The 115,343-nt window shown below is 72.1% G+C and carries 91 protein-coding genes and 1 pseudogene (1 of these 92 running past the window's edge); 48 read left to right on the top strand and 44 right to left on the bottom strand.

Annotated features, from left to right (window positions below; genetic code table 11):
• A protein-coding gene (locus ACFC79_RS08555; RefSeq protein ID WP_376237510.1) for a hypothetical protein crosses the window boundary here: on the bottom strand, positions 1-368 show its 5' portion. It extends 79 nt beyond the left edge of the window; the window shows 368 of its 447 coding nt (coding positions 1-368); its start codon is at positions 366-368; its stop codon lies off the left edge, out of view.
• Positions 369-542: 174 nt separating this feature from the next.
• Between ACFC79_RS08555 and ACFC79_RS08550 the strand changes: the two genes are divergently transcribed.
• Entirely contained in the window at positions 543-1,823 is a 1,281-nt protein-coding gene (locus ACFC79_RS08550) for an ABC transporter substrate-binding protein (RefSeq protein WP_376236908.1), read from the top strand.
• 67 nt (positions 1,824-1,890) lie between these two features.
• Here ACFC79_RS08550 and ACFC79_RS08545 read toward each other — a convergent pair whose 3' ends face one another.
• Both ACFC79_RS08545 and ACFC79_RS08540 read right to left on the bottom strand, forming a co-directional pair.
• Complete coding sequence (locus ACFC79_RS08545; RefSeq protein ID WP_376236906.1) at positions 1,891-3,345, bottom strand: hypothetical protein; 1,455 nt, start codon at positions 3,343-3,345, stop codon at positions 1,891-1,893.
• A gap of 319 nt (positions 3,346-3,664) precedes the next feature.
• A complete protein-coding gene (locus ACFC79_RS08540) occupies positions 3,665-5,047 on the bottom strand; it encodes a transcriptional regulator (RefSeq protein WP_376236903.1) in 1,383 nt (460 codons plus the stop codon).
• Between the two features lie 415 nt (positions 5,048-5,462).
• Between ACFC79_RS08540 and ACFC79_RS08535 the strand changes: the two genes are divergently transcribed.
• The 3 genes from ACFC79_RS08535 to ACFC79_RS08525 are packed head-to-tail and all read left to right on the top strand — an operon-like array spanning position 5,463 to position 8,661.
• On the top strand, positions 5,463-6,125 hold the full coding sequence (locus ACFC79_RS08535) for a bifunctional DNA primase/polymerase (RefSeq protein ID WP_376237507.1): 663 nt from the start codon (positions 5,463-5,465) through the stop codon (positions 6,123-6,125).
• 38 nt (positions 6,126-6,163) lie between these two features.
• A complete protein-coding gene (locus tag ACFC79_RS08530) occupies positions 6,164-7,015 on the top strand; it encodes an ABC transporter ATP-binding protein (RefSeq protein ID WP_376236901.1) in 852 nt (283 codons plus the stop codon).
• Positions 7,012-8,661: a transporter gene (locus ACFC79_RS08525; RefSeq protein ID WP_376236898.1), complete on the top strand. Its 1,650-nt coding sequence runs from the start codon at positions 7,012-7,014 to the stop codon at positions 8,659-8,661. The genes ACFC79_RS08530 and ACFC79_RS08525 overlap by 4 nt, the downstream gene beginning before the upstream one ends.
• Positions 8,662-8,915: 254 nt before the next feature.
• Here ACFC79_RS08525 and ACFC79_RS08520 read toward each other — a convergent pair whose 3' ends face one another.
• Both ACFC79_RS08520 and ACFC79_RS08515 read right to left on the bottom strand, forming a co-directional pair.
• Positions 8,916-9,809 carry an alpha/beta fold hydrolase gene (locus ACFC79_RS08520; protein WP_376236895.1) on the bottom strand — a complete coding sequence of 298 codons (894 nt, stop codon included), beginning with the start codon at positions 9,807-9,809 and terminating at the stop codon, positions 8,916-8,918.
• Positions 9,810-10,607: 798 nt separating this feature from the next.
• Complete coding sequence (locus tag ACFC79_RS08515) at positions 10,608-11,300, bottom strand: metal-dependent transcriptional regulator (RefSeq protein ID WP_376236893.1); 693 nt, start codon at positions 11,298-11,300, stop codon at positions 10,608-10,610.
• A 217-nt stretch (positions 11,301-11,517) separates the two neighbouring features.
• On the opposite strand from ACFC79_RS08515, the gene ACFC79_RS08510 reads away from it, so the two are divergent.
• Positions 11,518-12,279 (top strand): SIS domain-containing protein, encoded by a 762-nt coding sequence (locus ACFC79_RS08510; RefSeq protein WP_376236890.1) that lies wholly within the window; start codon positions 11,518-11,520, stop codon positions 12,277-12,279.
• Between the two features lie 316 nt (positions 12,280-12,595).
• On the opposite strand, the gene pdxH is transcribed toward ACFC79_RS08510, so the two are convergent.
• Positions 12,596-13,240, bottom strand: a complete 645-nt coding sequence (gene pdxH, locus ACFC79_RS08505) for a pyridoxamine 5'-phosphate oxidase (protein WP_376237504.1) — start codon at positions 13,238-13,240, stop codon at positions 12,596-12,598.
• Positions 13,241-13,518: 278 nt separating this feature from the next.
• On the opposite strand from pdxH, the gene ACFC79_RS08500 reads away from it, so the two are divergent.
• Positions 13,519-14,628 carry a citrate synthase 2 gene (locus tag ACFC79_RS08500; RefSeq protein ID WP_376236888.1) on the top strand — a complete coding sequence of 370 codons (1,110 nt, stop codon included), beginning with the start codon at positions 13,519-13,521 and terminating at the stop codon, positions 14,626-14,628.
• 82 nt (positions 14,629-14,710) lie between these two features.
• On the opposite strand, the gene ACFC79_RS08495 is transcribed toward ACFC79_RS08500, so the two are convergent.
• The 6 genes from ACFC79_RS08495 to ACFC79_RS08470 all read right to left on the bottom strand — a co-directional run bounded on the left by ACFC79_RS08495 (position 14,711) and on the right by ACFC79_RS08470 (position 20,617).
• Positions 14,711-16,315 (bottom strand): alpha/beta hydrolase, encoded by a 1,605-nt coding sequence (locus tag ACFC79_RS08495; RefSeq protein WP_376237502.1) that lies wholly within the window; start codon positions 16,313-16,315, stop codon positions 14,711-14,713.
• Between the two features lie 47 nt (positions 16,316-16,362).
• Positions 16,363-17,787, bottom strand: coding sequence for a serine hydrolase domain-containing protein (locus ACFC79_RS08490; protein ID WP_376236885.1), 1,425 nt, complete (start codon positions 17,785-17,787; stop codon positions 16,363-16,365).
• 182 nt (positions 17,788-17,969) lie between these two features.
• Positions 17,970-18,599 (bottom strand): TetR/AcrR family transcriptional regulator, encoded by a 630-nt coding sequence (locus ACFC79_RS08485; protein WP_376236882.1) that lies wholly within the window; start codon positions 18,597-18,599, stop codon positions 17,970-17,972.
• Entirely contained in the window at positions 18,587-19,333 is a 747-nt protein-coding gene (locus ACFC79_RS08480; RefSeq protein ID WP_376236881.1) for an enoyl-CoA hydratase family protein, read from the bottom strand. Before ACFC79_RS08480 ends, ACFC79_RS08485 begins: the two co-directional genes overlap by 13 nt.
• Positions 19,334-19,551: 218 nt before the next feature.
• Positions 19,552-19,743 (bottom strand): DUF397 domain-containing protein, encoded by a 192-nt coding sequence (locus ACFC79_RS08475; protein WP_376236878.1) that lies wholly within the window; start codon positions 19,741-19,743, stop codon positions 19,552-19,554.
• A complete protein-coding gene (locus ACFC79_RS08470; RefSeq protein ID WP_376237500.1) occupies positions 19,730-20,617 on the bottom strand; it encodes a helix-turn-helix domain-containing protein in 888 nt (295 codons plus the stop codon). Before ACFC79_RS08470 ends, ACFC79_RS08475 begins: the two co-directional genes overlap by 14 nt.
• A gap of 251 nt (positions 20,618-20,868) precedes the next feature.
• Between ACFC79_RS08470 and ACFC79_RS08465 the strand changes: the two genes are divergently transcribed.
• The 3 genes from ACFC79_RS08465 (at position 20,869) to ACFC79_RS08455 (ending at position 23,163) form a co-directional block, all read left to right on the top strand.
• On the top strand, positions 20,869-21,327 hold the full coding sequence (locus ACFC79_RS08465) for an ATP-binding protein (protein WP_376236875.1): 459 nt from the start codon (positions 20,869-20,871) through the stop codon (positions 21,325-21,327).
• 120 nt (positions 21,328-21,447) lie between these two features.
• The gene (locus ACFC79_RS08460; RefSeq protein WP_376236872.1) at positions 21,448-21,987 is read left to right on the top strand and encodes a CYTH domain-containing protein; all 540 of its coding nucleotides are present in this window, start codon (positions 21,448-21,450) and stop codon (positions 21,985-21,987) included.
• A 60-nt stretch (positions 21,988-22,047) separates the two neighbouring features.
• Positions 22,048-23,163, top strand: coding sequence for a radical SAM protein (locus tag ACFC79_RS08455; protein WP_376236871.1), 1,116 nt, complete (start codon positions 22,048-22,050; stop codon positions 23,161-23,163).
• Positions 23,164-23,176: 13 nt separating this feature from the next.
• Here ACFC79_RS08455 and ACFC79_RS08450 read toward each other — a convergent pair whose 3' ends face one another.
• The 7 genes from ACFC79_RS08450 to ACFC79_RS08420 form a co-directional block, all read right to left on the bottom strand.
• Positions 23,177-24,769: a 4-coumarate--CoA ligase family protein gene (locus tag ACFC79_RS08450; protein ID WP_376236868.1), complete on the bottom strand. Its 1,593-nt coding sequence runs from the start codon at positions 24,767-24,769 to the stop codon at positions 23,177-23,179.
• A gap of 102 nt (positions 24,770-24,871) precedes the next feature.
• Complete coding sequence (locus ACFC79_RS08445) at positions 24,872-26,044, bottom strand: acyl-CoA dehydrogenase family protein (protein WP_376236866.1); 1,173 nt, start codon at positions 26,042-26,044, stop codon at positions 24,872-24,874.
• Positions 26,045-26,174: 130 nt separating this feature from the next.
• Positions 26,175-28,274, bottom strand: coding sequence for an acetyl/propionyl/methylcrotonyl-CoA carboxylase subunit alpha (locus tag ACFC79_RS08440; protein WP_376237497.1), 2,100 nt, complete (start codon positions 28,272-28,274; stop codon positions 26,175-26,177).
• A 17-nt stretch (positions 28,275-28,291) separates the two neighbouring features.
• Entirely contained in the window at positions 28,292-29,899 is a 1,608-nt protein-coding gene (locus ACFC79_RS08435; RefSeq protein ID WP_376236865.1) for an acyl-CoA carboxylase subunit beta, read from the bottom strand.
• 91 nt (positions 29,900-29,990) lie between these two features.
• The gene (locus ACFC79_RS08430; protein ID WP_376236863.1) at positions 29,991-31,682 is read right to left on the bottom strand and encodes an acyclic terpene utilization AtuA family protein; all 1,692 of its coding nucleotides are present in this window, start codon (positions 31,680-31,682) and stop codon (positions 29,991-29,993) included.
• Positions 31,683-31,731: 49 nt separating this feature from the next.
• Positions 31,732-32,574, bottom strand: coding sequence for a TIGR03084 family metal-binding protein (locus ACFC79_RS08425; protein ID WP_376236860.1), 843 nt, complete (start codon positions 32,572-32,574; stop codon positions 31,732-31,734).
• Between the two features lie 158 nt (positions 32,575-32,732).
• The gene (locus tag ACFC79_RS08420) at positions 32,733-33,800 is read right to left on the bottom strand and encodes a DMT family transporter (RefSeq protein ID WP_376236857.1); all 1,068 of its coding nucleotides are present in this window, start codon (positions 33,798-33,800) and stop codon (positions 32,733-32,735) included.
• A 199-nt stretch (positions 33,801-33,999) separates the two neighbouring features.
• On the opposite strand from ACFC79_RS08420, the gene ACFC79_RS08415 reads away from it, so the two are divergent.
• A complete protein-coding gene (locus ACFC79_RS08415) occupies positions 34,000-34,926 on the top strand; it encodes a LysR family transcriptional regulator (RefSeq protein WP_376236854.1) in 927 nt (308 codons plus the stop codon).
• Positions 34,927-35,140: 214 nt separating this feature from the next.
• On the opposite strand, the gene ACFC79_RS08410 is transcribed toward ACFC79_RS08415, so the two are convergent.
• Complete coding sequence (locus tag ACFC79_RS08410) at positions 35,141-36,121, bottom strand: ArsR/SmtB family transcription factor (RefSeq protein WP_376237495.1); 981 nt, start codon at positions 36,119-36,121, stop codon at positions 35,141-35,143.
• A gap of 715 nt (positions 36,122-36,836) precedes the next feature.
• Here ACFC79_RS08410 and ACFC79_RS08405 point away from each other — a divergent pair.
• Positions 36,837-37,337 (top strand): hypothetical protein, encoded by a 501-nt coding sequence (locus ACFC79_RS08405; RefSeq protein WP_376236852.1) that lies wholly within the window; start codon positions 36,837-36,839, stop codon positions 37,335-37,337.
• Between the two features lie 130 nt (positions 37,338-37,467).
• Here the strand turns inward: ACFC79_RS08405 and ACFC79_RS08400 are convergent, their stop codons facing one another.
• Positions 37,468-40,443 carry an FAD-binding and (Fe-S)-binding domain-containing protein gene (locus ACFC79_RS08400; RefSeq protein ID WP_376236850.1) on the bottom strand — a complete coding sequence of 992 codons (2,976 nt, stop codon included), beginning with the start codon at positions 40,441-40,443 and terminating at the stop codon, positions 37,468-37,470.
• Positions 40,444-40,734: 291 nt separating this feature from the next.
• Between ACFC79_RS08400 and ACFC79_RS08395 the strand changes: the two genes are divergently transcribed.
• The 8 genes from ACFC79_RS08395 to ACFC79_RS08360 all read left to right on the top strand — a co-directional run bounded on the left by ACFC79_RS08395 (position 40,735) and on the right by ACFC79_RS08360 (position 48,294).
• Entirely contained in the window at positions 40,735-42,294 is a 1,560-nt protein-coding gene (locus ACFC79_RS08395; RefSeq protein WP_376236847.1) for an ATP-binding protein, read from the top strand.
• Entirely contained in the window at positions 42,291-42,731 is a 441-nt protein-coding gene (locus tag ACFC79_RS08390; protein ID WP_376236845.1) for a roadblock/LC7 domain-containing protein, read from the top strand. The genes ACFC79_RS08395 and ACFC79_RS08390 overlap by 4 nt, the downstream gene beginning before the upstream one ends.
• Positions 42,728-43,090 (top strand): DUF742 domain-containing protein, encoded by a 363-nt coding sequence (locus ACFC79_RS08385; protein ID WP_376236843.1) that lies wholly within the window; start codon positions 42,728-42,730, stop codon positions 43,088-43,090. The genes ACFC79_RS08390 and ACFC79_RS08385 overlap by 4 nt, the downstream gene beginning before the upstream one ends.
• Positions 43,071-43,730 (top strand): ATP/GTP-binding protein, encoded by a 660-nt coding sequence (locus ACFC79_RS08380; RefSeq protein WP_376236840.1) that lies wholly within the window; start codon positions 43,071-43,073, stop codon positions 43,728-43,730. The genes ACFC79_RS08385 and ACFC79_RS08380 overlap by 20 nt, the downstream gene beginning before the upstream one ends.
• The gene (locus tag ACFC79_RS08375) at positions 43,727-45,019 is read left to right on the top strand and encodes a cytochrome P450 (protein ID WP_376236838.1); all 1,293 of its coding nucleotides are present in this window, start codon (positions 43,727-43,729) and stop codon (positions 45,017-45,019) included. The genes ACFC79_RS08380 and ACFC79_RS08375 overlap by 4 nt, the downstream gene beginning before the upstream one ends.
• Positions 45,016-46,224 carry a cytochrome P450 gene (locus ACFC79_RS08370; protein ID WP_376236836.1) on the top strand — a complete coding sequence of 403 codons (1,209 nt, stop codon included), beginning with the start codon at positions 45,016-45,018 and terminating at the stop codon, positions 46,222-46,224. The genes ACFC79_RS08375 and ACFC79_RS08370 overlap by 4 nt, the downstream gene beginning before the upstream one ends.
• Before the next feature lie 162 nt (positions 46,225-46,386).
• Positions 46,387-47,505, top strand: a complete 1,119-nt coding sequence (gene serC / locus ACFC79_RS08365; RefSeq protein ID WP_376236834.1) for a phosphoserine transaminase — start codon at positions 46,387-46,389, stop codon at positions 47,503-47,505.
• A gap of 177 nt (positions 47,506-47,682) precedes the next feature.
• Positions 47,683-48,294, top strand: a complete 612-nt coding sequence (locus ACFC79_RS08360) for a Uma2 family endonuclease (protein ID WP_376236832.1) — start codon at positions 47,683-47,685, stop codon at positions 48,292-48,294.
• 48 nt (positions 48,295-48,342) lie between these two features.
• On the opposite strand, the gene ACFC79_RS08355 is transcribed toward ACFC79_RS08360, so the two are convergent.
• The 3 genes from ACFC79_RS08355 to ACFC79_RS08345 all read right to left on the bottom strand — a co-directional run bounded on the left by ACFC79_RS08355 (position 48,343) and on the right by ACFC79_RS08345 (position 50,565).
• Entirely contained in the window at positions 48,343-48,738 is a 396-nt protein-coding gene (locus tag ACFC79_RS08355; protein ID WP_376236829.1) for a DUF4259 domain-containing protein, read from the bottom strand.
• An 85-nt stretch (positions 48,739-48,823) separates the two neighbouring features.
• A complete protein-coding gene (locus tag ACFC79_RS08350; RefSeq protein ID WP_376236826.1) occupies positions 48,824-49,360 on the bottom strand; it encodes a GNAT family N-acetyltransferase in 537 nt (178 codons plus the stop codon).
• 227 nt (positions 49,361-49,587) lie between these two features.
• Positions 49,588-50,565, bottom strand: coding sequence for a WD40 repeat domain-containing protein (locus ACFC79_RS08345; protein ID WP_376236824.1), 978 nt, complete (start codon positions 50,563-50,565; stop codon positions 49,588-49,590).
• Between the two features lie 68 nt (positions 50,566-50,633).
• Between ACFC79_RS08345 and ACFC79_RS08340 the strand changes: the two genes are divergently transcribed.
• Positions 50,634-51,320: a GDSL-type esterase/lipase family protein gene (locus ACFC79_RS08340; RefSeq protein WP_376236822.1), complete on the top strand. Its 687-nt coding sequence runs from the start codon at positions 50,634-50,636 to the stop codon at positions 51,318-51,320.
• A gap of 70 nt (positions 51,321-51,390) precedes the next feature.
• Here the strand turns inward: ACFC79_RS08340 and ACFC79_RS08335 are convergent, their stop codons facing one another.
• Positions 51,391-52,029, bottom strand: coding sequence for a TetR/AcrR family transcriptional regulator (locus ACFC79_RS08335; RefSeq protein WP_376236820.1), 639 nt, complete (start codon positions 52,027-52,029; stop codon positions 51,391-51,393).
• A gap of 655 nt (positions 52,030-52,684) precedes the next feature.
• On the opposite strand from ACFC79_RS08335, the gene ACFC79_RS08330 reads away from it, so the two are divergent.
• On the top strand, positions 52,685-53,419 hold the full coding sequence (locus tag ACFC79_RS08330; protein WP_376236818.1) for a class I SAM-dependent methyltransferase: 735 nt from the start codon (positions 52,685-52,687) through the stop codon (positions 53,417-53,419).
• A gap of 130 nt (positions 53,420-53,549) precedes the next feature.
• Here ACFC79_RS08330 and ACFC79_RS08325 read toward each other — a convergent pair whose 3' ends face one another.
• Together ACFC79_RS08325 and ACFC79_RS08320 are read right to left on the bottom strand one after the other, a co-directional pair.
• Positions 53,550-54,131 carry a cysteine hydrolase family protein gene (locus tag ACFC79_RS08325; protein WP_376236816.1) on the bottom strand — a complete coding sequence of 194 codons (582 nt, stop codon included), beginning with the start codon at positions 54,129-54,131 and terminating at the stop codon, positions 53,550-53,552.
• Between the two features lie 81 nt (positions 54,132-54,212).
• On the bottom strand, positions 54,213-56,387 hold the full coding sequence (locus ACFC79_RS08320) for a protein kinase (RefSeq protein WP_376236813.1): 2,175 nt from the start codon (positions 56,385-56,387) through the stop codon (positions 54,213-54,215).
• Between the two features lie 267 nt (positions 56,388-56,654).
• Here ACFC79_RS08320 and ACFC79_RS08315 point away from each other — a divergent pair, with 267 nt between their 5' ends.
• Positions 56,655-58,175: an AAA family ATPase gene (locus tag ACFC79_RS08315; protein ID WP_376236811.1), complete on the top strand. Its 1,521-nt coding sequence runs from the start codon at positions 56,655-56,657 to the stop codon at positions 58,173-58,175.
• Entirely contained in the window at positions 58,172-59,236 is a 1,065-nt protein-coding gene (locus ACFC79_RS08310; RefSeq protein ID WP_376236808.1) for a translation initiation factor IF-2, read from the top strand. Before ACFC79_RS08315 ends, ACFC79_RS08310 begins: the two co-directional genes overlap by 4 nt.
• Positions 59,237-59,323: 87 nt before the next feature.
• On the opposite strand, the gene ACFC79_RS08305 is transcribed toward ACFC79_RS08310, so the two are convergent.
• Positions 59,324-59,827: a cupin domain-containing protein gene (locus ACFC79_RS08305; RefSeq protein ID WP_376236806.1), complete on the bottom strand. Its 504-nt coding sequence runs from the start codon at positions 59,825-59,827 to the stop codon at positions 59,324-59,326.
• Positions 59,828-59,975: 148 nt separating this feature from the next.
• Between ACFC79_RS08305 and pip the strand changes: the two genes are divergently transcribed.
• From pip to ACFC79_RS08290, 3 genes are all read left to right on the top strand, one after another.
• The gene (gene pip / locus ACFC79_RS08300; RefSeq protein WP_376236804.1) at positions 59,976-60,971 is read left to right on the top strand and encodes a prolyl aminopeptidase; all 996 of its coding nucleotides are present in this window, start codon (positions 59,976-59,978) and stop codon (positions 60,969-60,971) included.
• 1,001 nt (positions 60,972-61,972) lie between these two features.
• Positions 61,973-64,327 carry an N-acetylmuramoyl-L-alanine amidase gene (locus ACFC79_RS08295; RefSeq protein WP_376236802.1) on the top strand — a complete coding sequence of 785 codons (2,355 nt, stop codon included), beginning with the start codon at positions 61,973-61,975 and terminating at the stop codon, positions 64,325-64,327.
• Positions 64,328-64,450: 123 nt separating this feature from the next.
• Positions 64,451-65,446, top strand: a complete 996-nt coding sequence (locus tag ACFC79_RS08290; RefSeq protein ID WP_376236800.1) for an aldo/keto reductase — start codon at positions 64,451-64,453, stop codon at positions 65,444-65,446.
• A gap of 186 nt (positions 65,447-65,632) precedes the next feature.
• Here ACFC79_RS08290 and ACFC79_RS08285 read toward each other — a convergent pair whose 3' ends face one another.
• Entirely contained in the window at positions 65,633-67,867 is a 2,235-nt protein-coding gene (locus ACFC79_RS08285) for a BTAD domain-containing putative transcriptional regulator (RefSeq protein ID WP_376236798.1), read from the bottom strand.
• A gap of 610 nt (positions 67,868-68,477) precedes the next feature.
• Here ACFC79_RS08285 and ACFC79_RS08280 point away from each other — a divergent pair.
• From ACFC79_RS08280 to ACFC79_RS08265, 4 genes are all read left to right on the top strand, one after another.
• A complete protein-coding gene (locus ACFC79_RS08280; RefSeq protein WP_376236795.1) occupies positions 68,478-68,693 on the top strand; it encodes a hypothetical protein in 216 nt (71 codons plus the stop codon).
• Positions 68,694-68,882: 189 nt separating this feature from the next.
• A complete protein-coding gene (locus tag ACFC79_RS08275; RefSeq protein ID WP_376237492.1) occupies positions 68,883-71,936 on the top strand; it encodes a lantibiotic dehydratase in 3,054 nt (1,017 codons plus the stop codon).
• Positions 71,937-71,951: 15 nt separating this feature from the next.
• Entirely contained in the window at positions 71,952-73,253 is a 1,302-nt protein-coding gene (locus ACFC79_RS08270) for a lanthionine synthetase C family protein (protein WP_376236792.1), read from the top strand.
• Positions 73,254-73,320: 67 nt separating this feature from the next.
• Entirely contained in the window at positions 73,321-75,105 is a 1,785-nt protein-coding gene (locus ACFC79_RS08265; protein WP_376236789.1) for an ABC transporter ATP-binding protein, read from the top strand.
• Between the two features lie 319 nt (positions 75,106-75,424).
• On the opposite strand, the gene thpR is transcribed toward ACFC79_RS08265, so the two are convergent.
• The 3 genes from thpR to ACFC79_RS08250 form a co-directional block, all read right to left on the bottom strand.
• On the bottom strand, positions 75,425-75,997 hold the full coding sequence (gene thpR / locus ACFC79_RS08260) for an RNA 2',3'-cyclic phosphodiesterase (protein ID WP_376236787.1): 573 nt from the start codon (positions 75,995-75,997) through the stop codon (positions 75,425-75,427).
• A 230-nt stretch (positions 75,998-76,227) separates the two neighbouring features.
• Positions 76,228-77,562 (bottom strand): MFS transporter, encoded by a 1,335-nt coding sequence (locus tag ACFC79_RS08255; protein WP_376236784.1) that lies wholly within the window; start codon positions 77,560-77,562, stop codon positions 76,228-76,230.
• Between the two features lie 81 nt (positions 77,563-77,643).
• Positions 77,644-78,084 carry a MarR family winged helix-turn-helix transcriptional regulator gene (locus ACFC79_RS08250; protein WP_073785628.1) on the bottom strand — a complete coding sequence of 147 codons (441 nt, stop codon included), beginning with the start codon at positions 78,082-78,084 and terminating at the stop codon, positions 77,644-77,646.
• A 145-nt stretch (positions 78,085-78,229) separates the two neighbouring features.
• On the opposite strand from ACFC79_RS08250, the gene ACFC79_RS08245 reads away from it, so the two are divergent.
• A complete protein-coding gene (locus ACFC79_RS08245; protein ID WP_376236781.1) occupies positions 78,230-78,493 on the top strand; it encodes a hypothetical protein in 264 nt (87 codons plus the stop codon).
• Here the strand turns inward: ACFC79_RS08245 and ACFC79_RS08240 are convergent.
• The gene (locus ACFC79_RS08240) at positions 78,486-79,940 is read right to left on the bottom strand and encodes an NCS2 family permease (protein WP_376236779.1); all 1,455 of its coding nucleotides are present in this window, start codon (positions 79,938-79,940) and stop codon (positions 78,486-78,488) included. The two genes, ACFC79_RS08245 and ACFC79_RS08240, sit on opposite strands and share 8 nt — an antisense overlap.
• Before the next feature lie 231 nt (positions 79,941-80,171).
• On the opposite strand from ACFC79_RS08240, the gene ACFC79_RS08235 reads away from it, so the two are divergent.
• Together ACFC79_RS08235 and ACFC79_RS08230 are read left to right on the top strand one after the other, a co-directional pair.
• Positions 80,172-80,492: a DUF2530 domain-containing protein gene (locus tag ACFC79_RS08235; RefSeq protein WP_376236776.1), complete on the top strand. Its 321-nt coding sequence runs from the start codon at positions 80,172-80,174 to the stop codon at positions 80,490-80,492.
• A gap of 297 nt (positions 80,493-80,789) precedes the next feature.
• Positions 80,790-83,270, top strand: coding sequence for a cation-translocating P-type ATPase (locus ACFC79_RS08230; RefSeq protein WP_376236774.1), 2,481 nt, complete (start codon positions 80,790-80,792; stop codon positions 83,268-83,270).
• Positions 83,271-83,449: 179 nt separating this feature from the next.
• Here ACFC79_RS08230 and ACFC79_RS08225 read toward each other — a convergent pair whose 3' ends face one another.
• From ACFC79_RS08225 to ACFC79_RS08205, 5 genes and pseudogenes are all read right to left on the bottom strand, one after another.
• Positions 83,450-84,331, bottom strand: coding sequence for a DUF5707 domain-containing protein (locus ACFC79_RS08225; protein ID WP_376236771.1), 882 nt, complete (start codon positions 84,329-84,331; stop codon positions 83,450-83,452).
• Positions 84,332-84,607: 276 nt separating this feature from the next.
• Positions 84,608-84,793, bottom strand: a complete 186-nt coding sequence (locus ACFC79_RS08220) for a DUF397 domain-containing protein (RefSeq protein WP_376237489.1) — start codon at positions 84,791-84,793, stop codon at positions 84,608-84,610.
• A 20-nt stretch (positions 84,794-84,813) separates the two neighbouring features.
• Positions 84,814-85,652, bottom strand: a pseudogene (locus ACFC79_RS08215) (helix-turn-helix domain-containing protein).
• Positions 85,653-85,927: 275 nt separating this feature from the next.
• On the bottom strand, positions 85,928-89,134 hold the full coding sequence (locus ACFC79_RS08210; protein WP_376237487.1) for a sacsin N-terminal ATP-binding-like domain-containing protein: 3,207 nt from the start codon (positions 89,132-89,134) through the stop codon (positions 85,928-85,930).
• 405 nt (positions 89,135-89,539) lie between these two features.
• A complete protein-coding gene (locus ACFC79_RS08205; protein ID WP_376236769.1) occupies positions 89,540-90,475 on the bottom strand; it encodes a DUF3027 domain-containing protein in 936 nt (311 codons plus the stop codon).
• A gap of 358 nt (positions 90,476-90,833) precedes the next feature.
• Between ACFC79_RS08205 and ACFC79_RS08200 the strand changes: the two genes are divergently transcribed.
• Genes ACFC79_RS08200 through ACFC79_RS08185 form a run of 4 tightly spaced genes read left to right on the top strand, consistent with a single transcriptional unit; the run spans position 90,834 to position 94,378 of the window.
• Complete coding sequence (locus tag ACFC79_RS08200; RefSeq protein ID WP_376236767.1) at positions 90,834-92,240, top strand: MFS transporter; 1,407 nt, start codon at positions 90,834-90,836, stop codon at positions 92,238-92,240.
• 27 nt (positions 92,241-92,267) lie between these two features.
• On the top strand, positions 92,268-92,747 hold the full coding sequence (locus tag ACFC79_RS08195; protein ID WP_376236765.1) for a DUF2771 domain-containing protein: 480 nt from the start codon (positions 92,268-92,270) through the stop codon (positions 92,745-92,747).
• Between the two features lie 46 nt (positions 92,748-92,793).
• Positions 92,794-93,540 (top strand): futalosine hydrolase, encoded by a 747-nt coding sequence (locus ACFC79_RS08190; protein WP_376236763.1) that lies wholly within the window; start codon positions 92,794-92,796, stop codon positions 93,538-93,540.
• Positions 93,521-94,378, top strand: a complete 858-nt coding sequence (locus tag ACFC79_RS08185) for a 1,4-dihydroxy-6-naphthoate synthase (RefSeq protein ID WP_376236761.1) — start codon at positions 93,521-93,523, stop codon at positions 94,376-94,378. Before ACFC79_RS08190 ends, ACFC79_RS08185 begins: the two co-directional genes overlap by 20 nt.
• Before the next feature lie 58 nt (positions 94,379-94,436).
• Here ACFC79_RS08185 and ACFC79_RS08180 read toward each other — a convergent pair whose 3' ends face one another.
• Positions 94,437-94,820: a cold-shock protein gene (locus ACFC79_RS08180; protein WP_376236759.1), complete on the bottom strand. Its 384-nt coding sequence runs from the start codon at positions 94,818-94,820 to the stop codon at positions 94,437-94,439.
• 206 nt (positions 94,821-95,026) lie between these two features.
• On the opposite strand from ACFC79_RS08180, the gene ACFC79_RS08175 reads away from it, so the two are divergent.
• The gene (locus ACFC79_RS08175) at positions 95,027-95,251 is read left to right on the top strand and encodes a hypothetical protein (RefSeq protein ID WP_376236756.1); all 225 of its coding nucleotides are present in this window, start codon (positions 95,027-95,029) and stop codon (positions 95,249-95,251) included.
• 237 nt (positions 95,252-95,488) lie between these two features.
• Here ACFC79_RS08175 and ACFC79_RS08170 read toward each other — a convergent pair whose 3' ends face one another.
• The gene (locus ACFC79_RS08170; RefSeq protein WP_376236754.1) at positions 95,489-96,127 is read right to left on the bottom strand and encodes an HAD family hydrolase; all 639 of its coding nucleotides are present in this window, start codon (positions 96,125-96,127) and stop codon (positions 95,489-95,491) included.
• A gap of 328 nt (positions 96,128-96,455) precedes the next feature.
• Here ACFC79_RS08170 and ACFC79_RS08165 point away from each other — a divergent pair, with 328 nt between their 5' ends.
• From ACFC79_RS08165 to ACFC79_RS08150, 4 genes are all read left to right on the top strand, one after another.
• Positions 96,456-97,466: a FecCD family ABC transporter permease gene (locus ACFC79_RS08165; protein WP_376236751.1), complete on the top strand. Its 1,011-nt coding sequence runs from the start codon at positions 96,456-96,458 to the stop codon at positions 97,464-97,466.
• Positions 97,463-98,581, top strand: a complete 1,119-nt coding sequence (locus ACFC79_RS08160; protein WP_376236749.1) for a FecCD family ABC transporter permease — start codon at positions 97,463-97,465, stop codon at positions 98,579-98,581. Before ACFC79_RS08165 ends, ACFC79_RS08160 begins: the two co-directional genes overlap by 4 nt.
• A complete protein-coding gene (locus ACFC79_RS08155) occupies positions 98,578-99,471 on the top strand; it encodes an ABC transporter ATP-binding protein (RefSeq protein WP_376236747.1) in 894 nt (297 codons plus the stop codon). The genes ACFC79_RS08160 and ACFC79_RS08155 overlap by 4 nt, the downstream gene beginning before the upstream one ends.
• Positions 99,472-99,622: 151 nt before the next feature.
• On the top strand, positions 99,623-100,588 hold the full coding sequence (locus ACFC79_RS08150; RefSeq protein ID WP_376236745.1) for an ABC transporter substrate-binding protein: 966 nt from the start codon (positions 99,623-99,625) through the stop codon (positions 100,586-100,588).
• Between the two features lie 255 nt (positions 100,589-100,843).
• Here the strand turns inward: ACFC79_RS08150 and ACFC79_RS08145 are convergent, their stop codons facing one another.
• Positions 100,844-102,169 (bottom strand): hypothetical protein, encoded by a 1,326-nt coding sequence (locus ACFC79_RS08145; RefSeq protein ID WP_376236743.1) that lies wholly within the window; start codon positions 102,167-102,169, stop codon positions 100,844-100,846.
• 268 nt (positions 102,170-102,437) lie between these two features.
• Between ACFC79_RS08145 and ACFC79_RS08140 the strand changes: the two genes are divergently transcribed.
• The 3 genes from ACFC79_RS08140 to ACFC79_RS08130 all read left to right on the top strand — a co-directional run bounded on the left by ACFC79_RS08140 (position 102,438) and on the right by ACFC79_RS08130 (position 107,113).
• Positions 102,438-104,942 carry a helicase C-terminal domain-containing protein gene (locus ACFC79_RS08140; protein ID WP_376236741.1) on the top strand — a complete coding sequence of 835 codons (2,505 nt, stop codon included), beginning with the start codon at positions 102,438-102,440 and terminating at the stop codon, positions 104,940-104,942.
• Between the two features lie 165 nt (positions 104,943-105,107).
• Positions 105,108-105,740 (top strand): TetR/AcrR family transcriptional regulator, encoded by a 633-nt coding sequence (locus ACFC79_RS08135; RefSeq protein ID WP_376236739.1) that lies wholly within the window; start codon positions 105,108-105,110, stop codon positions 105,738-105,740.
• Positions 105,741-105,850: 110 nt separating this feature from the next.
• Positions 105,851-107,113 carry an MFS transporter gene (locus ACFC79_RS08130; RefSeq protein ID WP_376236737.1) on the top strand — a complete coding sequence of 421 codons (1,263 nt, stop codon included), beginning with the start codon at positions 105,851-105,853 and terminating at the stop codon, positions 107,111-107,113.
• Between the two features lie 22 nt (positions 107,114-107,135).
• Here the strand turns inward: ACFC79_RS08130 and ACFC79_RS08125 are convergent, their stop codons facing one another.
• A complete protein-coding gene (locus ACFC79_RS08125) occupies positions 107,136-108,029 on the bottom strand; it encodes a hypothetical protein (protein ID WP_376236734.1) in 894 nt (297 codons plus the stop codon).
• A 224-nt stretch (positions 108,030-108,253) separates the two neighbouring features.
• Between ACFC79_RS08125 and ACFC79_RS08120 the strand changes: the two genes are divergently transcribed.
• Positions 108,254-109,897, top strand: coding sequence for a DNA repair helicase XPB (locus tag ACFC79_RS08120; RefSeq protein WP_376236732.1), 1,644 nt, complete (start codon positions 108,254-108,256; stop codon positions 109,895-109,897).
• A 139-nt stretch (positions 109,898-110,036) separates the two neighbouring features.
• Here the strand turns inward: ACFC79_RS08120 and ACFC79_RS08115 are convergent, their stop codons facing one another.
• The gene (locus tag ACFC79_RS08115; protein WP_376236729.1) at positions 110,037-110,228 is read right to left on the bottom strand and encodes a hypothetical protein; all 192 of its coding nucleotides are present in this window, start codon (positions 110,226-110,228) and stop codon (positions 110,037-110,039) included.
• Positions 110,229-110,764: 536 nt separating this feature from the next.
• On the opposite strand from ACFC79_RS08115, the gene ACFC79_RS08110 reads away from it, so the two are divergent.
• Entirely contained in the window at positions 110,765-112,837 is a 2,073-nt protein-coding gene (locus tag ACFC79_RS08110) for a HelD family protein (protein ID WP_376236726.1), read from the top strand.
• A 248-nt stretch (positions 112,838-113,085) separates the two neighbouring features.
• On the opposite strand, the gene ACFC79_RS08105 is transcribed toward ACFC79_RS08110, so the two are convergent.
• Positions 113,086-113,775 carry a copper homeostasis protein CutC gene (locus tag ACFC79_RS08105; RefSeq protein ID WP_376236723.1) on the bottom strand — a complete coding sequence of 230 codons (690 nt, stop codon included), beginning with the start codon at positions 113,773-113,775 and terminating at the stop codon, positions 113,086-113,088.
• Between the two features lie 246 nt (positions 113,776-114,021).
• Between ACFC79_RS08105 and ACFC79_RS08100 the strand changes: the two genes are divergently transcribed.
• Positions 114,022-115,343 (top strand): heavy metal translocating P-type ATPase (locus tag ACFC79_RS08100; protein ID WP_376236721.1); only part of this gene is annotated, 1,322 nt, incomplete at its 3' end.

Below are 115,343 nucleotides of genomic sequence, written 5' to 3'. Positions count from 1 at the left end.
AGGAGCACATGGGCCTCCCGGGCGGCCAGCACGGCCTCCGGCCAGCCGGGGTGCGCCAGGTAGGCCGAGACGGGGGCGTCCGCGCCTATCTGGTGCATGATGCGCAGCACCCGCAGCACGGCGACATCGACGAGGGCGGCCTCGTCGGCGTCGCGGAAGATCGTGCCGACGTACTTCTCGGCGGACCAGTTGTCCAGCCAGGTGTCCTCGACCAGGCGGTACACGGCGTCGGTGACGTCGCCGTAGCCTTCCCGTCCGGCCAGCCAGCACTCCTGGTGGAAGACGGGGTCGGAGAGCATGTGCAGCGCCGAGCGCACGTTGCTGCGCCAGCGCCACCACGGCATGTCATTCAGCGGCATGCCGCCCATGGTGGAGGAGCGGCGCCCGCGACGGGAAGTGTTCTGCGAAGCTTGCTGCACAGCAGTCGATCGTACGTTCCCCTCCCGACCCCCCGCACAGGCCCCCGCAATTCACCCGGAAGTCACCCGGCGTTGTCCGGAGCACACTGCGGCGTTACCCCAGGGGCGAGAGTGTCCGTGTTCATGACCGGACGGCGACGCCCCACCTCCCCCCGCCTCTTCAGGCTCCTCACGAGCTCAGTGGCGGCCGGGGCGTTGCTGACCACCGGCTGTGGGGCGCTCCCTGGGGCTTCGGGGGGCTCCAGGGAGCCGATCACCGTGATGACCTGGGCTCCCGGCGGCCAGACGGGCCCGGACTCGGCAGACATGTCGGGAATGACCGCCATGGCCCGTACGTATGCCCGCTGGGCCAACGAGAACGGCGGCCTCGACGGTCACGAACTGCGCGTCGTCACCTGCGACGAGGCAGACACCGAGGCCGGCGCGGGCGCCTGCGCCCAGCTGGCCATCCGGAAGAACGCGGTGGCGGTCGTCGGCTCCTACAGCCGGCACGGCGCGTCCTCCCTGGCGGCGCTGGAGACCGCGGGCATCCCCTACATCGGCGGCTACGGGGCCTCCGACGAGGAGTTCAGCAGCTACAACTCCTACCCGGTCAACGGCGGTCAGGCGGCGCTCCTCGCGGGCAACGCCCGCCAGCTCGCCCGCGACTGCGCCGGGGTGTCCGTGGTACGGCCCGACACGCTGGCCGGCGACGGGCAGGCATGGCTGCTGCGGACCGGGCTCACCGACGCCGGACGGTCCGCCCCCACGGACATCCGGGCGGAGGAGTCGGCGACCTCGTACGACGAGGCCGCCGAACGGGCGCTCCGGGCGGCGGGCCGGGACGGCGGCTGCGTGACGGCGGTGCTCGGGAGCCGCACGGAGACCTTCTTCGACTCCTTCCGGCGACTCGAACCGTCGTACGGCGACGTCCGGATCTCCTCCGTCCTCGGCAGCGTCGCGCAGCCGCTGATCGACAGCACCGGCGGCCGGAAGAGCCCGTTCGAGGGCGCCTACCTCACCGGCTGGTACCCGGAATCGGGCGACCCGCGCTGGAACCCGATGCGGGAGGTGATCCGCAAGCACGCCTTCGGCGACAACCGGATCGACCCGGACGACACGGGCATCCAGACCACCTGGATCGCCTACACCGTGCTGAACGAAGTCGTGAGGGCGATGAACACCCCGAAGATCACCGCGGGGAAGCTCGCCATCGCGCTCAACAAGGGCACTCCGGCCGACACCGGCGGGCTGACACCGGTACTGCGCTGGCGGTACGCCGACGTGCTCGGCTCGTCCGCCTACCCGCGCATCGTGAACAGCCGGGTGACGTTCCAGGTGGTCCGCGACGGACGGCTCGTCGCGGACCGGAAGGAATTCGTGGACGTCGCCGCGACGCTGTCGGAGGCGAGCGCGAAGGGGTGAGCGGCGGGCCCGCGCCCCGCTGCCGGAGGCAGTCGCGAGGGGGCGGGGAGCGGCCCCACCCCCGCCGTCAGAGGTCGACCGCGGTCCGTCGGGTCAGGTTCCACTTCGACGCGATCACGTTCCACAGCCGTGCCGCCTGCTGCTTCTGCTCGCTCGCCTCGCCGCTGCGCGCGGTGGCCTGCTGCGTCTGGGTGGTCGTGCGGGCCTTGCCGTGCTTGCAGACCTTCTTGCTGTTCTTGGCCTGCCCGGCCCACGCGGCGTAGTGGTCGTCGGCGGAGGCGGACGCCTGCCACGCCTTGGTCAGGGCAGTGGTCAGCTGCTGGTTGTCCGGCAGCTTGTCGACGCTCAGTCCCTGGAGCCGGGTGACCAGGTCGCGGCGCTGCCGGGCGGCGTCCTTGAGGTCCGCCACCGCCTGGTCCAGGTCCTTGCAGTTCTTGGTCTTCTCGACGGCGTCGATGACCGCGGCACGGCTGTTGTTGCTGTCCGCGAGCAGCTTGTCCAGCGCCTCGGCCTGCGGCTTCGCCGGGTCCTCCGGCGCCTGCGGGGAGGACTGCCCGGCCGGTGAACTCGCGGCCGCCACGGGCTGCTTGGCGTCCGTGTCCTTGTCGTCGCCGCTGCCGCTCATGAGCGCTCCCGCGCCGAGCCCCACGACCGCGCAGCCGGCGACGACCCCCGCGATGAGCGTGACGTGCGGGCGCTTCCTGGACCGTTCGCCCCGTCCCTGCGGCTCCTTGTCCACGGGCTGGTACGCGGGCCGCGCCGGCTGCGGGGCCGGTGGGACCGGCTGGGCGCCCGGGTACTGCTGCGCGGGGTCGAGTCCGGGCATCTGCTGGGTGGCGCCGGCCGGCTCGTCGTGGCGGAACAGGCTGTCGAACTCGGCGGGCGGCTGACGGTCGCCGGGCAGACCGGGCCTGATGTCGTACGGGGCGCCGCCGGAGACGGGGGGGATGTACTGGGTCGCATCGGCGTCGCCGCCGTACGCGGGCTGCTGCTGCGGATACGGCTGTTGCTGCTGCGCCTGCTGGTGCTGCGGCGGCCCGCCGTGGCTCAGGTACTGGGTGGCCTCCGCGGGGCTCTCCGGCGGCAGCCCGCCCGGCGCCGGCCCGGAGGGCACCGGTGCGATGTACTGCGTGGCGTCCGCGGCGCCGGGCACCGCCTCGGGGGGCAGCGGCTGCGCGTACGGCGACTGCGGCTGGTGCTGTGCCGGGGGCAGCGGCTGGGACTGGTGCTGCGCAGGGGGCTGATGCTGCGCGGGGATCTGGGGCTGTCCGTACGCGTGCGGCTGCGGAGCCTGCCCGTACGGATCCTGTCCCGGTACCGGCTGCTGCGCGTGCGACGGAGTGTGCGATCCCTGTGGCCCCCAGGGCTGCCCCCAGGGCTGACCGCCCGCCGGGGCGGCCTGGTCCGCGGGCCCCCCGGGTATCCAGGGCTCGCCGCCACCCGCGGGCAGCACGACACCTTCGTGCGGGGGCTGCGCGGCGGGAAGCCCCCGATCGTCACCCTGTCCGCCGCTCTGCGTCACCGGGACTCCTACGTGTGAACCTACGGAACCGTCGGCTCACGCTATCGGGTGCTCGCCGCGGTATGCCAAGCGTGTGGGCTCACTCACCCCCCTTCACAGGTGCTGTAACACCCTGCGCCCTCCGGACGCAGTTATGGGGCGACCGGACAGGACGGACGGGGCCGCCGGACGGTACGGGCCGGGCCGAACGACGGTCCGGGCCGGCCCACCGGGCGTAAATCACCTCACGGCACGGGGAGTTCGAACCGACCGGAATTCAGGACCCCGGAAGTTCCGGACACCGGGATTTCAAGCCGCCCGGAGCGCGATCGCCCGAAGCTCAGGCCGCCTGGAGTTCCAGCCGTGCGCCGAACTCCCGGACCGCCGGTTCGTCCCCGTAGGGCACCAGCCGCTGTTGCAGATCGTCGAGATACTCCACGCCCCGGTTGGAACGCACCGTCCCCAGCAGCTCCATCGCACGGGTGCCGGTGTGGCAGGCGAGTTCCACCTCGCGCATCTGGACCTGGGCGGTGGCGAGGAGCACCAGACCGATGCCGCGGCGGCGGGCCCGGGACTCCGGGTGCCCGTCCACGGACTCCTCGGCCCGGCGCGCGGCGGCCTCCGCCTGGCCGAGGTCGCGGTGGCAGTGCGCCAACTCGTCGGCGAGATAGGCGTGGTCGAAGTGGGTGATCCAGTCGGGATCGTCCCCGGTGTCGGGGTCGGCATGCTCCATCTCGGCCGACGCCCGGCCCGCCACGGCCTGGCAGGTGCGGGCGTCGCCGAGCAGGGCGTGGCCGCGCGCCTCCGCCGCGTAGAACATCGCCTGCGCCCGCGGGGTGACACAGCCGCGGGCCCCCTCCTGCGCGGCCCGCGCCAACTGGGCGATCTCGCGCGGATTGCCGAGTTGCGCGGCGAGATGGCTCATCGACGCGGCCAGCACGTATCCGCCGTACGCCCGGTCGCCCGCCGCCTGGGCCAGCCGCAGCGCCTGGATGTAGTACCGCTGGGCGAGCCCGGGTTGGCCCGTGTCGATCGCCATGTACCCGCCGAGTTCGGTGAGCCGGGCGACGGCGGCGAACAACTGCCGCCCGACCGACTCCCGGTACGCGCCCGAGAGCAACCCGGACACCACGCTGTTCAGGTAGTGCACGAGGACCGGCCGCACGTGTCCGCTGCCGAACCGGTGGTCGAGGTCGACGAGCGCGGACGTCATCGCCCGCACGGCCGCCACGTCCGACATCCCGACCCGGGACCCGGCGACCCGCGCCACCTGCGGGTCGGCGCCGGTGATCAGCCAATCGCGACTGGGCTCGACCAGGGCCGAGGAGGCGACCGCCGAACCCGACAGGAAGTCGCGGCGTCCCACGTCGCTGCGCCACAGCTCACAGACCTGCTCGATCGCGCCGATCACGGTCGGGGCGAACTGCAGGCCGACGCCGGACGCCAGATTCTTGCCGTTGGCCATGCCGATCTCGTCGATCGTGACCGTACGGCCGAGTTTGCGGCCGAGCGCCTCGGCGATGATTCCCGGCGCCCTGCCGCGCGGTTGCTGTCCGCGCAGCCAACGGGCCACGGAGGTCTTGTCGTACCGCAGATCGAGCCCGCGCTCCGCGCCGACCATGTTGACGCGACGAGCGAGGCCGGCGTTGGAACATCCGGCCTCCTGAATGAGTGCCTGGAGCCGTTCGTTCGGCTGGCGGGCGACGAGAGGCCTGGCTGCCATGTTTCCCCCTGAGGCCGCAGTGATCGATGAACGGATCACTGCCCGGTGGTTGCCCGGAAAATGCACGCATTCATCGTGTTCGTCACGTCCGTCGTGTTCCTTGCCATTCCTGTCGGCATATGACAGAGGTCGACCATTCCGGGGCGACTCGTCCATGGCTACCTCGCCCGGCCGGACGCCGCCCAGTGCGCGCCCCCGCCGATGCATCCATGCGCCCCGCATGCCGTTCCGGTACGCCTCCGAGCACCCGCCGCGCCCGTAACCCCGGGTTGCGGCGGCAGTTGTGCCGGGCGTGGAAGAGCCCATCGGAGTCGAAGAACGCGTCGGAGTCCGGCAACGGACGGGGACCGGGACGGGACCCGGGACCGGGGAGTCCGTCGGGGCCCGCGTCCCGGGCGGGACCGGGGAGACCGGCATCCCCGCGCAGGGCACGAAGGTTCCCGTGCAGCGGGGCGAGCAACTCCTCGACGCGGCGGTGCGCTACGCCGAGGAACGGCACTGGGACGTCTGCCCCGGCACCTGGCTGGAGACGGTGGACGGCGCCGAACGCTGCTCCTGCGGCGACACCGGCTGCGCCTCCCCCGGCGCCCATCCCACCGGGCCGGACTGGGTGGGCCACGCCACCGGCAGCGGCGTCGCGGCCCGCCGGATGTGGACCGAGCAGCCGAAGGCGTCGATCCTGCTGCCCACCGGCCGCGCCTTCGACGCGATCGACGTACCGGAGTCCGCCGGCTTCCTCGCCCTGGCCCGGATGGAGCGGATGAACCTGCCGCTCGGTCCCGTCACGCGCACCCCGGGCCGGCGGATGTTCTTCCTGGTCCTGCCGGGCGCGGCGGCCAGGACGGAGGAACTGGTGCGGAAGCTGGGTTGGCGGCCCTCCACGATCGACCTCGTCGGCCACGGCGACGGCCACTGCGTGACCGCTCCGCCGACCCGGGTCGGCGGGCACGGTGCGGTCCAGTGGGCCCGCCGCCCCACCGCCGCCAACCGGTGGCTGCCTGGCGTGGAGGAGGTCATCAGCCCGCTCGCCTACGCCTGCGCACGCGAGACGGCAGACGCCCGAGCTCGCCTTTCGTAAGCTGACCCCTGCAAACGGGGTCAACGAAAGGCAAAAAGATGCAGGACCGGGCAGAGACCGACAGAAGCGTCCGGCCGGGACAATCGGAATCGGCGGGCGGGGCGCCGGGTGGAACACCGACGGTGCCCCCCGCCGTGCGCGTCCAGGGGCTGTGGAAGCGGTTCGGCGAGCAGACCGCCGTCGCCGGGATCGATCTGGAGCTGCCCGCAGGCAAGTTCATCGGCCTGGTGGGGCCGAACGGCGCGGGCAAGACCACCACGTTGTCGATGGTCACCGGGCTGCTCCGCCCCGACGAGGGACGCATAGAGATCAGCGGTCACGACGTGTGGCGCGACCCGGTCGAGGTGAAGTCCAGGATCGGTGTGCTGCCGGAGGGCCTGCGGCTCTTCGAGCGCCTCTCGGGTCGCGAACTCCTCGCCTACACGGGCCGACTGCGCGGGCTGCCGGGCGCCGAGGTCGACAAGCGGGCCACCCAGCTCCTCGACGTGCTCGGCCTGGCGGGCTCCCAGCACAAGCTGGTCGTCGACTACTCGACCGGCATGCGGAAGAAGATCGGACTCGCCTCCGCACTGCTGCACAACCCCGAAGTGCTCTTCCTCGACGAGCCGTTCGAGGGCGTCGACCCGGTCTCTGCGCAGACCATCCGCGAAGTCCTGGTGCGCTACACCCACTCGGGCGCGACCGTCGTCTTCTCCAGCCATGTGATGGAACTCGTGGAGTCCCTCTGCGACTGGGTGGCCGTCATGGCCGCCGGCCGGATCAGGGCCCAGGGCACCCTGGACGAGGTGCGCGGCGACGCGGCCTCGTTGCAGAACGCCTTCCTCGAACTGGTCGGTGCGGGCGCCCGCACCGCCGACGGGTCCCTGGACTGGCTGGGCGGCGACCGATGAGCGTGCTCGACACCCCTGGGAGAACCGCACCCGTCCGTGCCTCCGAAGGGCGCACCGATCTCGTCCCGGTCTTCGTACGGCTCAAGCTCGCCCTGCTGCGCAACGGGCTGCGCCAGTCGACCGGCCGGCGCGCCGCGTACATCACCTCCGTCGTCTTCGCCCTGCTGTTCGCCGTGGGCCAGTTGCTCGGACTGGTCCTGATGCGCGGCTACGCCCATGCGGGTTCCGTCGTCGTCCTGACGGCCGGGGTGCTGGCGGTCGGCTGGGCGGTGATGCCGCTGTTCTTCGCCGCCGGTGACGAGACACTCGACCCGAGCCGTCTGGCGATGCTGCCGTTGCGTCCGCGCCCGCTGATCACGGCGCTGCTGGTCTCCTCGCTGATCGGGATCGGCCCGCTGTTCACGCTGTGCCTGGTGGTCGGCTCGGTGTTCGCGGTGGCGTACGGAGCGGTCGGCGCGGTGTTCGCCGTGCTCGCCGTGCCGCTCACGCTGTTGCTGTGCGTGACCCTGGCCCGTGCCGTGGCCACCGCCAACACCCGGCTGCTGACCTCGCGCAAGGGCCGCGATCTCGCGGTGCTGAGCGGTCTGCTGATCGCGGTGGGCTTCCAGGTGGTCAACTTCGGTGCGCAGCGGCTGAGCGAGGCGGGCGGGATGTCCTCGCTCGAACCGGTGGCGGACGTGGTCCGCTGGCTGCCGCCCGCCTCGGCGATCGGGTCCGTGGACTCGGCGTCGCGGGGCTCCTACGGGGAGGCGGCCGTGCAGTTGCTGCTGTCCCTGGCGGCGCTCGTCCTGCTGCTGTGGCTGTGGCAGCGCAGCCTGGTGAAGCTGATGACGGCCCCGGACGGCTCGACCCTGGCCGCCGCCGCGCCGACTCGTGACAAGGCCGCCGGGAAGGGCTCGGGACTCCTCGGGCTGCTGCCCGCCGGACGCACCGGGACGGTGATGGAACGCAGCCTGCGGTACATCGCACGCGATCCGAAGACCAAGGCCGCCTGGGTCACGGCGCTGGCGGTCGGGCTGATCGTGCCGGTGTTCAACGCCCTCCAGGGCGCGGGCACCGTCTACTTCGCCTGCTTCGCCGCCGGGATGCTCGGCGTCCAGATGTACAACCAGTTCGGGCAGGACACCTCGGCGTTCTGGATGGTGGCGCAGACCATCTCCACGACCCGGGACGCCTACGTCGAACTGCGGGCGCGGGCCTTCGCGCTGGCGCTGATCACGGTGCCGTTCACGGCTCTGACGACGGTGGTGACGGCGGCACTCGCCGACGACTGGGTCGCGCTCCCGGGCGGGCTCGGGGTGTCGTTCGCCCTGCTGGGCGCGATGCTGGCGACGGGCGCGGTGGCGTCGGCGCTGTTCCCGTATTCGATCCCGCAGGACGGGGCGTTCAAGAACGTGGCGCCCGGACAGGCCGGACTCGCCTGGATCTCGATCTTCGGCGGCATGATCTCGGCGATGGTCCTCAGTGCGCCCGTGATCGTGGCGACGATCTGGCTGAGCCTCACGGACCGGCACGAGTGGCTGTGGCCGCTGGTGCCCGCGGGGGCGGTGTACGGGGTGCTGATCGCCTGGGCCGGGCTGCGGATCGCCGCTCCCCGGACGGCGAACCGGCTGCCGGAGATCCTGACGGCGGTCAGCAAGGGCTGACGCCCTCGCCCACGGCCGCCGGCGCCGCCCGCCACGGCCACCGGACCACGCGTTCCGTACCGGGCCCGGCCGCGCGGCGGCCTCCGGCGGGGGACCGTCCCGCACGGAACGGTCCCCCGCCGGGAACGGCCCACACACCGGGAACGGCCCACACACCGGGAACGGCCCTGCGGGGCCCGAGCCCGTCTCCCCCTCTTCCTTCCGTCCGGCCCCCATGGGGTCGCTCACGGGGCGTTCCGGTCCTTCCCGGTCGTTCAGGGGGAGACGGGCTCCCGGTCTTCGTGGGCCTCTTCGGCGAACTGCTCCAGGAACGGCTGGACCGCGGCCCGCCAGCCCTCCGGCTGGTCGTAATGGACGAGATGACCGGCGTCGGCGACCTCCGCGTACTGGCCGCGCGGAAGGACACGGACCATCTCCTGGGCCTCCGCCCGGCCGAGCTCGCCGTCGATGCCGCGGAGCACCAGGGCCGGGCACCGCACCTGGGCCAGCTCCTCCCAGTGCGCGTCGAACACCCAGGTGGCGCGGGACCGGAGCATCTGGCGGCGGGAGAAGACGGGGCGCCAGCCGTCGGCCCGTTCGGCCATGACCTCGGCGAAGAAGTCACCGCGGGCCGGATTGGGCCGTTCCACCCGGGGGTCGTCCTCGCCGAACCACTTCCGTACGTCGGAGAGTGTCGCGAACGGCACCGGCCAGGACGCGAACCACTCCTCCCACTCCCGCTGCGAGGCCGCGCCGAGTGCGGAGGCCCGCATGTCGCAGATGACCAGGGCCCGGACCAGGTCGGGGCGCTTGGCCGCGAGCTGCCAGGCGGTGAGCGCTCCCATCGCGTGCCCGACGAGGGTCACGGGGGCGAGACCGAGCTGCTCGATCGCCGCTTCCACGTCGGCCACGTAGGCGTCCCGGGTGTACGGCCCCTCGACGGGCCTCTCGCTGCGGCCGTGTCCCCGCTGATCGAGGCCGACCGCGCGATACCGCTCGGCGAGCCAGCGGCTGGTGGGGGCCCAGTGCGAGGCCCGCCCCATCAGGCCGTGGAGCAGGAGGACGCCGGGAAGCCGCTCGCCCTCCGCGCGGCCCTTGGGTGGATCCGCGAATTCCCAGGCCGCCAGGCGTACGCCGTCGGTCCCGGTCACATCGATGCGCCGCACCATAGGTTCTGGCACCCCCTTCTGGCTTCTGGTCCTCGATCACCGCTCGATCCCGCTCGATCACCGTGCGGTCGCACCACGTCAGACTATCGAACCTTTATTCGAATACCTGGTTCCACCGTCCAACACCCCTCGTTCGAGTGACCAGTCGGAAGGATTGGCGGCGGTGGCGGAGGGGAGACCTTCCCCGGGAGGCGGGCCGCTCGGGGATGAGGGCCCGTGGGGACCGACCCCGAGAGCTCGGGGCTCCGGGTCGAAGCAGGGGAGGGCAGGCCCCGGCGCCCATCGGCGCCGGGGCCCTCTGCTGTTCGAAATCGCCAGGAGGCCGGTCCACGGAAACCCGCACCCGGCATTCCGGATCCCGCATCGGGAGCGCTCCCATCGGGTGGATGCCACCACGCGGCGACGAGGGCGGGGCCCTCCGGTGCTCCGGCGGGACGAACCGGGCGTGCCGGATGCCCGGACGTGCGGTACGACGGGTGCATGCGCCCGCTCCCTCCCCGACCGCGCGGCCGAGTGGCCGGCACTCTCAGGTATGCCTGAGCCACAGCCTGGCACGTGACCCGTCCGAGCGCTGCGGTTCGGAACGGAAAACGCGGTCGCGGAACGGAAAAACACGAAGCGGATTTCGGGCTTCGACGTCGTCTCCGCACACGGCCTCGCGATGTCCTGCCGACGCCCTCCGGCGGTCCGCCGCCGGGCGGCCGGGTCGGGTGGTCGGGCCGGGTCGTCGGGCCGGGTGATCAGCTGCCGACGGGCGCCCGGCCGTCGGCCGGCAGGGCGCCGAGCGACGCGAACGTCTCAGCGCTTGCCCACGAACACGTGCGAGGCGACCTCGGAGCCGAGCTCCGCCGCCTCGCCGCTGCTGCCGACCAGCACGCCGCCGGGCGACTGGGTCACGCTGACCACGGAGCCGGGCTGCACGCCCGCCCGCCGCAGCGTGTACATCAGCTGGGCGTCCGTCTGGATCGGCTCGCCGATCCGGCGCACGACCACCGTCTTGCCCTCCGAGCCCGGGTCGAGCTCCGACAGGCTGACCATGCTCTCGTCGAGGAACGGGTCGGCCTCGGTCTTCTCGCCCAGCTCCTCCAGGCCCGGGATCGGATTCCCGTACGGGGACTCCGTGGGGTGGCGCAGCAGCTCCAGGACCCGCCGCTCCACGGCCTCGCTCATGACGTGCTCCCACCGGCACGCCTCGGCGTGCACCTGCTCCCACTCCAGGCCGATGACGTCGACGAGCAGGCACTCGGCGAGCCGGTGCTTGCGCATGACGCGGGTCGCGAGACGACGTCCCTCGCCGGTGAGCTCCAGGTGGCGGTCGCCCGCCACCTGCACCAGGCCGTCGCGCTCCATCCGCGCCACCGTCTGGCTGACCGTCGGACCGCTCTGGTCCAGCCGTTCGGCGATCCGGGCCCGCATGGGCACCACGCCTTCCTCCTCAAGTTCGAGGATGGTGCGGAGGTACATCTCCGTGGTGTCGATCAGTCCGGACATTCGTGCCCCTCGGTGCTGTGACAGAAAACGTCGTGCGCTGGCCCTCAACCAATTCTGACGCATACCGCCGACAACCGTGCCGGGCCGGGCCAATACCGTGCGGCGAAGCGACGGAGCCGGTATTGACAGGTCACTGGTCCAGACCGCAACGTGATCCGCGACACGGACACCTCATGGTCACCCCAGGAACACCTTCCCCGCCGAAAGGGCCTCCTCGATGAGCGACAGCAAGCTGGCCGGTGAGTTCTTCGACGCAGCGATCGGCCTGCTGGAGCGCGTACGCGACGAGGAGTCCGGCAACATCGCGGCCGCCGGTGCCGCGATCGCCGACACCGTCGCCGCGGGCGGCAGGCTCTTCGCCTTCGGCGCGGGGCACTCCTCGCTGCCCGCGCAGGACGTCGTCTACCGGGCGGGCGGGCTTGCCCTGATGAACCTGTTGGCGGTGCCGGGGACGCTCGGCGTCGATGTCATGCCGGCGACCCTCGGCTCGGCGCTGGAGCGGGTCGACGGGCTGGCGGGCGCGGTGCTCGACTCCAGCCCCGCCCGGTCGGGCGACCTCCTCGTGATCATCTCCCTCTCCGGACGCAACGCGCTCCCGGTGGAGATGGCGATGAACGCGCGGGCCCTGGGCCTGAAGGTCATCGGCATCACCTCGGTGGCCTACACGGAGGGCACCCGGTCCCGGCACTCCTCGGGCGGCTTCCTGCGGGACCACTGCGACATCGTGCTCGACAGCAAGATCGCCATCGGCGACGCGGAACTGACCCTCGAAGGGATCGAGGCACCGTTCGCGCCCGCGTCGACCGTGGTGACCAGCGCGGTGATGCAGGCGATGATGGCCGCCGCCGCGGAACGGCTGGTGGAGCGCGGGATCGAGCCGCCGCTGCTGCGGTCGGGCAACGTCGACGGCGGCCACGAGTGGAACGGCCGCGTCATGACGGAGTACCGGGACCGCATCTTCTACCGCCACGGGGCGTGACGGCACCGCCTGCGCACCACGTCCGGCGCCGCCTCGCTCCCCGGGTCGTAAATGGGTTGAGACGCCTGCGGCGGAGTTCCTAAGCTGTGGGCAGCGAAGAAAGGAGGTGTTCCGGAAGTGATTTCTTCTCGGACTCGTGAGGTGGCTGCGGGCTGACGCCCGTTGCCGCACTCTTTGCAGTGCAAGGCCGGTCGTCGGCCAATTCCAAGCAGTCACCGACCCGCAGGCTCGCCGGTAAGTCCGGCCGGCTCCTCCGCCAGGAGGGACCAGAGCCTGCGGGTTTCTGCGTGTACGGGGCCGGGCCGGGTCCGCGCCGCTACGGGCACAGGCGCTCGACGCGCCAGCCGTGCTCGCCGCCCTCGCCGTCGCCCTCGCGCACGTACCTGAGGCGGTCGTGCAGCCGGTTCTCGTGGCCCTGCCAGAACTCGATGGTGTAGGGGACGACGCGGAATCCGCCCCAGTGCGGGGGCACCGGGACGTGGGTGCCCTCCGGGTAGCGGGCGGCGAGTTCCTCGTAGCGTGCGACCAGTTCGGTGCGGGTCCCGATCACGGTGGACTGGGCGCTCGCCCAGGCGCCGAGCTGGGAGCCGTGCGGGCGGGTGCGGAAGTAGGCGACGGTCTCCTCGCGGGCGACGCGGGACGCGGTGCCGGTGACGATGACCTGGCGGGCCATGGGATGCCAGGGGAAGAGCAACGAGACGCGGGGGTTGGCGGCCAGTTCGCGGCCCTTGCGGGACCCGTAGTTGGTGAAGAAGACGAAGCCGCGCTCGTCGTACTTCTTCAGCAGCACCGTGCGCGAGGACGGTACGCCCTCGGCGGTGGCCGTGGAGACCACCATGGCGTTGGGCTCGTACAGCAGCCCTCCTGCGGCGACCTGCCGGAACCAGCGGGCGAACTGCTGCATCGGGTCGGCGGCCAGCGTGTCCTCGGCGATGACCTCGGAACGGTACTGCTCGCGCATCGCGGCCGGATCGGTGGTGGAATCGGAAGGGGAGTCTGCGGTGGGCACGAGGTCATCCTGCCGCAGCACCGCACCACACCCGGCCGGAGGGGCATGCGGGGCATGCGGGGCATGCGGGGCATGCGGGGCATGCGGAGGCACGAGAAGGGGCATCTGTCCGCCATCGGTGAATCGGGAAGCTGTGCCGGATGTCACGCTTCCCCGAGTCGTGGGAACTCGCCAATATCTTGGGGGAGGCCCCTGTGGCCTGCCCACAGCCGTCGACCGAGGGAGCCGCCATGTCCGACTTCGTACCTGGACTAGAGGGAGTCGTCGCCTTCGAGACGGAGATCGCCGAACCGGACAAGGCCGGCGGCTCGCTGCGCTACCGCGGTGTCGACATCGAGGACCTGGTCGGCCAGGTGTCGTTCGGGAATGTCTGGGGGCTGCTCGTCGACGGGGCGTTCAGCCCGGGGCTGCCGCCCGCCGAGCCGTTCCCGATCCCGGTGCACTCCGGCGACATCCGGGTCGACGTGCAGGCCGCGCTGGCGATGCTCGCTCCCGTCTGGGGACTGCGGCCGCTGCTCGACATCGACGCGGAGACGGCACGCGACGACCTGGCGCGGGCCGCTGTGATGGCGCTGTCGTACGTCGCCCAGTCGGCGCGCGGGCAGGGCCTGCCGATGGTTCCGCAGAGCGAGATCGACAAGGCCGGTTCCGTGGTCGAACGGTTCATGATCCGCTGGCGCGGCGAGCCGGACCCCCGGCACGTCAAGGCCGTCGACGCCTACTGGACGTCGGCCGCCGAGCACGGCATGAACGCCTCCACGTTCACCGCCCGGGTCATCGCGTCGACCGGCGCCGACGTGGCCGCCGCGCTGTCGGGCGCGGTGGGCGCGATGTCGGGGCCGCTGCACGGCGGCGCCCCGTCCCGGGTCCTCGGCATGATCGAGGAGATCGAACGGACCGGGGACGCCACCGCTTACGTGAAGCAGGCCCTGGACCGGGGCGAGCGGCTGATGGGCTTCGGGCACCGGGTCTACCGGGCGGAGGACCCGCGGGCGCGGGTGCTGCGACGCACCGCCGAGGAGCTGGGCGCGCCGCGCTTCGAGGTGGCGCAGGCCCTGGAGAAGGCCGCGCTGGCGGAGCTGCACGCGCGGCGCCCGGACCGGGTGCTGGCGACGAATGTGGAGTTCTGGGCGGCGATCGTGCTGGACTTCGCGGAGGTTCCGGCGCACATGTTCACGTCGATGTTCACCTGCGCGCGCACGGCGGGCTGGTCGGCGCACATCCTGGAGCAGAAGCGGACGGGACGGCTGGTGCGGCCCACGGCCCGGTACATGGGCCCCGGGCCGCGCGATCCGCGCGAGATCGAGGGGTACGAGCAGCTCGCGGACCTGGGGAACTGAATACCGGGCCTGCCCCCGGAGGGTCGGGCCTCGACCCTCCGGGCGGGCCCGCCCGGAGGGGACGGGACCGTCGGACTCTCGGTCAGTCCTGGCGCTCGGTCGCCTGCTTGGTGCAGGTCCGGTCCTCCGCGGGCAGCTTTCCGGTGGCCAGGTAGCGGTTGACCTGGTCGTCGACACAGGCGTTGCCGTATTCGCCGTAGATCCCGTGGCGGTTGGCGCCCGTGAGGGTGATCAGCTTGGAGCTCGGCAGCTCGCGGTGCAGCTTGAGGGAGCCGCGGTAGGTGGTGCGCGGGTCGCCGGTTGCGGCCACGATCAACGCCGGGGCGTCGCGGCGCACCTGGGTGGGCGCCTCACCGGGCCGGTCCCAGAAGGCGCACGGCGTGATGTTCTCCGTCATGGGGCCGAACCGCGGGTGGGCGGCGCGGCTGCGCTCGATGCCCCGCCAGTAGCTCTCGGGGTTCCGGGGCGCGGCCCTGTCCCCGCAGAGGATCGCGGTCTGCACGCTGCCGGTCGGCGAATTGTCGCCGGTCAGCACGTGCCGCAGGCTTGCGGTGAACGTCGGTGAGAGCCGGGTGGGCTTCCCTTTCGCCGCCTCGGACAGCACGGAGACCGCCGCGCCGAGTTCGGCCCGCGACGCGTCGCCGTCGTCCGAGAGCATCGCGAAAAGGAGAAGCGGTATTTCGGAGTCGTCGACCCGGTACGTGTCGCTGCCGGTGCCGATGGTCAGCGGCCGGCGGGAGGCCGCCTCGTTGACGCGGTCGACGGTGGCGAGGACCTGGTCGCGGGTGCGGCCCAGGTGGTAGGTGGCGTCACGGGACGCGGCCCAGGCGGCCCAGTCCGCGAGCGCCTGTTCGTTCTCGGACACCGCGTCCCGCAGCAGCCCGGGGCCGTAGTCCTGCGGGGCGATCGCCCCGTCGAGCACCATCCGGTCGTAGCGGCCGGGGAACATCTGGCTGTAGACGGTGCCCAGGTAGGTGCCGTACGAGTAGCCGAGGTAGGAGATCTTCCGTTCGCCGAGCGCGCCCCGGATGACGTCCATGTCGCGGGCGGTGTTGCGGGTGGTGACGTGCCGCAGCACGGACGCGTTGGTGGCCCGGCACTTGTCGGCGAGGTCCTTCTGGAAGGCGACCTGGCGGTCGAAGCCCGCCCGGTCGGGCCCGGCCGAGCGGAAGAAGATGCCGGTGGGCCAACCGCATTCGAGCGGGGTGCTGCGGCCGACGAAGCGCGGGTCGAAGCCGATGATGTCGTAGCGTGCGCCGACGTCCTTCATCACCTTCCGCATGAGCGGCGGGGTGTCGAGGGCGGGGCCGCCGGGGCCGCCGAAGTTGAGCAGCATCGTGCCTATGCGGTGGCGGGTGTCGGTGGCCTTCAGCCGGGACATGGCCACGGTGATCGTGCGGCCGTCGGGTTCGGCGTAGTCGAGCGGCACGGTCGCGTCCGCGCACTGGGCCCCGGCCTCGTCCAGGTCACGGCCCACCGTGTCGTCGGGGCCCGTGACGCAGGTGCCCCAGGCGAGGTCCTGCTGGTAGTAGCGGTCGAGTCCGGTGGCGGTGCCGGTGGCGGTGGCGGTGCCGGTGGCGGAGTCCGTCCCGCGGCCGGTCGCCGGGGACGCGGCGGCCGTGGCCAGCCCGGAGGAGGCGGTGACGCAGGCGGCCAGGGCGAGGCCGACGGCGGAGACCCGGCGCATGGCCCCGGCCGGGCTCGTCGAGCCGGTCAAGCGGTTGTTCGAGGCATTCACTCTGTCTCCCTGAACTGGTCGGTGCTGTTGGTGTGGTTGGTGCCGGCAGCGCCATCGGTGCTGTCGGTGCTGTCGGTGCTGCCGGTGCCGTCGGCGCTATCGACGCTGCTCGTATGAGGGGCGCGGTCGGCGGGGCAGAGGCCGGCGTCCACGGCGGCGAGGTAGTCCGTCTCGGCCTGCAGGCTGTCGGGCACCTTGTTGAGGGCGAGGGCGACACCGCGTCCGTCGGGGCCGATCGCCCCGAGCGCGCGATGTCCGCCGGGCACCGTCCCGCCGTGCCCCCACCACATGCCGCCGCACGTCAGCGGGGAGGCGATCAGGCCGAGGCCGTAACGGGCGCCGGGCCACAGCCGTTCGGGGTCGGCGGGGACGGTGCGCTTCATCTCGGCGAGCCCGTGCGCGGACACCAGCCGCCCGCCGAACAGGCTGCGGAAGAACCGGTTCACATCGCCGGGCGTGGAGACCAGCGCCCCACCCGCACCGCCGAAGCTCATGTTCCACTCGGTGCCGTCGGAGAGCGCGGGACCGTCGGACGACGAAATGCTGTCGGACAGCGAGGTGCCGTCCGGCCGTACCGCGTCCGCCGGGCCCGTGGCGGGAACGTAGCTGCGCGAGTGCGGGCCCCGGATACGGGTGCGGTCGCCGGGCCAGTACGTGTCGCGCAGACCGAGCGGCTCGATGATCCGGCGGCGCACCTCCGCCTCGACGCCGTGCCCGGTGACCTTCTCGACGATCAGTCCGGCGAGGACGTAGTTGGTGGTCGAGTAGGACCACGCGGTGGCGGGGCGCGGCATCGCCAGCGCGGTCGCGACAAGTTCCCGGGGCTCGAAGTGGCGGAACCGCCATTCGTCGACGGGCCGCTCGGCGAGTGCCTCGGTGTAGTCGGGGAGCCCGCTGGTGTGCTGGAGGAGCTGTCGCACGGTGATCCTGCGGCCGTCGTGGCCGTTGCCCCGGATCAGCCCGGGGAGATAGCGCTCGACCGGGTCGTCCAGCCCGATCCGGCCCTCGTCGGCGAGCTGCACGACGACGGTGGCGGTGAAGGTCTTGGTGATGCTGCCGATCCGTAACCGGTCCGCGGCGCGCATCGGTCGGCCGGTGTCCAGGTCGGCGATGCCGCGCGCCGCCGTCCACCGGCCGCAGTCCCGACCGATGACCTCGGCGGCCACACCTGGTGTGCCGTGCCGGGTGACGAGGGTGTCCAGGGAGCGCCCGAACGCGGTGCGCGCCGCGTCGCAGCCGTCGGGCGCGCCGGTCCGTTCCGTCCCGGCCGTCCGCTGCGCCGCTCCCCCCGGGGCGGCGGCGCCCTGCTCGGCCGACGCGCTCGCGGCCGGGACGGCAACCGCCAGCAGGGCCGAGGCCGCCACCAGTACCACCGTGCGGCACGCCGCACGACTCGTTCCGGCGACGGGCCGAACGCTCATAGAGGGCGGGTTGACGAGGTGATTCCTGGTTGCTCTGCTCTGTCCGAGTCTCACACCCCTCGACGCTAGGGACACGAACCTCGGCGATCACTCCGGCTGCCACCCCAAGTCACCTGGTGCCAGCCCTACTTGCGGGCTGCTCCGAACAAGCCCCGCGGGCGGTGGCGCCGCCCGTTCCCGCCTCAGCCCAGCGCCTCGTCCAGCAGCACCGCCCACTGCGCCACGACCTTCCGGCGACGGGCGGTGTCGTCGGTGAGGACGTTGGCCAGGCCCAGGCCGCGGGCCATGTCGAGGAGGCCCTGGACGGTCTCGCGGACGCCGGGGCGGGTCTCGTCGGCGGCAAGGAGCTCGACGGCGATGCGGTGGGTCTCGCGGCCGACGCGGGCTTCGAGTTCGGTGACGCGGGGGCGGAGTTGCTCCTCGTTGGACGCGGCGGCCCAGAGCTGGAGCGCGGCGCGGAACAGCGGTCCGGTGTAGAGGTCGACGAGGGCGGCGACGACGGCCGTGCGGCCCTGGACGGGCAGGGCGCGCAGAGCGGCGGAGCGTTCCTCGGCAACGTACTCGACGGCCGCGGTGAACAGGTCCTCGCGGGTCGGGAAGTGGTGCTGGGCCGCACCGCGCGAGACGCCTGCGCGTTCGGCGACGACGGAGACCGTGGAGCCCGCCCAGCCATGCTCGGCGAGGCAGGCGACCGCCGCTTCGAGGAGCCGTCGGCGGGTGGCTCGGCTGCGGTCCTGTTTGGGGGTGCGGTCCTGTTTGGGGGTGCGGTCCTGCTCGGGGGTGCGGTCGGTGGGCGGTGTCACAGCACCCATGCGGGGTCCCGTCGTTCGAGGAAGGCCGTCATTCCTTCCCGGGCGTCGGCGGAGGCGAAGAGTGCCGCCGAGCGGGCGATGAGGTCTTCGGCGTGCTGGTCGAAGCTTTCCAGCACAGTAGCCGTGACCAGCTCCTTCGACGCCCTCAGCCCCTGAGGGGAGGCTTTGCGCAGGCCGTCCAGTACGGGTGCGAGTGCCTGGTCGATGTCCTCGCCCGGTCCGACGGCGAGCGTGATCAGGCCGATGCGGGTGGCCTCGGCCGCGTCGAAGCGTTCGCCGGTGAGGTAGTAGCGGGTGGCGGCGCGCGGGTCGGTGCGGGGCAGCAGGGGCAACGAGATGACGGCGGGGGCGAGGCCGAGCCGGGACTCGGTGAGGGCGAACGAGGAGTCCGGTCCGGCGGCGGAGATGTCGCAGGCGCCCAGCAGTCCGAGGCCGCCCGCCCGGACGTGTCCGGTGACCCGGGCGACGACGGGCTTGGGCAGGGCGACGATCTGCCGCATCAGGGCGACGAGGTCCGCCGGGTCGGGCGGCGCGGTCAGGTCGGCGCCCGCGCAGAAGGTGTTGCCGGTGTGTGTGAGGACGACGGCCCGTACGGCGTCGTCGGCCGCGCACGCGTCCAGGGCGGTGGCGAGCCCGCCGACCAGCGCGGCGGAGAGCGCGTTGCGGTTGGCCGGGGAGTCCAGGGTGAGAGTGGTGATGCCCCGGTCGTGGACGGGTGGGGCGAGCTGACGCATGCGCTTGCTCCTTTGATCTGCCGGGCGGGTCACCGAGCGTGGCAGCAGGAAACAGAACAATCAAGCATGCTCGCATGTTTTCCTGTGCGCGGCCTCCCCACCACACCTCGGCGACGTGCCGCTCACGGCGACGCCCCCGCACGGCCGTCTTCGGCTGTACGGAGGCGCGTTGGCGTTTCGCGCGGCTGTTGCACCGCCCGCGTCGACGCGGGCAGGCCCTACAACGCTTCCTCGGCCACGCTTCCGATGAAAGCTCGCCACCCCTCGGGGGCACAGGTCAGGACCGACCCCGTCTGCTGCTTGCTGTCTCGCACGGCAACCGCTCCGTCAAGGTGTGCAACCTCGACACACTGACCGTTTCCGTTACTGTGGCTCGATTTGAACCACTCGGCGTTCTCAATCCTTTTCATAGCTCCCAGCTACCTCGGAAATCAGGCGTCGCGACGCCTGTTCGTCCAGCGATGCCTTCCAGATGTCGGCGAAGGCCGCGTCGTACTGTTGCACCTCCCGTTCCTTGTCCAGGTACAGGCCGCCGGTGTATCCGTCCGAGTAGACGGTCGGCGGCTCCGTGTCAGCTCCGTCACCGGTCAGCGGGAACCGGAGGATCACGAACGGGCCGGTGACCACGCCCGGGTGCGTACCAGCAGCGAATGGCGCGACACGAATCGAGATGTTCGGCAGTCCCGCGACATAGACCAGATGGGCAAGCTGCTGCGCCATCACCTCGGGGCCACCGACGGGACGCCGTAGTACTGCCTCGCCCAGCACGACACGCAACACCGGCGGGTCCATGGCTCGGGTCAGGCGCGATTGTCGCTCGATGCGTAGGCGCGCACGTCCATCGAGGTCCGCGTCACTGATCCCTCGGATGTGCGTACGAATGATCTCGCGTGCGTAGCCCTCGGTCTGGAGCTGCCCAGGAACGAGGTCGGTCTCGTACACCGCCAGGTTTTCGGCAGCCTCTTCGAGTCCGACGTAGACGTTGAATCCCTCCGGGATCGAGTCGCCGTAGGCCTGCCACCAGCCGCGCGCCTTGGTCTCCTTCGCCAGACCCATCAGGGCCTCGGTGAGATCCGGCGGCGCGCCGTACACCAGGCACATCGCCTGAACGTCCAGGCTCCGCAGCGCGGTCTGCCCCGTCTCGATGCGCCACATCTTCGCCTCGGACCACTCCAGCTTGCTCGCCGCCGCACGCACCGTCAGTCGAGCCCGGTTACGTAAATCCCGGAGATTTCGACCCAGTTGACGACGCGGAACAGTCGAGCCGGTCGGCCCCTCAGCCATCTTCACCCCTCCTGCAGAACCCAGTATGAGGGACTTTCGCCCCTCGCAATGAAAGCAATCCGGCGCTCGCTTCGCAGCACAAGACATCAGTTCGACGCCTTGATAGCGGTACAACGATGTGAAGTCTTGCACCACATGCGTTCGCCGTGCAGCCTTGAAACCACTCTCCGTGAGCGATCAATCCGCCATGCAGCCGTGCCGACTTCCCCACATCGCCTGTCGTGAACGGCACTTGTCCACGAGGAACATGCATGATCGATCTTCCGCAGGTACTTCCACCCGCATGCAGCACGCCCACCGCCGAGCCACCGTCCACACTGTTACTGGCGAGCGAGCCTCAATCCGCGCAACGTGCACGCGAGTTCGCCCGCCGGTTCATCACCCACTGCGCTCCGGACGCCCCTGACGCGCATGTTGATGCCGTCGTCCTGGTGACCAGCGAACTCGTCACCAACGCCTACCGGTACGGCACCGAGCCGGGCGACATGATCCGTGTCGAACTCGACGCCGAGGGCGAGAGAACCCGCGTCGAGGTGCAGGACCCCGTACGCCGCAGGCCCCGCAACCAGTGCGCGTCCGCCGAGCGCGACCCCGAACGCAATCGCGGGCGTGGCCTGGTCATCCTCGACGCGTTGTGCCCGGGACTGTGGGGTTGCGGCGATCGCCCCCTCGGGAAATTCGTGTGGGCGGAAATCCCGTGGAACGGGTAACCACCCTGCCGTTCCACGGTTCCGGGAGCAGGGAGTCCCGGACTGAGAGATACCCCAGGCCCCCCTCCCACTGTTGAACGTGGACCCACCACCGGCCGAAGACGCGAAGGAGCCATCCCTGTGACAGACATCGAGTACGAGGTGAAGGCCCTCGACATCGACCCCGCAGACATCGCCCGACGGATCTCCGCCGCCGGTGGGGTCGAGGCGGCCCCGACGCGCGCCATGCGGCGGTACGTCTACGACACCGTCCCTCCCGTTCCCGGGCGATGGGTGCGCCTGCGCGACACGGGCGACGTGGTCACCTTGTGCGTCAAGGAGATCAGCACCGACGCCGTCGACGGCACCCGCGAGACCGAGGTCGTTGTCGATGACTTCGCCGAGGCCGCCGCTCTGCTCCGCCTCGCCGGACTGACACCGCGCAGCTACCAGGAGAACCGGCGCACTTCCTACAAGCTCGGTGCGGTCCGTCTGGAGGTGGACGAGTGGCCGCGCATCCCGCCCTACCTGGAGATCGAGGCCGACGACGAAGCACAGGTGTGGGAAGCGGCCGCCGCCCTCGGCCTCGCCCGCGACGACCTCACGTCGATCAACACCACGAAGGTCTACGGCTTGTACGGCATCGACCTCGAAAGCATCGTCGACCTGCGGTTCGAGTAGGCCGACGCCCGCACATTCCGGCCGGGGCACCCGGCCTCGGCCGGACCGAGAGGGGGCACCATGCACAACCTGTCCAACCTGCCGGTCGAAGTACGGCCGGACCGGACCTTACGCGTGAAGATCATCGATGCGTGCGGCCTCGCCTGTTCCTTCTGCCACAACGAAGGAACGCCCGTGGCGACCGACAACATGCACCGTTCCGCCGATCAGTTCACCGGCGCTCCGGGCCGCTCCGGGCGCGTCTCCATCTACCTGCGCACCAACGGCGCCGACTTCCTGCCGGCTCGGATCGCCGCCGACGCCGACTTCGCCCTCGCGCTCGCCGCCGTACGCGGCGCACTGCCGACCTCAGAAATCCACCTCACCGGCGGAGAGCCCACCCTTCACCCGGATCTGCCCGGCCTCATCACCATCGCCCGTCGTCTGGGTCTCACCGTGGGACTGACCTCGAACGGCGAAGCCGGGGCCGCAGTGCTGCCCGCCGCCGCGGCCGCCGGTCTCGACCGCATCAACCTGTCCGTCTTCGGAACCACGCCCGAAGAACTCGCCGCCGTGCAGGGGCCTCGCCTCGCCTCCCCGAAACTGGCCGAGCGCAAGCTTGCCGCTCTCGATGCCACGATCGAGGCCGCGACCGCGCACGGAGTCAAGGTGTCCGCGAACATCGTGATCCCCGGTCTCAGTCACGTGGATCGCGTGCTTCGGATCATCGAGCGGCACGGCCGCACCGTCGTCGTGCGCATGCTCGTATCGCTGGAGGACGGCGGCGAGTCCCTCGACGCGATGCAAGCTGTCGTCGATCACGTCGGCGCCGTACCGGTCCGCTGCATCATCACGGCCGGGGCGTCCGATCAGCGCGTGCGTTATGTCCTCCCGGACGGGCGCACGCTGTACGCCAAGAGCATCCGCCCCGTGCGCCTCCCCGAGACATGCATCGACTGTCGGTTCAACAATGACCAGGACTGCCAGGAGGGCTATTACGGGGTCCGGCTGTACCGGGCCACGGACGGACCTTTCATGGTCGGGGTGTGCATCCAGCGCATGGATCTGTGCATGAGCCTCGGCGAATTCGTCATGAGCCAGCGGTGCCGCGAGGTGGCCGCGTTCCGCGACGACGAGACCGTGCGTCTCACAAGACTGCACGCCACGGCGTCACGGGCCGCGCAGGAGTGCCCTTGAGTCCTGCACACGGTCAGTGAGTCCGTTCCCGGTCGCGCAGTTCGCGGCGGAGGATCTTCCCCGAGGTGGCGCGCGGTACCTCGGTGACGAATTCGACCTGGCGGACCTTCTTGTACGGGGCCACCCGTTCGGCGACGTACGCCATGACGGCGTCCGCCGTCAGCCGCTCCCCCGCCTCGCCGGGCCGACGGACCACGTACGCCCTGGGGACCTCGTTGCCGTCGGCGTCGGGGGCGCCGATGACGGCGGCGTCGGCGATCGCCTCGTGGCCGAGGAGCAGTGCTTCGAGCTCGGCGGGGGCGACCTGGTAGCCCTTGTACTTGATCAGTTCCTTCACCCGGTCGACGACGAACAGCCAGCCGTCGGCGTCCGTGCGGCCGATGTCGCCGGTGTGCACCCAGCCGTCGGCGTCGATCATGGCGGCGGTGGCGTCGGGGCGGCCGAGGTATCCCTTCATCACCTGCGGGCCGCGGAACAGGATCTCGCCGTCGGTGCCGGCCGGGGCGTCTTCGTCGGACCCGTCGAGCGGGACGATCCGCATCTCGGTGCCGGGCAGCAGCCTGCCGACCGTGCCGGGCGGCGGGTTCTCGGCGGCGAGCGGAACGACGTGGGTGGCGGGCGACAGCTCCGTCATGCCGTACGCCTGGCGGACCGGCGGCAGGCCGAGGCGCCGGGAGCAGGCGGCGGCGAGTTCCGCGTCGAGCGGGGCGGCGGCGCTGACGACGTACTCCAGCGAGGAGAGGTCGTACCGGTCGACCGAGGGGTGCTTCGCCAGCGCGAGGACGATCGGCGGGGCCACGTACAGGCCGTTGATCCGGTGCTTCTCGATCGCGGCGAGGAACGGTTCGAGGTCGAAGCGCGGCAGGACGACGACGGTGGCGCCCAGCCTCAGTGGCCCGTTCATCAGGGCGGTGAGGCCGTAGATGTGGAAGAAGGGGAGGACCGCCAGGATGCGGTCGTCGGGGCCCATCGGGACGAGGGGGCGCAGCTGCTCCAGGTTGGTGGCCATGGAGCGGTGGGTGAGCATGACGCCCTTGGGGGCTCCGGTGGTGCCGGAGGAGTACGGGAGGGCGGCGACGTCCTGGGCCGGGTCGATGGCGACGCGGGGCTCGGGGGCGGTGGTGGCGAGCATGTCGAGCACGGAGGTGTGCCCCTCCGCCCGGTCGCAGACGACGATCTCCTCGACGCCGCCCGCGAGTTCGGCGGCGCGGCGGGCGGTGGCGAGGAGCGGGGAGACGGTGACGATCCAGCGGGCGCAGGAGTCGCGGAGCTGTTTGGCGAACTCCTCCGCCGTGGCCAGCGGGTGGACGGTGGTGACGGTGGCGCCCGCCCGGGTCGCGCCGAAGAACACCGCCGGGTACGCGATGGAGTTGGGGCTGTGCAGGGCCAGCACATCGCCCTTGCGCAGCCCGTCCCCGGCGAGTGCGGCGGCGATCTTCCGGTGGAAGTCGTCGAGTTGCCGGTAGCTGAGGGAGGCGCCGCCGTCGGTGCCGTCGATCAGGGCCGTTGTGTCGCCGAACGCGGCGGCCGGGCCGAGGACAGCGTCGTGGATGGGTACGTCGAGCACCTGGACGGGCGGGTAGTCGCTGTGGAACACGTGCCCCATGGCGATGGGTCCCTTCGGAGCGGCGGACGCGGGCTGCGGCCCCCGCGCCGCGCCCCACGGGTTCGGGGGCGCGGCACGGTGGGAGGGACAGGATGTCCCGTGTCAGTACGACTTGGGGAGACCCAGGGACTGGTGGGACACGTAGTTGAGGATCATTTCCCGGCTGACGGGGGCGATCCGGGCGACCCGGGCCGCCGTGATCAGGGACGCCAGGCCGTACTCGCGGGTGAGCCCGTTGCCGCCGAGGGTGTGCACGGCCTGGTCGACAGCCCGTACGCAGGCTTCGCCCGCCGCGTACTTCGCCATGTTGGCGGCCTCGCCCGCGCCGATGTCGTCGCCCTCGTCGTAGAGCCGGGCGGCCTTCTGCATCATCAGCCGGGCGAGTTCGAGCTCGATGTGGGCCTGGGCGAGCGGATGGGCGATGGCCTGGTGGGCGCCGATGGGTTCCTTCCAGACCTGCCGGGTCCTCGCGTAGTCGACCGCGCGGGCGAGCGCGTAGCGGCCCATGCCTATGCCGAACGCGGCCGTCATGATGCGTTCGGGGTTGAGCCCGGCGAAGAGCTGGAGCAGTCCGGCGTCCTCATCGCCCACCAGGGCGTCGGCGGGCAGCCGTACGTCGTCGAGTACCAGCTCGAACTGCTTCTCCGGGGCCTGGAGTTCCATGTCGATCTGCGAGCGGCCGAAACCGGGGGTGTCGCGCGGGACGATGAAGAGGCAGGGCTTGAGCCTGCCGGACGTGGCGTCCTCCGTGCGGCCGACGATGAGCGTCGCGTCGGCGATGTCGACGCCCGAGACGAAGACCTTGCGCCCGGTGAGCAGCCAGTCGGCGTCGGCTCCGGAACCGTCCCTGCGGGCGGTGGTGGTGATGCGGTGGGAGTTGGATCCGGCGTCGGGTTCGGTGATGCCGAAGGCCATGGTGAGGCTGCCGTCGGCGAGTCCGGGCAGCCAGGTCCGTTTCTGGGCCTCGGTGCCGAAGCGGGCGATGACGGTGCCGCAGATCGCCGGGGAGACCACCATCATCAGCAGCGGACTGCCTGCTGCTCCCAACTCCTCCAGCACGATGGAGAGTTCGGCCATTCCGCCGCCTCCACCGCCGTACTCCTCGGGCAGGTTCACGCCGAGGTAGCCGAGTTTTGCTGCCTCCGCCCACAGTTCGCGGGGGTGTGACTCCTCGCGGACGACGGAGGTCATGTAGTCGCGCCCGTAGCGCTTGCCGAGGGCGGCGACGGCGTCGCGCAGGGCCCGGTGCTCTTCGGTTTCGAGGACGGTGCTCATCGCTGCGTTTCCTCCTGTGCGGCCTGTGTCTCTGTGCGGCCTGTGTCTCCTGTGCGTGCTGGGTGTGCTGTGCGTGCCGTAGGTGCTGTGGGTGTCGTGGGTGCTGGGTGCGCTACGTGCGCTACGTGCGCTACGTGTGCTGTGCGTGCTGTGCGTGCTGTGGGTCCGGCTCGGGGGTCGGGTGTGGCGCGTCCGCGTCCTGCACGACGGCGAGCAGGGTGCCCACCTCGACCTGGAGGCCGGGTGCGGCGTGCAGGGTGGTGAGGGTGCCGGAGGCGGGGGCGAGGATGCGGTGTTCCATCTTCATCGCCTCCAGCCAGATCAGCGGCTGCCCGGCCTCGACCGACGCGCCGGGGGCGAGACCGTCGGCGACGCGGACGACGGTACCGGGCATGGGGGCGAGCAGGGAGCCGGGTTCGGTGCGCTCGGCGGGGTCGGTGAAGCGGGGCAGGGCGGTGAGGGTGTACGAGCCGGTGTCGGTGTCCACGTACACCGGGCTCTCCCGGTCCTCCCGGCCCTTCCGGCTCTCCCGGTTCTCCAGGTCCTTCCGGTCCTCCCGGTCCTTCCGGTCCGTGGTGTCGGGGTATGTGGTGACGGTGAAGTGGCGGGTACGGTCTCCGACTTCGAGGGTGACGCGGTCCGGGCAGGCGGCCACGACCCGCTCGCCCGTCTCGGGGACGGGGCCGGTGCGGGTGGTGCGGTAGGCGGCCTCGTGCTCGGAGCCGTCGGGTTCGGCGCGGTAGCGCTTGACCTGGGGCTGCGAGGGGTTGTTGCGCCAGGCTCCGAAGCGGGCGGGGACCGCGCAGGGTCCGTACGGCTGCCGGTGGCCGGGGCCCTGCCGCCGGGACGCGGCGTCGGCGAGAGCGGCGGCCAGGGCGGCGAGGCGGAGTTCCGCCTCGTCCGGGGGTGCGGTGAGGGCGGTCAGGTGGCGGTCGTAGAAGCCGGTGTCGAGGCGGGCGGCCCGGAAGTCCGGGTGGCGCAGGGAGCGTACGAGCAGGTCCCGGTTGGTGACCGGGCCGTGGACGCGGGCGCGTTCCAGGGCGCGGGCGAGGAGGCGTACGGCCTCGGCGCGGGTGGGGGCATGGGCGACGACCTTGGCGAGCATCGGGTCGTAGTGCACGCCGATGGTGTCGCCGCCGGTGTATCCGGTGTCGAGGCGCAGTCCGGGTATGTCCTGCGGCACGTCCAGTGCGAGCAGCGCTCCGGTCTGCGGCTGCCAGTCGCGGGCGGGGTCCTCGGCGTAGAGCCGGGCCTCGACGGCATGGCCGCGCGGCTGCGGGGGTTCGGGTGCGGGCAGCGGCTCGCCCTCGGCGACGCGCAGTTGCAGAGCGACGAGATCGACCCCGAACACCGCTTCCGTCACCGGGTGTTCGACCTGGAGGCGGGTGTTCATCTCCAGGAAGTACGGCCGCCCGTCGGGGGCGAGGAGGAACTCGACGGTGCCCGCCCCCCGGTAGCCGACCGCGCGGGCGGCGGCGACGGCGGCATCGTGCAGCCGGGTCCGCAGCGCGTCGTCGAGTCCGGGGGCGGGGGCCTCCTCGACGACCTTCTGGTGGCGCCGCTGGAGCGAGCAGTCGCGGGTGCCGAGCGCCCAGACCCCGCCGTGCTCGTCGGCCATGATCTGCACCTCGACGTGCCGGCCGCGCTCCACGTACGGCTCGGCGAAGACCTCCCCGTCCCCGAAGGCCGACTCGGCCTCGGCCGCAGCCGCCTTCAACTCGCCCGTCAGGTCGTCGAGTTCTCGCACCACCCGCATCCCCCGTCCGCCCCCGCCCGCCGCCGCCTTCAGCAGCAGCGGCAGGTCGGCGGCGGTGGCGTGCTCCGGGGCGACGGGGGCGAGCAGTGGCACCCCTGCGGCGGCCATCAGCTCCTTGGCCCGGGTCTTGGACGCCATCAGCTCGACGGCCTCGGCGGGCGGCCCCACCCAGACCAGCCCGGCCTCCCGCACGGACCGGGCGAATCCGGCGTTCTCGGAGAGGAAGCCGTACCCCGGGTGCACGGCGTCGGCGCCCGCCGCCAGCGCGGCGCGCACGACGAGGTCGCCGCGCAGGTAGGTGTCGGACGGGGTCGCGCCCGGCAGCCGCACGGCGGTGTCGGCCTCGCGCACGTGGAGCGCGTCGGCGTCCGCGTCGGAGTACACGGCGACGGTGGCGATGCCCAGCGCGCGGCAGGTGCGGAAGATCCGGCAGGCGATCTCGCCCCGGTTGGCGACCAGCAGTGTGGAGATCATCTCGGTCATCCCTCGCCTCACATCCGGAAGATTCCGAAGCCGCCGCGAACACCCTCGACCGGGGCGGTGTGGATCGCGGACAGACACATTCCGAGCACGGTCCTGGTGTCGCGCGGGTCGATGACCCCGTCGTCGTACAACCGGCCCGACAGGAACATGGGCAGCGACTCGGACTCGATCTGCTGCTCGACCATGGCGCGCAGCCCGGCGTCGGCCTCCTCGTCGTACGGCCGCCCCTTCGCGGCGGCGGAGGCGCGGGCGACGATGGACAGCACCCCGGCGAGCTGCTGCGGACCCATCACGGCGGACTTGCTGCCGGGCCAGGAGAACAGGAACCGCGGGTCGTACGCCCGCCCGCACATGCCGTAGTGCCCGGCCCCGTAGGAGGCGCCCATCAGCACGGAGAGGTGCGGGACCTTCGAGTTCGACACCGCGTTGATCATCATGGCGCCGTGTTTGATGATGCCGCCCTGCTCGTACTCCCTGCCGACCATGTAGCCGGTGGTGTTGTGCAGGAAGAGGAGCGGGATGTCGCGCTGGTTGGCGAGCTGGATGAACTGGGCGGCCTTCTGCGACTCCTCGCCGAACAGCACGCCCTGCGCGTTGGCGAGGATGCCGACGGGGTAGCCGTGCAGCGCGGCCCAGCCGGTCACCAGGCTGGTTCCGTACAGCGGTTTGAACGCGTCGAAGTCGGAGCCGTCGACGAGTCGGGCGATGACCTCGCGCGGGTCGAAGGGCACCTTCAGGTCGCCGGGCACGATGCCGATCAGCTCGTCCTCGTCGTACTTCGGCGGCTCGGCGGGTCCCGGATCGGGGTGCGCCTTGCGCCAGTTGAGGCGGGCGACGATCCGGCGTGCCTGGCGGAGCGCGTCGTGCTCGTCGACGGCGAAGTGGTCGGCGAGACCGGAGGTGCGGGCGTGCATCTCGGCGCCGCCGAGCGATTCGTCGTCGCTCTCCTCACCGGTCGCCATCTTCACCAGGGGTGGTCCGCCGAGGAACACCTTGGACCGTTCCTTGATCATGACCGTGTGGTCGGACATGCCGGGGACGTACGCGCCTCCGGCGGTCGAGTTCCCGAAGACCACGGCCACGGTCGGGATGCCGGCCGCGGAGAGCCGGGTGAGATCGCGGAACAGCGCCCCGCCCGGGATGAAGATCTCCTTCTGCGAGGGCAGGTCGGCGCCGCCGGACTCGACAAGGCTGATGCAGGGCAGCCGGTTGGCGAAGGCGATCTCGTTGGCCCGGAGCGCCTTCTTCAGCGTCCAGGGGTTGGAGGCGCCGCCGCGCACGGTCGGGTCGTTCGCGGTGATCAGGCACTCCACGCCCGCCACCACCCCGATCCCGGTGACGAGCGAGGCCCCGACCGGGTACGCGGGGGCCTCGCTGCCCCAGGCGGCGAGCGGCGACAGCTCCAGGAACGGTGTGTCCGGGTCGATCAGCAGCTCGATCCGTTCCCGGGCCAGGAGCTTGCCGCGTTTTCGGTGCCGTTCGACGTACTTCTCGCCGCCGCCCGCCAGCGCCTTGGCGTGCTCCGCGGCGAGTTCGTCGAGCTTCGCGAGCATGGCCGCGCGGTTCGCGGCGTATTCGGGGCTCGCGGTGTCGAGCCCGGTGGGCAGGACGGTCATGTGGTCACCTCCGGTGCGTGGACGGCTGCCAGTGCTGTGGCCGGAAAGGTTCGCCGGAAAGCTCGCGTCGCGAGCCGGTGAACCTTTCCGGTCACAGCGCCAGGAGTGCGACGGGGATCGGGAGGTGCCGGGACCGCAGCCACTCCCCCACCGCCTTGGCCTGCGGATCGAACCGGTGCCGGGCTGCGACGCCCTCGCCGAGCAGCCCGTGCACGACGAAGTTCAGCGCGCGCAGGTTCGGCAGGACGTGCCGTTCGACGTCGAGTCCCGATGTCTCCGGGAGCAGTTCCTCGAACCGTTCGACGGTCAGTTCATGGACCAGCCACCGCCAGGCGTCGTCGCCGCGCACCCAGACACCGACGTTGGCGTCGCCCCCCTTGTCCCCGCTGCGGGCGCCCGCGATCCGGCCGAGCGGGGCGGTGCGGGTGGGCCCGGCGGGCAGCGGCTCGGGCAGCGGGGGCTGCTCGACTGCGTGCAGCGCCCGGGTACGCGCCGGGGGTTCCTGGCGCTCGCGCCGCCCGTCGGGAAGGACGGCGATGTGCGGGACCTCGGCGGCCGGTACGTACCGTGCCTCGAACACGCCGTACGGGCTGCCGCTGCCGGGCGGGGCGGTGACGTGAAACCCGGGGTAACTGGCCAGCGCGAGTTCGATCGCGACCCCGGAGACGGCCCGCCCGACGGCCTCCGGGTCCCGGTCGCGGACGACGAGCCGGAGCAGGGCACTGGCGGTCTCCTCGGTGGCGGCGTCGGCCCGGTCGGTGCGCGCCAGCTCCCAGTGCACCTCGTCCGGTCGGCCGGTTCCGGAGCGGCTGAGCGCGTCCGCGAACTGGTCCCGCACGAGCCGCGCCTTGGCCTCGATGTCGAGTCCGGTGAGCACGAACACGACCTCGTTGCGCCAGCCGCCGAGCCGGTTGAGCCCGACCTTGAGCGTGGGCGGCGGGGCCTCCCCGAGCACCCCGGACACCCGCACCCGGTCGGGCCCGTCCTGGGTGAGCCGTACGGTGTCGAGCCGGGTGGTGACGTCCGGCCCGGCGTACCGGGCACCGCCGGTCTCGTACAGCAGTTGCGCGGTGACGGTGCCGGTGTCGACGACGCCGCCGGTGCCGTCGTGCTTGGTGATGACGGACGAGCCGTCGGCGTGGATCTCGGCGATCGGGAAGCCGGGACGGCCGAGGGCGTGGTCGCGGAAGAAGGCGTAGTTGCCGCCGGTGGCCTGGGTCCCGCACTCCAGTACGTGCCCGGCGACGACGGCCCCGGCGAGCGCGTCGTGGTCGTCCGGCCCCCAGCCGAAGTGGGCGGCGGCGGGTCCGGTGACGAGGGCGGCGTCGGTGACCCGCCCGGTCACGACGACATCGGCCCCGGCCCGCAGGCAGGCGGCGATCCCGGCGCCCCCGAGGTAGGCGTTCGCGGTGAGGAACCCGTCCGGCACGGGCAGTCCGTCCCCCTCCACATGCGCGACCCGCACCGGTATCCCGGTCTTCTCCGCCAGCTCCCGCACGGCGTCCGCGAGTCCCGCGGGATTGAGCCCGCCGGCGTTGGCGACGATCCGCACCCCGCGTTCGTGGGCGAGCCCGAGCCCTTCCTCCAGCTGCCGCAGGAAGGTGGTGGCGTATCCGCGCGTGGGGTCCTTGAGGCGGCTGCGGCCGAGGATGAGCATGGTCAGCTCGGCGAGGTAGTCGCCGGTGAGGACGTCGAGGGGGCCGCCGGTCAGCATCTCGCGCAGGGCGTCGAAGCGGTCGCCGTAGAAGCCGGAGGCGTTGCCTATCCGGAGGGGGGCGGTCACGGCCGGGCCCCGTACGGATCGTGGCCGGTGCGCGGGGGTGCGGTCCTGGTCATCGGCCGCCCTCCCGGGGTGCGTTTCCGGTGCCGGGTGCTTCGGAGCGGGGGGCGCGTCCGGCTCCCGGGGGCCCGGCGAAGGCCTGCGCGATGTCGAGCCACCGGTCGGCGTCGGGGCCGGTGGCTCGGATGGCGAGGTCGTCGCGGTGGGCGCGCTGGGTGACGAGCAGGCAGAAATCGCGGAGCGGTCCGGTGACCCGCTGGGCGGCGTCCTCCGGCCCGTAGGCGATCACCCCACCGTCCGGAACGTGGAGCTCCACCCGGAACTCCTCCTCCGGGACGGGAAGCCCCCGCACCGTGTACGCGTAGTCGCGGGCCCGCGCACCGAGCCGGGCGATGTGTCGCAGCCGGGCGGTGGGGGTCCTGGTGACCCCGAGCGCGTCGGCGATGTCCTGACCGTGCGCCCAGGTCTCCATGAGCCGGGCGGTCGCCATGGACGGCACGCTCATGGGTGGCCCGTACCAGGGGATGCGGGTCCCGGCCGGTGCCGATCGCAGCACCTCCTGCATGCGTTCCCGCCCCGCCCGCCACCGCGCGAGCAGGGCCTCCGGCAGGGCTTCCGGCGGCGTCCGGTCCACGATCGCCCGCGCGGCCACGTCGACGAAGGTGTCGGGCGCGTCCAGAGCCTTCTGCACCTCGGGCGCGAACGCCTCGGGGTCCGTCGCGGCGAGCAGTGCGACGTCGTCGGTCCAGATGAGGTGGGCGATCTGGTGGGCGATGCTCCAGCCGGGCGCGGGCGTGGGAACGGCCCACTGCTCGGCACCCAGCCCTCGTACCAGCTCGTCGAGTTCGCTGCTCTCCTCACGCAGGTCATCGATCACGGCTGCGGCATCGGACACGGTGCGCTCCCCTCGGGGCGTGGCAATGTGCCCAGGAGCATGACAGCGCAAGCCATAAACAAGCAAGCATGCTTGCATGATTTCTGCCTCCCATGCCCTGCGGCCGACCTGCCCACGGCACGGGAGGACATGGGACCGTGCGGTCGCGGTCGGGGCCGTCAGGCGCTGTCGCGCGCCCTTCCGCCGCGGCCCTTCCCGGCCCGCGCCGTTCCGCCGCGCTCCTGCCCGGCCCGCATCCTCCCGCCGCGCTCCTGCCCGGCCCGCGGCCTGCTGCCGCGCGCTACCTGGCTGCGCACCGCGCCCATGCTCGCCCCGATGACCAGGGCGATGGCCAGGGCGTCCGTCGCGGCAAGGGCCTGGTCGAGGACGAGGAAGCCGGCCGAGGCGGCGATCGCCGGTTCCAGACTCATCAGGATCGCGAAGGTGGGTGCGGGCAACCGGCGCAGCGCCATGAGTTCGAGGGTGTACGGGAGGACGGAACTCAGCAGCGCCACCGCCGCGCCCAGCCCCAGCGTGGTCGGGACCAGGAGTTTCGAGCCCGACTCCAGGAGCCCGAGGGGCAGGGTGAGGAGGGCGGCGACGACCATGGCCAGGGCCAGGCCGTCCGCCTGCGGGAAGCGGCGGCCGGTGCGGGCGCTGAAGACGATGTACGCCGCCCACATGACCCCCGCGCCCAGGGCGAACGCGGCGCCCACCGGGTCGAGGCGGTCGAAGCCCCCGCCGCTCAGCAGCACGACCCCGCCCAGGGCGAGGCCCGCCCACACCACGTTGACCAGGCGGCGGGACGCGATCACCGAGAGGGCGAGCGGGCCCAGCACCTCCAGGGTGACGGCCGCCCCCAGCGGGATGCGGTCGGCAGCCTGGTAGAAGAGCGTGTTCATACCGCCCATCGCGAAGCCGAAGGCGAGGACCGTGCCCCAGTCTGCGCGTGAGTGGCCGCGCAGCTTCGGCCGGCAGACGAGCATCATGACGAGCGCGGCAGCGGCGAGGCGCAGCGTGACGACGCCGAGCGCGCCGGCCCGCGGCATCAGCAGCACCGCGATCGAGGCGCCGAACTGGACGGAGAGCGCGCCCCCGACCACCAGCGCGATCGGGGCGAGGGCCGCGGCCCGGCCGGGCCGGGCGGTCCCCGGACCCGCGCCGACGGCGGCTGCCGCCTCCGGTACGGTGACGGCCGCTGCCCGCTCCGTCGCCACCGCCACTGCTGCGCTGTTCTGGTCGCCCACCTGTGATGTTCCTCCCGAGTCCGGGTCCGGGCGGACGCCCGGACCCGCTGTTGCCGCCCGCGCCGCGCCCAGCGCCTGCCGCGTGCCGCGTGCCGCTCACCGCCTGTCGGCACCGAGCCGCGCAGTACCTCCCTCTTACGGTAGATACCTCCGCGTGCCATGTGAAATGCCGGTTCATCTCCGGTTATGCTCCGCACGCATGAGCCCTGGACCGAGCGGTGCCCCCGGTGGCGGAAGCGGCCGGGACGGCGCCCGGAACCGCGGCGTCGAGATCCGTCATCTGCGCGCCTTCCTCGCCGTCGCCGACGAGGGCAACGTCACTCGTGCCGCCGCCCGGCTCCGCCTCACCCAGCCCGCGGTCTCCCGCACGCTCGCCGCCCTGGAGCGGCAGCTCGGTGTCCGACTGGTCGACCGGTCCACCCACCATCTCTCCCTCACCCCCGAGGGCGTCGCCTTCCGGGACCGGGCCGCCGCCGCGGTCGCCGCGTTCGACGAGGCACTCGGCCCCGGCGGGCCGCGCCACCGACCGCTGCGGGTCGGGTACGCCTGGTCCGCGTTCGGCCCGTACACCACACCGTTGCTCCGTCACTGGCAGCGGCGCCATCCCCGGGTGCCGCTCGAACTGCTGCGGATCGACGACCGCACCGCCGGGCTGACCCGGGGCGAGGTCGACGCGGCGCTGCTGCGGGGCCCGGTGGATTCCCCGGGGCTGCGCACCGAGACGCTGTACGACGAGGCCCGGGTGGCGGCGGTGGCGGCGGACGGCCCGCTCGCCGCCCGTGCCACGCTCCGGCTCGCCGATCTGGCGGACGGCGCCGTCGTCCTCAACACCGTCTCCGGCACCACCACCGTCGGCCTGTGGCCGCCGGACGCCGGGCCCGCCGCGACCGTCACCGTCGCCAACACCGACGACTGGCTGACCGCCATCGCGGCGGGGCGCGGCTCCGGGGTCTCCGCCGCGTCCACCGCCGGCATGCACCCGCACCCCGGCGTCGTCTACCGTCCGCTGGTCGATGCGCCGACCCTCCGGATGTTGCTCGCCCGGCGTGACGCACCCGGCCATCCGGCCCTGGACGACCTCGTCGCACTGGCCCGGGAGATCGTGACGCAGGACATCACGCGCTGAGGAGCCCGCCACGGGGTGCGGAACCCGCCGTGCGGTGCGGGCCCGTGGCGGGGCGCGGGCCCGCCACGAGGTGTGGCCCCGTGCCCGGCACCGCGGCGGGGACGGACGGCTCCGGAGGCGATGGGGACGCCGTCCCCGCCCCTGTCCGTCCGCCGCCCCGGACCGACTCGCGCCCGGCCCCGTCCGCCGTCCGGCCCCCTACCCGTCCGGCCTCCTACCCGTCCGTCGGCGGGCAGGCCCTGCCGTCGAGCAGGGCCCGTCCCGCCAAGGTGACCGTGTGCAGTACGTGCTTGCCCCGGCGCACGCTCACCAGCAGTCCGGCCCCGCGCAGGACCGCCGTGTGCTGGCTGACGGCCGCCGCCGAGATGCCGAGGCGGCACGCCAGTTCACCGGTGGTACGACCGGTGACGGCGCCCTCCAGGATCGCGGCGCGGGTGCCGCCGATCAGCGAACCCAGCCCGGCTTCCCGCTCCCGTGCCCAGCCGGGCGTGTGCTGGATCGGGTAGACGAGCACCGGCATCGCCTCGTCGGAGGCGAGCGTGACCGGTGTGCGGACGCAGAAGAAGGACGGCTGGAGCAACAGGCCCCGCCCGTCGAGCCGCAGTTCGCGGTCGACGGGGTAGTCCGCCTCCAGCACCGGCGGCCGCCACCGCAGCACCGGGCGGAAACCTCCCAGCAGCCCGTCCGTTCCGCCCCGGAGCAACGTCCGCACCCGCAGCGCCAGATCCGCCTCCAGCTGTGCCCGGATGCGCGGCCAGAAGGGGACGAGGGCGTTTCGGTGGTACGTGTGCAGGGCGGTGCCGAGCCGGTTCAGCGCTTCCGGCGTGCCCTCGGCCAGGGAGCGGAACACCGGGGGCAGCGGCCGACCGCGCCGCCGGGCCGCGGCCAGCTCCGACAGATGGGCGCGCATCAGGGAGCGGGGTGTGTCGAGGACGGTCCCCACGGCGTGCTCCAGATCGAACGTGCCGGCCAGATCGGGGGTGATGAAGTCCGGGAAGTAGCCGCGTGGCGGCAGCAACGGCCCCAGCAGCATGCAGGCCGGGGTCAGCCGCTGCCGGGCCCGGCGGCGCCAGTCGTCGAACATCAGGGGGTTGGCCCCGTCGACCAGGGCCTGGAAGCTGTTGACGATCTCCCACAAGGGGTCGGGCGCGGCGGCGACGCGGACGCGTCCGATGTCCTCGGGGGTGAAGTGCACCCGCAGCAAGGCGATCTCCGGTGTGGTCGCTCGGAGGGTGCGCGGCGGCACCCAAACGGCAGGAACCCGTGCAGCCCGCCGGTCCGTACCGGCGGTGGGCCGGGCGGTACACGCGGCAGGCCACGACCTGGGGAGCGAGCGGACGCGATGGGTCGGCGGACGTGTTCGACCCGCTCGTCCGTCCGGCCCGTTCGACGTGCCCGGCCGTTCGACGCGCCCGCCCGTTCATCGGGACGGGCCATTCATCGGGACGGGCCGTCGCGGCTGTCGGCGTCCGCCGCGTTCGCGCCGTACCGCGGCCCTCCGCCGTCGAACGACGGGCGTGGTCCGCGCCCGCCCGGTGCGATCCGATGCGTGTGGTCCATGCGATCCCCCCGCGATGTGACCGGTCCCCCACTGTCGGCACCGGGCAGGCGGACAGGCAAGGCGGCGCGCGAGACGGCCGGGAAGACGCCCCCTCGACACGGCCGCCTTCCGGGGTCCGTTCGCCCCGGGCGCCCGCCGTACACCACCGCGCCCGCCCGACGCCGGACGTTTAAGCGGCTGCTTCAACGTGTGGCGGACGTACGGCCGCGGACGACAGCCTGTTCCTCGCGAACGGACACGGCAGAAGAGGCGGAAGCCACCGGAGTCCGGTTCGCCACCCGCATCACACCCGCAACACACCCGCACGCGGATTCGTGTGCGGACCGTTCCGACAGGGGGGATTCATCACATGCGCCTCAAGCGCTCGCTCATCGGCACCATCAGCGCCCTGACCCTCGTCCTCGCGGCCGGTGTCACCGTCGGATCCGCCGAGGCCGCCGCTCCGTCCGACCGGGACGTGGCGGCCGGGCAGGTTCTGCGGACGCCCGCCGCCCCCGAGGGCGCGGCGAAGGCGTCGGCCCAGGGCATCCTGGCCACGAGTCCGTCGATCTCGCCGTCCGCGCCGTCCCTGCACGTGGCGCCGGGCGGGACCTTCACCTGTCACTCGGGGGCCCTGTGCACCGCGGTCTGGGACCCCACGACGTCCAACTGGGAGGTCTTCTCGCTCACCGTCTGCGCCCGGTACTCCCTCTCCTACTGGGGAGGCACCGGGTACTACTGGGACTACCAGACGGGCACCCCGACCTCGCACTTCTACAACGGGTCCGGAACGTCCATCAAGTCCTTCACACCGTTCAGCGGCAGCCGGGAGCAGAACTGGGACCAGGTCTGGGCCATTCGCAACTGCTGACCATCCGTAACGACCCGGGGAGCAACCGCCGGCCGCACGCCCGGCCACGCGTCGTGCCCGCCCGGCCCCGGTCGTCGGACCGGGGCCGGGCCCTTGCCGCATGCCCGGTCGGCCCCGCCCCGGTTCCCGATCAGTCCCTCTTCGGCCCGTCCTTCTTCGGCCCGCCCTTCTTCGGCCCGCCCCTCTTCGGCCCGCTCCTCTTCGGCCCATCCTTCTTCGGCCCGCCCCTCTTCGGCCCGCCCCTCTTCGGCCCGTCCCCGCCCGCTCCCTCGGCCAGCCTCTCCGCCAGCACCTCCGCCAGGTGCCGCGCCCGCACCCCGCCCAGCTGATTCAGCTGCGTGCGGCAGGAGAAGCCGTCCGCGAGGAACACCGTGCCGGGCGCGGCGGACCGTACCGAGGGCAGCAGTTGCTCCTCCGCGCACGCCACCGACACCTCCCAATGGCCCCGTTCGAAGCCGAAGTTCCCGGCGAGTCCACAGCATCCGCCGGTCAACTCGCCCGTCAGTCCGGCATGTTCGCGCAGCCGCCGGTCGGCCGCGTCGCCCAGGACCGCGTGCTGGTGGCAGTGGGTCTGGCCGACAGCCGGACGGTCCAGGCGCGGTGGCCGCCAGTCCGGCGCGCACTCCTCCAGGTACTGCGCCAACGTCCTTACCGAGGCGGCGAGTTCGGCGGCTCGCGGGTCGTCGGGGAGGAGTTCGGGCAGGTCGGTGCGGAGGGTGGCGGCACAGCTCGGTTCGAGAACGACGAGCGGGTCGCCGAGGAAGGGGGCCATCCGGTCGAGGGTCCGGCGCATCACCGTACGGGCCCTGTCGAGCCGGCCCGTGGACACGTAGGTGAGGCCGCAGCACACACCGCGGCCCGGCAGCAGCACGGTCCGGCCCGCGGACTCCAGGACCCGGACCGCGGCCCGGCCCACCTCGGGCGCGAGGCGATCGGTGAAGGTGTCCGGCCACAGCAGGGCCACTTCGTCGTTGGGGAGGATCACCGTCCCGGGGCCCCGGCGCCGCCGCAGCCACCGGCTGAACGTCTCGCGCGGCAGGACCGGGATGCCGCGCTCCGGCGCGATCCCGGCGAGCCGCTTGGCCGCGGCCGCCAGGGGCCGCACGCGGGCCAGGGCGTTCAGCACGCCCGTGAACGGGGCGGCGAGGCGCAGCCACCGCGGCAGTCCGCCCATCGCATAGTGGGCGGCCGGGCGCGGTCGCCCCCGGTAGTGGTGGTGCAGGAACTCCGCCTTGTACGTGGCCATGTCGACGCCCACCGGGCAGTCGGAGCGGCAGCCCTTGCAGGACAGGCAGAGGTCGAGGGCGTCGCGCACCTCCGTCGACCGCCAGCCGTCCGTGATCACCTCGCCCGCGAGCATCTCGTGCAGCAGCCGGGCCCGGCCGCGGGTGGAGTGCGCCTCCTCGCCGGTCGCCCGGAACGAGGGGCACATCACGCCGGTGCCGGCCGGGCGGGCGGTGCGGCACTTGGCGACGCCCACGCACCGGCGCACCGCCGCGGCGAAGTCGCCGCCGTCGTCCGGGTAGCCGAACGCGACATCCACCGGGCGCCCGGGCAGGACGTCGAAGCGGAGGTGCTCGTCGAGCCGGTCGGGGCGGGCGAGGACGCCCGGGTTCATGCCGCCGTCCGGGTCCCAGAGGTCCTTGAACCGGGTGAAGAGGCCGACGAGTTCGTCCCCGTACATGCGCGGGAGCAGTTCGGCGCGGGCCAGGCCGTCGCCGTGTTCGCCGCTCAGCGATCCGCCGTGCGCGACGACCAGGTCGGCGAGGTCCGTGGAGAAGCGGCGGAAGCGCGCCACGCCCCCGGGGTCCAGCAGGTCGAAGTCGATCCGGACGTGGATGCAGCCCTCGCCGAAGTGCCCGTACGGGGTGCCGCGCAGCCCGTGTTCGGCGAGCAGGGCGCGGAAGGCGCGGAGATACGGGCCGAGCCGGGCGGGCGGTACGGCGCAGTCCTCCCAGCCGGGCCACGCCTCGGTGCCGTCGGGCATCCGGGTGGCGGTGCCCGCGGCGTCCTCGCGGATGCGCCACAGGGCCCGTTGTCCGGCCGGGTCGGTGACGACCGTGCCGTCCAGTGCGTCGGCCGCCCGCAGGATCCGTTCGGCGTGCGCCCGTGCCTCGGCCGGGGTGGCGCCGCCGGTCTCGACGAAGAGCCAGGCGCCGCCGCGCGGCAGTCCGGCCGGTTCGCGGACGAGGTCGGCGGCCATGCCCTCCACGGTCAGGGGGTGGTGGGGCAGCAGCCCCGAGGCGGCCTCGGCGGCGGCGGACTCGTCGGCGTGGCCGAGCACGGCGAGCGCGCGGGCCGCCGGTGCCTCGACGAGCCGCACGGTCGCCTCCGTCACCACGCCGAGGGTGCCCTCGCTGCCGCAGAGGGCGCGGGCGAGGTCCGTGCCGCGTTCGGGCAGCAGGGCGTCCAGGGCGTAGCCGGAGATGCGGCGGGGCAGTTCCGGGAACCCGGTGCGCAGCAGCGCGAGGTTGCCGCCGACGAGTTCGGCGAGGCCGCCGGACAGGGACGAGGAGGCGGCCGGACCGGCGGGGAGCAGGGGGTCCGGGGCCCGGCCCGCCCGGACGGTGTCGCCGCCGTAGCGGGCCACGGTCAGGGTGTGCACGTTGTCGGCGGTGGTGCCCCAGGCGACCGAGTGCGCGCCGCAGGAGTTGTTGCCGATCATGCCGCCCAGGGTGCAGCGGCTGTGCGTGGAGGGGTCGGGGCCGAAGGTGAGGCCGTGCGGGGCCGCGGCGGCGCGCAGGTCGTCCAGGACCACGCCGGGCTGGACGACAGCGGTGCGGGACTCGGCGTCCAGCCGGACGATCCGGCGCAGGTGGCGTGTGAGATCGAGCACGATGCCGGTTCCGGTGGCCTGCCCGGCGATGGACGTGCCGCCGCCGCGCGGGACCACGGGCACCGCGTGCGCGCGGCAGACGGCGAGGGCGGCGGCCACGTCGTCGGCGTCGCGCGGGGCGACGACACCGAGCGGCACCCGCCGGTAGTTGGAGGCGTCCATGGTCGTCAGCGCCCGTGCGGTGGGGGCGAAGTCGACCTCCCCGCGGACCGCCGCACGCAGGGCGTGGGCGAGTTCGGTGCTTTCCGTGGGTTCGTGGGGTGCGGCCATCGATCCAGCATGCCGCTGGTCGGGCCTCTGGCGCTCCGGGACCCCGCACGTTTCCCGTGAATACCTCAATACGCGGGAATACGTCGGACAGCTAAGCGGTGTCCCCGTAATCCCCGGCGAGACACCGCTTAGTCACATCTGCGACAAAGAACGCCACCGGAGCTTCCCAAAGAGAGCGTCAATTCTCATATAGTGACCAAGACTTACCTGGGAATTATCAACTCCAGTTGTCGCATTCGCCCCGCCCTACCGAACTGCCCGGAATCGCCCCGTCCGCCCCAAGGACTCCACTTGAGCGCCTCATCCCGGCCGACCGCACTGGCCCTGCTGATATCTCTGGCCGTCACCGGTTCCCTGTGCCTGTGGGCGGTCGCCGCCGCCCCCGACTCGGCACGGACCACCCTTGCCTGGGGAGCGGGAGCCGCCGCCGTGCTGCTGTCCGCCGCCGTGGCCGCCGCCGTTCATGCCCGTGCCACCGCGAACAGGCTGCGTGCCCGGCTCGCGTCGGAGACCCAGCGGTTCACCGGCGAGATCAGCCGGCTGGTGTCCGCCTCCGCCGCCGAGGGGCAGCGGTTCACCGCCGAGACCGCCCGGGTCAAGGCCGCCGCCGAGGCCGAGACCGCCCGGATCGCCGAACGGGCCGCCGCCGAGACGGAACGGCTGAACGGCGACGTCGAGCGGCTCGCGGCCCGCGCGGCCCGCAGCGAGACCGAGCGTTCCGCCGCGGTCGCCGCCTGCGCCAACGCCGCGGGCCGGATGCAGGCCCTGGCCACCAGCATGCTCGCCGACCTGCGCGACATGGAACACCGGCACGCCGCCGAGGACGTGCTCGGCGATCTGCTCCACCTGGACCACCGCACCGCCCAGGCGGGCCGCCTCGCCGACTCGATCGCCGTGCTGACCGGCGCCCGCTCCGGACGCCGCTGGGCCAAGCCGATCGTCATGGAGTCGATCCTGCGCGGCGCGATGGGCCGGATCAGCGGCTACCAGCGCGTACGCCTGCACTCGACGAGCGATGTCGCGATCGCCGGCCACGCCGCCGAGGGCGTCATGCACGCACTCGCCGAACTCCTCGACAACGCCGCCAACTTCTCGCCGCCGACGGCGGAGGTCCACGTGTACGTCGAGGAGGTGCCGGCCGGCATCGTCCTCACCGTCGAGGACAGCGGCCTGGTGATGAGCGACGTGCAGCTGCGCCGCGCGGAGCGCGCCGTCTCGGCCACCGACCACGACCTGACGGGGCTCTCCGGCACCCGGCTCGGCCTCGCCGTCGTCGGCCGACTGGCCCGCAAGCACGGCCTCACCGTGTCGTTCCGCCCCTCCGCACGCGGCGGTACCGGTGCGCTGATGATGCTTCCGCAGGAGATCCTCACCCGGACCCCGGCCGCGGCCGCGGCCCCCGCCGCGCCCCCGACGCCCGCCCCGGCCCCGGCGCCCGCCCCGGCCCCGCTGCCCGTGCGGGACCAGGAAGCCATGTCCAGGACGGGTTCCGTACCGGTTCCGGAGCCGGAGCCCGCGCACGGCACCACCTCCCCGGCAGCCTCGGCGTCCCCGGACGGCGCCCGCCGCCCGCAGCCCCCGGCAGCCCCCGGCGCCCCGGCAGCCTCGGCGTCCCCGGACTTCCCCGTGTCCGAGACCACCGGCGGCCTCCCCCGGTTCGGCGAGAGCGGACTGCCCAAGCGCCCCCGCGGACGCACCCTCGCCGCCGCCGAGGCCCGCCACCACACCCACGGTGCCGACGAAACCCGGCCCCGTGCCTCCGATCCCAAGGAACAGGCAGCCCGCTTCAGCAGCTTCCGCAAGGCTGTCCGGCCCAATCCCCAGCACCCGGAAGAAGGCAACACCCGATGACCGCGACCACCGACGAGAAGCTCAACTGGCTGCTGGAGGGGCTCCTGGAGCGCACCCCCGGCACCCGTCACGCCCTTGTCCTGTCCCGGGACGGCCTCAAGCTGTGCCGTACCCCTGAGCTCTCCGTCGACCAGGCCGACCAGCTGGCAGCCATCTCGGCCGGCATCCAGAGCCTGTCGCACGGCGCGTCCGTCGAGTTCGGCGACGGCAGCGGCGGCGTGCGGTCCGCGATGGCCGAGTTCTACGGCGGCGTGCTGTTCATCGTCGAGGCGGGGGCCGGGGCGCACCTCGCGGTCGTCGCCTCCGACGAGGCGGACGTCGGCCTCATCGGGCACAACATGAGCGAACTCGTCGAGCAGCTCGGCGAGCACCTCGTGGCGCCGCCGCGCACCCCCGGGACCGGAGCCGCCGCCGTCGACGCGACCGTGAACGTATGAGCCGCCCCCGCCCCGGCAGGGACGACTCCCCGGACCGGCTGTACACCCTCACCGGTGGCCGCAGCCGGTCCGACTCGGACGCGTTCGACCTGGTGACCCTGGTGGTCTCCGAGTGCGAACCGACCCCCGGCATGCAGTCGGAACACGCCACGATCCTGCGGATGTGCACCCTGCCCACCGCGGTCGTGGAGGTCTCCGCGGGCCTCGGTCTGCCCGTCAGCATCGTCCGCATCCTGCTGTCCGATCTGCTGGCCACCGGCCGGATCAGCGCCCGCCACCCGCGCACCGCGCGGGTCGCGGACCGCCTTCCCGCCCCCGACATCCTGGAGCAGGTGCTCGTTGGACTCCGCAACCTCTGACCGTACCGCCCTGCGCGCCACGGCCGACAACGGACTGAAGATCGTCGTCGTCGGCGGCTTCGGCGTGGGCAAGACCACCATGGTCCGGTCCGTCAGCGAGATCCGTCCGCTGAACACCGAAGAGACCATGACCCGGGCCGGCGAGGCCGTCGACCACCTCGACGGTGTGCACTCGAAGACGTCCACCACCGTCGCCTTCGACTTCGGCCGGATCTCGCTCGACGAACGCTCGGTGCTCTACCTCTTCGGCGCGCCCGGCCAGGAACGCTTCTGGTTCCTGTGGGACCGGCTGTTCTCGGGCACGCTCGGCGCCGTCGTCCTCGTCGACACCCGCCGCCTCTCCGACTCCTGGTACGCGATCGACCGCCTGGAGCACCACGGCACGCCGTTCATCGTGGCGTGCAACGACTTCGGCGGCCCGCTCCACACCGAACAGCAGATACGCGAGGCGCTCGACCTCTCGGACGAGGTGCCCCTCGTGGAGTGCGACGCCCGCGACCGCTCGTCCAGCAAGTACGTGCTGATCACGCTGGTCGAGTACCTGCACACCCTGTCGCGCCGCAGGCTCGACGCCGCGACCGACGACCCGTCCGCCACTCCGGAGACGATGCCGGAGAAGACCCCGGAGCCCACGCCGTGACCCAGCCCCCGGCACCGCCCGCCGGCTGCCCCGTGTCCCAGGGCCGCGTGCCGCTCTCCGGCCCCCGGTTCCAGACCGACCCGACCGACCTGTACCGGGAGATGCGCCGCGACCACGGGGCCGTGGCACCGGTCGTCCTCGACGGCGACATCCCCGCCTGGCTGATCCTCGGCTACCGCGAACTGCACCAGGTCGCCGGCGACCCGGTGCTGTTCAGCCGCGACTCCGACCTGTGGAACCAGTGGGAGAACATCCCCGACGACTGGCCGCTGCTGCCGATGATCGGCCGCAAGCAGCCGTCGATCCTCTACACGGTCGGCCCCCGGCACACCGAGCGCGCCGCGATGATCGGCAACGCGCTGGAGGGCGTCGACCCGTTCTCCCTGAAGCGGTACGCGGAGGAGTTCGCCGACGGCCTCATCGACCGGTTCTGCCCGACCGGCCGCACCGACATCATCGCCGACTACGCGATGCTGCTCCCCGCCCTCGTCCTGGCGAAGATCTACGGCTTCGGCGACGACGTCGCCGCCGCACTCGTCGGCTCCCTCAACGACATGATCGACGGCCGGGAGCGGGCGCTGGCCGGACAGCAGCACCTGGCCACCTCCATGTTCCAGCTGCTGGCCGACAAGCACGCCGCCCCCGGCGACGACGTCGCCTCGCGGATGATCGCCGACCGCGGCGGCTTCACCGACGAGGAGGTCGCGCAGGACCTCATGGTCATGATGGCGGCGGGCCACCAGCCGACCGCCGACTGGATCGGCAACTCGCTGCGGCTGATGCTCACCGACGACCGGTTCGCCGCCTCCCTCTCGGGCGGCCGGCACAGCGTCGCCGAGGCCATGAACGAGGTGCTGTGGGAGGACACCCCCACGCAGAACGTCGCGGGCCGCTGGGCCTCGCGCGACACCCGCCTGGGCGGGCGGCACATCGAGGCGGGCGACATGCTGCTGCTGGGCATCGCCGCCGCCAACTACGACCCCCAGGTCCGCACCGACGGTTCCTCGCTGACCGGCGGCAACAACGCGTTCCTCTCCTTCGGCCACGGCGAGCACCGCTGCCCGTTCCCCGCCCAGGAGACCGCCGAGGTCATCGCCCGCACCGGCATCGAGGTGCTGCTGGACCGGCTCCCGGACATCGACCTCGCCGTCCCCGCGGAACGGCTCACCCGCCGCCCGTCCCCGTGGCTGCGCGGCCTGACGGACCTGCCGGTGACGTTCACGCCCACCCCCGCCCTCGGTTCCGCCACCACTGCCGCCCTCGCATCCGCCCTCGGAGGCAAGAGATGACCCGGATCGCGCTCGACCCCTTCGTCACCGACCTCGACGGCGAGAGCGCCCGACTGCGGGCGGCCGGACCCCTCGCCGAGGTGGAGCTCCCGGGCGGGGTGCACTGCTACGCGGTCACCCACCACGCCGAGGCGCGGCAACTGCTCACCGACAGCCGGATCGTGAAGGACATCGATGTCTGGAACGCCTGGCGGCGCGGCGAGATACCCATGGACTGGCCGCTGATCGGCCTCGCCAACCCGGGCCGCTCCATGCTCACCGTCGACGGCGCGGACCACCGCCGACTGCGCACCCTGGTCGCGCAGGCGCTGACCGTGAAGCGCGTCGAACGGCTGCGGGCCGGCATCGAGGCACTGACCGCGGCGAGCCTGGACCGGCTCGCCGCGCTGCCGAAGGGCGAGCCGGTCGACCTGAAGGCGGAGTTCGCCTACCCGCTGCCGATGAACGTGATCAGCGAACTGATGGGCGTCGACAAGGCCGACCACCCCCGGCTGAAGGCACTGTTCGAGAAGTTCTTCTCGACGCAGACGCCGCCGGAGGAGGTTCCGCAGATGATGGCGGACCTCGGCGAGCACTTCACCAAGATCGTCGAGGGCAAGCGGAAGAACCCGGGCGACGACCTCACCAGTGCCCTGATCGCCGCCTCCGAGGACGACGACCGCCTCACCGACGAGGAGATCGTCAACACCCTCCAGCTGATCATCGCAGCCGGTCACGAGACCACGATCAGCCTGATCGTCAACGCGGTCGTCGCGCTCCAGACCCACCCCGAGCAGCGCAAGCAGGTGCTGAGCGGCGAGGTGCCGTGGGAAAACGCGATCGAGGAGACGCTGCGCTGGAACACACCGACGTCCCACGTCCTGATCCGGTTCGCCACCGAGGACATCGAGGTCGGCGACAAGGTGCTGCCCGAGGGCGAGGCGCTGATCGTCTCCTTCGGCGCGCTCGGCCGCGACGAGGCGCAGCACGGGCCGAGCGCCGGTGAGTTCGACGTGACCCGCTCCCCCAACCGCCACATCGCGTTCGGCCACGGCCCGCACGTCTGCCCCGGCGCGGCGCTCTCCCGGCTGGAGGCCGGGGTGGCACTTCCCGCGCTCTACGAGCGGTTCCCCGACCTGGAGCTCGCCGTCCCGGCGTCCGAACTGCGGAACAAGCCGATCGTCACCCAGAACGACCTGCACGACCTGCCGGTGCGCCTGGGCTGACCTGCCCGGACCTCCGGTCGGACCCGCCCGGCCGATCCGACCGCCGCCCCGGGCCGGCCAACCCGGCCCACCCACCGCGCACCGGGTCCACGCACCGGAGCGGGTGTCTCATCCGACGGACACGCCCCTCGGTACCGTCCCCGAGGCACTACGCTCCGGTTCGTGGCCGATATCCAGATTCCCGCTGACATCAAGCCCGCCGACGGACGCTTCGGCGCCGGTCCCTCGAAGGTGCGGACGGAGGCGCTCGACGCCCTGGCCGCCACCGGCACGTCGCTGCTCGGCACGTCCCACCGCCAGGCCCCGGTCAAGAACCTGGTCGGCGCGGTCCGTCAGGGCGTGCGCGACCTCTTCTCGCTCCCCGAGGGCTACGAGGTGATCCTGGGCAACGGCGGCTCCACCGCCTTCTGGGACATCGCGACGCACGGGCTCATCGAGACGAAGTCCCAGCACCTGACCTTCGGCGAGTTCTCCTCGAAGTTCGCGAAGGCCGCCGAGCTCGCCCCGTGGCTCGCCGACCCGTCCGTGATCTCCTCCGACCCGGGCACCCACCCGGAACCGCGGGCCGAGGAGGGTGTGGACGTGTACGCGTTCACCCACAACGAGACCTCGACCGGCGTCGCCGCGCCGATCGAGCGGGTCGCCGGGGCCGACGCGGGCTCCCTGGTCCTGGTGGACGCCACCTCCGGCGCCGGCGGTCTGCCGGTCGACATCACCGAGTCGGACGTCTACTACTTCGCCCCGCAGAAGTCGTTCGCCTCCGACGGCGGCCTCTGGATCGGCGTGTTCTCCCCCGCCGCCCTGGAGCGCGCCGCGCGCGTCCACGCCTCGGGCCGCCACATCCCGGAGTTCTTCTCGCTCCCCACCGCGATCGACAACTCCCTCAAGAACCAGACGTACAACACCCCGGCCCTGGCCACGCTCTTCCTCCTGAACGAGCAGCTGAACTGGCTGAACACGCAGGGCGGCCTGGACTTCTCGGTCCGCCGCACCGCCACCTCGGCGCGGAACCTGTACGGCTGGGCGGAGCAGTCCACGTACGCGACCCCGTTCGTCACCGACCCGGCGAAGCGCTCGCAGGTCATCGGCACGATCGACTTCGCGGACGAGATCGACGCCTCCGCCGTCGCCAAGGCGCTGCGTTCCAACGGCATCGTCGACACCGAGCCGTACCGCAAGCTGGGCCGCAACCAGCTGCGCGTGGCGATGTTCCCGGCGATCGACCCGGCGGACGTCCAGGCGCTGACCGCCTGCATCGACTACGTCATCGAGAAGCTGTAACGGCCAACGGCCCGGCCGTCTCCGGCCGTGTTCCGTGTTACGCGAAGGGCTCCGCGCACCCACCGTGCGCGGAGCCCTTCGCCGTTCGCCCGGCCGGGTGGTCAACGTGTTTACCGCCGCGAACGTCAGGATCGTCCTACGATGATGTTCTCGACCACACCCCTCAGGAGGCCCGCAATGTCTGCAGCAGCAGTCGAGCACCCCTGTGACGGTGAGCCGGAATCGCTCCTCGAAACGGCCAACAGCCTCATGGAGCAGCACCCGGGCTACCGTGTCGAGATCATCGGGGGCGTCATCACCGTGGCCCCACCCCCGGACGGCCCGCACGCGGACGCGTTGACCACAGTCATGATTCCCTTCCTGGCCGCAGGCCTCCACGGCGAGGAGACCAGAGTCCTTCAGGGAATCGGCCTGTGGCTGCCCGGCGGTCCCGAGGACTACGCCATCCCCGACCTCGCGATCGTCGATGCCGATCGTGACGATCATCTGATCGAGAACAACTGCTACGACCCCGCCGTCTTCCGGCTCGTGCTGGAGGTCACCTCCGGCAACTACAACAACGACCTGCGCAACAAGGTCGCCGCCTATGCCGAGGCCAAGATCCCGGTATACATGATCGTCGACCGCAAGCACGGCCGGCTGCACGTCCTGACCGAGCCCATGGGCGGCGGGTACGACAGCCACCAGGTGTACGCCCCCGGGCAGTCCGTCACGCTGCCCGAGTCGATCGGCACCCCCGTGACCCTGGACGTCGCCGAACTCGTCCGGGCCGGACGCCCCCGGCACTGATCCCCCCGGCCGGCCCGGAACCCGAACGCCCGCCCCGGGCCTTCCCGGTCAGCCGGCCGCCACCAGCACCTCCCGGAGCCGGGCTATGCCCGACGTCCATTCCTCGTTGTCCTCCCACAGCTCGCGCAGCTCGGAGTCGTCGCCGAGCACCGCGTCGAGGGCCTTCACCGCGAGCGGGCGCAGCTCCGCCGCCAGCACGGGCAGCGGCTTGTCGGGGCCGTAGGCCGTGGTGACAGCCTCCCCGCCCGGGCACTGGGAAGCGATCAGCGCCGCAGCCGCCACCGCTTCCGCCGCCTCGTCGCTGTCCAGGAAGCCCTCCGTGAGCGCGAATTCCAGGACGGTGCGGATCACGGTTTCCCGCTCGCTCTCGGGGGTGTCGTCCAGACGCCCCGAGAAGTCCGCGGCAGTGTCGTTGTCGAAGTGACCGGTGTCCCAGGTGCCCATGATGTCTCTCCACGCGAAGACGGGTGTCCACCGGTGAACTCCACCGGCGGACGCCATCCTCACACCCACCACTGACAGCGACGCCTCAGTACGCTTCCCGTCCCCGCTCCCAGCGCCGTTCGCCGTCGCACCACACCTCCGTGGGTACCAGTCCGGCCGCCGCGGCCACCGCGCCGGAAGCGGCGTGGTCCGGGTGGATATGGGCAACGACCGTACGCATCGCCGCCGTTCCCGTCCCCGTTCCCGCCCCGGTCAGATGGTTCACCAGCCCCGACGCCGCCTCCTTCGCGTACCCGCGCCCCTGCCACCGGGCCCCGACCACCCAGGCGATCTCCGCCATCGCGCCGGGGAGGTCCACCGTCGCCTGGACGTATCCGGCGAGACGGTCCTCGTCGCGTACCCGCAGCACCCAGTTCCACCACCGCACCCCCGGGTCCGGCGAGCCGGCGGTCTGGCGTTCGTAGCGGGCCCGCAGTGCGTCGACGGGCTCCGGGGCGCCTCCGGTGTACGTGTACAGGGCCGGATCACCGAGCACGGCCGCCATCTCGTCCGCGTGCGCGGGCCGGAGTGGCAGCGCGTCGAGCCGGAGGGTGGCGAAGGGCCGGGGCCCGTGGTCCGTCATGGCGCCCGACCCTATCCGCGCTCGACGGCCCGCGCCCCACCGCCCCGGCACCCCACCGGCTCGGGCTCCGGAACTCCGAGGACGCGTTCAGCTACCGGAACGACCACTTCGCGTTCGGCCTGCAACGGCTGCTCGACGGTTTCGAGGTGCTCGTCGAACGGCGGGCCGGAGCATGACGGGGCGGGCTCCGGGCGGCGGCGACGGCCGCCGGGCCCGGCCCTTCGGCCTCAGCCCTTCTTCCGCCGCCCCATGAACACCAGGAGGCCGATGCCCACGAGGACCAGCACGCCCGTCGCGCTCATGCCCTTCGTACCGATGCCGTCCCCGTCGGACGACTCCGAGGCGCTTCCACCGCGGGACGGCGACTTCCCGCCGCCGGTGTCCGTGCCGGTCTCCACCCGCACCACGTCGCTCCGCTCCCCCTCCGAGCCGAACATCAGGGCCGAGCCGTCCGCCGTGTACGTCACCGACTCGGCCTGCCGCTGGAGCGGGGCGCGGACGGCGTGGTCGGCGCCGAGCCTGCCGTTCTCGAAGACGTAGCCGCGGGCGCTGAAGTACGAGCGCAGCACGAGTTCCCCGCCGTCCGGCGAGAACGCCCCGTCGGTCACCCACGGCACCTCACCGACCCGCCGGAACACATTGGTGGAGCCGGTGGTGAGCCGCGCCGGGCCCTCGTACAGTCCGCCGCCGTCCTCGTTCTTCGACGCGATGTAGACCCGCCCGGTGACGGGATGGACCATCAGCGCCTCGGCGTTGCGCGGGCCGTCGGCGTACTTCACGTCGAACTGCGTGGCCCGGACCGTCGCGTCCCTCAGCTCCTTCGGCTCGGGGAACCGGTAGATCCAGACGTGGTCCCAGCTGCCGTTCAGGTTGTCGCCGATGTCCCCCACGTACAGGTTGCCGTCGGGTCCGAGCGAGATGGCCTCCACGTCGCGCGGGCGCCCCACCTCGCTCATGGTGATCGTCGCGACGGTCTTCCCGGTCCGGGAGTCGACGGCGTAGACGTACGGACCGTCGTCGCTGTCGTTGTGCGTCCAGTAGATGCCGGGGTGGGCGCGGCTGGCGGCGAGACCGCTGGACTCGGTGATCCGCGGGTCCTCGATCGTGAAGCTCCGGTCGGCTCCGCCCCCGTCCGCCGCGGCGGGGGCCGTCCCGGAGAGGAGGAGCAGCGCGGCGGCCGCGGACACAGTCAGGTACGAACGCATGGCACAAGTGTCCATCGTCACGTCACCGCCGGAGGGGCGATCGGCGGTGATCCGCGATGATGGCACCCATGCGTTTCACGTTTGTCGGCGACTCCATGACGATCGGCCGCGCCGGCGACTTCACCTGGCGCTACCGGATGTGGCAGCACCTCACCGGGGCCCTCGGCACCCCGTTCGAGATCGTCGGTCCGCGCGACGCGCTGTACGACACCGGGGCGGACGCCGCCGTCAGCCACGCGTACGGCGCACCGGACTTCCCCGCCGGGGCCCGCACCCATCTGGCCGGCTGGGGCGAGGGCTGGTTGCACATGGCCCCGGTGATCGCCGACACCGTCGCCGACCACCGCACGGACGTGCTGCTCGTCTCGCTCGGTCTGATAGACCTCGGGTTCTACACCGACAGCGGGCAGACCGCCCGGAACGCACGGGCGTTCATCGACGCCGCCCGCGACGCGAACCCGCGCGTGCGCATGGTGTTCCTGCCCGTGATACCGAACGTACGAGCCGAGTCGGACACGCTGTTCGCCGCCGAGTGCGAGCGTTTCAACGAACTCCTGGCGAAGGCCGTCGCCGATCTCGACGCCCCGGTGTCCCCGCTCCTGCTGGCCTCCCGGCCGACCGGTTACGACATCCACCGGGACACGTACGACGGGACGCACCCCGGTCCGGATGGCGAGCACAAGCTGGCGGCCGCGTTCGCCGACGCGATGCACCAGGCGTGGGGCCTGGGCGGCCCCTACACCCCTCGCCCGTAACGGCCGCCGCGCCTGCGGAAGCTCCCCCGTCCGCCGGGCGGCCTCCGCACGCGCGGTGGCCCCGGTCGGGTCAGGACGAGAGGATCATCGCCAGTGAGAGCCGGGTGAGTTCGTCGGTCAGCCACTCGGCGTCGACCTGCCGGGGGCGACGGCCGTGGTGGGCCATGAGTTCCTCCACGGCGTGGTTCAGCACCGTGACGGTCACCTTGTGGTCCCGGGGCACCGCCTCGCCGCGGCGCACGGCGCGCTCGGCCTCGCCGGTCAGGTGGTCGATCCACATCGCCCGCCAGGTGGCGAGGTGGTTGTCCACCTCCCGGCTCACCCCGAGGGCCTCGACGAACGCGACCCGGGCCGCGCACGGATCCTCGGTGACCGCCTTCACATATGCCTCGAAGAGCAGCCGGACCCGGACCTGGGTCGAGCAGTCCTCCATCCCCTCGGCCATCAGCGCGTTCTCGGCGGCACGCAGTCCGTGGATCGCGACCTCGTCGTAGATCGCCATCAGGAGCACCTCCCGCGAGACGAACTCCTGCCGGAACACGTGGACGGGCACCTTCGCGTGCTCGCACAGGTCCTCGATGCTCGTGTTCGCGTACCCGTACGCGGCGAACAACTGGCGCCCGACCCGCAGGAGCCGGTCCCGCGCACCCTGCCCCTCCGTCGCCTGCCCGGCAGCCCCGTTCCGCTGGTTCGCCACGACACCCACCATCGGTTCTCCTTCGTCGGTCCGTACCGCTGCGCACCCACTCTCCATGCTCGGCCCCGTCGGTGGGGTCTCCGCCACGCAGTGGGGCGCGCATGCGGCGGCGGCACGCCGGTCCGTCCGATCGCCCGGCGAATCGTTGTCGCCACGACGTCGAATTCCGGCCATGAAGGGGCCGGCCCGTCCGCGTGGACGCCGCACTGCTCCGGCATGTGCGTCACCCGCACGACGAGCCTTCACGAGGGTGACTCTAACGACACTCTGAGTCACGCCGGAGGTCAATGCGCAGATTCACCGGGGCCGGACGCGGACGGGCCCGAACGCGTGGCCGGACCTGTCGCGGACGCTCCCGCCGCGGCGGGGAATCGATGCGCGCGGAAGAGGGGAAAAACACCCCCGGGCGAGCCCGAGAAATCCCCCCGCATGCCCTTCCACCTGCATGTTGCTGCCCGATGAGGGGGATCCGGGGGGAGGTTGCCGTCCCGCTCGCGACCGCCCGCCGAACGCCCCGGAGCGGCTTCTGCCGCCGCCTTCGGACGCCTTCGGAACTGGGCTCGGACACCGGACGGACCTACGATTTCCCCCTCCGGAACGGCGGCCGGGACGGCGTCCGGGACGGGCTCGGCACGGAATCCAGCAGCGGGGAAGGGATCGGATCCACATGGACCGGAACATGCGCACGACGGACGACGTCCTCGGGCTTCTCGACGACCTGGTCTCACCGGAGGCCGACCGGTGGACGGCCGACGCGGCGTCCTGGTGGGACGGTTTCTACACGGACCGGACGCGGCCCGTCCCGTTCTTCGCGGCCGAGCCCGACGAGAACCTCGTCTCGTACGCGGCCCGCGGCCTGATCGCCCCGGGCCGCGCCCTGGACCTGGGCTGCGGCCCGGGGCGCAACGCCCTCCACCTGGCTTCCCTGGGCTTCGAGGTCGACGCGGTGGACCTGTCCCCGACGGCCGTCGCGTGGGCGCGGGAGCGGGCCGACGCGAGCGGGGCCGACGTCCGCTTCCACAGCGGCGACGCATTCGCCCTCACGGAGGACGAACTGACCGGGCCCTATGACCTGATCCACGACTCCGGCTGCTTCCACCACCTTCCGCCCCACCGCCGGATCAGCTATCTCGCACTCCTGGACCGCGTGCTCGCCCCCGGCGGACACCTCGCGCTCACCTGCTTCGCGGCAGGCGAAGGGGGCATGGGCTCCGAACTCCCCGACGCCGCCTTCTACGACGGAGGCGGCCTGCGCGGCGGGATCGCCTACACGCCCGAGGCCCTGCGCCGGATCTTCTCCGACCTGACGGAGGTCGAACTGCGCCGCATGAACGACGAACCGCCCGAGTCCCCGTACTTCGGCGAACCGTTCCTCTGGACGGCCCTGTTCCGCCGCCCGTGAGCGGGGAACGGGCCGGGGACGGCGCGGAGTCGGCGGTCCGGGGCCGGGGCGGGACCGGCCGGTCGAGGACGGACGACGCGGGGTCGGCGGTCGGGGGCGGCCTGTCGGCCGGCCCACGTGCCGGCCCGGTTCAGCCCCGCTGCGGCGGCGCTGCGAACGCGAGGTCCGAGGCGCGCGCGATGACGTCGAGCTCGCTGCCGAGCGCCCACTCGGCGACCCGTGAGACCGCCGCGGCCGGGATCGCCCCGCTGATCCCGGGGGCCGCCGGGATGTCGTGCGTCGCATGGGCGTCGTGCGGCATCACGACCCGGTAGCCCCGCGCCAGGGCCGTGCGCGCGGTCGCCTGGACGCACATCTCGGACATCACCCCGCACACGGCGAGCGCCCGCACCCCCGCGTCGGCCAACAGACCGCCCAGCGGCGTCCCGTGGAAACCGTCGTCCTCGGTCTTGCGGATCACGACCTCCGCGGGTCCCGCCTCGACGGGGTGGTGGAGATCCCAACCGGGCGTGCCGGGTTCGTCGCCCGCCCCGGGCGCGCCGTCGTTCTGGATGTGCACGACCAGCGCGCCGCCCGTACGCGCCCGGGCGATCAGGTCGGCGGTACGGTCGACGAGCCGGGCCGCCTCGGGCACCGCCCTCTCGCCCCGGACGGCGGCGCGCTGGACATCCACGACGAGCAGGGCCTCAACCGGCCTCACGGAAATGGTCATTGGGACATCCTGCCGCCGCGCGACCGGAAACGCGACAGAAAACCCGACGGCCCGGGACCGGGGCCGCGGACTCCGGTCCCGTCACTCCTTCTTCGTCCCGCACTGCTCCAGGTCCGGCTTCTTCGGCACCCCCTGGTGGAGCAGCGGCTGGAGATACTCCTGGTACAGGCCCTCCCAGCGGCCGTCCTGCATGATCTTGCCCAGGGCGGCGCACACCTCCGCCTTCAGCCTCTTCTCCTTGGGCTGCATCGCCACGCCGTAGCCCTCCGTGCCCCCGTCGCTCGGCAGCAACCGCAACTGCTTCGGATGCTTCCGGACGAAACCGGCGACGATGACGTCGTCCGTGCTCACCGCGTAGACCCCGGAGTTCGTGTCCCGCAGGCGGGACTCACAGGTCTCGTAGCTGCCCGGCAACGGCTTCGTCACCGTGAACCCGTCCCTGGGCAGCGTGTCGGCGTACGTCGACTTCTGGGCGGTGCACACCTCCAGGCCGTAGCGGATCAGGTCGCTGGAGTCCTTGATCGTGTAGAGCTTCGACGTCTTCCGCACCAGGAAACCCCGGTTGACGGCGTAGTACGGACCGGCGAAGGCGACCGGGGGCTCCGTGGACTTCGCGCTCATCCGCTTGTCCGTGATGCTGTAGGTGGCGATCACCAGATCCACCTTTCCGGACGCCAGGAAACTGCTCCGGTTCCGGGTGTCCACGGCCACGAACTCGACCTTGCTCTCCGCGTATCCCATGTCGTGCGCGATCTGGAGGGCCAACGCCACCTCGTACCCCCGGTACGGCCGCTCGGCGTCCCCGGTGCTCTCGCTCAATCCGGGCTGGTCCTCCTTGACTCCGATCCTCAGCATCGAGTGCGCCGACCGGTACGTGGGGATCTCCGTGCCCCGTCCCGGTACGACGGGCGGCTTCGCGGTGTCGTCGTGCCGCGACCGGTCCACGGCATACCAGCCGACACCGGCCAGCAGGGCGGCGCACACGACCGCGACCCCGGCCTTCCGCCACGAACCGCTCCGCGCCGGCGGCACCCCGCCGGCCTCGGGCACCGCCACGCCCGGCCGCGCCGGCACACCCGGCTCGGACGCCACGGATTCGGACGCCACCGGTTCGGACGCCACCGGTTCGGACGCCACCGGTTCGGACGCCACCGGTTCGGACGCCACCGGTTCGGACGATACGGGTTCGGACGCTTCGGGTTCCTGCGGACGGGCGGGTTCCTGCGGACGGGCGGGTTCCTGCGGACGGGCGGCAGCGGCTCCGTGCACCGGCGCCGCGCCCCCCTCTCGGACGATCGCCCGCAGCATCGCCTCCGCCTCCGCCGCGGACAGACGCCGATCGGGGTCCCTGCGCAGCAAGCCCTCCACGACCGCGGTCAGCGATCCGCCGTACCGCAGACGCGGCAGCGGCGACTCGCAGACGGCGACCAGGAACTCCACCGGGGACAGCCCGTCGAAGGGGGTCCTGCCCTCGACCATCTCGAACAGGGTGACGCCCAGCGCCCACAAGTCGGACGCCGGTGTCGCCACCCGTGGCCGGCCCGACGAGCTGTCGATCAGTTCGGGCGCGAGGTACTTCATCGTGCCGACAAGTTCCCCGGAACGCGTCACGGGGACGGCGCCGTCGAAGGTGGCGATCCCGAAGTCCGTCAGGATCGCGAACTCGTCCGGTCCGAACAGGACGTTGTGCGGCTTCACGTCCCGGTGGACGACTCCGGCGTCGTGCACGGCCCGCAGCCCGCGCAGCACCTGGAGGCCGATCCTGGCCGTCCGGTGCACCGTCAGCTGGTATTCCTCGCGCAGCAGATCGGCGAGCGAATGGGCGTTGAGCAGCTCCATCACGACCCAGATCTGGCTGTCGGTCTCGACCCTGTCGTGGACCGCCACCACGTTCTGGTGCTTGATCCTGGCGATGGCCTCCGCCTCGCGCCGCGCCCGCTGCATGAGCTGCGCGTGCGTGACGGACCCGGGGGCGTCCCGGTCGAGCAGGCTCTTCACCGCCACCTTGCGGTTCAGACGCGTGTCCAGGGCCTCCCAGACCTCGCCCATCCCGCCGTGTCCGAGTCGGCGCAGCAACTGGTAGCGGGCGTCGATCATCTCGTAGGGCGCGGCGGCCTCCTCCGACGGTGACGGCGCCTCGGGGCCGGTCGCCCGGACGCGGCCGTCCTGTCCCGGGACGTCGTTCGTCCGCTCCTCGGCCCCGCCGCCGTTCCACTCGTCGTTCGTGCCTCGGTCCGCCGTGTCGTCGCCGTGCATGCGACCCCCTGTGCACTCCATGGATCAACCCGGGCTCAGACTAAGGGCTGTCCCGCAGTCCCCGGCGGCGTGCGCGACGACATCTGCGGCACCTCCCCGCGGCACAGTTGTGATTGAGCCATGCCCATCGGTTCGGGGCCGAATATCGTCGATACACGCGGCACATCCATGGAGCGCGCCACTCCGTTTCACTCCGGCACTCCACCGCCCACCTGCCGGTGAGGGCCTGTCATTTCGCGCCCGGCCCTGCTCCGTAGGGTGTGGGTCATGCCCGACGAATCTCCCCTGATCCAGAGCATGCGCACCGCCGTGGCCGCGGCGCCCGCCGACGTGCCCCTGCGCCTGCATCTCGCCGAACTGCTCCTCGGCGAGGGGCTCGGTGAGGCGGCCGTCGCCGAGGCCGCCGTCGCCCTGCAGCACGCGCCCGGCGACGCGGGTGCCCGCGCCCTCATGATGCGGGCGATGGGACTGCCCGCCCCGGCCGGCCCACCGGCGGTGCCGACGCAGGGGCAGGTGACGACGGAGGGGCCGCAGGCACCGGGCGGAGCGGCCGAGGCCGGGCAGCGGCAGGAAACCGCCGCGCACGGGCCGGAGGGTACCGGGGGAGCCGGGGCCGTACGGGAACAGGACGCCGCCGTACGGGAGCAGGACGCCGCCGCGCGGGACGCCGGAGGCCCCGCCGGGGAGCCGGGGCCGCCCGCCGCTCCCGCATCTTCCACCGATCCCGCACCGCCCGCGGGTTTCGACTGGGCGGCTGCCGAGAACGAGGTCGGCGACGCCGTCCCGCCGCGCTTCGTCGCCCCGTCCCCGTCCCCCGGCCGGGGCGCCACCGGCCCGGGTGCCGGACCCGCCGTACCCGGCGCCCCGCTCGCCGCCGACGGCACCGGTGACCCCGGGGACGCCACCGCGTGGGACGTCGACACCCCCGGCTCCGTCACCCTTGCCGACGTCGGCGGGATGCAGGAGGTCAAGGACCGCCTCGAAGCCGCGTTCCTGGCGCCCATGCGCAACCCCGAACTGGGCAGGCTGTACGGAAAGAGCCTGCGCGGCGGGCTGTTGCTGTACGGGCCGCCCGGCTGCGGCAAGACGTTCATCGCCCGCGCCGTCGCCGGTGAGCTCGGGGCGAGCTTCCTGTCCGTGTCCATCAACGACGTGCTCGACATTTGGATGGGCAACTCCGAGCGCAACATGCACGAGGTGTTCGAGACGGCCCGCCGCCGGGCGCCCTGCGTGCTGTTCCTCGACGAGGTCGACGCGCTCGGCGCCAAGCGGAGCCGTATGCAGCACGGCGGGATGCGCACCACCGTCAACCAGTTGCTCACCGAACTGGACGGGGTCGACGGTTCCAACGAGGGGGTGTTCGTGCTCGCCGCGACCAACGTCCCCTGGGACGTGGACATCGCGCTGCGCCGCCCCGGGCGCCTCGACCGCACCCTCCTCGTGCTGCCGCCGGACGCGGCGGCCCGCGAGGCGATCCTCCGCTACCACCTGCGGGACCGGCCGATCGAATCCGTCGACCTGGGCAAGCTGGTCAAGGTCACCGAGGACCTGTCGGGTGCCGATCTGGCGCATCTGTGCGAGTCCGCGTCCGAGCGCGCGCTGCTCGACTCGGCCCGGACCGGAGTGGTCCGGATGATCAACATGAAGGATCTGCTGGGCGCGGCCAAGGAGGTGCGGCCGTCCACCGATCCGTGGTTCGCCTCGGCGCGCAATGTGGCGATGTTCGCCAACGAGGGCGGAATGTATGACGAGTTGCTCACCTATCTGAAGAAGAAGCGCAAGCTGTGACCGCGTCCCGGAACGTGTTGACCGAGCAGGCGAGTGCCCTGTACTCGCTGGGCCGCATCGACGAGGCGAAGGCCCTTCTGGCGAAGCAACTGACGGCGAGTCCCGAGGATTTCCGGGGCTGGACCGAACTGGGCCGCTGCCATTACCGGCTCGACGACCACGAGCAGGCGTTGATGGCGGCGGCGGCCGCGCTCTCGCTCGAACCCGGGTACGTCGACGCGCTGATCGTCCGGGCGTACGCGCTGCGCCGGCTGGCGCGCATCGACGAATGCCTCGCGACGGCGCAGGAGGCGGTGCGGATCGCGCCGCAGCTCTGGCAGACGCACGCGGCGCGCGCCGAGGCGCTCAACGCCTGGCAGCCGCGCTGGCCGGAGGTGCTGGAGGCGGCGCAGGAGGCGGTGCGGCTGGCGCCGGAGGAGACCGGGGCGCACTACGCGCTGTGGAAGGCGGCGACGCTGAACGGACGGAGCGACCTCACCGATCTCGCGGTGCGCGAGATGCTGCGCATCGACCCGAACGACTCCTTCGCGCTGGACCGGCGGACGGAGAAGGAACTCGCCACGCCCGGAATGCGGAACGGCCGGCGCGCGGAGGTGTACGCGTCGGCGCTCGCCGCCGATCCCGCGTCGGACCGCATGCGCGCGGGGCTGGACGGCGCCGTGTTCCAGATGTTGCGCGGCACCCGGTGGCTCGCCGTGCTGAGCCTGCTGCTGGCAGGGGTGGCGGTCGATCTGTTCCCGTCCGAGGACGACATCCGCGAACTGCCGCTGCCGCTGGGCACCCGGGTCTACGTGCTGCTGCTGATCGGGCTGCTCTGGGCGTTCGGCGCCTGGCGGCGCTACCGGAAGATGCGTGCGGGGGTACGACTGAGCGTCCGGTCGCTGCTGCGGCGGATGTTCTGGGCGCGGCTGGTGCTGGTTCAGGCGGTGCTGGGAACGCTGTGCGCGGTGATCATCGTGGCGGTGCCGTGGACCGCGCGGGATGCTCCGCAGGTGGTGTTCTGGGCGGGCCTCGCACCGACGCTGCTGACGATCTGGTTCGACCGGCCGCGCACCCGCTGAGCCCGGGGCCGGACCCCGGCCGCGCAGCCGCTGCACTCAGCGACGCATCCGCCGGCCCCGTCGGCCCGCACGCCGGCCCCGACGCGCTCAGAGGTCCGCGAAGCGCTCCCCGCACCGACTGCAGAACACCGGCTCCGGGTCCGCCGAGAGCCGCCCGCACGCGGGGCACACCCGGTCCAGCAGGCAGGGGCCCTCGCCGCCCTCGTGCACCGCGGGACGCTCCGCGGGTGCGGCCGCCGACTTGATCGTGAGGCCGGGCCGACGGCGGTGGACGGTCAGGTACGCCAGTCCGTCCGGCCCCGCGACGAGGGCGCGGCGGGAGGTGCGGGGCAGCCAGAACACGGTCGTGGGGGCGAGGTCCAGTGCCGCGCCGCCGCAGACGGCCCGGCCACTGCCCGCGACGACGATCAGGAGGACGTCCAGCACGTCCTCCTGGTGCTCTCCGACTTCGGCGCCCGGCGGAAGGCGTACCAGGTTCGCATCCAATTCCCGGCCGGATTCGGCAAGTTGCCACAGAGCGCCGCGGTCTTCGGGAGCGGCGGCGGCCAGCAGTTCGTCGAGTACGGTCAGTACCCGGGGCACGGAGTTCACGGCGCTCAGGCTACGCCCGGCGGGCCCGCGGGGCTCCCCTCCGCCCGCCGCACCACCCCTCCCGCGGCCACCCGGCCCCCGGGGCCGCGGAACCGCAGAGCACAGACCGCAAAGCACAGACCGCAGACCGCAGGAGCCTCAGCACACCATGGAACGCGAAACCGACGGAACGTACCCGCCGATCGAGCCGTACGCGTACGGCATGCTCGACGTCGGGGAGGGCAACCACGTGTACTGGGAGGTCTGCGGAAACCCGGACGGCAAACCGGCGGCCGTCGTGCACGGCGGTCCGGGCTCGGGCTGCACCGCGCGACAGCGGCAGTACTTCGACCCGGAGCGGTACCGCGTCGTCCTCTTCGACCAGCGCGGCTGCGGCCGTTCCACCCCGCACGCCGCCGACCCGGCCACCGACATGCGGTTCAACACCACCGACCGGCTGATCGCCGACATGGAGCGGCTGCGCGTCCACCTCGGGATCGAGACGTGGCTGCTGTACGGCGGGTCCTGGGGGTCGACACTGATCCTCGCCTACGCCGAGCAGCATCCGGAGCGGGTCTCCGAGATCGTGATCCCGGCCGTCACGACGACCAGGCGTTCCGAGATCGACTGGCTGTACCGGGGCGCCGGGCAGATCTTCCCCGAGGCGTGGGACCGGTTCCGGGCCGGTGTGCCGGAGGCCGCGGACGACGCGACACCGGGCGTACTCGCCGCGTACGCCCGCCGGACGGAGCATCCCGACGCCGCGGTGCGGGACCGGGCGACGGCCGACTGGTGTGCCTGGGAGGACGCGGTGCTCTCCCAGGAGGCGTACACCGGGCCGTCACCGTACAGCGGACGCCCCGGCCGGGCCCGGCAGGCTCTGGTGCGGATCTGCTCGCACTACTTCTCCCGGGGCGCCTGGCTGGAGGAGGGGCAACTGATCCGGGACGCGGGGCGGCTGGCGGGGATTCCCGGCGTGCTGGTGCACGGCAGGTTCGACCTGGGCGGTCCGCTGATCACCGCCTGGGAGCTGGCGAAGGCGTGGCCCGACGCGGAACTCGTGGTGATCGACGACGCGGGTCATCTGGGCGGTACGGAAACCCGCCGCGTGGTACAGGCAGCCCTCGACCGATTCGCGGTGCCCGGGGACGAGCCCCGGCCGTGACGGCCGCGGGAGCCCACGGACGAGCGGAGGGACCGGAACCGGCGAGCAGGAGCCACAACCCGGGGGGCGAGGGTCCGCGCCGTGCCCGATGGGCAACCATGTAGCCCTTGATACGCATGAGTTGATCGGGTAACGACCGGTGCGTGACGAGATCGTCGACGGCAGGTACCGGCCGGCGGAGAGGATCGGCTCCGGCGGCATGGGCCAGGTGTGGCGGGCCGTGGACGAACGCATCGGTCGCGGTGAAGGTGCTCTCCCCCGTCGGCGAGGACACCTCCGCGAGCCGGTTCGCCCGTGAGGCGCGGCTGGTGGGCGGGACCACGGGCGCCACGAGCGGTCGTGCCGGACCGTCGGCGTCCGCGGCACCGGAACCGGAACCGGCCGCGGATCCGACGGGCACGGCGGCGGCAGCCGCGACGGCCTCCCTCGCCCCGCCGAACCGCCCCGTTCCGCACACCGACCCGTCCGGTGCCCAGCCCTGGCCCTGGCCCTCCGCCCCGCACGCGCACGGCGTCCCGGCACCCGCTCCGTTCTCCCCGACTCCCGTGCCCCGGCCGAACGGCCGCGCGGCGCCGCGCGGCCGCAGCACGACGGCGCCCCCGCCCGGTCCGCCACCGCGTGTTGGCCGGCCGGTGCGGTGACGGCGCTCGTCCCCCTCGTCCTGCTGCTCACCTGCACCCCGGTCCACGTCCCCGCGGCGCCGGCCGTCTCCGCGTCGGCGTTCCCGGTCGGCATGATCCGCGCCCGCGCGCTCGCCCGGCTCCTCGGCCGAACGGCAGGCCGCCGACCCGGCGGATCGGCGTCGCGTCCGTGGATACGGCCCTGGGCCCGATCACGGCGGTCGCCACCCCGCGGCCCGAGCGCCGATCACCCCCCACATAACGCCCACAACCCACGCACATGGCATGCTGTGGCTCCGCTGCAGGCGCGCAACCGTACTCGTACCCCCCACCGGTCCGGACCTGACCACCCGTCGCATGTCGCAGCACTCGATGAACCACATGTCCGAGACGACCCCGGGGTACGACTTGAGAACGCGAAGAAGAGTCTGGCTCACAGCTGCCACCGCCACCGCCGCCGTGGCTGGTGTCCTGGTCTTCGAGGGGGTGAAGGACACCTCCCCGGCGGACACCGACGCCAAGTCCGGCCCGGCCGTCGCCGATGTGCGCACGACCGCGCTGAAGATCGCGGACGACGGTACGTCCGCCTCCCTCGGCAGGCGGGACACCGCACCGTTCAGCATGCTGGGCGTCACCTGGACCGACCCGTCGGCCGAGGTCGACGGCACCGTGGAGGTGCGGACCCGCTCGGCCGCCGACGGGACGTGGACGCCCTGGCTGCCGCTCGGGACCGACCTGGACGCACGCACGGAAGCCGGCCGGTCCGGCGTCCGCGGCAGCACCGAGCCGCGCTGGGTCGGCCCGTCCGACGGTGTCGAGGTACGGGTCGACACGGGCGGCAAGATATCCACGAAGCTGCCCGCAGGACTGCGGCTCGACACCGTGGACCCGGGCCGGAGCACGCCGAACCCGCAGCCTGCCGCCTTCGCCGCCGACCTGCCCGCGGCGGACGGCGCGGCGAACACCGCATCGGACGGCACCTCGGACGGCACGTCGGACCCGACGTCCACGCCGTCCGCCGATCCCTCGGACCCGGGCACGCCCGAGCCTCCCGCACCCGGTGACGGCACGGCCACGTCCGACGACGCGGCCACCCCGACCGCCCCGCCCGTCGGCACCGCCCCGGCCCCGCAGTCGCCCACGCCCCCGGCGAACACCGCCCCCGCCCCGTCCGCGACCGCGACCCCGACGCAGACGGCGCAGCCCGGCCCGCCGTCGACCGTGCCACGGCCCCCGATCGTCTCGCGGGCCGGCTGGGGCGCCGACGAGTCGATCAGCCCCGAGGCGCCCGAGTACCTGAACACCGTCAAGGCCGTCTTCGTCCACCACACCGCCGAGACCAACAACTACTCCTGCGCCGACTCCGCGGCGATCGTGCGCGGCCTGTACGCGTTCCACGTCAAGGCCAACGGCTGGAAGGACCTCGGCTACAACTTCGTCGTCGACAAGTGCGGGACGGTCTTCGAGGGCCGCAAGGGCGGCGTCGACCGGCCGGTCTTCGGCGCGCACACCTACGGCTTCAACCGGGACACCGCCGGTATCGCGGTCATCGGCACGTACACCGACACCACCGCCCCCACCGCGGCCACCACCGCGGTGGCCCGGGTCGCCGCGTGGAAGCTCGGCCAGTACAAGGTCGACCCGGCGGGCAGCACCCTGCTCACCGCGGGAGCCACCGGCAACAACTTCGTCGGCACCAGGTTCGCCGTCGGCACGAAGTACACCTTCAGGACCGTCTCCGGCCACCGCGACGGCTTCAACACCCAGTGCCCCGGCACCAAGCTGTACGGGCAGCTGCCCGCGATCCGCAGCCTCGCCGCAGGCCCCGTCACCGGACTCGCCGTCACATCGGTGACCGGCGCCGGGCTCTCGGGCACGACGTACTACACCACGTCCGCGATCACCGTCGGCTGGAAGTCGACGACCCCGGCCGCGTTCGTCTCCCGGTACGAGCTGCTGGTCGACGGCAAGGCCGTCGCGACCACCGCGGGCACCGCCACCTCGGCCAAGGCCGTGCTCGCCGTCGGTACCCACACGGTCCAGGTGCGCGCCACCCACCAGTCGGGCAAGGTCACCACGTCCGCGGCGGCCACCGTCGTCGCCGAGCGCACCGCCCCCACCTTCCCCACCAAGCCGAACCTGGCCCTGCGCACCGGCACCGTGAACACCGCCGCCGTCCCGCTCACCCTGAAGTGGCGGGCGACCGACGCCGCCGCGCTGAAGGAGGTCCGGCTCACCGCCCCGGTCGCCAGGACCTACGGGCCGACGGTCACCAGCGCCGCGCACACCGCCAAGTCCGGCGTGGCCACCAACTGGGCCATGACCGCGTACGACCGGGCGGGCAACACCGCCGCCGCATCGGTCTCCGGCACGCCGGTCATCCTCCAGGAGAGCGCGGCGACGAGGACCGGAACCTGGACCACGAAGTCCTCGTCCAACTACCTGGGCGGCAAGTCGTACTCCAGCTCGGCCGCGAACGCCTCCCTGACCTGGACGTTCACCGGCCGCTCGGTCGCCCTCGTCGCGTCCCGGGCATCCACCTCCGGACAGGTCTACGTCTACGTGGACGGCAAGAAGGTCTCCACGATGGACCTGAAGTCCGCCACCACCAAGTACCGCGACGCGCTGTGGACGACGAACTGGTCCGGCAGCGCCAAGCACACCGTCAAGATCGTCGTGGTCGGCACGAAGGGCCGACCGGCGATCACCACCGACGGCATCGTCTACCTGAAGTAGGCGCGGCGGCCCCGTCCGCGCACGCGACCGTGCCCGCCGTCCCGGTGTTCCGCCGGGCGGCGGGCACGGCACGTCCCGCCGGCTCTTGCTTCGAGCGGACTCGAAGGCGTTGGCTTGGCGGTCATGAAGTACACGCAGCTCGGACGCACCGGACTCAAGGTCAGCCGACTCGTCCTCGGCACGATGAACTTCGGCCCGCAGACCGACGAGGCCGACAGCCACGCCATCATGGACGCGGCACTGGACGCGGACCTGAATTTCTTCGACACGGCGAATGTGTACGGGTGGGGCGAGAACAAGGGCCGCACCGAGGAGATCATCGGCAGCTGGTTCGCCAAGGGCGGCGACCGCCGCGACAAGGTGGTCCTCGCCACCAAGATGTACGGGAACATGGGCGCCGACGGCGCGGCCTGGCCCAATCACGACAAACTGTCCGCGGTGAACATCCGGCGCTCCGTCGACGCCTCGCTGAAGCGCCTGCGGACGGACCGGATCGACCTCTACCAGTTCCACCACATCGACCGGAACACCCCCTTCGAGGAGATCTGGCAGGCGATCGACGTCCTGGTCCAGCAGGGCAAGATCCTCTACGCGGGTTCCTCGAACTTCCCCGGTTACAAGATCGCGCAGGCCAACGAGCTCGCCGCCCGGCGCGGCTCGCAGGGCCTGGTCAGCGAACAGTGCATCTACAACCTGATGGAACGCCGGGCCGAGATGGAGGTCATCCCGGCCGCGCAGGAGTACGGCCTCGGCGTCATCCCGTGGTCCCCGCTCCACGGCGGGCTGCTCGGGGGTGTGCTGAGGAAGGAGCGCGAGGGCACGGCGGGGCGCTCGGGCTCCGGCCGCAGCGCGGACGCGCTGAAGGACGCGGCTCAGCGCGCGCGGATCCAGTCCTACGAGGACCTCGTCGACAAGCACGGCCTGGAACCGGGCGAGGCCGGCCTCGCCTGGCTGCTGACCCGGCCGGGTGTGACGGGGCCGATCGTCGGCCCGCGCAACCGGGAGCAGTTGGACTCGGCGCTGCGGGCGCTGGAGCTGGACCTCTCCGCGGAACTGCTGGCCTCGCTGGACGAGATCTTCCCGGGGCCGGGTCCGTCGCCGGAGGCATTCGCCTGGTGACGAGGCCGGTGACGGCGGGCCGGCGGGCCCGTCGTCACCCTGCGGGCGGGCCTCTCCGACGGTCCGCCGTCCGGTCCGGCACCGGCCTCGCCGAGTTCCCGAGAACGGCGTCGGACCGTTCCGGATCCCGTACACATCCGAATCCGCGTCCGTGCGCCGCAGGGTGCCTCCCGGCTCCGGGTGCGCTCAGGCCGGGTGGGCTTCGGCTCCCGGCCACTCGCGGGCCATCGCGAGGGCGCGGCCGACGAAGCGCAGGGTGGGGGCGGACACACCCGGATCGCGGAGGTGTTCGGCCGCCTTGAGCGCCAGCCGCCACGCCATGAGGTTGTCCTGGTGGCGGCCCTGTCTCAGCAGGAAGGGCTCCGAGAGCCACGCCAGTTGCCAGACCAGCGCGTACCATCCGCGCCTCGCGGCGAGTGACTGGACGTCCGCGATCAGGCCGTACTCGGCCTCGAACCACGCAAGTGCGCTCGCCGCGTCGTGGACCACGTCGGAGGGCCTGTCCGCTCCGGGGATCGGCAGCCCCATGGTCTCCCGGTGCGGGCTGAGCAACCGGTCGGCCCGGTGGGCGGTGTGGAGACAGAAGTCGGCCAGGCGCCTCAGCGCGCGGTCCCTGGCAACGGCCCCCAGCGTCATGCGACCGTGTTCCACCGCGAAGAGCCGGATGAGGTCGTGCATGACGTACCGCCCGGGGTTCTGCTGCTGCACCAGGTGGGCCGCGCCGAGCCGGTGCAGCAGCACACGCGTACGCGGCGGGGGCAGGTCCGCGAGGCTGGCGGCCGCGTCCAGGCTGATGTCGGAACTCGGGGCCAGCCCGAGCAGGTCGAACATCCTTGCCGATTCCTCGTCGAGCGCCGAGCGGGAGGAGGCGAACACCGCGCGCAGGTCGGTGGAGAGCTCGCCGGTGGCCAGTGCGTCGAGCCTCGTCACCTCGCATTGGAGTTCCTTGGCGACGACCGACAGCGAAAATCCGGGATGCGTGGCCGCTCTGGTCGCCAGAATGCCCAGGGCGAGCGGGAGGCCCGCGCTGTGCGAGAGGAACGCGTCGACGGCGTCCGTCTCGTCGTCGAGCCGGTCGGAGCCCAGCCGCTCGGCCAGCAGTTCACGCGCGTCCTCGTCCGCGAAGGCGCCGAGGGTGAGAGCACGCGTCCGGGAAGTGGTGTGCAGCCCCGCCAGTGTGTTGCGGCTGGTGATCAGCGTGGTGCAGTACGGACCACCGGGCAACAGGGGTGCCACCTGTGCCGTGTCACGGGCGTTGTCCAGCACGATCAGCATGCGCTTCTTGGCGACCAGGGACCGGTACAGGCCCGTCTGCGCGTGCACCCCGGCCGGAATCGCGGCAGGCGGGACGCCCAGGGCGCCGAGCAGCCCCCGGAGGACCGCGGTCGGCGAAATCGGTCCCTCGGTGTGGTCGAATCCGCGCAGGTCGACGTAGAGCTGCCCGTCGGAGAACCGGCTGAGGTGCCGGTATGCCCAACGTAACGCCAGCCAGGTCTTGCCGACCCCGCCCATGCCCCCGATCACCGTCACCACCGCGGCGTTCTCGGCCTCCGCTTCCTCGCCGACCATCTCGTCCAGGACCGAGAGTTCGCGTTCACGGCCGACGAAGGGGGTCGGCAGCGCCGGCAACTGACGGGGGACCGTGGTGAGGATCTCCGGATCGCGGTTGCCCGCGCCCTTCAGCCCGGGGGCCGCCGACAGCACTTGGCGGTGCAGTGCCTGGAGGTCGGGGTTCGGGTCGATGCCGAGTTCGCCCACGAGCCGGTCGCGGATCGCCTCGTAGGTTTCGAGCGCCTCGACCTGACGCCCCGCCTGGTAGAGAGCCGTCACCAGCTGCCCCGCGAGCCGTTCGTCCAGCGGCCGGACCGCCATCAGGCTGCGGAGTTCCGGCAGGAGTGCCTCGCCCTCCCCCAGGGCGATCCGGATGTCGTTGTACTGCAGCGCCGCGGCGACCCGCTCGGCATCCAGCCGGGTGCGGACGCTCTCGACCCACGCACCGGTGAGCCCGGAAAGGGCATCGTCCTGCCACAGGCCGAGCGCGGTGTGCAGGAGGTCGCCCGCCTCACCGTCGTCGGCGACCCGGGCGGCCTCGGTGAGGCGTCGGAAGCTGTGCACGTCGATTCGCTCGTGGTCGGCTTCCAGCACGTATCCGCCGGCATGCCGCACCACTTCCATTCCGGCCGCCTGCCCACCCGGCTCGCGCAGGGCGGACCTGATGCGCGCCACGTAGCTGTAGAGGGTGGAACGGACCGTGCGAGGCGGTTCCTCGCCCCAGACCCGGTGTATCAACTGCTCGATGGGCACGACACGTCCCGCGTCAAGCAGCAGAACTGCCAGTACACAACGCTGCTTTGCCGAACCGAGATCAATCCGCTGCTCGCCCGCGTAGCCCATCACGGGGCCCAGCAACTGAAATCTCACGTGGCCCCCTGCCGTCATCGCGGGACCGAAGAACCGCGACGCCTCCGCTGGAAAGATCATGGTAGGTCAGGAACTTCTGTCGAGCCAGGGCACGGCGGAGTCCGGACATCCTTTGCCTTCGGGGCTCGGAACACGCGCTTTGCAGCGTTATCGACCCGATGGGGATTCGGGCCCCGGCGGGCGGGTTTTCGTCGGACCGGCATCCGTATCCGCTGCCGTCGTCCGGCCGGATAACGGAGGGACTCCGGCGTGTCCGAGCCCCCGCATACCGGTCCGGCATGACGCCGCATGAACCCGATTCCGGCAAGTCCGAAACCATGGGGATCCCGGTTCGGCGGCGACCGCACATCACGGAGGGCAGGCCGGTGGCACTCCTCGCCCGGCCCCGCGGGGGAAGCGGCCCGATGATCACCGGCCGCCGGACGAAATCGGCATGTTCAGGAGAGGGGACGGCATCCGGGAAGGGGGCCGGGAGGAACTTGCAGATTCCTTGAGAACCGCTTCAAGGAACGTTCAAGGAACCTTCCTCGTCGGCATGGCACCGTCCAACCGCGGTCATTTTCTGCCGCAGGGAAAGCACTCATTCCACTGACTGAAGGTGAGATTCCCCATGGGCACTGCCATGCTTCTGGAAAACGACGCCGAGACCATCGAGCTCAGCGAGCTGGACCTCGACATCCAGATCATCCCGGGCGCGTCCGTCTCGGAGGACACCAAGCCCATGATGTCGATGGGCCAGGACTGCGGCACCGTCAACTGTGCCCCGACCCAGAGCGGCGCCACCCACTCCTGCTCGCTCCTCTCCATGTGCAGGTCGTGCTGCTGACCGAGGACTGTCCCGCCGGCGGGAACTGAGGGCTGCCCCGCCGCCCCTGGCGGGACAGCCCTCGGCAAGGTAGTGGGAGGCCTCCTGCCGGCACCGCGCACGCCCGGCAGGGGGCCTTTCTCGTTGGATGAAGCGCGTGAGGATGAGGAATTGGAACCGGAGAAGAGCTACGCAGTCGGCGAACCCGTCATGTGCCGGATCTCCTCGCGATCCCGGAAGGATTTCGATTTCGTGGGTCCGGACGCACCCGGTGGTTCGGATGCGACGGACGACGATTTGATTCAATACATCGGGCTGCTCATGAAGGATCCCGTCCTCCGTGAAGGCATAGCAGTCTCCAGCACCTCACTCCTCGAAACGGCCGAACGCATCACTCACGGATTTCCCGTGAAGCGGAAGAAATTGATGAGTTCGGCCGTCTCCCTGACCCGATACATGCTTCGCATGACCGGGCGCACGACACCTTTCGGTCTGTTCGCGGGAATTACCAGGGCATCGGTCGGCGTCACCGGAAGTGTCGGCCCGATGATGCCGGATCGAAAGTCCGTCCGACTGGACAGCGAATGGCTCCACAGAATGACCGCTCAGTGGCTGGAGGATCCCTCGACGCGGCACCGGGTCACGGTCACGTTCAACAATCTGTGCTTCGTCCGCGGAAACCGCTTGATACTTCCCTACACCCGCTCCGGAGTCGGCGACGAGGCACTCTCCGGCACATCACGTCTCAGCGGCGAATTCTCGGTCCGTCATACCGCTGTCGTTTCCTGGATTCGGTCACGGACGAGCAAAGCGATGGCATACTCCTCGCTGCTGGACGAGGCAGCGGACAAGTTCGGTGAATCCGCACTCGAAAAGATCGACGACATGATGGCCGGGCTCATCCGGCACGAACTGCTGTTGACTTCGTTCGCTCCCGCGCATCCGAACGAAACACCCCTGCGCAGCGCGATGACCGCGCTCGGCCCGGACTCCCCCGCAACACCCCGCATGGTCGCCGTCTCGGAATCCCTGGAGGCGTACGCACGTCTCGCTCCGGGGGACGGAATCGAGAGCTGGCGGGACATTCTGGAACGTGTCCCCGCCGTCGAGGACAGCGGCCGTCCGCCCGTCCAGGTGGATCTGCTCTCCGGGCTGTCGGTCACCCTGCCCCGATCCGTGCTGGACGAAGCGGAGGCGTACGCGTCCGCGATGTGGTCGATCGCGCCGGAGCGGGCGCCCAACTCCCATTGGAACGAGTACCGGAACGCCTTTCTCGAAAAATACGGCACGGCACGTTCCGTTCCGATCGGACGACTCGTCGATCCGCATGCGGGACTCGGATTTCCGGCGTCCTATCAGAACCCGTCCTCGCACCGGAGCCTCACGCACCAACACCCGGAAACGGACTCCGATCGCGAAGAGAAACTGGCGTCACTGCTGCAGGAGGGCCTCGGTCGCGACACCCGGGAAATACGCCTCGGCCGTCAGGACATCCTCGATCTGTCGGGAGACCGGAAGCCGCGCGTTCCCACCGCGATGGAACTGAGCTTCCAGGTACTCGCACGCGACCTGGAAGCACTCAACTCGGGGGCTTTCGAGCTTCTCGCGACACCGCTGACCGGAAGCGTCACCGCGGGCGCCACGACCGGGCGGTTCGCCGGCGTCACCGGGAGCACGGACGAACTGGCGAGGCTCATGGCCGCACCGGACCCCGACGCGATCACGGCCCAGGTGTTCTTCATGCCCAGAACGCCCAGGCTCTTCAATCTCGTCCAGGTCCCGGCCGTCGCACCGTACAAGATCCATCTGGGCACCTTCCACGATCCGGCCGATCCGTCGAACATCGACTGGCGCGACCTCTGCGTGGCGGACGACGGGCACCGCATGCGCCTGTACTGGCAGAAGACCGGCCAGGAAGTCGTCTCGGTTCTCCCGCACATGCTCAACGTGCGGGATCACGCACCCAACATCGCGCGGTTCCTCGCGGAATTCCGGTACGGCGGCGAGTCCAAGATGTGGCAGCCCTGGGACTGGTCCGGCCAGAAGCACGCCCCGCAGTTGCCACGCGTGCGCTTCGGAAGAACCGTGGCCTCGCCCCTCCAGTGGAACGTCGACGGCAAACTCCGACGCGCCGCCACCGACCGGAGGACTTGGAGAGCCTCGCTCGACGACTGGCGCGAGAAGTTCGACGTGCCCGACCGGATCAACGTCGCCACGTACGACCGCGTGTACGGAATCGATCTCAGCAACGCCTTCCAACAGGAGATGCTGCGGCGCGAGATCTCCAGGAATCCCGACACCAGGGTGTCGGAGGACAGGAACTCCAGCCGCCGGGAATTCGACTGGATCCACGGGCGCAGCAATGAATTCATCGTTCCGCTCCTGCCCCGGGCGAAGAAGGAAAAGCACTCGCACTTCACCATGCCGGCCGTGTTCGACGAGACCCTTCACCTTCCCGGAGGCGAGTGGATCTTCGCGAAGCTCTACTCCTCCGAGTCGACCCAGAACGAACTCCTCTCGACCTTCGTATCAGCGCTCGTACGGGACGTGGCCGACTCCATCGACCGATGGCACTTCATCCGGTACGCCGATCCGGACCCGCATCTGAGAATCCGCTTTCATGGCGACCCCGAGAGGATCTGCCAGAAGGTTCTTCCCGCCTTGTTCCGTCACACGCGGACGATGAGGAGTGCGGGACTGCTCCGGGACGTGCAACTGGGCTCCTACGAACCCGAGGTGTCACGGTACGGGGGCCCGGAAGCGATCGTCCCGGCGGAACAACTCTTCTGTGTCGACAGCCAGTCGGTGCTCGCGCAATTGTCCGCCGCCAAGAAGGACATCCCGTCGGAAGTCCTCCTGGTGGCCAACTACGCGACACTTCTGGAATCCCTGGGGAAATGGGACTGGTGCGAGTGGGCGGCGCATGTCGCGCCCAGGAGTTCCGGTCCGGTTTCCGTCCCCCGGGACTTCGTCGACATGGCCACCGCGCTCATACGTCCCGGCGGTACGGCCCAACAGCTCGCCGAGGCCACCGGTGTCGCCGCGCTCAAGCCCTTCTGGGAGAACTCCGCGGTGGCGCGGGAGTACGGGAGCCACGTCCTCCGCGTCCGGAACGGGCGGCGTGACACGGACTCCCGGAACACGGCACTCGTCGGCCTGCTCCATATGCAGCACAACCGCCTGTTCGGCACGGACGTCCCACACGAGCGAAGGACCCTGACGCTCCTGGAAAAAGCGTCGCGCGCCCTCAACGCCACCTCGTGAAGAAGGAGAAGGAAAGTGGCTCGCACGTACGCGCAGGAAGCCCTCCGCATTTCCGACCTCATCGCGGAGAAGCTCGCGGATCCGGCCAGGGTGCACGATCAGGTGTGGGCACCCGAGGAACTGCTCCCGGAGAGCCAGAGATGGTATCCGCTCTCCCTCGGTTCAGGACTCACCGGAATTTCCCTCCTCTTCAGCAACCGCATCGAAAGGGACCCGGGCAGCGCGGCATTCACGCACAAGTACCTCGCCGAATCGCTCGCCGCTCTCCGGCGCACCGACCGTATCAAGGGCCTTTACAACGACGTCAGCTCCCTGGCGTTCGCCACCTGGGTCGCACATCGCGCGACCGGTGGATACGTCCAGGCGGTCGGGAAACTCGACACACATGTCCGGTACGTTTCCGAAACCATGGTCTCCATGGTCGGCGACGGCCCCTGCCGGAGCTTTCAGGACTTCGATGTGCTTTCGGGTCTGACCGGCATCGGGCGTTACCTGCTCATGCGGAAGGACACCATGGGCGAAGAGCTCGAAGGAGTTCTTTCCGCCCTGGTGCGGATGGCGTCCGATGTGGAGTACGGCGGCTCGCGGGTGCCCGGGTACTGGTCCCTGGTGCCGCCGACCGCCGATCCGGACAGGGCTCTGCCCTTCGGCGCGGACGGCCATCTCAACCTGGGCCTGGCCCACGGGATCGCGGGCCCCCTCGCCCTGTTGTCCCTCTCGTGGTCGGCCGGCGTCGTCGTCGACGGGCAGCGCGGTGCCGTGGAGAGGCTCGTGGGGCTCCTCGACGACTGGAGCCTCCGGGACGAACGCGGGGTCTTCTGGCCCGGGTGGGTGAGCTTCGACGAGTGGCGAGCCGGCGAAGTGGGCCCGTGGCGCAGGAAGCGTCCCTCGTGGTGCTACGGCTCGCCGGGGGTGTCGCGTGCCCTGCAACTGGCCGGGCACGCCCTCGGCCGTCCGGACTGGTCGGACCTGGCGGTCCGTTCGGTCGCCTCCCAGCTGAGCGTCCCCCCGTCCGACTGGGTCGTGCACGATGCCTCCGCCTGCCACGGCTGGGCCGGTGCTCTCCACCTGCTCCAGTTCTTCGAGGAGGACTGTCCGCAGGTGTCGCGGGTCCTCGACGACATCGTCGTCGGCATCATCGGATCCTTCGACACGGACAGTGCCTTCGGGCTGCGCTTCACGGTGGAGGGCTCGGACGGAACGGCGGACTTCCCCGGATTCCTCGACGGAGCCGCGGGGGTGGGCCTCGCCCTGGAGTCGTACGCACGAGGAAACACGACGGCCGGGGAATGGGGGGCCGCCCTGCTCACCGTGTGACAGCCGTTCCGGCTCGGAGCCCGTCCCCGACGGGCTCCGGCCGCCGTCTTGGCAGATTGGGACTCGTATGCCGTTCGACACGGCACAGGCACGAAGAATCCTCGCGCTCTTCGCCCCCTACCGATCACGCCTGTTCACCGTGGTCGGCCTCATCGTCGTCGCCTCATCGATCTCGCTGAGCTCTCCCTTCCTCATACGCGAGATAATCGACACCGCCATTCCGCAGAGGCGCGGCGGACTGCTGTCGGCGCTGGCCGTCGGCATGCTCGCGGTCATCACGGTCACGGAATCCCTGCAGGTCTGGCAGGCGTGGATGTCCACCACCGTGGGGCAGCGGGTCATCAACGACCTGCGCGTGTCCGTCTACAGCCACCTGCACCGGCTCTCCCTGAACTTCTTCATCAGGACGCACTCCGGTGAGTTGCAGTCCCGGATAGCCAACGACATCGGCGGCGTGCAGTCGTTCGTGACGAACACCGCGGCTGCCGCCGTCAACTGCGTGACCACGCTGCTGGCGACCGCCGTGGCGATGTTCGTTCTCGACTGGCGGCTCGCCTGCATCTCGCTCGCCCTGCTTCCGGTGGTCGCCCTGGTGAGCCTGAGCGTCGGCAGAGCACGCAGAAGGATCATGCAAACGCGTCAGGAGAAGATGGCGTCCCTCACGTCGCACGTGGACGAATCGCTGTCCGTGGACGGCATCGTCCTCGGGCGGACCATGGGCCGGTCCGCCGCGTTGGTCGAGAAGTTCGCCGTGCGCTCCCGCGAACTTGCCGACCTCGATGTCCGGGCGGCGGTGACGGGACGCTGGCGCATCGCCCAGCTGTCCATCGCCATGGCCTCTCTTTCCGTGTTCCTCTACTGGGGTGCCGGGCTGGCTTCCGCGTACGGGAGCTCCTCCCTCTCGATCGGGACCCTCGTCGCCTTCGTGACCCTCCAGGCCGCCCTGCTCGGGCCCGCGATGTCGCTCGCACAGCTCGGTGTCGAACTGCAGACCAGCCTGGCGCTGTTCACCAGGATCTTCGAGTACCTGGACCAGGAACCCGAGGTCGTGGAGAAGCCGACGGCCCTGTCCGTGCCCAGAGCGGAGATCAGGGGCTCCTTCCGTCTGCGCGATGTCGATTTCCGTTACTCCGCCGATGCCGAGCCTGCTCTCCGGGGAATCTCCCTGGACATCCCCGCCGGATCCCGCATCGCCATCGCGGGTGAGACGGGGTCGGGGAAGTCGACCCTGGCCCGGTTGCTGGCCCGGCTGTACGACCCGACACGCGGCAGGGTCACCCTGGACGGCGAGGACCTGAGGGATCTGACGTTCGAGACCCTGTCGGACGCGGTCGCCGTCGTGTCGCAGGACCCGTTTCTCTTCCACGCGAGCATCGCCGAGAACCTGAGGATTGCCAAGCCCGACGCCGAGGGCCGGGAACTGATGGACGCCTGCGCGGCCGCCGGTATCCACGCCCGCATATCCGAGCTGCCGGACGGCTACGACACCACGGTCGGCGAGCGCGGCCATCAGCTGTCAGGAGGGGAGAAGCAGCGGCTCTCGATCGCACGCGCACTGCTGCGCGACGCACCGGTGCTGGTCTTCGACGAGGCGACCAGCGCCCTGGACAGCAGGACCGAGCGCGACATCCAGCAGTCGCTCGACCGCGTGTCCGAGGGACGTACGGTGATCACCATCGCCCACAGGCTCTCCACCATCCGCGACGCCGACCGCATCGCGGTGCTCCACCGGGGCCGTCTCGTGGAGTTCGGCTCGCACGACGAGCTGGTGGCGTCCGGTGGGAAGTACGCCGACCTGTGGACGCTCATGCACCGTGCGGAGCCCCACGCCACCGGGGAGCCCGTCGGATGACCTCCGACCGGAACGCGGGCACGGCAGCCCAGTCGCAGCGGGCCGGCAGGCCCTGAGCGGGGCCGGGGACTCGGGCGGTGGCTTCCGCCCCGTTCCGGACCCGGCCGCCGCGGGCCGTGCGTGCGGTTCTCCCGCGCACGGCTCCGGCACACCTCACCGGACCCGGTACGGGCCGCACGGCCCGACCGCCGACGCCGGCCGTACGCGTCACTGGCCGACGGCGGCTGCCACGGCGACGACGACGAACATCAGCACGAGCACGGCCGCCATGATGCGGTTTCTGGTCTTCGGATCCACTCGTCGAGCCTAACCGTCGCGCTCAGCGGCCCAGCGCCCAGGATGCGTGCACCTCGTACCGGGGCCGCTCGCCCGACACCCCGCTCACCGGCAGGTTGCTGCGGACGAGGGCGACCTCACCGACCTGCCACGAGGTGCCCTCGAAACCCCCGAGGGCCTCGGCGAAGGGGCGCAGGTCGGTCTCGGTGCGGCTGCGGGCGAGGGTGAGGTGCGGGCTGTAGCGCCGGTGCTCGTCCATCGGGACGCCGGACCTGCGGGCCGCGGCGTCGGCGCGTTCGGCGAGGAGCCGCAGGGTGTCGAGCGCCCCCGCCGCCCCCGTCCACAGGGCCCGGCCGCCGAACCGTCCGGCGCCGTGGAGGCGCAGCGGGAAGGGTTCGGTGCGGCGCGCGGCGCGGGCCAGGCGGGTGTGGAGTTCGGGCAGCAGTTCCTCGTCCACGTTCCCGAGGAAGGCGAGCGTGAAGTGCCAGTTCGGCACCGCCGTCCAGCGCAGCCGGTCGGCACCGGGGAGCGCGTGCAGGGCGGAGACCGCGCGGCGCAGCTCCTGGACGGCTGGTTCGGGCGGGAGAACGGCGACAAAGAGTCTGAGGCTGCTCATGGGCCGAGTCTCGCACCGCACGGCGGGCGCCATGTCTTCCGCGGCGCAGCGGACGGCGTGCACGGGTCGAGGCCGACCGTGCTGTTCGGGACGGGCATCGGCCTCTCCGACACCGCGGTCGGCCTCGTCCTGCGCACCGACGGCTTCCCCTGCGACTGACGCCCCGCACGACACGGCCCCCGACCGGTACCGGTCGGGGGCCGTGTCGTGGGTGCGGGTCCGGGCGGGCCTCAGGCCGCCGCGGCGAGCTCCTCGCGGGGCACGAAGCGGACGTGCGGGCGGCCGGGGCGCAGGTCGACCCGGAGCCGCAGGCCGCCGACGCGGGCGAGCATGAGGCCGACGCCGAGCGCCGCCGCGAGCGAGAGCGCACCGCCCACGGCCATGCCGGTACGGACCCCGTAGGCGTCGCTGATCCAGCCGACGATCGGGGCGCCCACCGGCGTACCGCCGACGAAGACCATCATGTACAGGCTCATGACCCGGCCGCGCATCTCCGGGTCGGCGGCCATCTGGACGCTGGTGTTCGCGCTGATGTTGGTGGTGAGGCCGATCATGCCGATCGGGACCAGCAGGATCGCGAAGATCCAGACGGCCGGTGCCAGCGACGCGATGATCTCCAGCAGGCCGAAGGCGGTGCCCGCGGCCACCAGCATCCGCAGCCGGGAGGAGCGGCGGCGGGCGGCGAGCAGGGCTCCGGCGAGGGAGCCGGCCGCCATGAGGATGTTGAAGAACGAGTACATCCCGGCACCGCCGTGGAAGATCTCGTCCGCGAAGGCGGTGAGCCAGATCGGGAAGTTGAACCCGAACGTGCCGACGAAGCCGACCAGGACGATCGGCCAGATCAGCTCGGGGCGGCCGGAGACGTAGCGCAGGCCCTCGCGCAGCTGTCCCTTGGCACGGGGCACGACGGTGGCCTTGTGGAGTTCGTTCGGGCGCATCAGCATCAGGCCGATGAGCGGTGCGGCGAAGGAGAGGCCGTTGAACATGAAGGCCCAGCCGCTGCCGACCGTGGTGATCAGGACACCGGCGACGGCGGGGCCGATGAGCCGGGCGGACTGGAAGTTCGCCGAGTTGAGGCTCACCGCGTTGCGGAGCTGGTCGGGGCCGACCATCTCGGAGACGAACGACTGGCGGGCCGGGTTGTCGACGACCGTCACCATGCCGAGCAGGAAGGCGATGAGGTAGACGTGCCACACCTGGACGACCCCGGAGAGCGTGAGCACCGCGAGGGCGATCCCGCACAGGCCGAGCGCCGCCTGGCTGACGAGGAGGAGCTTCCGCTTGGGCACCCGGTCGGCTATGACGCCGCCGTACAGGCCGAAGAGGAGCATCGGGAGGAACTGGAGGGCCGTGGTGATGCCGACGGCGGCGGCGGATCCGGTGAGGCTCAGGACGAGCCAGTCCTGCGTGATGCGGGACATCCAGGTACCGGTGTTGGAGATCACGGCGCCCGTGGCGAACAGGCGGTAGTTGCGGATCTTCAGCGACGAGAAGGTCCCGCCGGGCTTGCTCTCGTGGGTGGAAGTCGGTGCGGGGGCGGAGTCTGCTCCGGATCCCGTACTCAAAGGGGTTCGCCTCCTCGGGCGTATGCGGCTCTCCGACTGACGGGACGCGCCGGGCGGCCGCGGTCCGCGCGGCCGGCCCCGCTACAGGTGGGCGAGCTTCTCCAGCACGGGCGCCGCCTTGCGCAGCGTCTCCCACTCGTCCTCGTCCAGGCCCTCGGCGAGCGTGGTCAGCCAGGCGTTCCGCTTGGCGCGGCTCTCTTCGAGCATGGCCTCGGCCTGCTCGGTCTGGCTGACCATCTTCTGGCGACGGTCATCGGGGTGCGGTTCCAGTCTGACCAGTCCCTTCGCTTCCAGCAGCGCGACGATGCGGGTCATCGACGGCGGCTGCACGTGCTCCTTGCGGGCCAGCTCACCGGGGGTGGCCGAACCGCAACGGGCCAGAGTGCCGAGCACCGACATCTCGGTGGGGCTCAGCGACTCGTCGACGCGCTGGTGCTTGAGGCGCCGGCCGAGCAGCATCACCGCGGAACGGAGGGAACTCACGGCGGCCGCACTGTCGCCGTCGTGGATCAGGTCAGGCATGTTTATTAGCATAACTCATTACCTACCCTAAAGACCATTCGTGTGACTCCGTCACGACCGGATCGCCCAATCGCTCACCCGAACGAGTGAGTCGGATCCGGAAAGCGACATGAAACCGCTTCCCGGGCAGGTAACCCTGCTTGTCATGGGATCGACTGTGCTGAGCCTGCGGATAGACGGTGAGTTGCTCGACCGGCTCCGGCAGCACGCCGCCAGACGCGGAATGAGCGTCCAGGACTATGTCGTCCGGACGCTCATTCGCGATGACTTCGACGAGCGCTTCAAGGCGGCCGTCGACGAGACGGAGAAGTTCTACGCGGCGGAGGGCGCCGCCGGGGTCCCGGCCGAGGGTTCGGACGGGGTCCGGGCGGAGGGGACCGCGGGGATCGGGGCGGAGGACGTCACGTGAGGCCGAGGGCCGGCATCGCGTAGTAGAAGACGAAGACCGCCGAGACCGCGTACATGGCCGTCGGGACCTCGCGCCAGCGCCCGGCCGCCACCCGCAGCACGGAGAAGGCGATGAAGCCGATGCCGATGCCGTTGGTGATCGAGTACGTGAACGGCATCATCACCATGGCCAGGAAGGCCGGGACGGCGAGCGTGTAGTCGCTCCAGTCGATGTCCCGAACCGAACCCGAGATGATCAGGAAGCCCACCGCCAGCAGTGCCGGGGTGGCCGCCTGGGACGGGACCATGGTCGCCAGCGGTGTCAGGAACAGCGCCGCCGTGAACAGCAGCCCCGTCACGATGCTCGCGAGACCGGTACGGGCCCCCTCGCCGACCCCCGCCGTGGACTCCACGAAGCAGGTCGAGGCGGACGAGGAGCTCGCGCCGCCCGCGGCGACCGCGATGCCGTCCACGAACAGCACCTTGTTGATGCCCGGGAAGTTGCCGTCCTTGTCGGTCAGCTTCGCCTCGTCGCCGACGCCGAGGATGGTGCCCATCGCGTCGAAGAAGCAGGACAGCAGCACGGTGAAGACGAACAGGATGCCGGTGAGGATGCCGACCTTGTGGAATCCGCCGAACAGGTCGACCTGGCCGATCAGCCCGAAGTCCGGGGTGGCGACCGGGTTGCCCGGCCACTTCGGGACGGTCAGCCCCCACGCCTCGGCGGGCAGGCCCGCGATGGCGTTGACGATCAGCGCGAGGACCGTCATCGACACGATGGAGATCAGGATGGCGCCCGGCACCTTGCGGACGATCAGCGCCATGGTGAGCAGCGCGCCGATGACGAAGATCAGGACCGGCCAGCCGTTGAGGTGGCCGTCGGCGCCGAGCTGGAGCGGGACGGTGGTGTCCGCCTTGTCCTTGATGCGGGAGACGAAGCCGGAGTCGACGAGGCCGATCAGCAGGATGAACAGACCGATGCCGATCGCGATGCCCTTGCGCAGCGACCCGGGCACGGCGTGCATCACGCGTTCCCGCAGCCCGGTCGCGACCAGCAGCATGACCACGAAGCCCGCGAGCACCACCATGCCCATCGCCTCGGGCCAGGTCATCTTGGGCGCGATCTGGAGCGCGACGACGGTGTTGACGCCGAGTCCGGCGGCCAGCGCGATCGGCACATTGCCGATGACACCCATGAGGAGGGTGGAGAACGCCGCCGTCACCACGGTGGCGGTGACCAGCTGCCCGTGGTTGAGGTACTCCTGATTGATGTCCTTCGCGCCGCCGAGAATGATCGGGTTCAGCACGATGATGTATGCCATCGCGAAGAATGTGGCGAATCCACCGCGGATCTCGCGCGCGACCGACGACCCCCGCTCGGAGATCTTGAAGAAACGATCCAGGCCGCCCTGCGGCCGAGGGGCCGGTGACTGCACGGAATCGACCGGGGCGGTGGCCGAGGGGGACATGTATGACCTCAGTCGTACGTAGAGGGGAGTAGAAGTGGTCAGCTTTGGACTTTCACACGAATAATTCGAGACAGTCTTAAGCAGATTCAGTATGAATACATGAGGCGAAGATCGCTATCTCCGCGCGTAGACCCTTGCCGGGACTGGTCACGAGCCCGGTCGGACCCGCTTCGGGCGCCCGGTCCTCACCGGGGCCGGGAGGGCGGCGGGCGCGGCCCATACACTGAGGCCATGGCGAAGTGGACACCGAAGCACGAGGCGCCCGAGCCCCTGGAGGGGCCCGTCGTCGCCACCATCACCGGCGGCACGATCCTCTGGTTCGTCCTCTTCCTGGTCCAGCTCCCGTTCTACGGCTGGTTCGACGATCACGGGCACCTGTGGTGGCTGTGGACCTGCCTGGCCGGTGCCGGGCTCGGCCTGATCGGCATCTGGTACGTGCGCAAGCGCGACGCGGCGATCAAGCGGGCGGCTGCCGCCGCCGACGCGGACGGCTCGTCCACCACCCCCGCCACCGGCCCGTCCGCGCCGGGCGCCGGGGGCGCGACCGCCTGACCGCGCGCGGCCGACCGGCTCCGCCCACCGGACCGGCTACGTTCACCCGACCCCGCTCGCCCGGCTTCCGCAGGGCCGACCGCCACGACCCGACCGGCTTCCGCACGGCCGACCGCCACCCCACGGCTGCCCGACTCCGCGCAGTCGCTCGACCCCGCACGGTTGCCGTGAGCTGCGCGTTCCGTCAGGGACGCCTCGGGGTGCCGTACCCCCACGGGACCATTCCCCTCCTCCCCCGGTCTGATCTTCGGACCCCCCGATGGGTGATTCGCGCGTTCCCCCCGTACCGTCGGAACCATGACGCAGCGGGCATCCCATTCCTCCGGCGAGCAGACCCCCGAGGTCTCCGGCGCCGACGGCCGCCAGAGGTCGGCCATGATCGACGCCGGCGCCGAGCTCGACCCGGTCCATCCGGTGGAGCTGCCGGCCCCGGCCGCCAACACCCACGGGCTGACGGCGGCCGAGGTGGCCGAGCGGATCGCCCGCGGCGAGGTCAATGACGTACCCGTCCGTTCGTCCCGCTCCATCCGCGAGATCGTCCGCGCCAACGTCTTCACCCGGTTCAACCTGATCATCGGCGTGCTCTGGCTGATCATGCTGTTCGTGGCGCCGATCCAGGACAGCCTCTTCGGCTTCGTGATCATCGCCAACACCGGCATCGGCATCATCCAGGAGTGGCGCGCCAAGAAGACCCTGGACAGCCTCGCGGTCATCGGCGAGGCCAAACCCATGGTGCGGCGCGACGGGATCTCGGCCGAGATCTCCACCTCCGAGATCGTCCTCGGCGATCTCGTCGAGCTGAGTCCGGGCGACAAGGTGGTCGTGGACGGCGCGGTCGTCGAGGCCGACGGCCTGGAGATCGACGAGTCGCTGCTCACCGGCGAGGCCGACCCCGTGCTGAAGCGCCCCGGCGACCCCGTGATGTCCGGCAGCTTCGTCGTCGCGGGCGGCGGCTCGTTCTCCGCGACCAAGGTCGGCCGGGAGGCATACGCCGCGCAGCTCGCCGAGGAGGCGTCCCGCTTCACCCTCGTCCAGTCCGAGCTGCGCACCGGGATCTCCACCATCCTCAAGTACGTCACCTGGATGATGGTGCCCACCGCGATCGGGCTGGTGATCAGCCAGCTGGTCGTGAAGGACAACAACTTCAAGGAAGCGGTCGCCCGGACCGTCGGCGGCATCGTCCCGATGATCCCGGAGGGCCTGGTCCTGCTGACCTCGGTCGCCTTCGCGATCGGTGTCGTACGGCTCGGCCGCAAGCAGTGCCTGGTCCAGGAACTTCCCGCGATCGAGGGCCTGGCCCGTGTCGACGTCGTCTGCCTGGACAAGACCGGCACCCTCACCGAGGGCGGCATGGACGTCACCGAGGTCCGCGCCCTCGGCGACGCGCAGGACGCGTACGTCCGCCGCGTGCTGGGCGCCCTCGGCTCCTCCGACCCGCGGCCCAACGCCAGCCTCCAGGCCATCGTCGACGCCTGCCCGGACGGCCAGGAGTGGCGGTGCACCCAGACACTGCCGTTCTCCTCGGCCCGCAAGTACAGCGGTGCCGCGTTCGACGAGGGCGACGGCAGGGAGACGGCCTGGCTGCTCGGCGCCCCCGACGTGCTGCTGCCCGAGCAGGACCCGGCGCTCGACGAGATCGAGCAGCTCAACCGGCAGGGGCTGCGGGTGCTGCTGCTGGCCCGGACGCAGGGCGGGCTCGAAGGCTCGGACATCGCCGCCGGGGCCGTCCCGCACGCGCTGGTCGTCCTGGAGCAGCGGCTGCGGCCGGACGCCGGGGAGACCCTCGCCTACTTCGCCGACCAGAGCGTCGCCGCGAAGGTCATCTCCGGCGACAACGCGGTCTCGGTCGGCGCGGTCGCCGGAAAGCTGGGCCTGCCGGGTGCCGAGAACACCCTGGACGCGCGCCGGATGCCCACCGACCCGGACGAGATGGCCACGGCCATGGAACAGAACGCGGTCTTCGGCCGGGTCACCCCGCAGCAGAAGCGCGACATGGTCACGGCCCTCCAGTCCCGCGGCCACACCGTCGCGATGACCGGCGACGGCGTCAACGACGTGCTGGCCCTCAAGGACGCCGACATCGGCGTGTCCATGGGATCGGGCTCCGAGGCGACCCGGGCCGTCGCCCAGATCGTGCTGCTGAACAACAGCTTCGCGACGCTGCCGTCGGTCGTCGCCGAGGGCCGACGGGTGATCGGGAACATCACCCGCGTCGCCACCCTGTTCCTCACCAAGACCGTCTACTCGGTGCTGCTGGCGATCCTCGTGGTGTGCACCCAGGTCGACTACCCGTTCCTGCCGCGCCACCTGACCCTGCTGTCGACGCTGACGATCGGTGTCCCGGCCTTCTTCCTGGCGCTCGCGCCCAACAAGGAACGCGCCCATCCGCACTTCGTGCGCCGGGTCATGCGGTACGCGATCCCGTCGGGTGTCATCGCGGCCGCCGCCACCTTCGTGACGTATCTGCTCGCCCGTCACCACTACACCGGCGCGGACGCGCTGGAGGCGGAGACCAGCGCGGCGACCCTCACCCTGTTCCTGGTCTCGATGTGGGTCCTGGCGATCATCGCCCGTCCGTACACCTGGTGGCGGATCTGCCTGGTCGCGGCGATGGGGCTGGCGTTCCTGCTGGTGCTGGTGGTGCCGTGGCTCCAGGAGTTCTTCGCCCTGAAGCTGGTGGGGACGACGATGCCGTGGACCGCGGTGGGCATCGCGGTGGTCGCGTCCGTCGCGCTGGAGTACATCTGGCGGCTGGTCGGCCGCCGCTTCCCGGCGTAGGGCCGCCCCTCGCGCTGCCGCTCCCTCAGCCGCCTGCCGTGCGCCACGCGCGTACGGCAGGCGGCGGCGCATACGGGCACGTGCGGGAACGCGCACGGGCCGTGCCCGGGAGGACGGAGGCCGTCCCCCGGGCACGGCCCGAAGTGTGTCGCGGCAGCGGGACGGACCCTGGACCTGTCTTAGCGCACGGCGACGTAGTCACCCGCAGCGTTGATCGCCGGGGTGGTGGAGGTGCCGGCGAAGCTGTAGCGCCAGTAGCCGGAGGCCGACGCCTTGACCGTGGTCTTCAGGTTGCCGGTGCTGTTGGTCTTGATGGTCTTGATCGTGGTGTAGGTCTTGCTGTTCTTCTTGCGGAACTGGAGCTTCACCGGCTGGCCGGTGTAGCCCTGGTACTTGAAGGTCTCCCAGTTGGCCCGCGAGAGCTTGCCCTTGACCGTGAGGGTCTTGCCCTTCTTGACCGGCTCGGGCGCGGCGTCGACCGTCAGCTTGGACGCCCGCTGCACGCGCACGGTGCTGTAGGTCTGCTTCTCGGTGACGTCGACCCCGTTGTCGGCGAGCGCGGCCGTCCAGACCTTCCAGGTACCGGCCAGGGCGTTCTTGTACAGGTCGTAGCCGGGCTTGATGGTGAAGGTCAGCTTGCACGTCGAGGTCGTCTTGTTGGCCTTGGCGCACTTGGCCTCGTCCTCGTTCGGCACGACCAGCCCGTCCAGGCTGGCCTCGGACGCCAGGCTCTTGCCGTGCCAGAGGGCGACGAAGGCGTCGGAGACGCCGGAGGGGTGCGAGGCGGTGACGGAGACCGAGACCTTCTTGGCAGCGGTGGTCCCCAGGACGATGCTCTTGCCGCCGTTGACGACGACCTTGGAGATGACCGGGCCCGACATGGCCGCGGCCGCCGCGCGGGCGTTCTTCGGCGCGCTCTGCGGGGCGGCGTCGAAGATCTCGGCGGCCGACGTCGGGAGGTGCGGCAGGTTCGCGGAGTCCTCCGCGTGGGCGGCCGGGACGGCCAGAGCGGACAGGGCCAGGGCGCCGGAGACGGCGGCCACGGTGGCACGAATACGCATGTGTTTCCCCAGTGGAGAAAGGCCCCGCGGGCACGTGGTGCGGCCCGGGCGGGGCTCGTTCGTCTGTGAGCCTGATGACTCGGCAGAACAGACCTGTGAAGGTTGTGAAGGGTTGTATGACGAACGGAGAATTTCTCGCGAAACGCGTTTACCCGCCGACAGCGCCCGACCCGGCCGGACACCCGGCCGGGTCGACGAGGGGATGCGCCGGCCCCACCGGGACCACCGCGCCGGTCAGGTGGCAGCGGGCGCAGCCGGCTGACCGTGAGAAGGAGATCAGACCGTGTCGAACTCCCCCGACCTGACGCCCGCCACGAAGGAGGCGAACGCGTCGGCGGGAACGGCCAGCACCGGACCGAACGGCCGCTTCGAGTCACGAACGGGAACGATCCCGGTGGCGGAGGCATGCGCCGGAGCCCACTCCACACAGGAGCCGCCGCCGCCGCTGTACGAGGATTTCATCCAGCTGAGGGATTCGATGGTCACAACATGCCCTTTCGTGCCTGGTGGATCACGGCCAGGGACTCGGCCTGCGAGAGCGCCTCCGTCTGTAGCTGATGGTAGGCCCTCAACAGGGGCAGTACCGAAGGGGATTCACGGTCCAGATACCCCCGGTCTGGGACTCGACGTACGCAACCACGGAACGGTCCGTCAGCGTCAGCAGGTTCACCAACCGGTTGAAGGGCTGGCGCTCCCCCATGGTGAACGGAGCGATCTGGAGCGAGGTGTTCGGCCGCTCGGCGAACTCCAGCAGATGCGCCAACTGCCGGTCCATGACGTGCGGTCCGCCGACCATCCGCCGGATACAGCTCTCGTCCAGCACCGCAATGATCAGCGGCAGAACGGGCCGCGACATCGCTGACTGACGCCGGGTCAGGACATCGACCCGTTCCGTCGCCTCCTCCTCCGTGAGCGCTCCCCGCCGGACATACCCCCTCTCGACGGCCGCCGCGTATTCGCACGTCTGGAGCGGGCCCGGGACCAGGCCGACCTCGAACAGCCTGATCTCGGTCGCCCGTCCTTCGAGGTCGACGTATTCGGGGAAGCCCGCCAGCAGCACGCCGTGTTTGATCCCGCGCCACTCGCGCTCGAACGACTCGGCCGTCCCTCCGGTGCCGAAGGCGGCGTCGACGGCAAGGGAGAACTTACGGGTTGGCGGCTTGTTGCCGGTTTCGACGCTGGAGACGTGACATGCCGAGTACCCCACTCGCGCGGCGAGGTCTTCCTGCTTCCAGCCGCGCGACTCGCGTACGCCGCGCAACCGCGCTCCATAGGCCGCTTCCGCGCCCGCGTCGGGGTCCAATTCCTTGAGATTTACCACTGTGTGCTCCGTGTCTGCCATGTTGATGACAGGCCGGACCCAGGTCACACCGGATCGACGTCACACCGGATCGGCTCGGTAAGGAAATCACTACCGAGCGTACTGATCCGGGTGGCCCGTTGCCGAATCATCCGGGAAGAACTGCCCCTGGGCACACGGCCGGAGGTCTCTCACGCCAGGTCTCCGCGACCACCGCTCAGGGAGCGGGACCGGCCCCGCTCCGAACGGTCCGGTCCCGCGCCCGGGGCCGCGCCCCACGCACGCCCCTCCGCGCGTCAGTCGAACCAGCGGTCCCGGGCCAGTTCCTCCGTGCGGGACGGGTCCTCCAGCAGGGCGGCGACCTCGAAGCGGCGCGGCCACTGGCCCGCCGCCCAGGCGAGTCCGGCCGCGACGCCTTCGAGCGTGGCGGCGTGCACGGTGCCGTCGGGGGTGCGGCGCCAGTCCAGCTCGACGCCGCCCGCGCGCAGTTCGGCGTGTTCGAGGTACGTGTCCGGGGTGCCGGCGCCGAGCAGGACCCGCACCGACTCGGGTACGCGGTGCTCCTCGCCGTCCGTGGTCACCTCGGCCTCGACGCTGTCGCCGAGCCTGCGCACCTGGAACAGCTCGGCCAGTTCGGCCGCGCACGCCGGGGCGACCGGGAGCAGCGGGAGCCCGGCGGCCAGCGGCAGCAGGTCCGGGGCATCCGCGATCACGGCGTCCGCCGCGTCGACGACCCGTACCTCGCCGTCGACCACGGCCCGCAACGCGTCCGGGAGGGTGACCTGTTCGGGGTCGAGGTCGGCCAGTGCCGTGTACAGCGCGTGCAGGTGTACGGGGTCGACCGCGCGGTCCTCGTCCGCGAGCCGCCCGAGGAGTTCGGCGGCGCCGCCCGGCTCGTCGAGGAGTGCGGCCACCGAGGTGCGGACACCCAGGGCGCGCAGCACCTGCGCGTCGTCGAAGCCCGTCGCGTCGACGGAGTCGTACAGCCCGGCGAGCCGTGGATCGCCGGACGCGGCGCGCAGGCCGGCCGGACGGCGGCCGTCGAGCACCGGGTGGTCGCGCAGCCACCATGCGGTGTAGGGGCGGACGGACTGCGTGGTGCCGTCGGGCAGCAGCACCCGGACCGGCTGGGTCAGCGCGTCCCGCAGCGGCGGACGGGCGAGCATCGCGAGCGCCTGCGGCCAGGCGTCGTCGTCGACGAGGTCCAGGTCGCGGACGGCGACGATCTCGGTGGCGACCGGCGGCACCGGCGCGTCCGGCAGCCGGTCGAGGACGTCCTCGCACCACACGTCCACGGCGTCGAGCAGTCCGGCATCGTCGGGTTCGGCGAAGTCGCCCTCGCGGGGCTCCAGTTCGTCGGGGTCCAGGACGACGTCGGTGGCCCGCACCAGGGCGAACGTCGCCAGCACCCCGCAGGCGGTGAGCGGCTGTTCGCCCCACTGGTCGGCGAGTTCCCGTTCGCAGTGGGCGAGTTCGCCCTCCCGCATGACCGCGGCGAACGGGCTGCCCGGCAGCACGAGTTCGCCCGCGGGGGCGAGTTCGCCGTCCTCGTCGGGCAGGGCGAGCGCGCCGAGCCAGGGTTCGTCGCCGGGGGCGAGTTCGGCGTCCCGCACCAGGGTGAGGACGGTCTCGGCGAGTTCGTCGGCGCTCGGCGCGTCCTCGTCCCAGATCTCGCCCGCGTCCAGCGATCCGGCGACGGCGGCCCGCACCTGCGGGGTCGTCAGCACGGCGCGCGGGGTGGCGGGCAGGGCGCCGAGCTTCTCCAGCAGCGGGTGGGCGGCGTCCGGGTGGGCGACCTTCAGCCCGAGCCGGGCGAGCCGTTCCAGGACGGGGCCGGTGAGCGCGTCGGGGAGCGGCAGCAGGACCTGGCGGGGGCCGATGGTGGTGCGGGACGTGGCCGGGGGCTCGGCGTCCGGTGTCCCGGGCGTACCGGCCAGCGGGACGGGCAGGCCGGAGAGGCGGTCCGGGTCGATGCCGGACAGGCTGTCGTAGAGCCGCCGCCACCAGCCGGGGTCGCGTTCCAGTCCGGCGAGCCGGTCGATGGCCTCGGTCAGCGGGACGCGGGCGACACCGAGGGTGCGCAGTTCGCTGCGGCGTTCCAGCCCGGCGGGCAGCAGGCACGGCAGGACCTCGGCGAGCACGCGTACGGTCTCCGCGCCGACGCCCTCCAGGACCTCGGCCTCGATGGGGCGCAGCGCGGCGGTGGTCGTTTCCCGGATGCCGTCGGCGTCCCAGGCGTCCCACCGGTCCGCGCCCTCCGGCTCGACAGCGGTACGCGGGGCGGCGGGCTCCAGGAACGCGACGCGCGGCAGCCGCCCCAGGATCGCCCCGCGCAGGGCGCCGTCCAGTTCGCCCCTGCCGAGCGGTCCGGGCACCAGGTCGATGGTGTCGACGGACACCGGCCGCCAGTCGGCGAGCAGTTCGGCGTACGCGTCGGCGGCGCGCTGCACCAGGAAGTCGGTGAGCGGGCCGGGCGCGGGGTGACGGCGGGTGGTGTCGAGCGGCAGCGAGGCGATGAGCAGTGCGGGGATGCCGAGGGGCTCGTCGGTGGGGGTCGGCGCGTGGACGACGGGGGCGGTGCGGGGGCGCACCGGGGCGCCCTCGGCGTCCACCGGGACGGCCCAGGTGACCGACCAGTGCGGGCGCAGCCGCTCCTCGCGGGGCCGGTCGGCGAGCAGGGCGGCGTCCACGGGGCCGTGGTGGGTGCTGGTGCGCCAGCGGTGCGTGCCGTGCGCGGAGTCCTCGATGTGCGTGTACGGGCCCTGCTGGGTGCGGCGCAGCGTCCGCACGCCGTCCGGAGTTTCGATGACGACCTCGTCGAGGCCGCGCAGGGTGAGCAGCAGTGCGTCGTCGACCGCGGCGAGCAGCCGGACGACGAGGTCCTCGGCGCCGCCGTCGCGCAGCGGGAGGACGACGACGGTGTCGTAGCCCTCGGGCGCGGTGCCCTCGGCGGGCAGCGGGAGGCGCAGCAGGGGGACGTGGCCGTCGCGGCGGCGCAGTTCGTCGCCGAGGCCAGGGCTGGCGGCGGCGGTGCGGGCGGCGAGGTCGCGGGCCTCGGCGAGGGACCAGCGGATACCGCCGTGCCTGCCGATCACGGCGGGTTCGTCGCTCACCGCGAGCACGGCGGCGAATCCGACGCCGAACCTGCCGACGGCGCCCTCGTGGCCCTCGCGCTTGGCGGAGGCGCGCAGGGTGGAGAGCGATTCCACGCCGGTGGCGTCCAACGGGGCGCCGGTGTTGGCGGCGGCGAGCACGGCGGGGGCGTCCGGGGTCGCGGCGTGCAGGGTGAGGCGGAGCCGGCCGGGCACATCGGCGCGGGCGGCGGCGTCGGCGGCGTTCTGGGCGAGTTCGACGACGAGACGGTCGCGGTAGCCTCCGAGCGCGAGCTCCTCCTCGGCGTTGGCATCCTCACGGAACCGGGCGGGGCCGGCGCCCCAGGCGTCGAGCACCCCACGCCGCATCCGTGCGGTTCCGAACGGATCGGCCCCCTCGGTCGCATTCATGCTCACGCTGTGACTCCGCTCTTTCCGGTTGAGCGCCCCGTGCCGCCGATGAGAGCGCCCCGTGCCGCCAAGTGTGCGCCCGAAGGTACCGGGTCCTCCCGTCGGGCCGTGCCGCCCCTGCCGCGCTTCGCCCGGTCGGCAACGGGCGCGCCGCGCCGACGGGCTCCGATGGACGAGAAAACGCCTGCTCACGCGCCGGTGGCGGGACGCCCGGCCCGGACGTGCGGCGGCCGCGTGCCGACCCGCGCGGGCGCTCCCGCGCCGCCCGCACGGCGCCCGTCACCGCCGAGGTGTGCTCGGGCGTACGAACGGACGCGACCCGCGCGCCGCGTGCTCCGGGTCAGGAGCGTGCCCCGGGTCAGGAGCGGCCTCGCGCCCCGTGCACCCCGCGCCCCGCGCCCCGGGTCAGGAGTGGCCGAGTTCCTCCGTCGGGGCGTCCGGCTCCGCCGGGACCGAGCCGGAGTCGCGGGCCGGGCGCAGCGGGTACTCGTCCACCCGCATGGTGTCCAGGGCGTGCGGGGCCGGCTTCGGGGGCTTGGGCATCACGGCCGCTTCGGAGTGGCCGCCGCATCCGTACGAGAGCGAGACGACGTGCCCGTCGGCCGGGCCGAACTCGTTGGCGCACACGCCGAAGGCCTGCCGCAGCGAGCCCGCGAGCGGCACCAGGAACGCGCAGGTGACGCAGGAGGCCGGGGCGGCCTGAGCCATCGGCGTCTTCGCCCCGAACGCCTCGTCCCAGCGGTCGGCCGCCTGGTGCAGCCCGTACCGCGACAGGACCCGCGCGCGCCGCATGCCGAGTTCGTCGGCGACCGCCGCGATCGCGCCCCGGCCGGACGTCGCGGGCCGGGTCGTCAGCTCCGCGTCCTCCGTGTCGACGAGGTCGGCCATCTCCCGCGAGACCTCGGAAACCGCGGAGTTCGGCGGCGGCTCGTCCTCGCCGGTGTAGCCGGGCTCCAGCCGGAGGTCGTCCGCCTCGGTGGGCAGCAGATCGCCGGGGCCCATGTCGCCGGGGCGCAGGCGCTCGCTCCACGGCACCCACTCCGGGGCGAGGAGCGCGTCGCCGCCGGGCAGCAGCACCGTCTCGTCGAGGGTGACCTTCTTCGCACGGGACGCCCGGGCGACCGTCACCGCCCAGCGCCAGCCCCGGTATCCGGGCAGGTGGCACTCGAAGAAGTGCGTGACGACCCGGTCCCCCTCGGCGATCACCCCCACGTGCTCACCGACGACCCCCGGCGCGGCCGCCTCCTCGGCCGCCGCGCGGGCGAGGTCCACCGCCTCGACGCACAGGCGATCGAGGGCAGGGGTACGGGCCGAACGGCTTCGCGTCGTCGCAGCACTCACAGGTATCGCTTCTCTCCATACGCCAGTCTCACGGGCGCGCCTGCACATCCATCGATTTCGGCCGTGGCGGGTGCGGGCGGAGCGGACCTGGGGGCCGCGTCGACGTCCGCACCCGTCGTGCCTGCCTCGGGCGCACCTTCTGCCATCCATTCTGCGGGATCGCCGATAGGCGCGCGGCCGAGCACAACCGCCGGTGGCGCGCTACGCACGCTACCCCCTTCATCGTCCCCCGCCCACCTGCCCGTCCGGAACCGGGGGAGACCGACGGCAACCGGCCACTGACCCGACAGGGCCATGTGCGCCCGTGCCCCGGTCCGACACCGGTTCGTGACCACCCCGGCTGGGGCACTATGACGGGGTGGCTTCCGCCCGGTCGCACCAGGATTCCGGCCCGTTCCGCAGGACGGGCCGGGCGGTCGGGCGTGCCCTTCGCGCCCCGTTCACCGGCGCCGCGCGATCCATCCGCAGGGCGACGCATGCCCACGGCGCCGGAGAGTCAGGGCTCGGCAAACTGATCGAGTTGCACGCCGTGAACGGCGCGGGCGATGTGATGATCACGGTGGCGCTGGCCTCGACGGTGTTCTTCTCCGTGCCGACGGACGAGGCGCGCGGCCGGGTCGCGCTCTACCTCGCCGTCACGATGGCCCCCTTCACCCTCCTCGCGCCCGTGATCGGCCCGCTCCTGGACCGCCTGCCGCACGGCCGCCGCGCCGCGATGGCCGGGGCGATGCTGACCCGTGCGGTGCTGGCGCTCGCCATGTCGGGCGCGGTCGCCACGGGTGGGCTGGAGCTGTATCCGGCCGCGCTGGGCGTGCTGGTCTGCTCGAAGGCGTACGGGGTGGTGCGCAGCGCGGTGGTCCCGCGACTGCTGCCGCCGCGCATCTCCCTGGTGCGGGCGAACGCCCGGGTCACCCTGGCCGGACTGCTGGCGACCGGGGTCGCCGCACCGATCGGGGCGGGGCTCCAGCTCATCGGGCCCGCCTGGCCGCTGTACGGCGCGTGCGCGGTCTTCGTCGGCGGGACCGCTCTCGCGTTCACGCTGCCGCCCGCGGTCGACTCCGCGAAGGGCGAGCGGAAGGCCCGGCTGGTTCCGCCGCCCGGGGCGACGCCGCCCCGGGCGGAGCGGAACGGATGGCGGTGGGGCCGGGCGGGCAACGGGGAGAGGCGGCCCGGACTGCGGTCCGTGGGCCCGTCCGTGCTGAACGGGCTCCGGGCCAACACGGCGCACCGCGCACTCTCCGGCTTCCTGATCTTCTTCCTGGCCTTCCTGCTGCGCGACCAGCCGCTGGCCGGTCAGAACGCCGCGGTCTCGCTCGGCATCGTCGGCGTGGCAGCCGGGATCGGCAACGCGCTCGGCACCGCGATCGGGTCCTGGCTGCGGTCCCGCGGCCCGGAGGTGATCGCCGCCTCGGTGCTGGGCCTGGCGCTGGGGGCCGCCATGCTCGCCGCGCTGTTCTTCGGCACCGTCACGGTCGCCGTGCTGAGTGCGACGGCGGGCCTGACACAGGCCCTGTCGAAGCTCTCGCTGGACGCGGTGATCCAGCGCGACGTGCCCGAGGAGGTCCGGACGTCGGCGTTCGCCCGGTCGGAGACGGTGCTCCAGATGGCGTGGGTGGTCGGGGGCGGTATCGGCATCCTCCTGCCCCTCAACGGCGTACTGGGCATGGCGGTCGCCGCGGGCATCCTCACCCTCGGTGCCGCCACGTCCGTACGGGGGCTGCTGGGCGCCGCGCGGCACGGCTCGCCGCACCCCCGCGTGGCGTGAGCCGGGGCGACCGATAGCCTTCGGCCCATGACCGTTGCGTTCTTCTCCGGCAGGAGCCGCCGAATCGGCGTCGCTCTCGGTGCCGTGTCCGCGGGACTTCTCGTCCTGTCCGCCTGCGACAAGCCGACGCCGCTCGCGACCGTCACGGTCGGCGGCAACTCGGTGAACACCGAGGCGGCCTGCTACAACGACGGCAAGGCCATCAAGGCGTCCGACATCAAGAGCTGCCTCAACAAGAAGGCGGAGAAGTCCGTCGAGGTCGGGATGGACGACAAGGTCCGCTTCGGCGTCGACCCGGAGATCGCCGACCGCGGCTGGACCCTGTTCATCAACGGCCAGCAGGCCGAGCAGGAGCCGTACAAGAAGACCTACCGGTCCATCCCGGGCAGCGCCTTCTTCTCCAGCCAGACCGGTGAGACCACGGACAGGACGCAGGTCAGCATCGTGGAGACGAGCGGCAAGAACCTCACGGGCATCTGGCACTTCGAACTGAAGAAGTCCTCCTGACCCCGCCCCCGCCGGCCCTCCCGAACCGAACCCGGTGATCCGCCCCGTGCGTGTGCTCGTCGTGACCGCTGTCCCCGCAGAGCGGGACGCGGTCACGCGCGCGTTCGGGGACGGGGGGCGCACGTCCTCGCACCATGCGCCCGGCACCGGGTTCCACCGGGTGGACGCCCCCGGCGGCGCCGGGTTCGTCGATGTGCTCGCGGGCGGCGCGGGCCCGGCCGCCGCGGCGGCCGCCACCGCCTTCGGCCTGGCCGCCGCCCACCGGCCCGGTCCGGACGCCGCCCCGTACGACCTCGTCGTCTCGGCCGGGATCGGCGGCGGGTTCGCGCCCGCCGCCCCGGTCGGCTCGCTCGTCGTCTCGGACCGGATCGTCGCCGCGGACCTGGGGGCGCAGACCCCCGACGGTTTCGTGCCCGTCACCGCGCTCGGCTTCGGCCGGGACGTGCACCTCCCGCCCCGGTCGCTGGTCCGGGAGGCGGCTGCCGCGACCGGCGCGCTCGCGGCCGACATCCTCACCGTCTCCACCGTGACGGGGAGCGCGGAGCGCGCCGCCGCCCTGCGCGCCGCGCACCCCCGGGCCGCCGCCGAGGCCATGGAGGGCTTCGGGGTGGCCGAGGCCGCCGAACGGACCGGCACCCCGGTCCTGGAGATCCGGGCGGTCTCGAACGCCGTCGGCCCGCGCGACCGCGACGCCTGGCGCATCGGTGACGCGCTGGCCGCACTCACCGGGGCGTTCGGGAAGCTCGTCCCCGTACTGGAAGGTTGGCCCCACCATGACCGGAACAACGTCTGAGCCGCTGGACATCGCGTTCTCGCCGTGCCCGAACGACACCTTCGTCTTCGACGCCTGGGCGCACGGAAGGGTCCCCGGCGCACCCGCCCTCGACGTCACCTTCGCCGACATCGACATCACCAACGGCATGGCCGAGCGCGGCGAGGGCGACGTCCTGAAGGTCTCCTACGCGGTGCTGCCCTGGGTGCTCGACACTTACGCGCTGCTGCCGTGCGGCGGGGCACTGGGCCGCGGCTGCGGGCCGCTCGTCCTCACGAGGGAGCCGGGCACCGACCTGACGGGCCGGACCGTCGCCGTGCCGAGCGAGCGCTCCACCGCGTACCTGCTGTTCCGGCTCTGGGCGGCGGAGGTGGTGCCGGGCGGCGTCGGCGAGATCGTCGTCATGCCGTTCGACGAGATCATGCCCGCGGTGCGCGACGGGAAGGTGGACGCCGGTCTCGTCATCCACGAGGCCCGTTTCACGTACCGGAACTACGGGCTGCACAACCTCGCCGACATGGGCCGGCACTGGGAGGACACGACCGGGCTGCCGATCCCGCTCGGCGCGATCATCGCGAAGCGGTCGCTGGGCGCGGACACGCTGAAGCTGCTCGCCGAATCGGTGCGCACCTCGGTACGGATGGCCTGGGACGACCCGGCGGCGTCACGCCCCTACGTGCTGGAGCACGCCCAGGAGATGGACCCGGCGGTGGCGGACCAGCACATCGGGCTGTACGTCAACGAGTTCACCGCCGACCTCGGCGAGGACGGCTACGCGGCGATCCGCGGGCTGCTGACCCGCGCGGCGGCCGAGGGGCTGGTACCGCCCCTCGGGCCGGACGCGCTGTCCTTCGTCTGAGAGCCCGGCGGGCGGCCTCCGGTCGGAAGCCGGGAGGTCCCGCGCCGGGCGAACGGTTCTACACGTCGAGTTGATCGGCGACCGCGCGCAGCAGGCCGGCGATCTTCTTGCCGGCCGCCTTGTCCGGGTAGCGCCCCCGCTCCAGCACCGGTGTGATGTTCTCCAGCAGGGTGGTCAGGTCCTGCACGATGGACGCGAGTTCGTCCGGCTTGCGGCGCTGCGCGGCCGCGACCGACGGAGTCGGGTCCAAGACCGTCACCGACAGGGCCTGGTCCCCACGCTGACCTGCGACGACACCGAATTCGACCCGCTGGCCGGGCTTGAGTGCGTCGACACCGTCGGGGAGCACGGAGGAGTGCACGAAGACGTCGCCGCCGTCGTCGCGGGAGAGGAAGCCGAAGCCCTTCTCGCTGTTGAACCACTTGACCTTGCCAGTCGGCAAAGCACGCACCCCATCTCAACCCGTATGCCGGAACAAAGCCATAGCAGGTCAGGCTATCCAGTGGTGCTGCTCCCCTGCTGGCAGCAGCCTCCCCAGGGGAGCCTCGCCCGTCAAGCCTGATCATCCGGACCCTGTCCGGAAACGATGCCTCCGGCCGCCGTCGCCCGCGGGCCGGTCCCGCCGCCGTCGGGAACTACCCTGGCGGGGTGAGTACTACACCTCCTGGCGCGGGTGACCGGCTGGTCCGGTTCGGCGCGATCGTCTTCTTCGTCGGTGCACTGGCCACACTGGTCACGATGGCACCACTGTTCCTCGGCACGCGTCCGCTCCCGTCCATCGCGTGGTCGTTGTGCATGCTGATGGGCGTCGGCTTCCTGATCGCCGCCGCGGGCGTGGTCCGGTCGGCCCGCGCGGGGTCGCGGGAGCGGTAGCGCGTCAGCGGCGGGCGGAACGGCGGCTCAGCGACCGACCGGCGGGCACCGGGCCGTTCACGGCCGCGCGCCGACCTGATGAACACCACGCCCATCACCGGTCCGGCCGCACCCCCTCCGCCAGGAAGGACACCACGCACGTCGTCGCGGTCGGTACGACGGCATGGACCGTACACTCGGCCGTGGAACGCGGGTGATCGGTTGTCGGCGACGCCTTCCGTACCGCGCCGCCCGGGTTCAACGCGCCGCGTACGTCTTCAGCCAGGACGGGAACTCCGTCAGGGAGGAGAGGACGACGTCCGCCCCCGCCGCGCGGAGTTCGGCGGCGTCGCAGGGGCCCGTGGTGACCCCCACCGACAGGGCTCCGGCCGTACGGGCGCCGCGCACGTCACCGACGTGGTCGCCCACGTACACGGAGGCGCCGTGCTCGCGCAGCGCGCGGGCCTTGGCCTCCGCCCACAGGCTGCCGACGAGCACGTCGGGTTCCATTCCGAGGTGTATGAGGTGGAGTTCCGCGCTGGGGCGGTGCTTGGCGGTGACCACGATCGTCCGGCCGCCGCGTTCGCGGATCGCCGCGAACGACTCCCGGGCGCCCGGAAGTGCGGGCGTCGGCGTGATGGCGTGTGCGGGGTAGATCTCCCGGTAGCGGTCGGCGGTGGCGGCCACCGCCCCGGCCGGGAACCAGTTGCGCAGTTCCTCGTCGACGGGCGGGCCGAGCCTGCTCACCACCAGGTCGGTGTCGATCGGCGTCCCGGTCTCGGCGGAGAGCGCCAGGTAGGCGGCCTTGATGCCGGGGCGGGAGTCGATGAGCGTCATGTCGAGGTCGAAGCCGACCGTCAGTGCCGTCGGCGGGGGCGTGGGCTGGTGTGCGGGCATGCTCCCCATTGTCCCGGCCCCGGTCACCGGCCCGGTGGCGGCCGTTTCACCGGACCCCGTGAAGGCCGGTGGGGCCCGGTGAAAAGGCCCGCAGGACCCCGTGAAAGCCAGCAGGGCCCCGGTGAGGGCACGGAACCCCGGTGACGGCCCGCGGAACCCCGGCGATGGGCCGTCGGGCCCGGCGGGGCCCGGAGCTCGCGGGGCGGTTCGGTGCTCCCCGTGCCCCGGGCGCTCCCGGGTGCTCCCCGGTACGCCCCCCTCGGCCCGTGGAACACCGATGCTTAGACTTAGCCAAGCCTAACTTTGCTTCGCCGTCCGATTGGGTCCGATGTCAGCCGCCGCACCACGCCGCACCAGACGCGCACTCGTGACGGCGGCGGCCGTTGCCGCGCTGCTGGTCGCGGTACTCCTCAGCCTGGCCGTGGGGGCCCGCACGATACCCCCGTCCGAGGTGCTCGACGCCCTGCTGCACGGCGGGCACTCCCAGAACGCCGAGGTCGTCCGGGGCATGCGGGTGCCGCGCACCGTGATCGGGCTCATGGTCGGCGCCGCCCTGGCCCTGGCGGGCACCGCGCTCCAGGGCATCACCCGCAACCCCATCGCCGATCCCGGCATCCTCGGCATCAGTCAGGGTGCGTCGGTCGGCGTGGTGCTGGCCATCGCGTACGCCGGTGTCCACACCCTGACCGGGTACGTGTGGTTCGCCTTCTTCGGGGCGGCGGCCGCGTCGGTCGCCGTGTACGCGATCGCCTCCAGCGGGCGCGGGGGCGCCACCCCGGTGAAGCTCGCCCTGGGCGGGGCCGCGATCAACGCACTGCTGGTGTCGGTGACGACGGCGGTGCTGACGACCAAGGCGTCCGCACTCGACGAGTTCCGCTTCTGGCAGGTCGGTTCGCTCGCCGGGCGGGAGGCCGAGGTGGCCGGGCAGATCTGGCCGTTCCTGCTGCTCGGCACCGTGCTCGTGCTGTCGGTGGCGCGCGGTCTCGACGCGCTGGCGCTCGGCGAGGACGTCGCGAAGGGGCTCGGGCAGAAGGTCGCGACGGTGCGGATCGTCGGCGGCGTCGGCGCCACCGTGCTGACCGGTGCCGGAGTCGCGGCGGCCGGGCCGATCGCGTTCATCGGACTCGCCGTCCCGCACATCGCCCGCGCGGTCGTCGGCACCGACCACCGCTGGGTACTGCCGATGGCGGCGCTGATCGGGCCCGTGATGCTGCTGGTCTCGGACGTCGTCGGCCGTGTCCTCTTCCCGCCGAGCGAGGTCCCGGCCGGGGTGATGACCGCGCTGATCGGTGTCCCGTTCCTGGTCGCGCTGGTCCGTCGGAAGGCGGTGCCCGCATGAACGCGCAACAGGCCGCGGACACGCAACGGGCGGTGGACGCGCGGCAGGCGGTGAAGGTGCGGCCCAGTGGGTACCGGGTGGTGCGGATCGGGGCACGGGGACGGTTCCTGCTGCACCGGCGGGCCGCTGTGGTGGCCGCCGGGCTCGTCGTGCTGCTGGCCGGACTCTGCGTCGCGTACCTGTGCGTCGGCGAGAACTTCGTCGCGCCCGGCGAGGTCGTGAGGGTGATCCTGGGGCAGCCGTCCCCGGACGAGCTGGTCGTGGGCACGCTGCGGCTGCCGCGGATGACGGTGGGGCTGCTGGTCGGCGCCGCGTTCGGGGTGGCCGGGGCGCTGATCCAGACCGTCGCCCGCAACCCGCTGGCCAGCCCGGACATCATCGGCATCAGCCAGGGGGCGAGCGCGCTCACGGTCGGCGCGATGACGTTCGGCATCACCTCGTACACCGTGCTGCCGTACCTGTCCGTCGTCGGCGGGGTGGCCGCGGCGGCGCTGGTCTACCTGTTCGCCTGGCGCGGCGGGCTGCACGCCACCCGCTTCGTGCTGATCGGCATCGGCTTCGCCATCGCCCTGAGGTCCGTCACCACCCTGTTCATGACGAAGGGCGACTACCTGGTCGCCCAGCAGGCGCAGATCTGGATGACCGGATCGCTCAACGGCCGCGGCTGGTCCGAGGCCGCCCCGATCGGCTGGACGCTGCTGGTCCTGCTGCCGGCCGTGCTGTGGGCGGCGCGGGCGCAGCGCACCGTTTCGCTGGACGACGACACCGCGACCGCGCTCGGGGTGCGTCTCGGGCGGGTCCGGCTGGGGCTCGTCGCCCTCGGTGTGGTGCTGGCGTCCGTGGCGACCGGGACGGCCGGGCCGGTCGACTTCGTGGCCCTGCTCGCCCCGCAGATCTCCCGTCGGCTGACCCGCACCGCGCAGATCCCGCTGCTGTGCTCGGCGCTGATGGGCGCGGTGATCGTGGTCTTCGCGGACCTGCTGGCACGCAGGCTGTTCTCCCCCACCGAACTGCCGGTGGGTGTCCTCACGGCGGCGGTAGGCGCCCCGTATCTGATCTGGCTGATCATTCGCGGTCACGGCGGCGGTCGCGGTCGCAAGGGAGGTACCGCATGAGCTCGCCCCGTACGTCCGAGAAGTCGGACGCGTCCGACACGCCCGACGCCTCCGGCACCGCAGCGGCGGCCGCGAGCGGCCGACTCGTCGCGCGGGGGCTGACCCTCGCGTACGAGGACCGCACCGTCGTGCACGAGCTGGACCTCGCCGTGCCCGACGGCCGGGTCACCGTGATCGTCGGCCCGAACGCCTGCGGCAAGTCGACCACCCTGCGCGCGCTGGGGCGGCTGCTGCGGCCGAGCGGCGGCGCGGTCCTCCTGGACGGCACGGAGCTGTCGAAGATCCCCACCCGGCGGATCGCCCAGTCCATCGGGCTGCTGCCGCAGACCCCGGTGGCCCCCGAGGCGATCACCGTCTCCGACCTCGTCGCCCGCGGCAGGCAGCCGCATCAGCACTGGTGGCAGCAGTGGTCGGAGGAGGACGAACGGGCGGTGACCGACGCGATGGAGCGCACGGACGTCACCGCGCTGGGCGACCGCTCGGTGGACGAACTGTCCGGCGGTCAGCGGCAGCGGGTCTGGATCGCGATGGCACTCGCCCAGGAGACCGATCTGCTGCTGCTCGACGAGCCGACCACGTACCTCGACATCGCGCACCAGGTGGAGGTCCTGGACCTGGTGCGGCGGCTCACCGCCCCTGCGGCGGACGGCACCCGCGGCCGGACCGTCGTCACCGTGCTCCACGATCTCAACCAGGCCGCCCGGTACGCGGACCACCTGGTCGCGATGAAGGCGGGGCGGATCGTCGCCGAGGGCCGCCCGGAGGACATCGTCACCGCGGAGCTGGTGCACGAGGTCTTCGGCCTGGACGCGGTGATCGTCCCGGACCCGGTGACCGGCTCGCCGCTCGTGGTGCCGGGCGCTCCCTGGCAGGCCGCGCCGACGCCGTGAGCAGCGCCCCGTGCCGTTCCCCGCTGCTGCCGGATACCCGCGCGCGGCGGCCGGGCGGTGCGGGAACGGCACCGGGTGCCCGCACGGCGGCCCGGCCGGTACGGGAGCGGCACCGCCCGCACCCCACCTCTCCCTCACGAAAGGCACCCCATTGACCACCCTCACCCGCCGCGCCCTCCCGCCGGTCGCACTCGCCCTGGCCGGCGTGCTCGCGCTCTCCGCCTGCGGTTCCTCGGACGACGACGCCCCCGGCTCCGGCTCCGCCAAGACGCACACCGTCAAGACCGCGATGGGCGACGTCGAGGTCCCCGTGGCCCCGAAGCGCGTCGTGGTCCTCGACACCGGCGAGCTGGACTCCGCGCTCAGCCTCGGCGTGCGGCCCGTCGGCGCGACGCACTCGGCGTCGGAGGACGGCTTCCCCGCGTATCTGCCCGCGGACCGGACGAAGGGCATCAAGGAGGTCGGCGAGATCGCCAACCCCAACCTGGAGACCGTCGCCTCGCTGAAGCCGGACCTGATCCTCACCAGCAAGGTCCGTGACGGCGACCGCTACGACCAGCTCAAGGCGATCGCCCCGACCGTGATGACCGAGTCCACCGGGTCCGCCTGGAAGCAGAACTTCCAGCTGCACGCGGAGGCGCTCGGCAAGCAGGCCGAGGCGAAGAAGGTGGTCGCCGCGTACGACGCCCACGTCGCGAAGGTCACCGAGGCGATCGGCGGGAAGGCGAAGGCCGCCGCCACGGAGGTCAACTTCGTCCGCTTCGTCGAGGGTGCCGACATCCGGATCTACGGCAAGCAGAACTACATCGGCTCGATCCTCGCCGACCTCGGCATGGGCCGCCCCGCGATCACCGACAAGGCCAAGGACGGCTTCTCGTACGACGTGTCCGCCGAGAAGATCGACCTCGCGGACGCGGACGTCATCTTCACGTCGACGTACGGGGACCCGGCGAAGGCGGGTACGACGAAGACCATGAACGGCGGTCTGTGGAAGGGGCTCAGGGCGTCGAAGACCGGAAAGGTCTTCAAGGTCGACGACCGGCTGTGGATCGCGGGCATCGGCTACACCGCCGCGGACGAGATCCTGGACGAGTTCCGGGCGAAGATGACCGGCTGACGGCCGAGCCCCCGCGCAACCCCGAGGACGGTGACCGGCCGACCACCAGGCCCCGGACACACCCCGGGAGCAGTGACCGGCCGACGGACCGCCGCCGGGCCGTCACCGCGTGACCCTCGCACCCGCCACCGGAGCCCGCGCACCCGTCGATGCCGCCCACGCACCCCTCACCGCGGCCCCCACGCACCCGTCGAGGCCGCCCACGCACCCCTCACCGCGGCCTCCACGCACCCGTCGACGCCGCCCGCGCAGTCCTCACCGCGGCCTCCGCGCTCGCCACACCAGGTAGAGCGCGGAGGCGAGGGCCGCCCCCCGCACCACCCACGGCCACATCTGGCCGAGCGCCTCTCCCATCTGTCCGTCGCCGATCGGCTCGCCCCACCGGCCGTCGATCCTGCCCCAGAGCCAGACGAGGGCCCCCGCCCCGACCACGCCCGGCAGCCCCATCGCCGCCCACTTCGCCTCGCGGCGGGACAACGTGCGCGAGCCGTACGCGAGCAGCCAGCCGACCGCCAGCGCCGGCCAGGACCCCAGCACCACCCCGGCGACCAGCAGTGCCGCGGCGAGCAGCAGCAGCGGGTGGGAGAACCGACGCCGTGACGCCCCCGCCCCCTCGCCGTCCTTCCCCCCGGCCTCGTCGCGCGGGGTCCGGCGGCGCAGCCCCGGGAGCCGACGGCGCCGTCGCGCCGCCTCGTCGGGACCGGTCTCGACAGCCTCGTCCTCGTCGGTGTCCGGCTGTTCGTCCTCCGCCGTGCGCGGGCGCGGAACGGTGCCCCCGGCCGACGGCGGCCGCATCATGTCCGGGACCTCGACGCCACCGGTGAACCCCGGCACGTCTACGCCCACTCCGAGCGGTTCCGCCTCGACCTGCCACCAGTCGGGTTCGTCGCCGGACGGTCCCAGTTCGTCGGAACCGGCCATGTGGGGTGGCAGGGCACCGCTCCCGGCGGCCGGTCCGGGCGTGCTCGGAACCCCCGCATCCGCCGGGTACTCGGGGCCCTCAGCACGCTCGGTACCGTCGGACCCCTCGTAGTCGCCGGGCCGTTCGGGACCGGCAGGGCGATCGGGACCGGCAGGGCGATCGGGACCGGCAGGGCGTTCGGGACCGGCAGGGCGTTCGGGACCGGCGAGGCGATCGGGACCGGCGGGGCGTCCCGTCCGCTCGTCCGCACCACCGCCCGCCCCCGCACCGGCACCCCTATCCGCATCCGGCGCGCCCTTGCCGGAACCGGACTTCCGCAGCAGCCCCTTGAGCGCCTCGCGCGGGACGGGCATGTCGCGCCGCTGCGGGGCGGCGCGTTCCGGCCGTCGCGGCGGCTCCACCGCTCCGGCGTCCTCTCCCGCCCGCACCCCCGACACGGCGGCCGCGGCAACCTGTTCGTCCGGCGTCCCGAGTCGCCCGATGATGCGGCGGACCGCCGCCGGGGTGTGGGCCGACTGCTCCTGCCGCTGCCGGTCGATCTCGCCCCGGAGCGTCGACACGAGCCTCATCCGCTCGGCCGAGGACAGTTGTTGCTGCTGGGCCAGGTCCCCGACCCGGCTCAGATAGTCGTAGACGAGCTGGTCGCTCTCGATCCCCACGCGCTGGTTCCCCTCTACCGCCCTGCACCGAAGGTAGCGCCCGTGCCCGTCCGGAGCGACCGCCCCTCGCAACGCGCCGCAAGCGCCCCACCCTCTCGAACCCACCGCAAGCCCCCCGCCCCTCGCAACGCGCCACAGGCGGCCGCGTCGTGGCGGGCGAGAGATCGGGGACGGCGCCGCCCCACGCGAACCCGTCCGGAGCGACCGCCCCCGAGAAGACCCGTCCGAAGCGGCTGCCCCGGGAAGGACACCGACTACGGTGGGACGGATGGGGATGACCACACCACCGCGGACGCTCGCCGAAGCCCTCCGCGCCCGGGACGACGAATCGCTGGCGGCACTGCTGCATGCCCGCCCCGATCTCCTCACCCCCGTGCCCAACGACATCACCCAGCTCGCCACCCGGGCCGGCACCCGTGCCTCCGTCATACGGGCGCTGGAACACCTCGACCGGTTCGCCCTGCAGACCGCCGAGGCACTCGCCGTGGCCCCCGACCCCGCCCCGTACGAGACGTTGCTCGGCCTGCTCACCGGCGACGGCCACGACGACGGCGCGCACCGCGACGACACGGACGGCGCGATCACGGACGCCCTGCCCGCGGCTCTGGACACGCTGCGCGAACAGGCCCTCGTCTGGGGCGAGGACGACCGGCTGCGGCTGGTGCGCACCGCGCGCGAACTGCTCGCCCCGTCGCCGCAACGCCCCTCCCCCACCGGTCTGGGCCCGACCGTCGCGGAGGCGACCGCCGGGATGTCGCCGGGCCGCCTCCAGGAGATCCTGACGGCCGCCGGACTGCCCGCCACCCACGACCCGGTCTCCGCCGTGGCGTCCCTGACCGGGCTGTTCACCGACCGGACCGCGATGGCCGAACTGCTGGACTCCGCCCCCGCCGAGGCGCTGTCCGTACTGGACCGGCTGGTGTGGGGTCCGCCGTACGGGGAAGTGACCCCGAACCCCGCCCCGCCCGTGCGATGGCTGCGCGACCGGGGGCTGCTGCTGCCGGTGTCGGCGCGCACCGTGGTGCTGCCCCGGGAGGCCGCCCTGCATCTGCGGGCCGGACGCGCCCACCGGGTGCCGGAGCCGCTGCCGCCCGTCCTCGACGTGCTCGCGGAACGCGATCCACAGGCTGTGGACGGCGCCGCGGCCGGCCAGGCGCTCCTCGCGGTGACGACCGTCGAGGAGCTGCTGAAGGGCTGGAACGGCGGCGGCCCCGCGACACTGCGGGCCGGTGGCATCGGTGTCCGCGACCTGAAGCGGACCGCTGTCGCCCTCGACGTCCCCGAACCGGTCGCCGCGTTCTGGACCGAACTCGCCCACGCCGCCGGACTGGTGGCCTCCGACGGCGCGGCCGACGAACGGTACGCGCCGACGCCCGCCTACGACGAGTGGGCCGAACTCCCCGCCGAGGAACGGTGGGCGAGCCTCGCCACCGCCTGGCTGGCCGCCACCCGCACCTCCGGTCTGGTCGGCGGGCAGGACGCCAAGGGGCGGGTGATGTCCGTCCTCGGCCCCGGCCTCGACCGATCCGCCGCGCCCGAGGTGCGCCACCGGGTCCTCGCCCTCCTCGCCGCCCTGGAACCGGGCACCGTCCCCACCCCGGAGAGCCTGCTCGCCCGGCTCCGCTGGGAGCGCCCGCTGCGCAGCGCCTCCGCCGCCGCACCGGGAGCGGACGCGTCGGGGCCGTACGCCTCCGCCGGGGACACGGCGGATCTGCGGTCCCGGATCGCCCTGTGGACGCTGAGCGAGTCGGAACTCCTCGGCATCACCGGCCGCGGCGCCCTCGCCGCGCACACCCGCGCCCTGCTCGACTCCGGACCCGCCGAGGCCGCCGCCCGGCTCGCGCCGCTGATCCCGGAACCGCTGGACCACGTCCTGCTCCAGGCCGACCTGACGGCCGTCGCACCCGGGCCGCTGGAACGCCCCCTTGCCGAGATGCTCTCCGTGCTCGCGGACATCGAGTCGAAGGGCGGCGCCACGGTCTATCGCTTCACGCCCGGGTCCGTGCGCCGCGCCCTGGACGCCGGGCAGTCGGCGGCCGACCTGCACGCGTTTCTCGCCGCGCACAGCCGCACGCCCGTCCCGCAGCCGCTCAGCTACCTCATCGACGACGTGGCCCGCCGCCACGGCCACCTGCGGATCGGCGCCGCCTCGTCGTACGTGCGCTGCGACGACGAGGCCGTGCTGAACGAGATCCTCGCCGACCGGCGCGCGGCCGGCCTGCGCCTGCGCCGCCTGGCCCCCACGGTCCTGGCCGCCCAGGTCGACCCGGCGTCCCTGCTCGAAGGGCTGCGCGAGATGGGGTACGCGCCCGCAGCCGAGTCCGCCGAGGGCGACGTCCTGATCACCCGGGCGGGCGCCCACCGCACCCCGCCCCGCACACCCCCCGCCCCCGTGCCCGAGGGCCCGCCGGTCCCCGACGCCACCCTGCTCGGCGCGGCGATCCGGGCGATCCGGGCCGGTGACGCCGCCGCCACCGTCGCCCGCAAGGACCCCGACCACGGCTCCGCCGACTCCCCCGCCCCGCCCGGCGCCCTGCCCCGGACCTCCGCCGCCGAGACCCTCGCCACCGTCCAGGCCGCGGCGATGACCGGCACGGTGCTCTGGATCGGTTACGTCAACGCGGACGGCGCGGCCAGCCAGCACGTCATCGCCCCGGTGAAGGTCGAGGGCGGTTTCGTCACGGCCTACGACCACACCGCGGACGGCGTCCGCACCTACCCGCTGCACCGCATCACGGGCGTCGCGGAACTCGCGGACGACGCCACGCCGTGACCGGGCGGGCCGAGCGGCCCGAACCGGGTTCCCCGACGACCGGAAAGCCGTTCACCGCCCCGGGCCGATCCGGGATGACCGGTGAGGGCGGCCGGACACGGCGGCCGGGGACCCGCCCCGATCTGTTTTGTATCTCGAAGTACAGAACATGCTACGGTTCCTCGCATGGGTAGACCACGCGCATTCGACGAGACCGCGGTGCTCGATGCCGCGGCGGGCGAGTTCCGGGTGCACGGGTTCGCCGACACCTCGACCGAGCAGCTCTGCGAAGCAGCGGGTGTGCGGCGCAGCAGCCTCTACAACACCTTCATCTCCAAGGACGAGCTCTTCGTGCGCTCGCTGGAGCACTACGCCCGCACGATCCGAGAGCTCCAGGTGACGATCCTCACCGATGCCGAAGTCCGCGGCGCCCAGCGGCTCCGGACACTGATCGACGTCGTCGTCGGCGAGGAACACGCTGCCGCCGAGGCCGGACATGCGGCCGGCTGCATGGTCGTGCACAGTTTCATGAACCCCGACCTGCGCGAGCGAGATGAACGCATCGCGCGCATCCTCGAACGCGACCTGCGCGAGCGGACCTCCCTGCTGGCCGAGGCGATCCGCGCCGGGCAACTCGACGGAAGCGTCTCCCCGGACATCGATCCGGACGACGGCGCGCTGCTGGTCAGCACCGTCATCTCGGGCCTGCGGGTCACCGCGCAGGCCGGCGTGGACGCCGAGACGCTGCACCGGATCGCCCTCGCCGGACTTCACGGACTCCTGAACCAACACCCCGGGGGCAATAGGCCCGCCCCGTAGTCCCTGACGGGACAGCACCCAGCACCGCAACAGGCGACGTTCGCCCCGAACCCCGGCGCGGGGCTTTCGCGCGGCTTCGTTTTGGATTCTCAATCACAGAAAGAACAGGCATGACCTCGACAACCACGCACGCTTCGGCCAGGGCGATACCCCTCTCCGTCTACGTCCTCGCTGCGGGCATTTTCGCGATGGTGACGAGCGAGTTCGCGGTCGCCGGCCTCATGCCGCAACTGGCCGAGGGCCTCGGCACGGGGATCGAGCAGATCGGCTACCTGGTGACGATCTTCGCCGTCGCGATGACCGTCGGCGGACCGATCCTGACCATGTTCCTGCTGCGGGTACCGCCGAAGACCGCGCTGCTGGTGATCATCGCCGTCTTCCTCATCGGCAACGTCATCGCGGCGCTGGCGAGCTCCTACCCGGTCATGGTGGTCGCCCGGATCATCAGCGGTGTCGCCTCGCAGGCGTTCTTCGGCATCGCCGTGTCGATGTGCGCACAGCTGGTGGACGAGCGGATGCGCGGCCGCGCGAACGGCGTCGCGATGAACGGCCTGATGCTGGGCACCCTGCTCGGATTGCCACTGGCGACGTTCGTCGGCGGACGACTCGGCTGGCAGGCCGCCTTCTGGACCATCTCCCTGCTCACCCTGATCGCCGCGATCCTGACCGTCCTCTTCGTCCGGAACCCCGCGGAATCCGGCGCGGTCGAAGAAGCACCGGCATCGCCGCGTGATGAAATCGCGGTGCTCCGTCGGCCGCAGTTCCTGTTGGCGCTCGTCTCCAGCACCCTGATCATCGGGGCGACGTTCTCCGCGTTCAGCTTCTTCACGCCGATCCTGACCGAGGTCACCGGTTTCTCCGAGGGCCTGGTTCCGTTGCTGCTGCTCGCCTACGGTGCCGCGACGCTGGTCGGCAACATGGTCGTCGCCCGACTCGCCGACCGGCACACCATCTCGACACTGCTGATCGGCACCGGACTCAACGTGATCTTCCTCAGCGGGTTCGCACTCTTCACCGACGCCCCGCCGACGGCGCTGGCGTTCATGCTCGGCATCGGCCTGGTCGGCGTGACGATGAACCCCGCGATGGCCGTACGGGTGCAGCGAGCCGGCAGCACCACGCCACTGGTCAACACCGTCCACGCGTCGTTCATCACTCTCGGGGTCATCCTCGGCTCCGCCATCGGATCGGCCCTGATCCCGGCCCATGGGCTCCGCGCACCCGTCGTCCTCGGAATCGTGCTGGCCGCCCTCGCGATTCCGGCGATCCTGCCCGCTCTCGCCAGTTCGTACCTGCGCAGCGGCGACCGCGACGAGGCCGACGAGGCCGACGAGGCCGACGAGGCCGACGAGCACACCCTGTCGCCGGTGTGACGCCCCACCGCACGGGCCGCGGTCAGGCAGGGTCCATGTCGCGGAAGCGCGTGTACTTCTCCTCGCCCGTGGCGCCCTTGTTCCACTTGACGGTCAGCATGTCGCCGTTCTGGCTGAGATTGCCCACCCGGTCCTTGTCCTCGACCCGGGCCCCGTCCTGCCGGCACAGCAGCCCGACCTCCAGGAAGTCGCCGCTCTCGTCCTTCTGCCAGCGCCCCTTGCATTCGAGGCCGTGGCCGTCGCTGAGGATCGCGTTGATCCGGGCGGGCTCGTCGACGTACGCCTCGCCGAGCGCCAGCATGATGGAGTTCGGCCCCTTCCACACGGCCTGGAGACCGGTCCCGGTGGGCTCGGGAACGTACGGATTGCGGTCGGGAGTCTCCGACACCTCGGGCGGCGGCTGAACGGTCGGGAGCGACTCCTCGCCCCCGCTCCGGCCGGATGCCGAAGCACTCGGGCTCTCCTTCGCCACGGGCGACGCGTCATCGCCCCGGTCGACCACGAACCACACCCCGCCGGCCACCACGGCGAGCGCCACCACGGCCGCCGCCACGACGATCCCGGTACGCCGCTTCCCCGGGCCGGGCGCCTGCCCCGGCGGCACGGCCCCCGGGACCTGACCGGGCATCTGGCCGGGCATCTGGCCGGGGCCGCCGGGAAGGTGACCGTACTGCGGCGGGTGGCCCCCGTACGACGAAGGCTGCGCCCCGTATCCCGGTCCCGGCTGCGCACCGCCCGGCTGGGCCCCGTATCCCGGCTGGGCGTACGGGTTCCCGGCCACGGGCACACCGGGCGGCGGCGCCTGCGGCCGACCGTGACCGGGCTGCGGCGGCGTTGCCGGAGGGGCCGACGGCGGCGGGGGAGGCGAGGCGTGGCCGAACGGCTGCTGCGGCCGGTCACCGGGCTGCTGGGACACGTGGCTCCTCCCCCGAGGCCGACCGTCCGTCGGCGCACCGCCTCTTTGTACCAGCCGGCCGGTACCGGCCCCCCAGTACCGGCCACCTGTGCCCCGGCCTCCCGGTGGCCGCGCGGCCCCGGTGGCGCACGACTTACGCACCGCGCCCGCGCATGCGGCACACTGGACGATTGGCCAGTCCCGGCCGTCCACGGCCGTCCCCGCAGCAGAAAGGGCCGACACGCGTGACCGGACCCCTCATCGTCCAAAGCGACAAGACATTGCTCCTCGAGGTCGACCACGGCCTCGCCGACGCCTGCCGTCGCGCCATCGCGCCGTTCGCCGAATTGGAGCGCGCGCCCGAGCACATCCACACCTACCGGCTGACGCCGCTCGGGCTGTGGAACGCGCGGGCCGCGGGGCACGACGCCGAGCAGGTAGTCGACGCACTCGTGCAGTACTCGCGCTACCCCGTTCCGCACGCGCTGCTCGTCGACATCGCCGAGACGATGGCCCGGTACGGCCGCCTCACCCTCTCCAAGCACCCGGTGCACGGCCTGGTGCTGACGTCCACCGACCGCCCGGTGCTGGAGGAGGTGCTCCGGTCGAAGAAGATCCAGCCACTGGTCGGGGCCCGGATCGACCCGGACACGGTCGCCGTGCACCCGTCGGAGCGCGGGCAGATCAAGCAGACGCTGCTGAAGCTGGGCTGGCCCGCCGAGGACCTCGCCGGCTACGTCGACGGCGAGGCGCACCCCATCGAGCTCGCCGAGGACGGCTGGGCACTGCGGCCGTACCAGGAACAGGCGGTCGAGGGGTTCTGGCACGGTGGGTCCGGGGTCGTGGTGCTGCCCTGCGGTGCGGGGAAGACGCTGGTCGGGGCGGGTGCGATGGCTCGGGCCAAGGCGACCACACTGATCCTGGTGACGAACACCGTCTCGGCCCGGCAGTGGAAGCACGAGCTGGTGAAGCGGACTTCGCTGACCGAGGACGAGATCGGCGAGTACAGCGGCACCCGCAAGGAGATCCGGCCCGTCACCATCGCCACGTACCAGGTGCTGACGACCCGCCGCAAGGGCGTCTACCCGCACCTGGAGCTGTTCGACTCCCGCGACTGGGGACTGGTGATCTACGACGAGGTGCACCTGCTGCCCGCGCCGGTGTTCAAGTTCACCGCCGATCTCCAGGCCCGGCGGCGGCTCGGGCTCACCGCGACGCTCGTGCGCGAGGACGGCCGTGAGTCGGACGTCTTCTCGCTGATCGGGCCGAAGCGGTTCGACGCCCCGTGGAAGGAGATCGAGGCACAGGGCTACATCGCGCCCGCCGACTGCGTCGAGGTGCGGGTCGATCTGACGGACTCGGAGCGCCTCGCGTACGCGACCGCGGAGACCGAGGAGAAGTACCGATTCTGCGCCACGACCGCGACGAAGCGGAAGGTGACCGAGGCGCTGGTGCACAAGCACAAGGGCGAACAGACCCTGGTCATCGGGCAGTACATCGACCAGCTCGACGAGTTGGGCGAGCATCTGGACGCCCCGGTGATCAAGGGCGAGACCAGCAACGCCCAGCGCGAGAAGCTGTTCGACGCGTTCCGCGAGGGCGAACTGAGCGTCCTCGTGGTGTCGAAGGTCGCGAACTTCTCGATCGACCTGCCGGAGGCGACCGTCGCCATCCAGGTGTCGGGGACGTTCGGTTCGCGGCAGGAGGAGGCACAGCGGCTCGGCCGGGTGCTGCGCCCGAAGGCCGACGGGCACGAGGCACGGTTCTACTCGGTGGTGGCCCGCGACACGATCGACCAGGACTTCGCGGCGCACCGCCAGCGGTTCCTGGCGGAGCAGGGGTACGCGTACCGGATCGTGGACGCGGATGAGCTGCTGAGCGGCGGCTGAGCCTCGTACGGCGTTCGCGCGGACGTCTGCGCGGACGCCCGACGGGGCGGATGTCCCACGGGTGCGGATGTTCAGCGAGTACGTATGTCCGGTGGGCGCGGACAGCTGGTGGGTGCGGACGTCTGGTGGGTGCGGACGTCTAGCGGGTGCGGGTGCGGACACCCGCCTCTTCGGCGTACTCGCCCATGACGATCACGCCGAACGCGGCGCGGGCGAAGACCTTGACGGCGCGCAGGGTGTCGCCGAAGCGGTGGTCGTGGGAGTGACCGGTGGCCGCGCTCGCGCCGTGCGCGGGGCCGGTCCTGCGGGGGTTCAGGGTGACGGTGCTCATGTATTCCATGGTGCTGCGGACGCCCCGCGGGGACATCGGCCCGCGGGCTGAACCGGCGGGAGGAGTTCGTACCCCTCGGGTCCCATGCGGTCCTCTTCACGACGGACCCGACCCCTACGGGACGGGGGGACGATGTCTCAGGGACGGGGGCCACGTCCCGGGGACGGGGCGGTATCCCGGGGACCACGTCCCGACGACCGCACGCTGGGGGCGACGTCCTGGGACCGCGACGTGGGGCACGTCCCGGGGCCCGTCCTGGGGGGCGGGACGTCCGCCTCGTCGCTCGTTGTTCGTTATTCGTTGGACCCGGGCCGGGCCGGTCGATACACTCGCCGGTCTGCCCGCCTCCCGCACCGTGGTACCGGCCGTCGCCGGCAGCCGGGGGAGCGCCGCCGACCGGACGGAAACCGGCCGACATCCGTACGCGCTTCCGCGTGCGTACCCGTGATCGATCCCCGAGCGGACCGTATCGCCCCGAGCCGTGACGGGGGCGGTGTACGGTCCGTCGTCCTGTGTTGAAAGCCGGAGGCAAGACCGTGCCCGCGCACGCACACGAAAGCGATCCCACCACCGATCCGCTGGCCCATGAGCGCGCCCATCTCGCCGCGTCCCGCTCGGCGTTGCGCGCCATGCGGGAGGACGTCCAGGCCCTCGACATCCGCGATGTCACCGCGAACTGGGTCAACGCGGCAGTTCTGCGGTCGCAGATCGACGAACGCATCAAGTCCCTCGCGGACCTCGCCCATACACCGCTCTTCTTCGGGCGCCTGGACTACCTGCACGCGGTGGGTGCCGACCGGGCCGAGGGCGCGGAGGGGGAACAGTTCTACATCGGGCGTCGGCACGTCCACGACGCCGACGGGGACCCGATGGTCATCGACTGGCGTGCGCCCGTCTCGCAGCCGTTCTACCGAGCGTCGAAGAAGGATCCGCAGGACGTCGGCAGGCGCCGCCGCTTCGGCTACACCGGCGGTGAGCTGACCGCGTACGAGGACGAGGACCTCACCGATCCGGCGGAGGCCGAGCGCACCAGCAAGCTCCTCCAGGCGGAGATCGAGCGGCCTCGCGTGGGCCCGATGCGGGACATCGTCGCGACCATCCAGCCCGAACAGGACGAGATCGTCCGCAGCGGGCTCGGCGGGACGGTGTGCGTGCAGGGAGGACCCGGTACCGGGAAGACGGCCGTCGGCCTGCACCGGGTCGCGTTCCTGCTGTACGCGCACCGCGAGCGGCTGGCCCGCACCGGAACGCTGGTCATCGGGCCGAACCGGTCCTTCCTCCACTACATCGAGCAGGTGCTGCCGGCCCTCGGCGAGCTGGAGGTGAAGCAGGCGACGGTCGACGACCTGGTGACGGCGGGCATCGAGGTGCGCGGTACGGACGCGGCGGACGCCGCCGTCGTCAAGGGCGACGCCAGGATGGCCGAGGTGCTGCGGAGGGCGATCCGTTCGCACGTGACGATGCCGACGGAGCCGGTCGTGGTGGTCCGCGGCTCGCGCCGCTGGCGGGTGCCCGCGTACGAGCTGGAGGAGATGGTCACCGAGCTGCTGGCGCGTGACATGCGGTACGGGGCCGCACACGAGGCACTTCCGCAGCGCATCGCGCACGCCGTGCTGGTCCGGATGGAGGAGGCGGGCGAGGCGCCCGACGACCGGGTGCAGAACGCGGTGGCCCGCAACCCGGCGGTGAAGGCGGCGGTGAAGGCGATCTGGCCGGCCATCGATCCGGCGAAGCTGGTGCTGCGGCTGCTGTCGGACGCGGAGTTCCTGGCCGCCCACGCGGACGGACTGCTCACCGAGGACGAGCAGAAGGCGGCGTTGTGGGCGAAGCCGGCCCGGAGCGTGAAGTCGGCGAAGTGGTCGGTGGCGGACGCGGTGCTGATCGACGAGGCGAGCGACCTGGTGGCGCGGACCCACTCGCTCGGCCATGTGGTGCTGGACGAGGCGCAGGACCTGTCGCCGATGCAGTACCGGGCGGTGGGCCGCCGCTGCACGACGGGCTCGGCGACGGTGCTGGGGGACCTCGCGCAGGGCACGACACCGTGGTCGACGGAGAGCTGGGCGCAGGCGCTCCACCATCTGGGCAAGCCGGACGCGGTGGTGGAGGAGTTGACGGCGGGCTTCCGTGTGCCGCGCGAGGTGATCGCGTACGCGTCGAGGCTGCTGCCGTCGATCTCGCCGGGGCTCGCGGCGGTGGAGTCGGTGCGTGAGTCGCCGGGTTCGCTGGAGGTGCGGCCGGTGGCCGGTCCGGAGGAGCTCGACGCGGCGGTGCTGGCGGCGTGCGAGGAGTCGCTCACCCGCGAGGGGTCGATCGGGCTGATCGCGGCCGACGCGCGCGTGCCGGCGCTGGCGGAGGCGCTGACGGCTGCGGGCCACTCGTATCTCTCCCCCGGTGAGGAGACGACGGCCGAGTCCCGGCTGACGCTGGTTCCGGCGTCGCTGGCGAAGGGCCTGGAGTACGACTACGTGGTGCTGGACGAGCCTGCCGCGGTGGTGGACGGCGAACCGGACGAGCGCACGGGGCTGCGTCGGTTGTACGTGGCGCTGACGCGTGCGGTGTCGGGGCTGACGGTGGTGCACGCGGCAGAGATGCCGGACGCGCTGGTGTAGGCGAGGACCGGCGGCGGGCGGCGGGATTCCGCGGGCGCGGCGCGGCTGCCCGGCCTGCTCGTACGGAGGCGCCACCGGAGCGGCGCGGCAGACAACGGACACGGGGATTCCGCCGGAGCGGCGCGGCGGGCAGCGGCCGACTCGTACGGAGGTACCGCCGGAGCGGCGCGGCGGGCAGCGGTCTCGCCCGCCGCGCCGTTCCGGCATGGATCACGAGCGGTTGGGAACGGGTGCGCGGCGGAGGCCGGTCAGGCGTCCAGCACCGTCCGCCACTCCCGTACCGCCGCCGCGTCCACCGGGCCCGACCAGCCGTGCGGGCGGGCCGCGCCGCCGATGTGCACCGCGTCGATGCCGGCGGCGAGCAGGTCCGGCAGGTGTTCCAGGCGGAGGCCGCCACCCACCAGGATCTGCGGTTCGTACCCGGGTTCGCCCTTGCGCGCCGCCTCGGCGACCAGGGTCGGAATGCCGTCGTCGACACCCTTCGGGGAGCCCGCCGTGAGGTAGGTGTCCAGGCCGGGCAGGTCGGCAAGTTGCTTGCGCAGGGCGTCCCGGTCGGCGGCCCGGTCGATCGCCCGGTGGAAGGTCCAGTGACAGCCGTCCAGTTCGGCGACGAGCCGTTCGACGGCCACCAGGTCCGGGCAGCCATCGGCATCGAGGAAGCCGAGGACGAACTCATCGGCGCCCGCCGCCCGCAGCTCGTGCGTCCTGGCCACGAGGACATCGACGTCACCGGCGGCGAAGCCGTCCGCCAGTCTGATCATCACCCGCAGCGGGATGTCCACCGCCGACCGGATTTCCGCGAAAGTCGCGCAGGACGGGGTCAGGCCGTCCGCCGCCATGTCGGTGACCAGCTCAAGCCGGTCCGCACCACCCGCCTGGGCAGCGACCGCGTCCTCCGCGTCGAGAGCGATCACCTCCAGGACTGCACGGTTGCTCATCGGATCCCAATCCTCCAGGAAGCGGCAATAGGTCTAGTCCAATGACCAGACTACGGGGCGAGCAACCGCATACGCAGCCGGAATGCGAAGCGAAGATGCGTGAGGTCACCCGCACCCACCCTCCGGACGCACACACTCCGGGCCCACTCGATCATTCCACCCTTGCGTTTTATAGGGGTGGGGGGTATACCTGAACCCACAAGTGATACCCCCCAGGGGTATGAAGGTCTCGTCAGGGAGGACATCGTGTCCGCGCACACCGCCACCACCGGAACCGGTTCCGGCACGGCCGCCGGCGCCACCGCAGAGGTCGAGCTCGCCATCGGCGGGATGACCTGCGCCTCCTGCGCGGCCCGCATCGAGAAGAAGCTCAACCGGATGGACGGTGTCGAGGCCACCGTCAACTATGCGACCGAGAAGGCGAAGGTCAGCTACCGGGGCGAGGACGTCTCGGTGCAGGACCTGATCGCCACCGTCGAGAAGACCGGGTACACCGCGCACGAGCCCGCTCCCCCGGCCCCCGCGGAGCACGGGGCGGCGGACGGAGGCGGCGAGGCCCCGGAGCCGGACGAGCTGCGGACCCTGCGGCAGCGCCTGACCACTGCCGTCGTGCTCGCCGTGCCGGTGATCGCCCTGTCGATGATCCCGGCGCTCCAGTTCGACTACTGGCAGTGGCTCGCCCTGACCCTGACGGCCCCCGTCGTCACGTATGCCGCCTGGCCGTTCCACCGGGCCGCCTGGACCAACGCCCGGCACGGGGCCGCGACCATGGACACGCTGATCTCGGTCGGCACCTCGGCCGCGTTCCTGTGGTCGGTGTGGGCGCTGTTCTTCGGCACCGCCGGGATGACCGGCATGACGCACCCCTTCGAGCTGACCATCGGCCGCAGCGACGGCGCCGGGAACATCTACCTGGAGGCCGCCGCCGGGGTGACCGCCTTCATCCTGGCCGGGCGCTACTTCGAGGCCCGTTCCAAGCGGAAGGCCGGTGCGGCCCTCAGGGCGCTGCTCGAACTCGGCGCCAAGGAAGTGACCGTGCTGCGCGGCGGCCGTGAGGAGACCGTGCCGACGGCCGAACTGCGGGTCGGGGACCGGTTCCTGGTCCGGCCCGGCGAGAAGATCGCCACCGACGGGACGGTCGTGGAGGGCGCGTCCGCCGTGGACGCGTCAATGCTGACCGGCGAGTCCGTTCCGGTGGAGGTCGGTCTCGGCGACTCGGTCACGGGCGCCACGCTCAACGCGGGCGGCCGGCTGGTCGTCGAGGCGACCCGGATCGGCGCCGACACCCAGCTCGCCCGGATGGCGAAGCTCGTCGAGGACGCGCAGAACGGCAAGGCGGCGGCCCAGCGCCTCGCCGACCGGATCTCCGCCGTCTTCGTCCCGGTCGTCATCGCACTCGCACTCGGCACGCTCGGCTTCTGGCTCGGCAACGGCGCGGGCCTGACGGCGGCGTTCACCGCCGCCGTGGCCGTTCTGATCATCGCCTGCCCCTGCGCCCTCGGCCTCGCCACCCCGACCGCCCTCATGGTCGGCACCGGACGCGGCGCCCAGCTCGGCATCCTCATCAA

It is taken from the genome of Streptomyces sp. NPDC056061 (genome assembly GCF_042266885.1).
GTDB lineage: Bacteria > Actinomycetota > Actinomycetes > Streptomycetales > Streptomycetaceae > Streptomyces.
Note: the sequence above shows the minus strand (reverse complement) of the source record. Positions and strands in the feature narration are given on the sequence as shown.

Excerpts from the sequence above, each read along its gene's own strand:
- ACFC79_RS08550 (WP_376236908.1), top strand. The coding sequence starts at position 543 with ATGACCGGACGGCGACGCCCCACCTCCCCCCGCCTCTTCAGGCTCCTC.
- ACFC79_RS08540 (WP_376236903.1), bottom strand. The coding sequence starts at position 5,047 with ATGGCAGCCAGGCCTCTCGTCGCCCGCCAGCCGAACGAACGGCTCCAG.
- ACFC79_RS08530 (WP_376236901.1), top strand. The coding sequence starts at position 6,164 with ATGCAGGACCGGGCAGAGACCGACAGAAGCGTCCGGCCGGGACAATCG.
- ACFC79_RS08525 (WP_376236898.1), top strand. The coding sequence starts at position 7,012 with ATGAGCGTGCTCGACACCCCTGGGAGAACCGCACCCGTCCGTGCCTCC.
- ACFC79_RS08520 (WP_376236895.1), bottom strand. The coding sequence starts at position 9,809 with ATGGTGCGGCGCATCGATGTGACCGGGACCGACGGCGTACGCCTGGCG.
- ACFC79_RS08515 (WP_376236893.1), bottom strand. The coding sequence starts at position 11,300 with ATGTCCGGACTGATCGACACCACGGAGATGTACCTCCGCACCATCCTC.
- ACFC79_RS08510 (WP_376236890.1), top strand. The coding sequence starts at position 11,518 with ATGAGCGACAGCAAGCTGGCCGGTGAGTTCTTCGACGCAGCGATCGGC.
- pdxH (WP_376237504.1), bottom strand. The coding sequence starts at position 13,240 with ATGCGCGAGCAGTACCGTTCCGAGGTCATCGCCGAGGACACGCTGGCC.
- ACFC79_RS08500 (WP_376236888.1), top strand. The coding sequence starts at position 13,519 with ATGTCCGACTTCGTACCTGGACTAGAGGGAGTCGTCGCCTTCGAGACG.
- ACFC79_RS08495 (WP_376237502.1), bottom strand. The coding sequence starts at position 16,315 with ATGCGCCGGGTCTCCGCCGTCGGCCTCGCCCTGGCCGCCTGCGTCACC.
- ACFC79_RS08490 (WP_376236885.1), bottom strand. The coding sequence starts at position 17,787 with ATGAGCGTTCGGCCCGTCGCCGGAACGAGTCGTGCGGCGTGCCGCACG.
- ACFC79_RS08485 (WP_376236882.1), bottom strand. The coding sequence starts at position 18,599 with ATGGGTGCTGTGACACCGCCCACCGACCGCACCCCCGAGCAGGACCGC.
- ACFC79_RS08480 (WP_376236881.1), bottom strand. The coding sequence starts at position 19,333 with ATGCGTCAGCTCGCCCCACCCGTCCACGACCGGGGCATCACCACTCTC.
- ACFC79_RS08475 (WP_376236878.1), bottom strand. The coding sequence starts at position 19,743 with ATGAAAAGGATTGAGAACGCCGAGTGGTTCAAATCGAGCCACAGTAAC.
- ACFC79_RS08470 (WP_376237500.1), bottom strand. The coding sequence starts at position 20,617 with ATGGCTGAGGGGCCGACCGGCTCGACTGTTCCGCGTCGTCAACTGGGT.
- ACFC79_RS08465 (WP_376236875.1), top strand. The coding sequence starts at position 20,869 with ATGATCGATCTTCCGCAGGTACTTCCACCCGCATGCAGCACGCCCACC.
- ACFC79_RS08455 (WP_376236871.1), top strand. The coding sequence starts at position 22,048 with ATGCACAACCTGTCCAACCTGCCGGTCGAAGTACGGCCGGACCGGACC.
- ACFC79_RS08450 (WP_376236868.1), bottom strand. The coding sequence starts at position 24,769 with ATGGGGCACGTGTTCCACAGCGACTACCCGCCCGTCCAGGTGCTCGAC.
- ACFC79_RS08445 (WP_376236866.1), bottom strand. The coding sequence starts at position 26,044 with ATGAGCACCGTCCTCGAAACCGAAGAGCACCGGGCCCTGCGCGACGCC.
- ACFC79_RS08440 (WP_376237497.1), bottom strand. The coding sequence starts at position 28,274 with ATGATCTCCACACTGCTGGTCGCCAACCGGGGCGAGATCGCCTGCCGG.
- ACFC79_RS08435 (WP_376236865.1), bottom strand. The coding sequence starts at position 29,899 with ATGACCGTCCTGCCCACCGGGCTCGACACCGCGAGCCCCGAATACGCC.
- ACFC79_RS08415 (WP_376236854.1), top strand. The coding sequence starts at position 34,000 with ATGAGCCCTGGACCGAGCGGTGCCCCCGGTGGCGGAAGCGGCCGGGAC.
- ACFC79_RS08405 (WP_376236852.1), top strand. The coding sequence starts at position 36,837 with ATGCGCCTCAAGCGCTCGCTCATCGGCACCATCAGCGCCCTGACCCTC.
- ACFC79_RS08400 (WP_376236850.1), bottom strand. The coding sequence starts at position 40,443 with ATGGCCGCACCCCACGAACCCACGGAAAGCACCGAACTCGCCCACGCC.
- ACFC79_RS08390 (WP_376236845.1), top strand. The coding sequence starts at position 42,291 with ATGACCGCGACCACCGACGAGAAGCTCAACTGGCTGCTGGAGGGGCTC.
- ACFC79_RS08385 (WP_376236843.1), top strand. The coding sequence starts at position 42,728 with ATGAGCCGCCCCCGCCCCGGCAGGGACGACTCCCCGGACCGGCTGTAC.
- ACFC79_RS08370 (WP_376236836.1), top strand. The coding sequence starts at position 45,016 with ATGACCCGGATCGCGCTCGACCCCTTCGTCACCGACCTCGACGGCGAG.
- ACFC79_RS08360 (WP_376236832.1), top strand. The coding sequence starts at position 47,683 with ATGTCTGCAGCAGCAGTCGAGCACCCCTGTGACGGTGAGCCGGAATCG.
- ACFC79_RS08355 (WP_376236829.1), bottom strand. The coding sequence starts at position 48,738 with ATGGGCACCTGGGACACCGGTCACTTCGACAACGACACTGCCGCGGAC.
- ACFC79_RS08350 (WP_376236826.1), bottom strand. The coding sequence starts at position 49,360 with ATGACGGACCACGGGCCCCGGCCCTTCGCCACCCTCCGGCTCGACGCG.
- ACFC79_RS08345 (WP_376236824.1), bottom strand. The coding sequence starts at position 50,565 with ATGCGTTCGTACCTGACTGTGTCCGCGGCCGCCGCGCTGCTCCTCCTC.
- ACFC79_RS08340 (WP_376236822.1), top strand. The coding sequence starts at position 50,634 with ATGCGTTTCACGTTTGTCGGCGACTCCATGACGATCGGCCGCGCCGGC.
- ACFC79_RS08335 (WP_376236820.1), bottom strand. The coding sequence starts at position 52,029 with ATGGTGGGTGTCGTGGCGAACCAGCGGAACGGGGCTGCCGGGCAGGCG.
- ACFC79_RS08330 (WP_376236818.1), top strand. The coding sequence starts at position 52,685 with ATGGACCGGAACATGCGCACGACGGACGACGTCCTCGGGCTTCTCGAC.
- ACFC79_RS08325 (WP_376236816.1), bottom strand. The coding sequence starts at position 54,131 with ATGACCATTTCCGTGAGGCCGGTTGAGGCCCTGCTCGTCGTGGATGTC.
- ACFC79_RS08320 (WP_376236813.1), bottom strand. The coding sequence starts at position 56,387 with ATGCACGGCGACGACACGGCGGACCGAGGCACGAACGACGAGTGGAAC.
- ACFC79_RS08315 (WP_376236811.1), top strand. The coding sequence starts at position 56,655 with ATGCCCGACGAATCTCCCCTGATCCAGAGCATGCGCACCGCCGTGGCC.
- pip (WP_376236804.1), top strand. The coding sequence starts at position 59,976 with ATGGAACGCGAAACCGACGGAACGTACCCGCCGATCGAGCCGTACGCG.
- ACFC79_RS08295 (WP_376236802.1), top strand. The coding sequence starts at position 61,973 with ATGTCCGAGACGACCCCGGGGTACGACTTGAGAACGCGAAGAAGAGTC.
- ACFC79_RS08290 (WP_376236800.1), top strand. The coding sequence starts at position 64,451 with ATGAAGTACACGCAGCTCGGACGCACCGGACTCAAGGTCAGCCGACTC.
- ACFC79_RS08280 (WP_376236795.1), top strand. The coding sequence starts at position 68,478 with ATGGGCACTGCCATGCTTCTGGAAAACGACGCCGAGACCATCGAGCTC.
- ACFC79_RS08275 (WP_376237492.1), top strand. The coding sequence starts at position 68,883 with ATGTGCCGGATCTCCTCGCGATCCCGGAAGGATTTCGATTTCGTGGGT.
- ACFC79_RS08265 (WP_376236789.1), top strand. The coding sequence starts at position 73,321 with ATGCCGTTCGACACGGCACAGGCACGAAGAATCCTCGCGCTCTTCGCC.
- thpR (WP_376236787.1), bottom strand. The coding sequence starts at position 75,997 with ATGAGCAGCCTCAGACTCTTTGTCGCCGTTCTCCCGCCCGAACCAGCC.
- ACFC79_RS08250 (WP_073785628.1), bottom strand. The coding sequence starts at position 78,084 with ATGCCTGACCTGATCCACGACGGCGACAGTGCGGCCGCCGTGAGTTCC.
- ACFC79_RS08245 (WP_376236781.1), top strand. The coding sequence starts at position 78,230 with ATGGGATCGACTGTGCTGAGCCTGCGGATAGACGGTGAGTTGCTCGAC.
- ACFC79_RS08240 (WP_376236779.1), bottom strand. The coding sequence starts at position 79,940 with ATGTCCCCCTCGGCCACCGCCCCGGTCGATTCCGTGCAGTCACCGGCC.
- ACFC79_RS08235 (WP_376236776.1), top strand. The coding sequence starts at position 80,172 with ATGGCGAAGTGGACACCGAAGCACGAGGCGCCCGAGCCCCTGGAGGGG.
- ACFC79_RS08230 (WP_376236774.1), top strand. The coding sequence starts at position 80,790 with ATGACGCAGCGGGCATCCCATTCCTCCGGCGAGCAGACCCCCGAGGTC.
- ACFC79_RS08225 (WP_376236771.1), bottom strand. The coding sequence starts at position 84,331 with ATGCGTATTCGTGCCACCGTGGCCGCCGTCTCCGGCGCCCTGGCCCTG.
- ACFC79_RS08220 (WP_376237489.1), bottom strand. The coding sequence starts at position 84,793 with ATGAAATCCTCGTACAGCGGCGGCGGCGGCTCCTGTGTGGAGTGGGCT.
- ACFC79_RS08210 (WP_376237487.1), bottom strand. The coding sequence starts at position 89,134 with ATGAATGCGACCGAGGGGGCCGATCCGTTCGGAACCGCACGGATGCGG.
- ACFC79_RS08195 (WP_376236765.1), top strand. The coding sequence starts at position 92,268 with ATGACCGTTGCGTTCTTCTCCGGCAGGAGCCGCCGAATCGGCGTCGCT.
- ACFC79_RS08185 (WP_376236761.1), top strand. The coding sequence starts at position 93,521 with ATGACCGGAACAACGTCTGAGCCGCTGGACATCGCGTTCTCGCCGTGC.
- ACFC79_RS08170 (WP_376236754.1), bottom strand. The coding sequence starts at position 96,127 with ATGCCCGCACACCAGCCCACGCCCCCGCCGACGGCACTGACGGTCGGC.
- ACFC79_RS08165 (WP_376236751.1), top strand. The coding sequence starts at position 96,456 with ATGTCAGCCGCCGCACCACGCCGCACCAGACGCGCACTCGTGACGGCG.
- ACFC79_RS08160 (WP_376236749.1), top strand. The coding sequence starts at position 97,463 with ATGAACGCGCAACAGGCCGCGGACACGCAACGGGCGGTGGACGCGCGG.
- ACFC79_RS08155 (WP_376236747.1), top strand. The coding sequence starts at position 98,578 with ATGAGCTCGCCCCGTACGTCCGAGAAGTCGGACGCGTCCGACACGCCC.
- ACFC79_RS08140 (WP_376236741.1), top strand. The coding sequence starts at position 102,438 with ATGGGGATGACCACACCACCGCGGACGCTCGCCGAAGCCCTCCGCGCC.
- ACFC79_RS08135 (WP_376236739.1), top strand. The coding sequence starts at position 105,108 with ATGGGTAGACCACGCGCATTCGACGAGACCGCGGTGCTCGATGCCGCG.
- ACFC79_RS08130 (WP_376236737.1), top strand. The coding sequence starts at position 105,851 with ATGACCTCGACAACCACGCACGCTTCGGCCAGGGCGATACCCCTCTCC.
- ACFC79_RS08115 (WP_376236729.1), bottom strand. The coding sequence starts at position 110,228 with ATGAGCACCGTCACCCTGAACCCCCGCAGGACCGGCCCCGCGCACGGC.
- ACFC79_RS08105 (WP_376236723.1), bottom strand. The coding sequence starts at position 113,775 with ATGAGCAACCGTGCAGTCCTGGAGGTGATCGCTCTCGACGCGGAGGAC.